Source organism: Streptomyces sp. NWU339 (assembly GCF_003143855.1).
GTDB lineage: Bacteria > Actinomycetota > Actinomycetes > Streptomycetales > Streptomycetaceae > Streptomyces.
In genome coordinates this window covers 1-115,343 of record NZ_QFRK01000015.1, presented here as the reverse complement: position 1 = coordinate 115,343, position 115,343 = coordinate 1, and the positions used below count along the sequence as shown (strand labels likewise).

Annotated in this window: 101 protein-coding genes and 9 pseudogenes (1 of these 110 running past the window's edge); 69 read left to right on the top strand and 41 right to left on the bottom strand. The window is 70.6% G+C overall.

The features are described 5' to 3' along the window. Together DIZ27_RS19860 and DIZ27_RS19855 are read left to right on the top strand one after the other, a co-directional pair. Positions 1–415, top strand: the final stretch of a protein-coding gene (locus DIZ27_RS19860; protein WP_258308461.1) for an MFS transporter. Its footprint begins 851 nt before the window's first position; 415 of the gene's 1,266 nt are visible here — the last part of the coding sequence; its start codon lies beyond the left edge, outside the window; the stop codon is at positions 413–415. Between the two features lie 116 nt (positions 416–531). Continuing rightward, a complete protein-coding gene (locus DIZ27_RS19855) occupies positions 532–1,209 on the top strand; it encodes a TRM11 family methyltransferase (protein ID WP_109379772.1) in 678 nt (225 codons plus the stop codon). 21 nt (positions 1,210–1,230) lie between these two features. On the opposite strand, the gene DIZ27_RS19850 is transcribed toward DIZ27_RS19855, so the two are convergent. Beyond that, entirely contained in the window at positions 1,231–2,229 is a 999-nt protein-coding gene (locus tag DIZ27_RS19850; protein ID WP_109379771.1) for a histidinol-phosphate transaminase, read from the bottom strand. Between the two features lie 86 nt (positions 2,230–2,315). Then, positions 2,316–3,179 carry a LuxR family transcriptional regulator gene (locus DIZ27_RS19845; protein WP_109379770.1) on the bottom strand — a complete coding sequence of 288 codons (864 nt, stop codon included), beginning with the start codon at positions 3,177–3,179 and terminating at the stop codon, positions 2,316–2,318. A gap of 255 nt (positions 3,180–3,434) precedes the next feature. Between DIZ27_RS19845 and DIZ27_RS19840 the strand changes: the two genes are divergently transcribed. The 5 genes from DIZ27_RS19840 to DIZ27_RS19820 are packed head-to-tail and all read left to right on the top strand — an operon-like array spanning position 3,435 to position 9,100. Then, on the top strand, positions 3,435–3,674 hold the full coding sequence (locus DIZ27_RS19840) for a hypothetical protein (protein WP_109379769.1): 240 nt from the start codon (positions 3,435–3,437) through the stop codon (positions 3,672–3,674). A gap of 53 nt (positions 3,675–3,727) precedes the next feature. After that, positions 3,728–5,656: an FAD/NAD(P)-binding domain-containing protein gene (locus tag DIZ27_RS19835; protein ID WP_109379768.1), complete on the top strand. Its 1,929-nt coding sequence runs from the start codon at positions 3,728–3,730 to the stop codon at positions 5,654–5,656. Continuing rightward, entirely contained in the window at positions 5,653–7,101 is a 1,449-nt protein-coding gene (gene pcaB, locus DIZ27_RS19830; protein ID WP_109379767.1) for a 3-carboxy-cis,cis-muconate cycloisomerase, read from the top strand. The genes DIZ27_RS19835 and pcaB overlap by 4 nt, the downstream gene beginning before the upstream one ends. 1 nt (position 7,102) lies before the next feature. Then, a complete protein-coding gene (locus DIZ27_RS19825) occupies positions 7,103–8,365 on the top strand; it encodes a 3-deoxy-7-phosphoheptulonate synthase (RefSeq protein WP_258308460.1) in 1,263 nt (420 codons plus the stop codon). Positions 8,366–8,368: 3 nt separating this feature from the next. Continuing rightward, positions 8,369–9,100: an isocitrate lyase/phosphoenolpyruvate mutase family protein gene (locus DIZ27_RS19820; protein ID WP_375231984.1), complete on the top strand. Its 732-nt coding sequence runs from the start codon at positions 8,369–8,371 to the stop codon at positions 9,098–9,100. A 233-nt stretch (positions 9,101–9,333) separates the two neighbouring features. Here DIZ27_RS19820 and DIZ27_RS45780 read toward each other — a convergent pair whose 3' ends face one another. From DIZ27_RS45780 to DIZ27_RS19795, 5 genes and pseudogenes are all read right to left on the bottom strand, one after another. Next, on the bottom strand, positions 9,334–9,561 hold the full coding sequence (locus DIZ27_RS45780) for a hypothetical protein (RefSeq protein ID WP_181383605.1): 228 nt from the start codon (positions 9,559–9,561) through the stop codon (positions 9,334–9,336). A 122-nt stretch (positions 9,562–9,683) separates the two neighbouring features. After that, the gene (locus tag DIZ27_RS19810; protein WP_258308459.1) at positions 9,684–10,007 is read right to left on the bottom strand and encodes a substrate-binding domain-containing protein; all 324 of its coding nucleotides are present in this window, start codon (positions 10,005–10,007) and stop codon (positions 9,684–9,686) included. Between the two features lie 47 nt (positions 10,008–10,054). After that, positions 10,055–10,497: pseudogene (locus tag DIZ27_RS19805) on the bottom strand (transposase); the annotation flags it as partial. A gap of 44 nt (positions 10,498–10,541) precedes the next feature. Beyond that, positions 10,542–11,003 (bottom strand): annotated as a pseudogene (locus DIZ27_RS19800) (rhomboid family intramembrane serine protease); the annotation flags it as partial. A 200-nt stretch (positions 11,004–11,203) separates the two neighbouring features. Next, positions 11,204–11,752: a nuclear transport factor 2 family protein gene (locus tag DIZ27_RS19795; RefSeq protein ID WP_109379766.1), complete on the bottom strand. Its 549-nt coding sequence runs from the start codon at positions 11,750–11,752 to the stop codon at positions 11,204–11,206. 57 nt (positions 11,753–11,809) lie between these two features. Between DIZ27_RS19795 and DIZ27_RS19790 the strand changes: the two genes are divergently transcribed. After that, positions 11,810–13,099 carry a CoA transferase gene (locus tag DIZ27_RS19790; protein ID WP_109379765.1) on the top strand — a complete coding sequence of 430 codons (1,290 nt, stop codon included), beginning with the start codon at positions 11,810–11,812 and terminating at the stop codon, positions 13,097–13,099. A gap of 49 nt (positions 13,100–13,148) precedes the next feature. Here the strand turns inward: DIZ27_RS19790 and DIZ27_RS19785 are convergent, their stop codons facing one another. The 6 genes from DIZ27_RS19785 to DIZ27_RS19760 all read right to left on the bottom strand — a co-directional run bounded on the left by DIZ27_RS19785 (position 13,149) and on the right by DIZ27_RS19760 (position 18,802). Further along, positions 13,149–13,946 (bottom strand): CoA ester lyase, encoded by a 798-nt coding sequence (locus DIZ27_RS19785; protein ID WP_109379764.1) that lies wholly within the window; start codon positions 13,944–13,946, stop codon positions 13,149–13,151. After that, positions 13,943–14,800, bottom strand: coding sequence for a hypothetical protein (locus DIZ27_RS47180; protein WP_258308472.1), 858 nt, complete (start codon positions 14,798–14,800; stop codon positions 13,943–13,945). The genes DIZ27_RS19785 and DIZ27_RS47180 overlap by 4 nt, the downstream gene beginning before the upstream one ends. Then, positions 14,682–16,112, bottom strand: coding sequence for an MmgE/PrpD family protein (locus DIZ27_RS19775; protein ID WP_219933629.1), 1,431 nt, complete (start codon positions 16,110–16,112; stop codon positions 14,682–14,684). Before DIZ27_RS19775 ends, DIZ27_RS47180 begins: the two co-directional genes overlap by 119 nt. A gap of 40 nt (positions 16,113–16,152) precedes the next feature. Then, positions 16,153–17,115 carry an electron transfer flavoprotein subunit alpha/FixB family protein gene (locus tag DIZ27_RS19770; protein WP_109379762.1) on the bottom strand — a complete coding sequence of 321 codons (963 nt, stop codon included), beginning with the start codon at positions 17,113–17,115 and terminating at the stop codon, positions 16,153–16,155. A gap of 46 nt (positions 17,116–17,161) precedes the next feature. Next, on the bottom strand, positions 17,162–17,923 hold the full coding sequence (locus DIZ27_RS19765) for an electron transfer flavoprotein subunit beta/FixA family protein (protein WP_109379761.1): 762 nt from the start codon (positions 17,921–17,923) through the stop codon (positions 17,162–17,164). Positions 17,924–18,007: 84 nt separating this feature from the next. Then, positions 18,008–18,802: an SDR family NAD(P)-dependent oxidoreductase gene (locus DIZ27_RS19760; RefSeq protein WP_109379760.1), complete on the bottom strand. Its 795-nt coding sequence runs from the start codon at positions 18,800–18,802 to the stop codon at positions 18,008–18,010. A 119-nt stretch (positions 18,803–18,921) separates the two neighbouring features. Here DIZ27_RS19760 and DIZ27_RS19755 point away from each other — a divergent pair, with 119 nt between their 5' ends. The 4 genes and pseudogenes from DIZ27_RS19755 (at position 18,922) to DIZ27_RS47170 (ending at position 22,083) form a co-directional block, all read left to right on the top strand. Beyond that, entirely contained in the window at positions 18,922–19,857 is a 936-nt protein-coding gene (locus DIZ27_RS19755) for an acyl-CoA thioesterase II (RefSeq protein ID WP_109379759.1), read from the top strand. A 124-nt stretch (positions 19,858–19,981) separates the two neighbouring features. Further along, positions 19,982–21,304, top strand: coding sequence for an MFS transporter (locus DIZ27_RS19750; protein ID WP_258308457.1), 1,323 nt, complete (start codon positions 19,982–19,984; stop codon positions 21,302–21,304). Between the two features lie 103 nt (positions 21,305–21,407). Continuing rightward, positions 21,408–21,893: pseudogene (locus DIZ27_RS48780) on the top strand (SDR family NAD(P)-dependent oxidoreductase); the annotation flags it as partial. Continuing rightward, entirely contained in the window at positions 21,892–22,083 is a 192-nt protein-coding gene (locus tag DIZ27_RS47170; protein ID WP_258308455.1) for an SDR family oxidoreductase, read from the top strand. The pseudogene DIZ27_RS48780 and the gene DIZ27_RS47170, both read left to right, overlap by 2 nt. Before the next feature lie 50 nt (positions 22,084–22,133). Here the strand turns inward: DIZ27_RS47170 and DIZ27_RS19740 are convergent, their stop codons facing one another. Continuing rightward, a complete protein-coding gene (locus DIZ27_RS19740; protein WP_258308454.1) occupies positions 22,134–22,838 on the bottom strand; it encodes a GntR family transcriptional regulator in 705 nt (234 codons plus the stop codon). A 241-nt stretch (positions 22,839–23,079) separates the two neighbouring features. Further along, positions 23,080–24,279, bottom strand: coding sequence for an acyl-CoA dehydrogenase family protein (locus DIZ27_RS19735; RefSeq protein WP_109379757.1), 1,200 nt, complete (start codon positions 24,277–24,279; stop codon positions 23,080–23,082). Between the two features lie 189 nt (positions 24,280–24,468). Between DIZ27_RS19735 and DIZ27_RS19730 the strand changes: the two genes are divergently transcribed. The 18 genes from DIZ27_RS19730 to DIZ27_RS19640 all read left to right on the top strand — a co-directional run bounded on the left by DIZ27_RS19730 (position 24,469) and on the right by DIZ27_RS19640 (position 44,626). Beyond that, positions 24,469–25,275: an SDR family NAD(P)-dependent oxidoreductase gene (locus DIZ27_RS19730; RefSeq protein ID WP_109379756.1), complete on the top strand. Its 807-nt coding sequence runs from the start codon at positions 24,469–24,471 to the stop codon at positions 25,273–25,275. Positions 25,276–25,390: 115 nt separating this feature from the next. Continuing rightward, the gene (locus DIZ27_RS19725) at positions 25,391–26,566 is read left to right on the top strand and encodes a CaiB/BaiF CoA-transferase family protein (RefSeq protein WP_109379755.1); all 1,176 of its coding nucleotides are present in this window, start codon (positions 25,391–25,393) and stop codon (positions 26,564–26,566) included. A 261-nt stretch (positions 26,567–26,827) separates the two neighbouring features. Beyond that, positions 26,828–27,856 carry an ABC transporter substrate-binding protein gene (locus DIZ27_RS19720; protein WP_181383604.1) on the top strand — a complete coding sequence of 343 codons (1,029 nt, stop codon included), beginning with the start codon at positions 26,828–26,830 and terminating at the stop codon, positions 27,854–27,856. 41 nt (positions 27,857–27,897) lie between these two features. Further along, a complete protein-coding gene (locus DIZ27_RS19715) occupies positions 27,898–28,299 on the top strand; it encodes a hypothetical protein (RefSeq protein WP_109379753.1) in 402 nt (133 codons plus the stop codon). Between the two features lie 323 nt (positions 28,300–28,622). After that, positions 28,623–29,810 carry an ABC transporter ATP-binding protein gene (locus DIZ27_RS19710; RefSeq protein ID WP_181383603.1) on the top strand — a complete coding sequence of 396 codons (1,188 nt, stop codon included), beginning with the start codon at positions 28,623–28,625 and terminating at the stop codon, positions 29,808–29,810. Further along, a complete protein-coding gene (locus DIZ27_RS19705; protein ID WP_109379751.1) occupies positions 29,800–31,545 on the top strand; it encodes an iron ABC transporter permease in 1,746 nt (581 codons plus the stop codon). The genes DIZ27_RS19710 and DIZ27_RS19705 overlap by 11 nt, the downstream gene beginning before the upstream one ends. 2 nt (positions 31,546–31,547) lie before the next feature. Then, on the top strand, positions 31,548–32,798 hold the full coding sequence (locus tag DIZ27_RS19700; RefSeq protein WP_109379750.1) for an MFS transporter: 1,251 nt from the start codon (positions 31,548–31,550) through the stop codon (positions 32,796–32,798). A 73-nt stretch (positions 32,799–32,871) separates the two neighbouring features. After that, positions 32,872–33,780: a CoA ester lyase gene (locus DIZ27_RS19695; protein WP_109379749.1), complete on the top strand. Its 909-nt coding sequence runs from the start codon at positions 32,872–32,874 to the stop codon at positions 33,778–33,780. Positions 33,781–33,809: 29 nt separating this feature from the next. Then, positions 33,810–34,277 carry a MaoC family dehydratase gene (locus tag DIZ27_RS19685; protein ID WP_109379748.1) on the top strand — a complete coding sequence of 156 codons (468 nt, stop codon included), beginning with the start codon at positions 33,810–33,812 and terminating at the stop codon, positions 34,275–34,277. A gap of 26 nt (positions 34,278–34,303) precedes the next feature. After that, positions 34,304–36,256, top strand: coding sequence for an AMP-binding protein (locus tag DIZ27_RS19680; RefSeq protein WP_109379747.1), 1,953 nt, complete (start codon positions 34,304–34,306; stop codon positions 36,254–36,256). Next, on the top strand, positions 36,253–37,416 hold the full coding sequence (locus tag DIZ27_RS19675) for an acyl-CoA dehydrogenase family protein (protein ID WP_109379746.1): 1,164 nt from the start codon (positions 36,253–36,255) through the stop codon (positions 37,414–37,416). The genes DIZ27_RS19680 and DIZ27_RS19675 overlap by 4 nt, the downstream gene beginning before the upstream one ends. A gap of 11 nt (positions 37,417–37,427) precedes the next feature. Further along, complete coding sequence (gene fabG / locus DIZ27_RS19670; RefSeq protein ID WP_109379745.1) at positions 37,428–38,183, top strand: 3-oxoacyl-ACP reductase FabG; 756 nt, start codon at positions 37,428–37,430, stop codon at positions 38,181–38,183. Between the two features lie 46 nt (positions 38,184–38,229). Continuing rightward, entirely contained in the window at positions 38,230–39,441 is a 1,212-nt protein-coding gene (locus tag DIZ27_RS19665) for an acetyl-CoA C-acetyltransferase (protein WP_109379744.1), read from the top strand. A gap of 19 nt (positions 39,442–39,460) precedes the next feature. Further along, the gene (locus DIZ27_RS19660; RefSeq protein WP_109379743.1) at positions 39,461–40,618 is read left to right on the top strand and encodes a CaiB/BaiF CoA-transferase family protein; all 1,158 of its coding nucleotides are present in this window, start codon (positions 39,461–39,463) and stop codon (positions 40,616–40,618) included. Beyond that, on the top strand, positions 40,615–41,421 hold the full coding sequence (locus DIZ27_RS19655) for an enoyl-CoA hydratase/isomerase family protein (RefSeq protein WP_219933628.1): 807 nt from the start codon (positions 40,615–40,617) through the stop codon (positions 41,419–41,421). Before DIZ27_RS19660 ends, DIZ27_RS19655 begins: the two co-directional genes overlap by 4 nt. Then, entirely contained in the window at positions 41,418–42,800 is a 1,383-nt protein-coding gene (locus DIZ27_RS19650) for an acetate--CoA ligase family protein (RefSeq protein WP_109379741.1), read from the top strand. The genes DIZ27_RS19655 and DIZ27_RS19650 overlap by 4 nt, the downstream gene beginning before the upstream one ends. A gap of 130 nt (positions 42,801–42,930) precedes the next feature. Further along, positions 42,931–43,611, top strand: coding sequence for a GntR family transcriptional regulator (locus tag DIZ27_RS19645; protein ID WP_109379740.1), 681 nt, complete (start codon positions 42,931–42,933; stop codon positions 43,609–43,611). 103 nt (positions 43,612–43,714) lie between these two features. Further along, a complete protein-coding gene (locus DIZ27_RS19640; RefSeq protein ID WP_181383602.1) occupies positions 43,715–44,626 on the top strand; it encodes an LLM class flavin-dependent oxidoreductase in 912 nt (303 codons plus the stop codon). Positions 44,627–44,749: 123 nt separating this feature from the next. Here DIZ27_RS19640 and DIZ27_RS19635 read toward each other — a convergent pair whose 3' ends face one another. Further along, a complete protein-coding gene (locus tag DIZ27_RS19635; RefSeq protein WP_109379738.1) occupies positions 44,750–45,574 on the bottom strand; it encodes a rhomboid family intramembrane serine protease in 825 nt (274 codons plus the stop codon). A 136-nt stretch (positions 45,575–45,710) separates the two neighbouring features. On the opposite strand from DIZ27_RS19635, the gene DIZ27_RS19630 reads away from it, so the two are divergent. Continuing rightward, positions 45,711–46,118, top strand: a complete 408-nt coding sequence (locus tag DIZ27_RS19630) for a hypothetical protein (protein WP_109379737.1) — start codon at positions 45,711–45,713, stop codon at positions 46,116–46,118. Here DIZ27_RS19630 and DIZ27_RS19625 read toward each other — a convergent pair. Both DIZ27_RS19625 and DIZ27_RS19620 read right to left on the bottom strand, forming a co-directional pair. After that, complete coding sequence (locus DIZ27_RS19625; RefSeq protein ID WP_309074879.1) at positions 46,102–47,580, bottom strand: FAD-dependent oxidoreductase; 1,479 nt, start codon at positions 47,578–47,580, stop codon at positions 46,102–46,104. The two genes, DIZ27_RS19630 and DIZ27_RS19625, sit on opposite strands and share 17 nt — an antisense overlap. 39 nt (positions 47,581–47,619) lie before the next feature. Further along, positions 47,620–48,645, bottom strand: coding sequence for a DUF4349 domain-containing protein (locus tag DIZ27_RS19620; protein WP_109379736.1), 1,026 nt, complete (start codon positions 48,643–48,645; stop codon positions 47,620–47,622). Between the two features lie 156 nt (positions 48,646–48,801). Between DIZ27_RS19620 and hemG the strand changes: the two genes are divergently transcribed. Together hemG and hemQ are read left to right on the top strand one after the other, a co-directional pair. After that, the gene (gene hemG / locus DIZ27_RS19615; protein ID WP_109379735.1) at positions 48,802–50,262 is read left to right on the top strand and encodes a protoporphyrinogen oxidase; all 1,461 of its coding nucleotides are present in this window, start codon (positions 48,802–48,804) and stop codon (positions 50,260–50,262) included. 5 nt (positions 50,263–50,267) lie between these two features. Then, complete coding sequence (hemQ, locus tag DIZ27_RS19610) at positions 50,268–50,999, top strand: hydrogen peroxide-dependent heme synthase (RefSeq protein WP_109379734.1); 732 nt, start codon at positions 50,268–50,270, stop codon at positions 50,997–50,999. Here hemQ and DIZ27_RS19605 read toward each other — a convergent pair whose 3' ends face one another. The 3 genes from DIZ27_RS19605 to DIZ27_RS19595 form a co-directional block, all read right to left on the bottom strand. Continuing rightward, positions 51,000–52,673, bottom strand: a complete 1,674-nt coding sequence (locus DIZ27_RS19605; protein ID WP_109379733.1) for an alpha/beta fold hydrolase — start codon at positions 52,671–52,673, stop codon at positions 51,000–51,002. An 89-nt stretch (positions 52,674–52,762) separates the two neighbouring features. Next, the gene (locus DIZ27_RS19600; protein ID WP_109379732.1) at positions 52,763–53,581 is read right to left on the bottom strand and encodes a TIGR04222 domain-containing membrane protein; all 819 of its coding nucleotides are present in this window, start codon (positions 53,579–53,581) and stop codon (positions 52,763–52,765) included. 130 nt (positions 53,582–53,711) lie between these two features. Further along, positions 53,712–55,034 (bottom strand): DUF692 domain-containing protein, encoded by a 1,323-nt coding sequence (locus tag DIZ27_RS19595; protein WP_181383601.1) that lies wholly within the window; start codon positions 55,032–55,034, stop codon positions 53,712–53,714. A gap of 412 nt (positions 55,035–55,446) precedes the next feature. Here DIZ27_RS19595 and DIZ27_RS19590 point away from each other — a divergent pair, with 412 nt between their 5' ends. Further along, a complete protein-coding gene (locus DIZ27_RS19590) occupies positions 55,447–56,040 on the top strand; it encodes a hypothetical protein (protein ID WP_258308453.1) in 594 nt (197 codons plus the stop codon). Then, positions 56,037–56,420 carry a GntR family transcriptional regulator gene (locus tag DIZ27_RS19585; RefSeq protein ID WP_109379731.1) on the top strand — a complete coding sequence of 128 codons (384 nt, stop codon included), beginning with the start codon at positions 56,037–56,039 and terminating at the stop codon, positions 56,418–56,420. The genes DIZ27_RS19590 and DIZ27_RS19585 overlap by 4 nt, the downstream gene beginning before the upstream one ends. 14 nt (positions 56,421–56,434) lie before the next feature. On the opposite strand, the gene DIZ27_RS19580 is transcribed toward DIZ27_RS19585, so the two are convergent. From DIZ27_RS19580 to DIZ27_RS19570, 3 genes and pseudogenes are all read right to left on the bottom strand, one after another. Continuing rightward, on the bottom strand, positions 56,435–57,151 hold the full coding sequence (locus DIZ27_RS19580; protein WP_109379730.1) for an aminoacyl-tRNA hydrolase: 717 nt from the start codon (positions 57,149–57,151) through the stop codon (positions 56,435–56,437). 37 nt (positions 57,152–57,188) lie between these two features. Continuing rightward, positions 57,189–57,368 (bottom strand): hypothetical protein, encoded by a 180-nt coding sequence (locus DIZ27_RS19575; RefSeq protein ID WP_109379729.1) that lies wholly within the window; start codon positions 57,366–57,368, stop codon positions 57,189–57,191. 9 nt (positions 57,369–57,377) lie between these two features. Beyond that, a pseudogene (locus tag DIZ27_RS19570) lies at positions 57,378–58,248 on the bottom strand (polysaccharide deacetylase family protein). 147 nt (positions 58,249–58,395) lie between these two features. Between DIZ27_RS19570 and DIZ27_RS19565 the strand changes: the two are divergent. Both DIZ27_RS19565 and DIZ27_RS19560 read left to right on the top strand, forming a co-directional pair. Then, on the top strand, positions 58,396–58,767 hold the full coding sequence (locus DIZ27_RS19565; protein ID WP_109379727.1) for a helix-turn-helix transcriptional regulator: 372 nt from the start codon (positions 58,396–58,398) through the stop codon (positions 58,765–58,767). Beyond that, entirely contained in the window at positions 58,764–59,249 is a 486-nt protein-coding gene (locus DIZ27_RS19560) for an SRPBCC domain-containing protein (RefSeq protein WP_109379726.1), read from the top strand. The genes DIZ27_RS19565 and DIZ27_RS19560 overlap by 4 nt, the downstream gene beginning before the upstream one ends. A gap of 75 nt (positions 59,250–59,324) precedes the next feature. On the opposite strand, the gene DIZ27_RS19555 is transcribed toward DIZ27_RS19560, so the two are convergent. From DIZ27_RS19555 to zapE, 3 genes are all read right to left on the bottom strand, one after another. Continuing rightward, entirely contained in the window at positions 59,325–60,749 is a 1,425-nt protein-coding gene (locus tag DIZ27_RS19555) for a PhoX family protein (RefSeq protein WP_109379725.1), read from the bottom strand. A gap of 120 nt (positions 60,750–60,869) precedes the next feature. Continuing rightward, positions 60,870–61,694, bottom strand: coding sequence for a slipin family protein (locus DIZ27_RS19550; protein WP_109379724.1), 825 nt, complete (start codon positions 61,692–61,694; stop codon positions 60,870–60,872). Between the two features lie 122 nt (positions 61,695–61,816). Beyond that, the gene (gene zapE / locus DIZ27_RS19545; RefSeq protein WP_109379723.1) at positions 61,817–62,920 is read right to left on the bottom strand and encodes a cell division protein ZapE; all 1,104 of its coding nucleotides are present in this window, start codon (positions 62,918–62,920) and stop codon (positions 61,817–61,819) included. 37 nt (positions 62,921–62,957) lie between these two features. On the opposite strand from zapE, the gene DIZ27_RS19540 reads away from it, so the two are divergent. From DIZ27_RS19540 to DIZ27_RS19505, 8 genes are all read left to right on the top strand, one after another. Beyond that, positions 62,958–63,782 carry a pyrimidine reductase family protein gene (locus DIZ27_RS19540; protein ID WP_109379722.1) on the top strand — a complete coding sequence of 275 codons (825 nt, stop codon included), beginning with the start codon at positions 62,958–62,960 and terminating at the stop codon, positions 63,780–63,782. 240 nt (positions 63,783–64,022) lie between these two features. Continuing rightward, on the top strand, positions 64,023–64,496 hold the full coding sequence (locus DIZ27_RS19535) for an indole-3-glycerol phosphate synthase (RefSeq protein WP_181383600.1): 474 nt from the start codon (positions 64,023–64,025) through the stop codon (positions 64,494–64,496). A 110-nt stretch (positions 64,497–64,606) separates the two neighbouring features. After that, on the top strand, positions 64,607–66,022 hold the full coding sequence (murC, locus tag DIZ27_RS19530; protein WP_109379721.1) for a UDP-N-acetylmuramate--L-alanine ligase: 1,416 nt from the start codon (positions 64,607–64,609) through the stop codon (positions 66,020–66,022). A 47-nt stretch (positions 66,023–66,069) separates the two neighbouring features. Further along, positions 66,070–66,477, top strand: coding sequence for a peptide-methionine (R)-S-oxide reductase MsrB (msrB, locus tag DIZ27_RS19525; protein WP_109379720.1), 408 nt, complete (start codon positions 66,070–66,072; stop codon positions 66,475–66,477). Between the two features lie 229 nt (positions 66,478–66,706). Then, positions 66,707–67,831 carry an ABC transporter ATP-binding protein gene (locus DIZ27_RS19520; RefSeq protein ID WP_181383599.1) on the top strand — a complete coding sequence of 375 codons (1,125 nt, stop codon included), beginning with the start codon at positions 66,707–66,709 and terminating at the stop codon, positions 67,829–67,831. Further along, positions 67,828–68,526 carry an ABC transporter permease gene (locus tag DIZ27_RS19515; protein WP_109379719.1) on the top strand — a complete coding sequence of 233 codons (699 nt, stop codon included), beginning with the start codon at positions 67,828–67,830 and terminating at the stop codon, positions 68,524–68,526. The genes DIZ27_RS19520 and DIZ27_RS19515 overlap by 4 nt, the downstream gene beginning before the upstream one ends. Beyond that, complete coding sequence (locus tag DIZ27_RS19510) at positions 68,523–69,188, top strand: ABC transporter permease (protein ID WP_109379718.1); 666 nt, start codon at positions 68,523–68,525, stop codon at positions 69,186–69,188. Before DIZ27_RS19515 ends, DIZ27_RS19510 begins: the two co-directional genes overlap by 4 nt. An 86-nt stretch (positions 69,189–69,274) precedes the next feature. Next, a complete protein-coding gene (locus tag DIZ27_RS19505) occupies positions 69,275–70,231 on the top strand; it encodes an ABC transporter substrate-binding protein (protein WP_109379717.1) in 957 nt (318 codons plus the stop codon). Positions 70,232–70,388: 157 nt separating this feature from the next. Here DIZ27_RS19505 and DIZ27_RS19500 read toward each other — a convergent pair whose 3' ends face one another. The 5 genes from DIZ27_RS19500 to DIZ27_RS19480 all read right to left on the bottom strand — a co-directional run bounded on the left by DIZ27_RS19500 (position 70,389) and on the right by DIZ27_RS19480 (position 75,450). After that, positions 70,389–70,976 carry an ATP/GTP-binding protein gene (locus DIZ27_RS19500; protein WP_109379716.1) on the bottom strand — a complete coding sequence of 196 codons (588 nt, stop codon included), beginning with the start codon at positions 70,974–70,976 and terminating at the stop codon, positions 70,389–70,391. Further along, positions 70,963–71,322, bottom strand: a complete 360-nt coding sequence (locus tag DIZ27_RS19495; protein ID WP_109379715.1) for a DUF742 domain-containing protein — start codon at positions 71,320–71,322, stop codon at positions 70,963–70,965. Before DIZ27_RS19495 ends, DIZ27_RS19500 begins: the two co-directional genes overlap by 14 nt. Before the next feature lies 1 nt (position 71,323). Then, on the bottom strand, positions 71,324–71,755 hold the full coding sequence (locus DIZ27_RS19490) for a roadblock/LC7 domain-containing protein (RefSeq protein ID WP_109379714.1): 432 nt from the start codon (positions 71,753–71,755) through the stop codon (positions 71,324–71,326). 22 nt (positions 71,756–71,777) lie between these two features. Further along, positions 71,778–74,249 (bottom strand): nitrate- and nitrite sensing domain-containing protein, encoded by a 2,472-nt coding sequence (locus DIZ27_RS19485; protein ID WP_109379713.1) that lies wholly within the window; start codon positions 74,247–74,249, stop codon positions 71,778–71,780. A gap of 187 nt (positions 74,250–74,436) precedes the next feature. Then, positions 74,437–75,450 (bottom strand): substrate-binding domain-containing protein, encoded by a 1,014-nt coding sequence (locus DIZ27_RS19480; RefSeq protein WP_109379712.1) that lies wholly within the window; start codon positions 75,448–75,450, stop codon positions 74,437–74,439. A gap of 563 nt (positions 75,451–76,013) precedes the next feature. On the opposite strand from DIZ27_RS19480, the gene DIZ27_RS19475 reads away from it, so the two are divergent. From DIZ27_RS19475 to DIZ27_RS19460, 4 genes are all read left to right on the top strand, one after another. After that, positions 76,014–76,661: a ScbR family autoregulator-binding transcription factor gene (locus DIZ27_RS19475; RefSeq protein ID WP_109379711.1), complete on the top strand. Its 648-nt coding sequence runs from the start codon at positions 76,014–76,016 to the stop codon at positions 76,659–76,661. Positions 76,662–76,749: 88 nt separating this feature from the next. After that, positions 76,750–77,937, top strand: a complete 1,188-nt coding sequence (locus DIZ27_RS19470; RefSeq protein WP_109379710.1) for a damage-control phosphatase ARMT1 family protein — start codon at positions 76,750–76,752, stop codon at positions 77,935–77,937. 103 nt (positions 77,938–78,040) lie between these two features. Then, positions 78,041–80,281, top strand: a complete 2,241-nt coding sequence (gene cyc2 / locus DIZ27_RS19465; protein ID WP_109379709.1) for a germacradienol/geosmin synthase Cyc2 — start codon at positions 78,041–78,043, stop codon at positions 80,279–80,281. Positions 80,282–80,681: 400 nt separating this feature from the next. After that, the gene (locus tag DIZ27_RS19460) at positions 80,682–81,638 is read left to right on the top strand and encodes an aminoglycoside phosphotransferase family protein (RefSeq protein ID WP_109379708.1); all 957 of its coding nucleotides are present in this window, start codon (positions 80,682–80,684) and stop codon (positions 81,636–81,638) included. Between the two features lie 61 nt (positions 81,639–81,699). Here DIZ27_RS19460 and treZ read toward each other — a convergent pair whose 3' ends face one another. Then, entirely contained in the window at positions 81,700–83,445 is a 1,746-nt protein-coding gene (gene treZ / locus DIZ27_RS19455) for a malto-oligosyltrehalose trehalohydrolase (RefSeq protein WP_109379707.1), read from the bottom strand. 193 nt (positions 83,446–83,638) lie between these two features. Between treZ and DIZ27_RS19450 the strand changes: the two genes are divergently transcribed. Beyond that, the gene (locus tag DIZ27_RS19450) at positions 83,639–84,190 is read left to right on the top strand and encodes a DUF1707 and FHA domain-containing protein (RefSeq protein WP_109379706.1); all 552 of its coding nucleotides are present in this window, start codon (positions 83,639–83,641) and stop codon (positions 84,188–84,190) included. 95 nt (positions 84,191–84,285) lie between these two features. Beyond that, positions 84,286–84,729, top strand: a complete 444-nt coding sequence (locus DIZ27_RS19445) for an SSI family serine proteinase inhibitor (RefSeq protein WP_109379705.1) — start codon at positions 84,286–84,288, stop codon at positions 84,727–84,729. Positions 84,730–84,795: 66 nt separating this feature from the next. Here DIZ27_RS19445 and DIZ27_RS19440 read toward each other — a convergent pair whose 3' ends face one another. From DIZ27_RS19440 to DIZ27_RS19430, 3 genes and pseudogenes are all read right to left on the bottom strand, one after another. Continuing rightward, entirely contained in the window at positions 84,796–86,049 is a 1,254-nt protein-coding gene (locus tag DIZ27_RS19440) for a M14 family zinc carboxypeptidase (RefSeq protein ID WP_109379704.1), read from the bottom strand. Positions 86,050–86,126: 77 nt separating this feature from the next. Next, positions 86,127–88,553 carry a malto-oligosyltrehalose synthase gene (gene treY, locus DIZ27_RS19435; RefSeq protein WP_109379703.1) on the bottom strand — a complete coding sequence of 809 codons (2,427 nt, stop codon included), beginning with the start codon at positions 88,551–88,553 and terminating at the stop codon, positions 86,127–86,129. A 102-nt stretch (positions 88,554–88,655) separates the two neighbouring features. After that, a pseudogene (locus DIZ27_RS19430) lies at positions 88,656–89,659 on the bottom strand (IS5 family transposase). Positions 89,660–90,600: 941 nt separating this feature from the next. Here DIZ27_RS19430 and DIZ27_RS19425 point away from each other — a divergent pair. The 3 genes and pseudogenes from DIZ27_RS19425 (at position 90,601) to DIZ27_RS19415 (ending at position 94,184) form a co-directional block, all read left to right on the top strand. Beyond that, positions 90,601–92,142 (top strand): PstS family phosphate ABC transporter substrate-binding protein, encoded by a 1,542-nt coding sequence (locus DIZ27_RS19425; protein WP_258308452.1) that lies wholly within the window; start codon positions 90,601–90,603, stop codon positions 92,140–92,142. Positions 92,143–92,392: 250 nt separating this feature from the next. Next, a pseudogene (locus tag DIZ27_RS19420) lies at positions 92,393–93,245 on the top strand (IS5 family transposase). 97 nt (positions 93,246–93,342) lie between these two features. After that, positions 93,343–94,184 (top strand): IS5 family transposase gene (locus DIZ27_RS19415; protein ID WP_109379701.1). Its coding sequence is split into 2 segments (ribosomal slippage): positions 93,343–93,727 and positions 93,727–94,184, totalling 843 coding nucleotides; the frame shifts between segments, so codons are not numbered across the junction. A 155-nt stretch (positions 94,185–94,339) separates the two neighbouring features. Here DIZ27_RS19415 and DIZ27_RS19410 read toward each other — a convergent pair. Beyond that, positions 94,340–94,672, bottom strand: a pseudogene (locus DIZ27_RS19410) (ISAzo13 family transposase); the annotation flags it as partial. Positions 94,673–95,422: 750 nt separating this feature from the next. Between DIZ27_RS19410 and DIZ27_RS19400 the strand changes: the two are divergent. Continuing rightward, positions 95,423–96,580, top strand: a complete 1,158-nt coding sequence (locus tag DIZ27_RS19400; protein WP_109379700.1) for an NAD-dependent formate dehydrogenase — start codon at positions 95,423–95,425, stop codon at positions 96,578–96,580. An 84-nt stretch (positions 96,581–96,664) separates the two neighbouring features. Here DIZ27_RS19400 and DIZ27_RS47165 read toward each other — a convergent pair whose 3' ends face one another. Then, entirely contained in the window at positions 96,665–96,844 is a 180-nt protein-coding gene (locus DIZ27_RS47165) for a hypothetical protein (RefSeq protein ID WP_258308451.1), read from the bottom strand. A gap of 524 nt (positions 96,845–97,368) precedes the next feature. Beyond that, complete coding sequence (locus DIZ27_RS19390; RefSeq protein ID WP_109379699.1) at positions 97,369–98,574, bottom strand: IS110 family transposase; 1,206 nt, start codon at positions 98,572–98,574, stop codon at positions 97,369–97,371. Positions 98,575–98,919: 345 nt separating this feature from the next. Here DIZ27_RS19390 and DIZ27_RS19385 point away from each other — a divergent pair. Both DIZ27_RS19385 and DIZ27_RS19380 read left to right on the top strand, forming a co-directional pair. Continuing rightward, positions 98,920–99,641 (top strand): annotated as a pseudogene (locus DIZ27_RS19385) (transposase family protein). Between the two features lie 38 nt (positions 99,642–99,679). Next, positions 99,680–100,540, top strand: a complete 861-nt coding sequence (locus tag DIZ27_RS19380; RefSeq protein ID WP_181383598.1) for a transposase — start codon at positions 99,680–99,682, stop codon at positions 100,538–100,540. 22 nt (positions 100,541–100,562) lie between these two features. Here the strand turns inward: DIZ27_RS19380 and DIZ27_RS19375 are convergent, their stop codons facing one another. Next, positions 100,563–101,315 (bottom strand): transposase family protein, encoded by a 753-nt coding sequence (locus DIZ27_RS19375; RefSeq protein WP_109379698.1) that lies wholly within the window; start codon positions 101,313–101,315, stop codon positions 100,563–100,565. A 328-nt stretch (positions 101,316–101,643) separates the two neighbouring features. Between DIZ27_RS19375 and DIZ27_RS48775 the strand changes: the two genes are divergently transcribed. From DIZ27_RS48775 to DIZ27_RS19310, 12 genes are all read left to right on the top strand, one after another. Continuing rightward, positions 101,644–101,922, top strand: coding sequence for an FmdB family zinc ribbon protein (locus tag DIZ27_RS48775; RefSeq protein ID WP_146228963.1), 279 nt, complete (start codon positions 101,644–101,646; stop codon positions 101,920–101,922). Positions 101,923–102,075: 153 nt separating this feature from the next. Beyond that, positions 102,076–102,717 carry an AmiS/UreI family transporter gene (locus DIZ27_RS19365; RefSeq protein ID WP_109379696.1) on the top strand — a complete coding sequence of 214 codons (642 nt, stop codon included), beginning with the start codon at positions 102,076–102,078 and terminating at the stop codon, positions 102,715–102,717. Between the two features lie 146 nt (positions 102,718–102,863). After that, positions 102,864–104,111 carry a formamidase gene (gene fmdA, locus DIZ27_RS19360; RefSeq protein WP_109379695.1) on the top strand — a complete coding sequence of 416 codons (1,248 nt, stop codon included), beginning with the start codon at positions 102,864–102,866 and terminating at the stop codon, positions 104,109–104,111. A gap of 582 nt (positions 104,112–104,693) precedes the next feature. Further along, on the top strand, positions 104,694–105,029 hold the full coding sequence (locus DIZ27_RS19355) for a hypothetical protein (protein WP_258308450.1): 336 nt from the start codon (positions 104,694–104,696) through the stop codon (positions 105,027–105,029). A gap of 227 nt (positions 105,030–105,256) precedes the next feature. Continuing rightward, the gene (locus tag DIZ27_RS19345; RefSeq protein WP_109379694.1) at positions 105,257–106,153 is read left to right on the top strand and encodes a hypothetical protein; all 897 of its coding nucleotides are present in this window, start codon (positions 105,257–105,259) and stop codon (positions 106,151–106,153) included. 486 nt (positions 106,154–106,639) lie between these two features. Then, positions 106,640–107,941 carry a hypothetical protein gene (locus tag DIZ27_RS19340; RefSeq protein ID WP_109379693.1) on the top strand — a complete coding sequence of 434 codons (1,302 nt, stop codon included), beginning with the start codon at positions 106,640–106,642 and terminating at the stop codon, positions 107,939–107,941. Further along, the gene (locus DIZ27_RS19335) at positions 107,928–108,569 is read left to right on the top strand and encodes a hypothetical protein (RefSeq protein WP_146228962.1); all 642 of its coding nucleotides are present in this window, start codon (positions 107,928–107,930) and stop codon (positions 108,567–108,569) included. The genes DIZ27_RS19340 and DIZ27_RS19335 overlap by 14 nt, the downstream gene beginning before the upstream one ends. Next, positions 108,562–109,218: a hypothetical protein gene (locus DIZ27_RS19330; RefSeq protein ID WP_109379691.1), complete on the top strand. Its 657-nt coding sequence runs from the start codon at positions 108,562–108,564 to the stop codon at positions 109,216–109,218. The genes DIZ27_RS19335 and DIZ27_RS19330 overlap by 8 nt, the downstream gene beginning before the upstream one ends. Positions 109,219–109,265: 47 nt before the next feature. Beyond that, positions 109,266–112,328 (top strand): hypothetical protein, encoded by a 3,063-nt coding sequence (locus DIZ27_RS19325; RefSeq protein WP_109379690.1) that lies wholly within the window; start codon positions 109,266–109,268, stop codon positions 112,326–112,328. 261 nt (positions 112,329–112,589) lie between these two features. Then, positions 112,590–113,123, top strand: a complete 534-nt coding sequence (locus DIZ27_RS19320) for a nucleoside-triphosphatase (RefSeq protein ID WP_109379816.1) — start codon at positions 112,590–112,592, stop codon at positions 113,121–113,123. A 157-nt stretch (positions 113,124–113,280) separates the two neighbouring features. Further along, on the top strand, positions 113,281–114,030 hold the full coding sequence (locus DIZ27_RS19315) for an IS6 family transposase (RefSeq protein ID WP_109379689.1): 750 nt from the start codon (positions 113,281–113,283) through the stop codon (positions 114,028–114,030). 66 nt (positions 114,031–114,096) lie between these two features. Continuing rightward, positions 114,097–114,510, top strand: coding sequence for a hypothetical protein (locus tag DIZ27_RS19310; protein WP_109379688.1), 414 nt, complete (start codon positions 114,097–114,099; stop codon positions 114,508–114,510). A gap of 122 nt (positions 114,511–114,632) precedes the next feature. Here the strand turns inward: DIZ27_RS19310 and DIZ27_RS19305 are convergent. After that, positions 114,633–115,343, bottom strand: a pseudogene (locus tag DIZ27_RS19305) (IS5 family transposase); the annotation flags it as partial.

The window sequence follows — 115,343 nt, the reverse complement described above, 5'->3', positions numbered from 1 at the left end:
CGTGTTCGCGGCTTCGTTCGTGGTGTTCGCGGTCCTCGCCTCGGTGGGGGACAAGACGGTCGTCCTGGTCGGCGTCTTCGCGGCGACGCTGCTGTTCACGGCGGGCGAGCTGATGCACGGCGCCACGGCGTCCGCGCTGTGCGCCCAGGCCGCGCCGGAGGAGACGCGGGGCCGGCACCTCGCGGTCTACCAGCTGTCCTGGGCGGTGCCCATGGCCCTGGCCCCCGCCGTTCTGACGGCCCTGCTAACCCTGTCGCCGACGGCGATGTGGCTGGTCCTCGCGGCGGGCGCGACGGTCTCGTCCCTGGGCGTCCTGCGCTTGGAGCGGCGGCTGCCGGAGGAGGCGGTGTATCCGCGTCCGCGCGTGGCCGAGACCGAGCCCGAGGACGGGTCCGCGGAGCGGGCCCGGGCCTGACCCGGACCGCGCCCGCCCGTCACGGCCGTACCCACGGCTCCGTCCTTCCCCGCACGCCCCACTCGCTTCTCTGCACGCCCTGCCCGTTCTCCTTGTCCGAAAGGCTGTGATCGTCAATGGGAGTCTCCAGCTGGCTGGTCCTCGAGGAGGAGGACCCCGAGTTCGTGCGGCCCGATGCCGCGGGCTCCTGCGGCATGGTGGCCCAACTCCGTCCTTTGATCCGTGAGTTCAGCGAGCCCGGTGATGTGGTACTCGACCCGTTCGCAGGCTGGGGCACGACCCTGGTGGCCTGCGCGGTCGAGGACAGACGCGGCATCGGCCTGGAGATCGACGCGAACCGGGTGGAGCAGGCGCGGCGTCGCATCGCGCCGTACTCCGGCCAGAGGATGCTGTGCGGCGACGCCCGCAAGCCACCGCTCGACCCCGAGTCCGTGGACCTGGTCCTGTGCGACCTGCCCTACTTCGGGACGGCGCTCGACCTGACGGGAGCCGATCCCGCGACCATGTACGCGCTGCGTGAGTACGACGTCTATCTGGAGGCGCTGGACGACGCCTTCGGCGCCATCGCCGCGGTGATGCGCCCGGGCACGTACGCGGTGATCGCGGTGCAGAACCGGCGGATCGACGGCGCGTTCGTCCCCCTGGCCTGGGACGCGGCCCGCATGCTCGGCCGCCATCTGATCCTGGGCGACGAACGCGTCCACCTCTACGACTGGCCGGTCGGCGGCGACGACCCGATGGTCACCAACCGTTCGCACGAGTACCTGCTGACGGCTACGAAGCCGGCCGCATAGCCGGACGGCCGCCGTGAGGTGTCATCCGGCGAAGTCCGCCGCCACCCGCACCACCAGGGTGTTGGCCTCCGGCTCGCCGACGGTCACGCGCGCGCCCTCCCCGTCGAAGGCCCGCACCCGCACCCCCTGCGCCGCGCACGCCTCGGCGAACGCGGTGGTCCTCTCGCCGAGGGGAAGCCACAGGAAGTTGGCCTCCGTCGGCGGCACCTCGCAGCCGACGGCGAGCAGCCCGCGCCGTACCCGCTCGCGCTCCTTGACCAGGGCCTCCACCCGCTCCATCAGTTCGTCCTCGGCATCGAGGGAGGCGACGGCCGCCGCCTGGGCGAGGGAACCCACCCCGAACGGCACCGCCGCGCCACGTACCTTGGCTGCCACGGGTTCATGGGCGACGGCGAATCCTATGCGCAGCCCCGCCAGGCCGTATGCCTTGGAAAAGGTGCGCAATACCACGAGGTTGAGCCTGTCACGGTACAGCTCGATGCCATCGGGTATGTCCGCGTCCCTGACGAATTCCCGGTATGCCTCGTCGAGCACGACCAGGACGTGTTCCGGAATCCTGGCGAGAAAACGCTCCAGTTCTCCGCGGCTGACCACCGTGCCCGTGGGATTGTTGGGATTGCATACGAACACCACGCGCGTACGCGCGGTCACCGCGTCCGCGAGTGCGTCCAGATCGTGCCGGTGGCCGTCCAGCGGCACCGGGACCGGGGTTCCGCCGCACACCTGGGCCAGATGCGGATAGGCCTCGAACGAGGGCCAGGCGAAGACGACGTCACCACCGCCCGTGCCGAGCGCGGAGTGCAGCAGGTGCAGGGCCACGCCCACGGATCCGGCGCCGAGCGTCAGATGTCCGGGCGGCACGTCGAACCGGCGCGCGAGAGCCTCGGTCAGCGCGATGGCGTATCGGTCGGGGTAGCGGTTGATGCGGGCCGCTTCGGCATGGAGGAGCTCCCGCACGGAGGGTAGCGGCGGATACGGGTTCTCATTGGCGAAGAGGCTGTACGGCGTCAGCGGTGTCATGGAATCCTACATGTCCTTCGGAGAAGTCACAGAGCAGTGCGACCACGGGATCCGGGAATTGCGCGATCGACCCGTGCGCCGCGAGCCTAGATTCCCGTGAATTTCCCCGCAAGGTCCCGCAGTGGTTCACCCGATTCCCCATTCTTTTCCCTTGGTTTCGTCGCTGCCTGCGCCTCTTCGATTCCCATGAGGTATCCGAGTTGCAGGCGGTGCTGGGCACCGTACTGGTCCTTGAGACGGGCGACATGGGACTGCAGTGAACGCAGGCTGAACCCGAGTCGCCGGGCTATCTCCCGGTCCGACTTGCCCTCCGTCAGCAGCTTGCAGATGGCGTCCCGCATCGCGGGCACGATGTCGGTTGCGGCCTCGGCGGCCCGCACCGGCAGGAACGGGTGGGGCTCGGCACGGTCCCACGCCCGCTCGAAGACGTCGGTCAGGAACCGCACGATGGCCGGCTCGGTGACTAAGACGGCCGTGGTGCGGTCCGCGTTCCCGGGGATGAACGCGAGCTTGCGGTCGACGATGATCACACGGTCGAAGAACTCGGCGAGGGTGCGGACTTGGACGCCGTAGCCGGTGACCGCCCGGACGTACTCCTTGGTCGGCTCGTCGAACCGCGTGCTGTGCTGATAGAGCGTGCGCATTGACACTCCGGCGGCGATCCGGTCGCGGACGCCGCTGAGTGCGTCCTGGAGCACCGCCTCGGGCCGCGGGCCCTCCGGCTGTGCCGTGAGGATCTCGGACATGGACCGGTCGACCGTGCGCTGGATCGTCGCCTGGATCTCGGGCATTCCCTGGATGTACGTGATGCCGGCGGGCGCTTCCGCGCAGCCGCAACCGGAGCAGTCCGCTTCCGCCTGATCCGCCTGAGTGGACACGGTGTCCGCGAGTTCATGCAAGGTGCGCGCGACGTGGTGCAGCGTACTCGCGTGATCGCTCGGTATGTTCATCTGATCCCTCGTTTCCCGGCAGTGCGCCGACCCGAAGTATTGATGATCTGTCGCGAGAACTCCAGGGGTGGCAGATTTCTTCGCAGAGCCGCAGCGAGGAGCCGGGGAGAGGAAGTCGGCTCCGGATGCGCGCCTCAAGGAAGCGGCGCGACACGGATTTGTGCATTCCGTTCTTGCGTCTGCGAACCATTGCCGAAGGCGGCGGGTGAATTCCTGTGCGCCGGTTTCCAGTGTGGACAAAAAAAGGGGAGTTCTGTGTCCAGGGGGATCTTCTTCGTGCAGCGTGTCACGGCGAGACCTGTGGCGGGCGGGCTCACGGCCCTGCTGCTCGGACTCGTACCGGCCGGGGCGGCGTCCGCGGTGGCGGGGGACATCGGCTGGAACGGTGTCCAGGCGTCCGACATCGGCTGGAACGGTGTCCAGGCGTCCGACATCGGCTGGAACGTGGGGGAGGGCCCGGGGCAGGACATCGGCTGGAACGGATCCGGCGCGTGACTCTCCCATCCACCCCCCGCCCCAACCGCCGCCTGCCGACCGGAGATCCCCGGGTGAACGAGAGACAACACGCCATCGGACTCGTCGGCGCGGGCCCGCGCGGCCTTTCCGTACTGGAACGGTTGTGCGCGCAGGAACGCAAGTCCCCCTCGTGCGACCGTCTGACGGTCCATGTCGTGGACCCCGCGCCGCCCGGAGCGGGCCGGGTCTGGCGCACGGCGCAGCCTCGTGAACTTCTGATGAACACTGTGGCCTGTCAGGTCAGCGTGTTCACCGACGCGAGCGTCAGCATCGAGGGACCGATCGAGGAGGGACCCAGCCTCTACGCGTGGGCTTGCGCCCTGGCGCACGAGACAGGAGCCGGCGGGGACGGCCTCGACGCGGACGACCTCGCCGAGGCCCGTGCGCTCGGCCCGGACTCGTACCCCTCTCGCGCCTTCTACGGCCGCTATCTGGAGTGGGTCTTCGACCGGCTCGTCAGCACCGTGCCCGGACACATCACCGTCCGCGTGCACCGGGCCCGCGCCGTCGACCTCGCCGATGAGGACGGTGCTCTGCAGCGCCTCGTCCTGTCCGACGGCACCGTACTGGCGGGCCTGGACGCCGTGGTGCTCGCCCAGGGCCACGTCGACGCCGAGCCCACCCGGAGCGAGACGGAGCTGGCCGCCCACGCGGCCCGCCACGGCCTGTGCTACCTCGCCCCCGCCAACCCGGCCGACGTGGACCTCGCGGACATCGCGCCCGGGGAACCCGTGGTGCTGCGCGGCCTCGGCCTCAACTTCTTCGACCACATGGCCCTGCTCACGCTCGGCCGCGGCGGACGGTTCGAACGCGGCGCCGACGGCCGCCCCGTCTACCGGCCCTCGGGCCGCGAGCCCCGCCTGTACGCGGGATCGCGGCGCGGAGTGCCGTACCACGCGCGCGGCGAGAACGAGAAGGGCGCCCACGGTCGCCACCACCCGCGACTGCTGACCGCCGCCAAGGCCGCCGAGCTGCGCTCGCGTACCGCCCGCGGTGAGTCAGCCGACTTCGACGCGGACGTGTGGCCGCTGATCGCCAAGGAGGTGGAGGCCGTCTACTACGCGGCGCTGCTCACCTCCCGCGGCCTTGACGACACCGCCTTCGCCGACCGCTATCTGGCCGCGGCGCCCGGCGCCGAGGAGCAGGCTCTGCTCGACGAGGCCGAGGTGGACGCGGTGGACCGCTGGGACTGGGAGCGCGTCGCCCGGCCCTACGGGCGGCGCGAGTTCACCGGTGCCGAGGACTTCCACAGCTGGCTTCTCGCGTATCTGCGCGCCGACGTGGCGCACGCTCGCGAGGGCAACGTCAGCGGACCGGTCAAGGCCGCCCTCGACGTCCTGCGCGACCTGCGCAACGAGATACGTCTCGTGGTCGACCACAGCGGCATCGACGGCGCTTCGTACCGCGACGCCCTGCACGGCTGGTACACCCCGCTCAATGCCTTCCTCTCCATCGGGCCTCCGGCCTCCCGGATCGAGGAACTCATCGCCCTGATCGAGGCCGGCGTCGTCACCTGCCTCGGCCCCGGCCTGCGCGTCACGGCGGAGGACGGCGCCTTCGTGGCGAGCAGCACCGCGCTGCCGGACGTACGGGTGCGGGCGCGGGCCCTCATCGAGGCCCGCCTGCCGGACCCCGACCTGCGCCGCACCACCGACCCGCTGCTCCGCCGGCTGCTCGAGACCGGGCAGTGCGCCCCCTACCGGATTCCCGGCAGGGACGGCGAGGCGTACGAGACCGGAGGCCTCGCCGTCACCGAGCGTCCCTACCGCCTCGTGGACGCCGCGGGCCGCGCCCACCCGCGGCGGTTCGCGTACGGCGTGCCGACGGAGTCGGTGCACTGGGTCACGGCCGCCGGCATCCGCCCGGGCGTCGGCTCGGTGACCCTGGAGGACGCGGACGCGATCGCCGCCGCGGTCGTCTCGGCGGATGCACCCCCCGCGCTGATCGGAGCGGACGCATGAGCGGTACGAAGCCCCCGTACGACGCTGCCGAACGCGCCTGCCTGGCTCCGGAACCGGACTCCGGCCTGCTCGCGCCGGTACGCGCCGACACCCTCGTGGAGGCTGCGACCTCGGATCAGGCCTGGCTGCGGGCCATGCTGGACGCCGAGGCCGCACTGGCCCGCGCCCAGGCCCGCCTCGGCACCGTGCCGCGGCGGGCCGCGGAGACGATCACGGACGTGGCCGGGACCTGCGCCCTCGACGTGCGCGCCCTCGCGGTCGCCGCGCGCGAGACCGCCAACCCGGTCGTCGGCCTGGTCGCCGCGTTCACGGCCGCCGTCGCGGAGCGGGACGCGGACGCCGCCGAGTACGTGCACCGCGGCTCCACCAGCCAGGACGTCCTGGACACCGGGTCCATGCTGGTCGCGGCCCGCGCCCTCGACCTCGTCCTGGCGGATCTGCATCGCGTCGCCGCCGCCCTCGGCGTGCTCGCCGCGCGCCACCGCGACACGCCCCAGGCGGGCCGCACCCTCGCGTTGCACGCGGTGCCGGTCACCTTCGGACTCAAGGCCGCAGGCTGGCGGCATCTCGTCCTCGACGCGATCGAGCGGCTCGCCCGCGTACGCCACGACGGCCTGCCCGTGTCGCTCGGCGGCGCGGCCGGCACCCTGGCCGGATACCTGCAGTACGCCGAACTCGCCACCCCCGAGGGCGAGGTGAGCGACGGCACCTACCTGGACCGGATCGTCGACGCGTACGCCGCCGAGACCGGCCTCGCCCGGCCCGTCCTGCCGTGGCATGCGCTGCGCACCCCGGTCGCCGACCTCGCCGCCGCCCTCGCGCACACCGCGGCCGCTCTCGGCAAGATCGCCATGGACGTGCAGGTGCTTGCCCGGACCGAGATCGGCGAGGTCACCGAGCCGGCCCCGGCCGGACGCGGGGTCTCGTCGGCGATGCCGCACAAGCGCAACCCGGTCCTCGCCACCCTCATCAGGTCGGCCGCTCTGCAGGTGCCGGTGCTCGCGGCCGGGCTCACCCAGTGCCTGACCACCGAGGACGAGCGTTCGGCGGGCGCCTGGCACGCCGAGTGGCCGCTGCTGCGCGACTGCCTGCGCCTGGCCGGCGGCGCTGCCCACACCACGGTCGAACTCGCCGAGGGGCTCACCGTGAACCCGGCCCGGATGCGGGCCAACCTCGACCTGACCGGAAGCCGGATCGTCTCGGAGCGTCTCGCCGCCGTCCTCGCACCCCGCCTCGGCAAGGCCGCCGCGAAGCAGCTGCTCACCGACGCCTCCACGGCCGCCGACCGCGAGGGGCGTCCCCTGGGCGACGTCCTCGCGCGGCTGCCCGAGCTGCACGGCGTGTGCACCCCCGAGGAGGTGGCCGTTCTGCTCGACCCGACCCGGTACACGGGAGCGGCGGGAACCCTGGTCGACCGTGCCCTGAAGAGAAGGGGAACCCCCTGACGTGATCCCGACCGAGCTCACCGAGCTCACCGCGCCCCCCGAGGGCCCGGCGGAGCCCGAATGTGCCGAACGAGCCCCGGACGTCCCGGAGTTCCCTGAACTCCCCGCCGCGCAGCAGCCCGACTGGCCCGACCCCGGGGCCCTCGCCGCGGCTGTCGCCGAACTGGACCGCGCCCCCGGCCTTGTCCACCCCGCGGAATGCGACGCCCTGCGCGCGCGGCTGGCCGCCGTCGCCCGCGGCGAGGCGCTGCTGCTGCAGGGCGGCGACTGTGCCGAGACCTTCGAGGCGGCCCAGCCGGACCGGATCGACGCCACCTTCCGCACGCTCGGCCAGATGGCGGCGATCGTCTCCGAAGCGTCCGCGCTGCCCGTCGTCACCGTCGGCCGTATCGCGGGCCAGTACGCCAAGCCGCGCTCGAAGCCGCAGGAGACCCGGGGCGAGGTGACCCTGCCCGTCTACCGCGGCGACCTGGTCAACGGCCACGCGTTCAACGCCGAGTCCCGCACCCCCGACCCGTCCCGCCTGGTCCGTGCCCATCGCGTCTCGGCCGCCACCCTGGAGGTGCTGCGCACGCTCGCGGCCCGGCAGAACACCGAGTTCTGGACCAGCCACGAGGCGCTCGTCCTCGACTACGAGCACCCCCTGACGCGTATCACGCCCGAGGGCCCGTACGCCCTGTCCGGGCACCTGCTGTGGGTCGGCGAACGCACCCGTGCACGCGACGGCGCCCATATCGACTTCGCCACCCGCATCCGCAACCCGATCGCGGTCAAACTCGGGCCCACGGCCACCCCGGACGAGGCGGCCGCCCTCGTGGACCGGCTCGACCCGGAGCGTGAACCCGGTCGCCTCACCCTCGTGACCCGCATGGGCGCCGACGCCGTGCGCGACGTCCTGCCCGGAGTCGTGCGGAGGTTGACGGCGGAGGGTGCCCGTGTCGCCTGGATCTGCGATCCCATGCACGGCAACACCGTCACCGCACCCGACGGATGCAAGACCCGTAGACTCGCGGACATCCTCGACGAGATCCGGGGCTGGTTCGAGGTGCACCTGGAGTACGGCACCCATCCGGGAGGAGTCCACGTCGAGTTGACGGGTGAACACGTCACCGAGTGCCTGGGCGGCACGTACGAGGTCACCACCGTCGACCTGTCCGCCCGCTACGAGACGGCCTGCGACCCGAGGCTGAACCGAGGACAGTCCCTCGACCTGGCGTGGGAGCTGTCCGACCTGTACGCCAAGTACCAGCTCAGCAGGAGGTAAGCAGTGGAGACCCTTGCAACCGTGCAGCGGTTCTGCGCGATGCACGAACGCCAGGATCCGTCCGACCCCCTGGTCATCCCCAACGTCTGGGACGCGGTCAGCGCCCGCGCCTTCGCGGACGCCGGTTTCCCCGTCCTGGCCACGTCCAGTGCGGCCGTCGCCGCGACCCTCGGCTACCGGGACGGAGGCCACACCCCGCCCGCCGAGATGTTCGCCGCGATCGCCCGCATCGTGAGGTCCGTGTCCGTACCGGTGACCGCGGATGTCGAACACGGCTACGGCCTGCACCCTCAGGAACTCGTCGACCGCCTTCTCGACACCGGAGCCGTCGGCTGCAACCTGGAGGACTCGGACCCTCTGACCGGCAGCCTCAAGGACGCCGCACAGCACGCCGACTGGCTGGCCGAGGTCAGCGTGGCGGCGGGCGAGCACCTGGTGCTCAACGCCCGCGTGGACACGTACCTGTTCGGCGAGCGCTCGGTGGAGACCACGGTCAAGCGTGCCGTGCTCTACGCCCGCGCCGGCGCCGACGTCATCTACCCGATCCTGGCCCCGCCGGAGCTCCTGCCGGACATCGCGACCACGGTCGACCGCCCCATCAACGCCCTCTGCCTCCCGAACGGCCCCACCCCGTCGGAGCTGGGCACCCTGGGCGCGGCCCGGGTGACGTACGGCCACACCCTGCACGCCCGGACCACGGAGGCGGTCCAGGCGATGGCGGCGGAACTGCACTGATGCACCCGCGGTGAAGGGGCCGGGAATTTCGTGGATTCACGGCCCCCTTGCGCGCCGGCGAGGCCGGTGACCGGGCGGGTGACCTGCGCGCATCGGCGGCACCGATGGGGCATCGGCAGGACGCCCCACTGGTGCGTGGACCAGTGCCTTCGGCCGCTCGTAGCGTCGGGGACATGACCTCCGGGAACAAGGGCACGGCCCAGCTGACAAGCGCGATGGTGCTCTCCGGCGCCCTAGGCGTCTTCGTCGTCGAGTCGGGCGCCTCGACCTTCAGCGTCTTCTTCCGCGTCCTGTTCAGCGCCCTGGCGCTGGGCCCTTACGTCGCCGCCCGCGGCTGGCCGCGCGGCCACGGCTTCACCCTCGCGCACCTTCGGACTGGCCGTGCGCGGCGGGGTGCTCACCGTCTTCAACTGGGTCTTCCTCTTCCAGTCGTACGAGAACACGTCGATCTCGGTCGCCACGGTCGTTCCTCTGTACGGCCTGTCCACGCTGGTCACCAAGCGGATCACCGGCGTACGCCCGTACCTCATCGCCCTCGTCCAGGCACTCGGCGTCCCGCTGATCGTGACGGCCGGCCTCGAGGTCACCCTTGCTCGCAAACCAGTCGCCGTGCCTGCTCCACGAACAGCCGGGCATGCGCCGGCAGCCGCTTCCCGGACCGCCACGCCAGCTGCGTCCGAAGCGCGAACGGGGGCTTCCAGAAGAGCCGTACGAGAGAACTCTCCGCGAGTTCGGTGGCGACCGTCACCTCGGGCAACAACGCGATCCCGAGGCCGGCAGCCGCCGCGCGTTTGGCCGCCTCGGTCGTGCCGAACTCCATGAACTCCACCGGCTCCAGCGCCGACAGCTGCCGTTCGAACAGGTCCCGGTAGGCGCAGCCCGGCTCGGTGGCCAGCAAGAGCTGCACGGTCAGCTCGGCCGTCGCGACAGGCTCCCCGGCCGGCGGGGTCCGGGCGCCGCGACCAGCGCCAGCGAATCCATCGCTAGGCCCCGCTTGCGGCCCGGCACCTTCTTCGCGGCATTCTGGCCGGTCGTGGCCGCGGGACCCCTGCAGCCGCGTGGACACTCTGCGCGTCCGGCACCAGCAGGGTCGGGTCCTCTGATCGCCGGGCCCGCTCCCGCACCTGACAGAGCAACAGCTCATGGATGACCTGGTCGATGCCGTCGTCACCCCATCTGGCGAAGTAGCAGTACGTCGCGCTCTTCGGCGGCAGGTAATGCCACTGGCAGCCGGTCCGGCTCTGGTAGAAGATCGCGTTGACGGTCTCCCGCATCGCATGGGCGCCCTGGTGACCGCTGACGGAGGGGTGCCGCTCTTTCCACGCGGTGATCACCGGCTTGATCAGGCCCCACCGGGCGTCGGACAAGTCGCCGGGGTACGGCTTGCGCTCGCTCACCCCACCACCCCAACACGCCCAAGCCCGGCCCCGGGCGTGTGGCCCTACCAGTCCCCTCGGGTCTGTCGTCCGAAGAGGACGCCGGCCGGTTCGGGTGGTGAGGGAGTGCCCGGTTTGAGGGGCCAGGCGAGGAGCATGCCCGCGACGAAGCCGACCACGTGGGCCGCGTAGGCCACCGTTCCGGCGCCGGTGACGCCCGCGCCGGCGGAGTAGAGCGCCTGCAGCACGAACCACAGGCCCAGCACGATCCAGGCCGGCAGGCGCAGCGGCAGGAAGATCAGGAAGGGGACGAGGACCCAGACCCGGGCCCTCGGGTAGAGGACCAGGTAGGCGCCGAGGACGCCGGCGATGGCGCCCGAGGCGCCGATCAGGGGAGTAGTGGCGTAGGAGTTCGTGAGGGCGAATCCGTAGGCGGCCGCGTAGCCGCAGACCAGGTAGAACAGCAGGTACCGCAGACGGCCCATGCGATTCTCGATTGTGTTGCCGAAGACCCACAGGATGGGCATTACCGCAGGTCAGGCGCGTGCTGGGTGAGCCCAGGTCAGCAAGTGGCCAGCAAGCGGCGAGCGGGAGGCCCCGCCTTGCCCACAGGCTGCTGCGCACCCGGCTCTTCGGCAGCTTCATCAGTGAGTACCAATACGCCGTGTGGCCTGCGGCGAGGACTTTTCGAGCGGCACGGGAATCCGCTGACCGAGCCGGAGTGCGTTCAGCAGGTAAGTCCCGCCGCGGAGCGTGCCGCATGCAGCGGGTCGGTCGAGTCTCGAGTGCCCCACGAGCCCTCGGCCATGCGGGCGCCGCCTAGGGCAGGGCACTGGAACCGGCCGTCGATGACGACTGTGCGACGCGCGATGCGCCAGGCACCGTCGCGCCGTGTGAACTGGTCCACGTAACGCCCCCATGCCTGGCGGCTGAGCGCGTCACCGGCGTCGATCGTGCGATGCGGGTCCTTCGTGGTGAGGCGCGCGCTGACGAAGTACGTCTCAACGAGGGCGTTCTCCGGACCGATCGGCTCGATCAGGCAGTTGCCCAGGAAGTGCACGGAGTTGTCGACACCATCGAAGCGGTCGGCCAGCCAGGAGATCAGGCCGTCGATACCGCCGCTGAAGGAGCCGTGCTCGTCGTGGGCATCGGGGTGGTAGGCGGATCTGACCAGTTCCCAGTCGCCGCGGTCCACCCCGCGGGCGTAGCGTGCCAGCGCATCCTGGATTTCCTGCCGGTCGACCAGGCCCTGCAGTGCCTTCGCTGTCGACGTCATGCCGAGCGCTCCCTCCGGCTCTCGTCCGTATGCCGCACCTTTCGCATAAGATATATCATGCTTAATGGATTGCTCGGGTCGTGCGCCCGCTCCGCAGGCGCGCCCAGTTGGAGGTCTGCTGTGACAATCCCCGGTACGACAGGAACACCCCTTGCAGGGCTGCGCGTTGTGGAGTGCGCGAGCTTCGTCGCGGGCCCCTCGGGCTGCATGACGCTGGGCCAGCTCGGCGCCGACGTCATCCGAGTCGACCCCGTGGGTGGCGGGCCCGATCACCAGCGCTGGCCGGTGTCCGACCGCACGGGAGAGAGCCTGTACTGGACGGCGCTGAACAAAGGCAAACGCTCGGTAGCCGTCGACCTGCGCAGTCCGGAGGGGCGTGAGTTGGTCATTGCGCTCGCTACAGCCCCCGGAAGGGACAACGGACTCGTCGTCGACAACAACGCCGGCCGGCCCTGGCTGTCGTACGACGTCCTGACCGAGCGGCGCCCAGACGTGATCCACGTGCACATCCAGGGATACGCCGACGGCCGCCCGGCGGTGGACTACACCGTCAATCCCGAGGTCGGCGTGCCCCACCTCACCGGTCCCGCCGGGTCCGGGGACCCGGTCAACCACGTCCTGCCCGCCTGGGACCTCCTCACCGGCATGACGGCCGTCACGGGCCTGCTTGCCGCGCTGCACAGAAGGGGGCTCAGCGGAGAGGGCACCTTCTTGCAACTAGCCCTGCACGACGTGGCCTTGGCCGGGATAGCCAGCATGGGCTGGCTCGCCGAGGCCGAGGAGCAAGGGGATCGGGCGCGCCACGGCAACCACCTGTACGGCAGTTTCGGCGTCGACTTCGCCACGGGAGACGGGCGGCGCGTGATGGTAGTGGCTCTCACCCCCCGTCAGTGGGCGGCGCTGCGCACCGTGACTGGCACCGAGAAGGTGTTCGCCGCTCTGGAGGACGCCCTGGGTGTCGACTTGGACGAGGAGTCCGAGCGATTCCGCCTGCGGGAGACGATCGCCGCGGTGCTGCGCCCCTGGTTCGAGGCCCGTGAGCTGGAGCAGGTGACGCGGGAGTTGGACGCGGCCCACGTCCTGTGGAGCGCGTACCGGACCATGGCGGAGGTGGCCGCAGAGATCCGCGCGGGCGGCGGGTCCGGGGTGATCGGACAGGTGGAGCAACCCGGTATCGGGGAGGTGCTGACCGCGCGCTTGCCCTTGCGCCGGGGCGAGGAGTACGGGCCGGTGGCTGCGGCGCCGAGACTCGGCGAGCACACGGAGCAGGTGCTCAGCGAGGTGCTCGGCCTGGGAGGGGCGGAGCTGGGCGCACTTGTCGACCGGGGCGTCATTGCCCCGTTCTGAAAACGGATGGGTCCCGGCACGGTGGAACGTGCCGGGACCATGCGCATTTTCAGGCGGAGGCGAGAATGCGACGGGCCCGCTCGAGGACAGGCTTGTCGACCATCTTCCCGTCCACTACGGACACTCCGTCCTGCGCCGTGGTGACCTCCCGGGCCCAGCGCAGCTCCTCCTCGGTGGGGGCGAAAGCCTTCTCGGCCTGCATCACTTGGGCCGGGTGGATGCACAGCTTCCCGGTGAAGCCGAGGCGGCGGGCGTGGTCCAGATCGGCGGTGAGGGCGGTCTCGTCCCGAACGGCGGTGGTGACCCCGTCCACGGGCGGCGCCAGCTGTGCTGCGGCCGAGGCGCACACCAGCCGACTGCGGGCGTAGCCCAGCGCCACCTGGTCGTCGGGGGAGACGCCCAGCTCACCGGCGAGGTCGACGTTCCCCAGCGCAGCACGTACGACGCCGGGCGAGGAGCACACCTCGAAGACCCGCTCGACGCCGAGCGCCGTCTCGATGAGGGCGACGACGACACCGGAGGGGCCGAGGCGGTCGGCGAGTTCCGCGAGGGCAGTGGGGCACTCCGCCTTGGGCACAACGACTGGCGCCCCACACTGGGCGGCCATCGCCACGTCCTTCTCGTACCAGGGCGTTCCAAGGCTGTTGACCCGGACCAGGGCGTGCCCGTCCGACGACAGCCAGGCTGCTGCATGTCGACGGGCCTCCTCCTTGTGCTCCGGGGCTACCGCGTCCTCCAGGTCGAGGATGACGGCCGCGGCTCCGCTCCCGGCCGCCTTGGCGAAGCGGTCGGGACGATCGGCCGGTACGAACAGCAGGGTGCGGGCCCGGGTGAGGGTGCCGATCATGCGAAGGTCACCTCACCGGTGCTGTGTCGGTCCGCGCGGCCGGTCAAGACGCGCAGGGCGGCGCGGTCGCCGTCCGGTGTCCCATGGGCGAGCAGTGGCTCGTACGCGTAGACCGGACTGCGAAGTCGGAAGGAGAAGTTCCGGACGGGGCGAGGCTCGTTCCGGCGGGCGAGCTCCAGCATCAGCAGGGCCAGCAACGGACCGTGCACGACCAGTCCGGCGTGGCCCTCGGCCTCCCGGGCGTACGGGGCGTCGTAGTGGATGCGGTGGGCGTTGGCGGTGAGCGCGCTGAACCGGAACAGCAGCACCGGGTCAGGAGTCAGCGGAAGCTGCCAGCGCTCCTTGGACTCGGGCTCCTGCGACGCTGTGACTACGGCCGGTGCGGATGAGGTAGAGCCGGAGCGGTACACGATGTCCTGCTCCTCGACGGCGCAGACCTCGCTCTCCTGCGCGTACTCGTACCGGACGGTGGTGAACAACAGGGGGCCGGAGGAGCCCTGCTTGACCGTCACCGAACGAAGGCTGCTGATCCGCCTGGTGCGGACGCCCGTCAGCAGGGGGCGGCGGGCCTCGTACCGACCGCCGGCGAACATGCGCTGGCGGCCGGGGATCGGAGGCAGGAAGTGACCGTGCAGCGGATGCCCGTCCGGACCGAGGTCCTGTTGCGGAACCCACTCCAGGAAGTGCAGCCAGTGCCACAACGGCGGCAGCGGCTCTCCAGCGGCCGGCCCGTCCTCAGGCCGGCCGAGCAGCGCGGCCAGGGCGGCTGCCGGGCCGGGCGACAGGTCGTCCTCGCGCACCAGCGCGGCCGGGGCCCAGGATTCGACGTGGGCGGTGAGTTCGTCCGCGGTCAGCGGCATTCTTGTCTCCATCCGGTCCATGGGACCCGAGGTCGTCCGGGGCTACCGGCGCGAACGGGAAGGGGGGCAGCGCACGCAACACGGCACGTACGTCCGCGGCCGTCTCCAGATTGAGCAGTGTCTCGACCGCGTGGTCCGTGTCCGCCTCGCTGAGCACTCCCGAGGCGTTGTGCCGGGACTTGTCGATCAGGTCATCCGTCGTCGCGTACGGAGAGGGGCTGCCCTTGGGGAAGCTGCGCTCGGCGGTGTGCGTCGTACCGCGGGCGGTGACCTCGACGCGGGTGGGTCGGGCCGCGGGGTCGGCCTCCAGCGCGGTCACGTAGTCGGGGTGCGGCTCATAGGTGACCTTGTCCATCAGGGTGCGAACGGAGGAGCCGAAGACCGGGTCCTGCCAGCCGCGGCCGGGGGAGATGCGGTGGGCGCCGACGGCGATGCCGTGCGCGATACTGAACTGCGCGTCGTGCACGTGCTCCACCTCACGGCTGAGCCACACCGGCTCCATGACCCAGCCCTCGCCCCGGACGCGGATGGACTCGATCTCCTGCGGCCTGATGTCGTGCGTTTCGACGATCCCGATCAGAGCGTCCAGCGGGGCGTGCAGGATGCGGCAGTGCGGGTACGGCTTGTAGTTGTGCTGGGAGGGAAGTCCCAGCGGGTGCCGAGGCCGTCGGTCAGATTCTCGGGGACCCAGCGGCCGGTGCCGATGAAGTGCAGGTAGCCGACCTCGGCGTCGTCCAGCACCTGAAGGTCGCCGCGGTGGCCCAGCTCCGCCATCCAGCTCGCGGTCAGTGCGATCTGCACCAGGGGCCCGGCCTGGAGGTGATATGTGGCGGTGGAGCTGGGAGCGTGCGCGATCCACGCGCGGTGGGTGTTGACAGGGGGAGAAGGTGGCGGCGATGCCGAGGCCGTGCGCGAGGGTCGGGGCGGACAGCCCGCGGAGCCTGCCGATCGCGCCGCGCTCCTCGGCAACGGTCAGAGCTCCTGGGATCACGTACGGCGCCACATGGCCAGGTGGGAGCGCGGCGTCGAAGTCGAGGGCGTTGATCAGCTCGCCGTTGGCGAACCCCGCACCGAACACCGGACTGCGCTTGTCCGAGCCGAGGACGGTGGCAGACTCGTCCGTTCCGCCCTGCAGACCGGCGTACTCGATGCCGATGCGGCCGCGGGGTTCGTCGACAGCGGCGAGGGCGCAGCCGATCGAGTCGAGGAGTACCCGCTTACTGTCGTCCGCCACCTCGTCCGGCAGATTCTCGTAGGAGGTGGCAGCGGTGAAGTCGGCGAGGTGTTGGGTGAGGGTGGCGGCCATGGAAGAAGTGCTTTCCGAGGAGTGGTGTTCCGGTGGCGTGTCAGCCCTTGCGGGTTTTGACTTCTTCGGTGAGGGCGGGGACGACGTCGAAGAGATCGCCGACGACGCCGTAGTCGACGAGTTCGAAGATGGGTGCTTCTTCGTCCTTGTTGATGGCGACGATGGTCTTGGCGGTTTGCATGCCGGCGCGGTGCTGGATGGCGCCGGAGATGCCGGCGGCGATGTACAACTGGGGGGAGACCTGCTTGCCCGTCTGGCCGACCTGGTTGGTGTGCGGGTACCAACCCGCATCCACCGCGGCACGCGACGCGCCGACGGCCGCGCCGAGGGAGTCGGCGAGGGCCTCGATGAGCGAGAAGTTGTCGGCACCGCTGACACCACGGCCACCGGAGACCACGATCGCCGCCTCCGTCAGCTCCGGACGCCCCGAGGACTCACGCGGGTTGCGGGCGGTCACCTTGGTGCCGGTCGCAGCCTCAGAGAAGGTCACGGCCAGTTCGTCGACCGCTCCGGCGGCCGGGGCGGTCTCCGGGGTGGCCGAGTTCGGCTTCACGGTGATGACCGGAGTGCCCCTGGAGACACGGGACTTGGTGGTGAACGCGGCCGCGAACACGGACTGCGTCGCGACGGGGCCGTCGTCGCTGTTCTCCAGGTCGACGGCGTCGGTGATGATGCCCGAGCCGATCCGCACCGCAAGGCGGGCGGCGATCTCCTTGCCCTCCGCAGAAGACGGCACCAGCACCGCCGCCGGAGAGACCGCGTCGTAGGCGGCCTGAAGAGCGTCGACCTTCGGCACGACCAGGTAGTCGGCGAACTCCGCCGCCTCGTGGGTCAGGACCTTGACCGCGCCGTACTCGGCCAGGGTCTTCGCGGCGGCAGCACCACCCGGGCCCAGGTGCACGGCGACAGGGTCACCGATACGGCGGGCGAGGGTCAGCAGCTCGAGGGTCGGCTTGCGGACGGCACCACCCACGTGGTCGACATAGACAAGAACTTCAGTCATAGGAAATCACTCCTGGTTCGAAGAAGACCGGGCAGGCAACTCAGGCTCAGATAAACTTCTGACCGGCCAGGAACTCGGCGAGCTGCTTGGCGCCCGCACCCTCATCGGTCACGATCGTGCCCTGCACACGGGCCGGACGCGGCGCCGCGTCCTCAACCTTGGTCCAGGCGCCCCCGAGGCCGACCCCGGCCGCCTCGATGCCCAAGTCGTCCAGGTCCAGGGACTCCACCGGCTTCTTCTTCGCGGCCATGATGCCCTTGAAGGACGGGTAGCGGGCCTCACCAGACTGGTCGGTGACCGACACCAGCGCCGGCAGGGCGGCCTCGAGCTCCTCGGAAGCGACGTCGCCGTCACGGCGGCCGGTGACCTTGCCGTCGGCCACGTTGACCTCGGACAAGTAGGTGACCTGCGGCACGCCGAGGCGCTCGGCCAGCATCGCCGGCAGCACGCCCATGGTGCCGTCGGTGGAGGCCATGCCGGTGACGACCAGGTCGTAACCGGTCTTCTCAATGGCCTTTGCCAGGATCAGCGAGGTACCCATTGCGTCCGAACCGTGGATATCGTCGTCCTCGACGTGCACACCCCGGTCCGCGCCCATCGACAGGGCCTTGCGGACGGCTTCCCTGGCATCCTCCGGACCGACGGTCACGACGGTGACCTCGGCGTCGTTCGCGTCCTTTGCGATCTGCAGGGCCTGCTCCACCGCGTACTCGTCCAGCTCCGACAGCAGGCCGTCCACGGCATCCCGGTCAGTGGTCAGGTCATCGGCGAAGTGGCGGTCGCCGGTGGCATCGGGTACGTACTTCACAGCGACAACGATTCTCAAAGCAGGGCCCTTTCATGCTCGGGGCCGTCGGCCCCACGCGGACGTACGGAAGGGAAGAGCGGTTCGTCAGAGGGTGGTGGCGGTGCCGCCGTCGACCGGCAGCACGGCCCCGGTGATGTACGAGCCGGCGGGTGAGGCAAGGAAGATGGCGGTGCCGGCCATGTCGATGCCGTTCGCGAAGCGCTTCAGCGGGACCGGCGCGAGCATGGTCTCCTCACCGTGCTGCTCCAGCGTCCCCTTGAGCATCTTGCTGTTGAACATGCCGGGCGCGATCACGTTGACAGTGATGGAGAACGGAGCCAGTTGGTCCGCAAGATGCTTGCTGAGCTGGTGGACCGCGGCCTTCGAGGAGGAATACGCGTACGTCTCGTGGGACGGGATGTGGAGGCCGTCGATCGAGCCGACGGTGATCACCCGGGCGGGGGACTCGGGGGCCGCGGCAGCCTTCAGCAGCGGCAGCAGCGACTGCACGAGGAAGAAGGGGCCCTTCACGTTCAGGTTGAAGACCTTGTCCCAGCCGGACTCCGGATACTCCTCGAGCCTTTCTGCCCAGATGGCGCCGGCGTTGTTCACCAGCACGTCCAGGCGGGCCTCACGCTCGGCGATGTGCGCGGCGAGGGAGCGGCACTCCTCGGCGCTGCCCAGGTTCGCCGCCAGCGCGTGGCACTCGCCGTACCGCGACAGCTCCTTGGCCGCGGCGGCGCAGGCATCCGCGCTCCGCGAGCAGATGTAGACGCGGGCTCCCGCGCGGACGAAGCCCTCGGCGATGGCGAGGCCGATACCGCGGCTGCCGCCGGTGACCAGGACGGTCTTTCCCGCGACGGAGAAGAACTCGCAGAGGGCAGAGTCGGTGGTGGTCATGCGGTGGCCTTTCTCAGGACGCAGAATCCGTGAACCCATAAGCTTCATGCACCATACAAAATATATTCTCTGCCTACAATGGTCCTCCGACGACGGACTCGCACCACGGAGGCGCATCCATGCCCGCATCGGGGAAGGACCTGGTGGACCTGCTCGACCTCGACGAGGTCGGAACCGAAAGCTTCCTGGGGCAAGCGGCCCGCCGCAGCAGGATGGCCCGCACCTACGGCGGGCAACTGCTGGCCCAGGCCCTGATGGCCGCGTACCGCACGGTCCCGTCCGGTCGCCCGGTCCACAACCTGCATGCGTCCTTCCTGCGGGGTGGCGATGCGAAGGAGTCCGTGCGCTACGACGTGACCCGAGTGCGGGACGGACGGTCCTTTACCTCGCGAAGGGTCTGCGGCCACCAGCACGGGCGCCAGATCTTCGAGCTCACCGCCTCCTTCCACCGCGAGGAGGCAGGCTATGAGCATCAGGTGCCGATGCCGCGCGTGCCCGTGCCAAGGGACGCGGTCCCGCTGGTTGAAGCGCTCGAGCGGGCGGACCGCGACACCCAGACGTTCTGGCGCGAGGAGTGGAAGGCCCTCGATCTGCGCGTCATCGAGGAGTGCGATGCCGCCGTACGGTCAGTGCAAGGCGGGGCGGTGGCGGGCGGTGCGCCTGCGCAGTCGGCGACGGAACGCCTGTGGTTCCGTGTGCACGACAGCCTCGACAGCCAGGAGATTGCCCTGCACTCCTGCCTCTTGGCCTACATCAGCGACCTGACCCTGCTGTCCACGGCGCTGCGGCCGCACGGTTACCCGTTCCTGGCGCCGGGGGTGCAGCGGGCGACCGTCAACCATGCCATGTGGTTCCACCAGATCGTCCCCGTCGACCAGTGGCTGCTGTACGACAAGTCCTCCGCCTGGGCCGGCGGCAGCCGCGGGCTGGCCACCGCCCATGTGTACAGCCCCACCCGGGGGATGGCCGCCACGGTCGTCCAGGAAGGCCTGATCCGCCCACACGGGAAGCACTCTGCCCACCCAGTTCCCGTGCGCTCGCTGCATACGTCCTGAACGCAGCGAGCATTGCGCATTTCATATCATGTGAACTTCTAGGTACCCTGCGCCCGGCCGAGACCGAAGCCTTTCGGCCGCCCCCGAAGAGCCGCTCCAGCTGCCACCGCCGAATCGAGGCAGAGTGAACATCCAAGTGGACGCTCCGCACACGCCTGTGCCGGCCGTCTCGGACCGCAAGCCGCGGGTCAAAGCTCTGGCCGCTGCCATCTCCGCGTCGGCCATCGAGTACTACGACTTCATGATCTACGGTACGGCCGCTGCGCTGATCTTCCACAGCCAGTTCTTCCCTGAAGTGAGCCCGACGGCCGGGGTCCTGGCCTCATTCGCGACCTTCGCCGTGGGCTTCGCTGCCCGGCCGCTCGGCGCCGCGGTGTTCGGGCGCATCGGCGACCGGCACGGACGCAAGCCCGCTCTGGTGAGTGCCATGGTGCTGATGGCCATGGCCTCCACGCTCATCGGCCTGCTGCCCAACTTCGCCGTGGCCGGGATCATGGCGCCGCTTCTGCTCGTCGTACTCCGCATCGCGCAAGGGATGGCGATCGGTGGACAGTGGGGCGGCGCAGCCCTGCTGGCCCTCGAACACGCGCCCCCGAACCGGCGCGGCCTGTATGGTGCCATTCCCCAACTGGGCGTGCCGTTCGGCATGATCACCGGCAATCTCATCTTCATCCTCGTCGGCCACCTGGTGGGCCCGGAGGCATTCGACAGTTGGGGCTGGAGAATTCCGTTCCTGCTCAGCATCGTGATGCTGCCGCTCGCCTACGCCATCCACCGCAACATCGAGGACAGCCCCGAGTTCCGCCGCGCAGAGCAGGAGCGCCAAAACCGCGCGCGGGCCGCGCCGAAGTCTCCACTCCTCGAGGTGCTTCGCCGACCGAAGGCCGTGCTTCTGGCCGCCGGCACGTTCGCCCCGGCCACCATCAGCTTCTACATCATCACCACCGGCATGCTCGACTACGGCGTGCACGAGCTCGGCATGGGCAAGAACGCCATGCTCACCGCAGTCCTGATCGCCATGTCCGGGTGGACAGCGGGCACGATCGGCTGTGCCGCACTGTCCGACACAGTGGGACGCCGCCCCGTGTTTGCGGCCGGGGCCGCCGTCGCGGGCGCATGGTCGTTCGTGGTGTTCCCACTGGCGGACACTCGGGAGCTGCCGCTGCTGACCCTCGGCCTCTTCGTCGGGCTCGCCGCGGTCGGGGCGATGCAGGGGCCGGCGATCGCGATGTTCGCCGAAATGTTCCCTCCCCGGATGCGCTACACCGGCGCTTCCCTCGGCCATCAGCTGGCGAACGTCGTCGGCGGCGGCTGGGCGCCGCTCATCATGGTCGCTCTCCTCAATGTGGGGGGCGGAACCATCCTGGTGTCGGTATATGTTTCCGCAGCCGCAGTGCTGGGCCTGATTCCGCTGGCATTGCTGGGCCGCACGAAGGGGTCTTCATGACCGTCCGTGCACCTAAGCGCTACACCGGCAAGGTCGCCGTCGTCACCGGGCAGCCTCCGGCATCGGGCGAGCGATCGTCGAGGGCCTCCTCGCCGAGGGTGCCATGGTCGTCGCCGACGATGTGAGCGCCGGGCCACTCACGGAGTTGCAAGGGGGCCGGGCGGTGACCATTGCCGCCGATGTCCGGGAGCCCGGTGCCGCACAGCAACTGGTCGACGCTGCCCGAGACTTCGGGGACAGCCGCATCGACGCCCTGTTCAACAACGCGGGCGTCAGCCGCGCCCGTCCCGCCGCGGAGGTCGACGACGCGACCTGGTCGCACGTCATGGGCGTCAACAACGACGCCGCATTCCACGTCGCCACCGCCGTCGGCCGTGTCATGATCGAACAAGGGCATGGCGCGGTACTCAACACGGCGTCCGTCGCCGGCACCCATGGCCTGCCCGGGAATGTGCCGTACGTCGTCTCCGAGCACGCCGTCGTCGCCCTGACCCGTGCGCTCGCCGTCGAATGGGGCGTGCACGGTATTCGGGTCAACGCCCTGTGCCCCGGCCTGACCGCGACGGGGATGACCACCCGGGTGCGCGGTGGACAGCGGGTACCGGGAGGCGCGCGAGGCCGTCGTCCCGCTGCGTCGGGCGGGCACCCCAGAGGAGCAGGCCGCCGTCGCCCTGTTCCTCAACTCGGAGGAAGCGTCGTACGTCTCGCGCCTGATTGCCGAGGTCGACGGCGGTACGCACGCGCTGTACGCCGGGTACGCGGTGAACCGGCCCGAATAAGGCCAGGCGGAGGGGCGGCGCTCCGACTGCCCCCTCCTCGCGCCTCAGTGTCAGCTCGCCTGCTCCTCCGCCCACATACCGCGCTCCTTCAGGGTCTCGATCAGCCGGGTGGCCCCGCCCTGGATGTGCTTCTCGAAGACTGAACGGGCTTTGCGCGCATCGCCTTTCTTCAGCGCGTCGAGCAGCAGCGGATGCTCCGTACGGGAGTTGTCGACCTGTCCCTCGATGGTCACGTAGAACTGGTTGGGCAGCTGTTTGACCACCGTGCCCAGCAGCAGGGCAAGCCGCCGGGAGCCGGCGGCCAGGTTGACCTCCCGGTGGAAGAGGTGGCCCAGCTCGGCGAGGGCATACGTGTCACCCGATTCGGCGGCGCGCTCATAATCCTCGATGTTGGCCTCCAGCCGCGCGATGGCGGCGGGGGTGATCTGCTTGGCGGCGCGGGCCGCGAGTTCGCCCCCGAGGCGGGCCTGCGCCCAGAAGATGTCCTCGATGTCGCCGGGGGTGAACGGTGCGACCACGAAGCCGCGCCGCGGCACGAGCTGCACGAAGCCCTCGCTCTGCAGAAGCAGCAGTCCTTCGCGGACAGGGGTGTTGCTGACCCCTACCGCCTCGGCGATGGGTTCCATCCGGAGGAACTCGCCGGCACTGACCTCTCCCGTGATGACCAACTCGCGTACGTAGGCGGCCACTTCTTCAGGAAGCTGCTTGCGCTTGTCCCCAGGGGTCTTCCTGGGGACTGTTGGGCTGCTCTTCACTGTCTCCTCCCGTTCCGTGTTCGTCGGCGTCGCTTCCGTCGATGGTGGCAGTCACCGACGTCTTCGCGGAAACATCCGCAAACGTTATATAGAAAATAAAGTACTATAGCTTGCTCCGTGTGGTCACAGCAACGGAGGTTGGTTCCATCATGGCCCGCCGGGGCGGGCAGGGCCCGGAACCCGGGCGTTGCGCACGCCGCCGGTTCCGGGCCCTGCGCGCAGCGGGACCGCTTTCCTGGTGTCAGCTCTCGCTCTTGTGGTCTTCCAGCAGGCGACGGCCGATGATCATGCGCTGGATGTCCGCGGTGCCCTCGCCGATGAGCAGCATCGGTGCCTCGCGGTAAAGCCGCTCGATCTCGTACTCCTTGGAGTAGCCGTACCCGCCGTGGATACGGAAGGAGTCTTCGACGACCTGGGCGCAGTACTCGGAGGCGAGGTACTTGGCCATGCCGGCCTCGAGGTCGTTGCGGGCGCCCGAATCCTTTTTGCGGGCGGCACGGACCATCATCTGGTGGCCTGCCTCGGTCTTGGTGGCCATCTCCGCGAGCCGGAACAGCACGGCTTGGTGCTGGGCGATCTTCTTGCCGAAGGTCTCCCGCAGCTGGCTGTAGGAAACGGCGAGCTCGTAGGCACGGTGGGCGACCCCGACGGCCCGCGCCGCGACGTTGACCCGGCCGACCTCGACGCCGTCCATCATGTGGTAGAAGCCCTTGCCGCTGGTGCCACCCAGGATGCGGTCGGCGCCGATGCGGTGGCCGTCGAAGAGGAGTTCGGTGGTGTCGACGCCCTTGTAGCCCATCTTCTCGATCTTGCGGGGGACGGTGACGCCCTGTGCGGTCTCGCCGAAGCCCTCCTTCTTCTCCACGAGGAATGTGGTCATGTTCCGGTGCGGGGCGTCATGTCCCTCGTCGGTCTTGACCAGTACAGCCACCAGGTTCGCCGAGGCGCCGTTGGTGAGCCACATCTTCTGGCCGTCGATGGTGTAGGTGCCGTCGGCATTCCTGACGGCCTTGGTCTTGATGGCCGACACGTCGGAGCCGCAGTCCGGCTCCGACATGGAGAAGGCGCCGCGTATCTCGCCTGTCGCCATGCGGGGGAGGTAGGAGCGCTTCTGCTCCTCGGTGCCGTGGCGGGAGATCATGTAGGCGAGGATGAAGTGGGTGTTGATGACCCCGGAGATGCTCATCCAGCCCCGGGACAGCTCCTCGACCACCAGGGCGTAGGTGAGCAGGGACTCACCCAGGCCGCCGTACTCCTCCGGGATGGTGAGCCCGAAGATGCCGAGGTCCTTGAGGCCCTCGATGATCTCGGTCGGGTACTCGTCCTTGTGCTCGTACTCCGAGGCAACGGGGAGGATCTTGTCCTCCACATAGCCACGAACGGTCCGGAGGATCTCCTCCTGTACGTCCGTCAGGCCCTCGGTCTCGCAGAGGCGGCCCATGCGCGCTTCCTTCCTGGTCAAGAGGGGTGCGGGCTCCAGGGCGCCCTGGCGGGGCGCGGAGGAGCCCGCACCGTCGTAATCACATATGAAGTGCACCGCCAACAGGCTCCATTTGAACCCTTGTGCAAGCACAATATATTACGTATCTTGCATGATTGCTGGGCCGGGTGAGCGAGAGGAGCCGCAACGATGGGGCAACGGGTAGCCGGCAAGGTGGCCCTCGTCGTGGGCGCTGGACAGACGGAGGGGGCCACGGTTGGCAACGGCCGGGCCGCTGCACTACTGATGGCCCGCGAAGGCGCGGCAGTGGTCGCAGTCGACCGGGACGCGGCCTCCGCAGAGAAGACCGCGCAGGAGATCATCGACGAGGGCGGCCGGGCGCCGACCGTAAGGGCCGACGTCGCCAGTGAGGCCGACATCGAGGCGGTCGCCGCATGCGTCGATGCCTACGGGCGCCTCGACATCCTGCACGACAACGTCGGGGTGGCGGGTGCTGCCGCAGGCGACGCGCCGGTCACGGAGATCGAACCCGAGACCTTCTCCGGGATCGTCGCCGTCAACCTGCAGGGCATGGTGCCCACCTGTAAGCACGCCCTACGCATCATGCGGGAACAGGGAAGTGGAGTGATCACCGACATCGCCTCCAACGCGGTGCTCATCGACTACCCGAACGTCGCCCACCGCATCTCGAAGGCCGGTGTCCTTTCCCTGCCCCCGCACGTGGCCGCGGCCAACGCCTCGCACGGCATCCGGGCCAACGCGGTTCTGCCGGGGCTGATGGAGACGCCGATGGCGATGGAGCCCCGCGTGCGGCAATCGGGGGCAAGCCTGGAGCAGGTGGTTGCCGAACGCGATGCCCGCGTGCCCCTGCGGCACCCGGGCGGGACGGCCTGGGACGTCGCCCATGCCCCTCTGTTCCTCGCCTCCGACGAGGCCGCGTTCAACACGGGGCCTCCCCCTGTGGTCGATGGCGGCCAGAGCCTGCTGACGGGCTGACAGCCTGTGGCGGCTCAGCCCCTGATACGGGGGTTCCGCGGCCAGCAAAGTTTGCGACATGTTTCCTCGTGCGACCGGCGAGTCGGCCGGCGCCTGAGTCAGAGCGAGGTCAGCGATGCAGCACCTGCCTCTCAAGGGCATCCGCGTCCTGGAGTTCGGGGGATACATATCCGCCCCGTACGCGAGCTCCATGCTGTGCGCCCTGGGCGCCGACGTGGTCAAGGTAGAGAAGCCGGGGGACGGTGAGGACTTCCGGCGGGGAGCCGACAACCGCAGCCCCTACTTCATCCAGTACAACGCGGGCAAACGCAGCTTCGCCGTCGACCTCAAGCGCCCCGAGGGCATCGAGGCGGTGAAGGCCCTTCTCCCGCGCACCGACGTCGTCCTGGAGAACATGCGGCCGGACAAGCTGGCCGCCCTGGGACTGGGGGAGGAGGAGTGCCGCGCCCAGCGCCCCGACCTCGTCTACGCCTCGGCGTCCGGGTTCGGTAACGGGGGCCCGCTACGCAACAGGCCCGCCTACGACACGATCGGCCAGGCATTCGGCGGCCTGTACACGGTGCTGGGGGAGGCGGGGCGCCCGGCACTGACGGGTTCATGCCTCGCCGACCTCATCACCGGCGTCACCACGCTGACCGGCGTGCTTGCCGCTCTGGTCGGGCGTGCCGCGACCGGCGGCGGGCAGCGGGTGGAGACATCGCTGATGGAGGCGGTCAGCACCCTCACGGTCGATGCGATGACCCAGTACTTCGACAACGGTCATGAGGACCCGTACTGTGGCAGCCGCCACCCGCAGGCGCAGAACTTCTGCCTCAAGACCGCGCTTGGCGACGACATCGCCCTGCACCTGTCGTCCTCGCAGAAGTTCTGGCTCGCCCTCCTGGAAGCCATGGACCGACCGGACCTTGCGGACGACCCGCGCTTCACGACGTACGACCTGCGGATGAAGCACTACACCGCGCTCGTGGAGATCGTCGAGGCGGAGTTCGTCACCAAGTCGTCCGCCGAGTGGGAGAAGCGGCTCACCGAAGCCGACGTGCCCTTCGCCCCGGTGCTCACCATGTCGGGCTTCATCGAGCACCCTCAGACCCAGTGGCTGGAGCTGGTCGAGCCGGAGCGCGAAGGTCTCTCCCTGCTGCGCCCGCCATGGCGGTTCGGCGGCATCCGACCCGAGCGTCCCGGCAAGGCTCCCCGAGTGGGGGAGCACACCTTGGAGCTTGCCTCGGAGGTGTACGACGAGGCGCGGGTGCAGGCTCTGCTTGACGCCGGCGTGCTTTTCGCGGGCGCCTGACGGGCCGGCCTCACCAGAGAGGAAGCGGCCCTCGGCTGACAGGGGCGCATCAAGGAGGCCCATGAACTCCGAGGTTCGCGGGTGCGGCCTTGACCGCGAGCCGTTCTCCTGAACGCTTCAGCAACTGCCCGATCAGTACTGCAATTCTGCTGCGCTGGATTACCCCGCGGATTGGCTGTCGGTTCGACTCAAAGCCTTGACGTGCATCATATATTAAGTATGTTACGCGGTAATGTGCAGCTGTGGACACATGGAGGAAACATGAAGCACGCTTCGGTGCGGCGCGCGGCCGCAGGCCTGGCCGTTCTGCTGAGTACCAGTGGGCTCACAGCGTGCGGCGGCGCCGAGGGCACGGTGGTCGAGGGTCCCTGGGAGGACGTGGTCGCGGCCGCGGAGGAAGAGGGCAGCGTCAGCTTCTATTCGGTGATGCCGGATGTCCAGAACAAGCGCCTCGTCGCCGCCTTCAAGAAGGAGTACCCGGAGATCACCGTCAATCTCACCCGCGGCGCGGGTGAGCTGCCGGCACGGGTCGAGTCGGAGATCAAGTCGAAGGCGGAAGGGGCGGACGTCTTCCTCTACAGCGACCCGGCGTGGTTCACCAACCAGAAGGGCGCGTTCCTCGAGGCCGACGGTCCGTCGCTCAAGGGCTGGCACGACGACGCGTGGGCGGTGAAGAACGAGGCGATCCTTCCGTCTGCCCTCCCCTACTCGATGATCGTGTGGAACAAGGAAATCTTCCCCAAGGGCTTCAAGACATGGGAAGACACCGTCGATCCCTCGGTCAAGGGCAAGCTCGGCCTGCGCACCGACGTCACCACCTCGATCGCCGGCTACCTGGACTTCCAGGAGAAGGAGCTGGGCGAGGAGCACTTGGTGAAGAGCGGCAAGCTCAGCCCCAAGTTCTACCCCTCGGTCGTCACGATGACGCAGGCCGTCGCCTCGGGGGAGATCGGCGTGACCAACATATCCACCCCCTCCACGGTGAAGCAGATGCAGGAACAGGGCGCGCCGATCGAGGCGATCGTGCCCCATCCCAGTTACTGGATCGAGTGGGGGGCCGCGGCCCTCGACAAGAGCCGGCGGCCCAACTCCGCACGCGTCTTCCTTGACTTTCTGATGTCCGAGAAGGGCCAAGCCGCGGTCAACGGCGACGGCTTCGGTGCCGCCGGACGCGATGGTGTCGAGGGCGCCATCGAGCTGCCCGAGGACGCGACGATGCTCGACTCCTCCTCGTACACCCCGGAACGCATCGAGGAAGCCAACAAGAAGTTCAAGAAGTGGTTCGGCTGACCCCGTAGCACGCAGGGCACTCCGGCAGGGACGCGGCAGACATGAACGAGACCCTCACCGAACCACTCGGCGGGTTCACCGCCACCGCGGACACGGACGCGACGCCGCAGCGTTCGGCACACCCGGCCACTCGTCGCCTGTGGGTCCTGTGTTCGCGCACACCGAAGTCGTCAGCGCTCCTGGCTTCGACGCGGTGCTGCCCTGCGGACCCTGTCTCGCCGTACGTCCTTCCCGGTGCCCCGGCAGCCGACGAGAGCGGCGCCGTCACCGGCAGAAAGTTGAACGAAGCGGCCGCGGTCGTCCACGAGGTGACCTGCCGCATCGGCAAAGCCATGGCCGACGCCCGCGACATGACCGAAGGCGGGATGAAGCTCGCCCCTGTCGCCGGCTACGCCCGCTCGGCGTTCGGCGCCGCTTCCGCGGCAAGGAGCCGGTCCGGCTGAACAACCGGATCGAGCACGTACAACATGACAGCTCTCGCAACGCCCGTCGGCCCGGACCACCCGCATCGAGTCGACGCACGCGGTACGACGCACACCGTCGAGCGCTCGCGGCGCGGACACCAAAAGCCCTGACCGAGGGTTCCCACGGCCCGCGAAGAACACGGACATCCGCCCGCCGCTGTGCCGCGCCGCCGGCCGGCCCACCTGAACCGCCCGCGCTTCTTTCCAGCGGCAGCGCATAAACCCAGCACATACATGATGCACGGATTCCGGGCGCTCCGGAGTCGCCGCGCACACCCGACCGCCCCCAGGAGGACACCGCCGTGAGCACACAGAAAACCGCAGCGCCACCGACCGCGGCAGCCGACCGCGAACGCCCTTCCCAGACCGCCAAAGTACAGGTCTCGAAGCTCACCAAGAGCTTCCGCCGGCGCAAGGAGACAGTCCAGGTCCTCCACGGCATCGACCTGGGAATCGCCGACGGCGAGCTCCTCGTCCTCCTCGGACCGAGTGGCTGCGGCAAGACCACGCTGCTGCGCTGCCTGGTGGGGCTGGAGCGCCCCGACGGCGGGCGCGTGGACCTCGCCGGCAGGACCGTGGTCGACACCGATGCCCGTACGTTCGTGCAACCCAACCGGCGCGACGTCGCCATGGTCTTCCAGAACTACGCGCTCTGGCCGCACATGGACGTCGCCCGCAACGTCGCCTACCCGCTCAAGTCGCGCGGTCTGAAGGACCTGCTGAACGGCGGCCGTGTCGAGGAGGTTCTCAAGCTCGTCCAGTGCGACCACCTCGCCAACCGCTATCCGCCCGAGCTCAGCGGCGGCCAGCAGCAGCGCGTCTCGCTGGCCCGCGCACTGGCCTCCAACCCTGGTCTGCTCCTGCTCGACGAGCCGCTCAGCAACCTCGACGCGCTGCTCCGTATCGAGCTGCGCGCCCAACTCCGCTCTCTCCACCGCAGGCTGGGCTTCACCGGCGTGTACGTCACACATGACCAGGAGGAGGCTCTGGCTCTGGGCACCCGCGTCGCCGTGATGCGCGAGGGCCGCATCGAACAGATCGGCGACCCCGAGGAGGTCTACCGGCGCCCCGCCACCGCGTACGTCGCCGACTTCCTGGGTGCACGCAACCGCCTGGAAGCGGAAGTCGACGACCTCGGCAACGCCGAGCTCGCCGGACAGACCCTTCGGGGCTTCTTCCGCCCCGGCATGCCCGGCTCTTACACCCTCCTCTTCCGCGACCAGGACCTCGAACTGCGGGGCGCGGGCAGCGACGAAGGCGCGGTCGGCCGCGCCTGGCTCACCGGGGGCACCGTCCACGAGGTGCTGCCCGGCGGCAACCACAACGAGCACGTCGTGCGCGTCAACGGCATCCGGGTCTGGGTCGGCATCCCGGCGAGCGCCGAACGGTTCGCCCCCGCGACGGACGTCGAGCTGGGGATCGATCCCCGGCGCACGCTCTGCTACGCCGCCGACGGCAACCTCGTGGAGGGCTGGACCCATGGCTCCTGAACTGCAGACCCGTCCGGCATCGGAGGCGGCCGACCAACCGAGCCCCGGCGCCGCGATGACCCGGGCGGCCCGGGCCGCCCGCCCGCACTGGCCATGGGTCCTGCTGACGGTCGTGACCACCGCCCTGGTCATGGCCCCCCTGATCCCCCTGCAGTGGCAGGCATGGAGCGACGGCGCCGACGGCATGCGCCGCCTCGTCGGCATGTCCGACCTGCAGGACATCGCGGTCGACACGCTGAGCCTCGGGCTCGGTGCGCTGGCCGTCGGCATGGTGCTCGGGACGGTGCTGGCCCTCGCGTCGTACTCGATGCGGCCGCGGCTGCGGAAGAAGCTCGAGTTCCTGCCCGTGCTGCCGATGGTGGTGCCGGCCGTCGCGCACGTCGTCGGCTTCGTGTTCCTCTTCTCCCCGGAGAACGGCTACGTCAACACGCTGCTGCGCGCCACGCCGTTCTTCGGCGGGAGCTCGGGGCCGATCAACGTCTACACGTTCGAGTGGATCATCGTGTACACGGGCACCCACCTGGCGGCGTTCGTCTACCTGTTCGTCTACACCGGCCTGCGCAACCTCGGCTCCGACTACGCGCTCGCCGCCCGCGTGAACGGAGCAGGCCCGATCCGGGCGCTGTTCACGATCACCCTGCCGCTGCTGCGCCCCACGCTCGTCTACTCCTCCGTGGTGGTCTTCCTCCTGTCGCTGGGCCAGTTCACCGGCCCGCTGCTGCTCGGCCGCCGCGAGGGCCTGGACGTCGTGACGACCAAGATGTACACGCTGAGCGCGGAGTACCCGGTCGACTACCCGCTCGCCTCCGCACTCGGCACACCGCTGCTCCTGCTGGCCGTCCTCCTGGTGATCTTCCAGACCCGTTCGCTGGGAAACCAGAACCGCTTCGTGGGGCAGGGCGCCTCCTCCCTCGACAACCGCCAGCTGACCCGTGCGGGCAGCGCGGTGTCGGCCTGCATCGTGCTGGCGTACACGACGATCGCCGCGTTCCTGCCGGTGCTGGCGATCGCCTTCGTCGGCCTTTCGCCGTACTGGAGCGGCAAGCTCTCCTTCGGCGACATGACGCTCCAGCACTTCTCGACCGTGCTGAACGACCCGCAGATCCTGCAGGCCCTCACCACGACGCTCACCGTGGCCCTGAGCGGCGTGGCGATCGTCATCCCGCTCGGCATGCTGATCTCGCTGGCCATCTACAACCGGGACCGCATGTGGCGCCCGGTCCCGGCCGTCCTCGACCTGGTGGCGAACATGCCGCTGACCGTGCCGGCGGCGCTGCTCGGCTTCGGCTTCCTCTTCGCGTTCTCGCATCCGGGCATCGGTCTCTACGGCAGCCAGACGAGCCTGATCATCGCGTACGTGACGATCATGCTGCCGTACTCCGTGCGCTACCAGCTGGCCACGATCATGTCGCTGGGCCGCCCGACGCTCGAGGCATCGCAGGTCAGCGGGGCACACCCGCTCCGCACCTTCTTCCAGGTGCTGCTGCCGCTCGCGCGGGCGGGCATCGCCTCCTCGACGGCGATCATCTTCGTGCTGCTCACCCACGAGTTCGGCGTCTCGCTGCTGCTGCGCGGGCCGACGACCAAGGTGCTGTCCGTGGTCCTCTTCGACGAGTACAACGGCGGCACCTACTCCCAGGTCGCTGTGATCGCCCTGCTGATGACCGTGGTGACCGGTCTCGGTGTCGTGCTGGCGATGGTGTTCGGCGGCCGCCGGGCGCTCGAGCGGCTCTGACGATGGCAGCCGCACCGCGAACGGCGGCGCTCGTCGTCCTACCGGGACTGGCGAGCGCCGTCATCGGCATGGTCGGCCCGCTGCCCGGCGCCCTGGTGTTCGCGATCCGCGAGGACTTCGCCTTCACCGCGAGCGACGTGGGCTTCAGCTTCGCCGGCTTCTACCTCGCCTCGGCACTGGTCGCCCAGCTCGCCGGGCGGCTGATGACCCGGTGGGGCCAGCTCGCGCTGATCCGCCTCGGTCTCGCGCTGTGCGCCGCGGTCGCCGTCACGGTTGCGCTGTGGAGCGGCCGTTGGCAGCTCTTCGCGGCGGCCGGGATATGCGGGGCCGCGAACGGATTCTCCACGCCGGCCGTCAACCTCCTCATCGCCCGCGTGGTCCCCTCACACCGACGGGGCCTCGCCTTCGGGGTGCGGATGTCGGCCGTACCGGGCGGTGCGTCGCTGGCCGCGCTGGCGGCCTACCTCGTGGTCGGCCACGGGCACGACTGGCAGACGGTGTACGCCGGATACTCCGTCCTGTGCCTGGCCACCGCTGCTGCCCTGGGCTGGATCGGGCGCAGCGCCCGGTCCGCGCCCGAGACGCCGCAGCCACCCCACGCCGGTGACAGTGCGGGGGAGGCTCGGGGCTTGCGGCTGCTGGCAACCGCGGGTCTCCTGGCAGCCTCGGGCGGGGCCGTCCTCCCGCCGTTTCTGGTCGAGGGCATGGTCCACGGTGGTGTCGCGGCCGGTGCCGCGGCCGTCTTCCTGGCGGTGGGGTCCTGGCTAGGGATGGGAGCGCGCATCGTCGTCGGTGTGGTGTCCGACCATCTGCCACGTCCGAAGCTCCATCTCGCCGGGGTCGTCATCAGCCTGGTGACCGGCAGCCTCGGCATGGTCGGTCTGGCGCTGGGCCGGGGCACGCTCGCGGTCGGCGCGGCCGCGGTGGTGACATTCGGCCTGGGCTGGGCGTGGCCAGGACTGCTGCACCACGCGGCGATCCAGTTGTATCCGAGGCACCTCCTACACACCACGACCCGTCTGCAGAGCGGCACCTTCCTGGGGGGCCTGCTGGGCCCTGCTGTCTTCGGACTGGCGGTCACGCACCTGTCGTTCACAGGGGCCTGGCTGGGCGCCGCGGCGGTTCTGGCGTTCGCGGCCTTGGCTGTGTGCGGCATCGCACGACGGATCGAGGCCACGTCCGTGCCCGACCTGGGCTCACCGGTGCAGACGTCCGATGCACCCTCTCCCCGAAGTGACCCACGTCACCACTGAAAATGCATGATATTTTGAACAGGAGTCGTGCAGGATATATTATGTATGCTGCGCGGATGACAAGGAGTTCTCGATGAAGCCCATGCGCTCCGTTCTCTTCGTGCCCGGCCACCGTGGCACCTGGGTGGAGAAGGCCCTGGCCGCCGGCGCCGACGGTGTGATCCTCGACCTGGAGGACTCGGTCCCGGCCGACCTGAAGGACGAGGCGAGGGCCGAGGTCGCCCGCTCGGTCGCCCGTCTCCACGAGACCGGTTCCCAGGCCGGTGTGTACGTACGGGTCAACGCACTGGACACCGGAATCGCCGGCGACGACATCGCCGCGGTGGTCGTGCCGGGCCTGGACGGGCTGAGCCTGCCGAAGACCTTCGGACCGGAGGACATCATCAGGTTCGACGCCCTGGTGACCCACTTCGAGCGGAAGAACGGCGTCGAACCCGGCTCGGTGGAGTTCATCGTCAACCTCGAGACGGCGGAGGCGTACGCGAGCTGCGAGCAGATGGCCAAGGCCTCCCCGCGGGTGGCGACGCTCTTCGCCGGCACCGCCAGGGACGCCGACGTGTCCCGCTCCATCGGTTTCCAGTTCACCCCCGAGGGCCTGGAGACCCTCTACCTGCGCAGCCGCGCCGTCCTGGCGGCCCGCACCGCCGGCCTGGAGTTCCCGCTGGTCGGCGTGTGGCAGGACCTCGCCGACCCGGACGGCGCACGCCTCTTCTCCGAGCAGAACCGCGAACTCGGCTTCCGCGGCCAGGTCCTCATCCATCCCTCGCACATCGCGGTGGCCAACGAGGTCTTCAGCCCCTCGAAGTCCGAAGTCGAGTTCTACGAAGGCATGATCGCCGCCTTCGAGGAGGCCGAGGCCACGGGCGCCGCAGCCGTGCTCTACGAGGGCATGCACGTCGACTACGCCCACATCAAGACCGCCCGCGAGGTGCTCGCCTACAGCCGCCTCATCGCCGAGCGCGGCGACGCCGCCGCCAACTGACGCCGTATACCAAGGAAAGAGGAACGAAGATGCCCGGCCTTTACTTCGAAGAGTTCGAACCCGGCATGGTGATCGAGCACCAGACCCGCCGCACCATCTCCGAGAGCGACAACATCACCTTCTGCGCCCTGACACTCAATCTGGCGCCACTCCACCTCGATGCGGAGTACGCCAAGGACAGCATCTACGGCCAGCGGATCGTCAACAGCCTCTACACCCTCGGCCTGGTGACCGGCATCTCCATGCAGGACACCACCCAGGGCACCACGCTCGGAAACCTCGGCTTCAGCGAGATCACCTTCCCCAAGCCGCTGTTCCACGGCGACACCGTCCGGGTGCGCACCGAGATCGTGAGCAAGCGGGAGTCCCGCAGCCGCGACGACTCGGGAATCGTCCAGTTCCGGCACTACGGCATCAACCAGCGCGACGAGGTCGTCTGCGACTGCGCGCGCGCCGGCCTGATGCTCAAGCGTCCCGCCGCCGAGACCGCCGCCTGAGCGACCAGTCCACCAGGGGAGAGCTGATGACACAGCCGCGACGGTTCGCCGCGCCGCCGGAGCCCGCCTGGGTTCCCGGCGACGCCGAGCGCGGCCGCAGCCGACTGCTGCGGGCAATGGAGCGGTGGGGCATCTCCGACATCGAGGACCTGCACACCAGATCACTCCGGGACCCGGAGTGGTTCTGGCGGGCCGTGGTCGACGACCTCGACATCACTTTCACCACCCCGTTCGATGTCGTACGTGACGACTCCGAGGGCCACGAGTTCCCGCGGTGGTTCGTCGGAGGTCGGCTGAACGCCGCCGAACTCTGTGCCCACCGGCACGCCATGAGTGACCGGGCCACCCGGACCGCCGTCGTCTACGAGGGCGACGGGGGCCAGCGCCGCACGCTGACGTACGCCGAACTCGACCGAGAGGTACGCCGGTTCGCGGCCAACCTCGCGGGCCTGGGCGTGCGCAGGGGCGACCGGGTCGTCCTCTTCCTGCCGGTGGTGCCGGAGGCTGTCGTGGCCTTCCTCGCCTGCGCCGCGATCGGCGCGATCTCGGTGCCGGCCTTCACCGGTTACGGGGCCGAGGCGCTGGCCATGCGGCTGCGCGACTCCGAAGCGGTGGTTCTGGTGACCGCCGACGGCACCACCCGCCGCGGCAGGAAGGTCGGACTCAAGGCCACCGCCGACGAGGCCCTGAAGGACGCGCCCTGCGTACGCAACGTCGTAGTGGTGCAGCACGTCGCGGACGGCACCGACATGCAGTTCGGCCGCGACATCCACTGGGACGACCTCCCGACGGACCCGGAACCGGTCAAGACCGTCGAAGCCGAGGCCCAGGACCCGCTGACGCTCATCTACACATCCGGGACAACGGGCGCGCCCAAAGGCATCGTGCACTCGCACGCCGGCTTCGCGGTCAAGGCGGCGGTCGACTTCGCGTACGGCTTCGACATCCACGAGGACGATGTCATCGCCTGGATCGCCGACATGGGCTGGATGCTCGGCCCGCTCCTGATCATGGGCGGGCTGCAGCTGGGCGCCACCGTCGTGTTCACCGAAGGGGTGCCGACCCACCCCGGACCGGACCGGCTCTGGGACATCGCCCGGCGCAACGGTGTCACCTTCCAGGGCATCGCACCGACGGCCGCCCGGGCCGTGAAGAACGCCGGCGGCGGGGACTTCGCGGACCTGCCGACCGTGCGGTCCTTCGCCTCCACGGGCGAGGCGTGGGACGAGCCGACCTGGCGGTGGCTGTTCGAGACCGTCGGCGGCGGCTCCCGCCCCATCGTCAACTACAGCGGCGGAACCGAGACCGGCGGCGGCATCCTGGTCACCTACCCGTTCCTGCCCAGCGACGCGGCAGGCTTCAACGGCCCCCTGCCCGGCATGGATGTCGTCGTTCTTGACGATTCCGGTCAGCGAATATCCGACTCAGTGGGCGAATTGGCCGTACGCAACACCTGGCCCGGAATGACCCACGCCTTCTGGCAGGACCGCAGCCGCTACCTGGAGACCTACTGGCAGCGGTGGCCGAAGGTGTGGCGCCACGGCGACCTGGCCAGCGTGGACGCCGACGGGACATGGCGGATCCACGGACGCTCCGACGACACCATCAAGGTGTCGGGGCGCCGGGTCGGGCCCGCCGAGTTGGAGGCGGCGCTGCTCAAGGACGCCCGGATCGCCGAGGCAGCCGTGGTCGGCGTGCCCGACCCCGACCGGGGCCAGCGGGTCGTCGCCTTCGTCGTCGTCCGTGACGACGACGACCACGACGACCTCGTCGCCACCGCCGCCCACCACGTCGGCAGGTCGTTCGCACCCGCCGTCGTCGTCGTACCGACCCTTCCCAAGACCAAGAACGGCAAGATCATGCGCCGCGCGATCCGGGCCCGCCACCTCGGCCTGCCGCCCGGAGACCTGTCGTCGCTCGATCCCGCCACCCCGCTCGAAGACATACCCCACCACCACGAAGCAGGAGAGAAGCGATGACTGAGAAGGACCCAGCGGATCTCGAGCTCATCCGCAAAACGACGCGCGAACTGGCCCGCAAGTTCGACCTGGAGTACTGGCGGGAGAAGGACGCCAAGCACGAGTACCCTTGGGAGTTCGTCAAGGCGTTCGCCGACGGCGGCTGGCTCGGCGCGATGATCCCCGAGGAGTACGGCGGTCTCGGTCTCGGCCTCGTCGAGTCCGCGGTCATGCTGCACGAGATCGGCTACTCCGGAGCCGGTGCCTCCGGCGCCTCGGCGGTCCACTTCTACATCTTCCCGCCCGGGCCCATCATCCGGCACGGCTCCGAGGCGATGAAGCGGGAGTTCCTGCCGCAGATCGCCAAGGGCGAGTTGCTGATGTGCTTCGGCGTGACCGAGCCGACCGCCGGCGTCGACACCTCGCGCATCAGCACCCGCGCCACCAAGACGGACGGTGGCTGGGTCATCAACGGCCAGAAGGTGTGGATCACCAACGCCCAGAACGCCAAGAAGATCCTCCTGCTGGCCCGGACCTCCCCCCGGTCGGACGAGAAGCCGATGGACGGCATGACGCTGTTCTTCACCGACCTGGACCGGGAGCGCATCACCGTCCGCGAGATCGACAAGCTGGGCCGCTCGGCCATCGACTCTAACGAGTTGTTCATCGACAACCTCGAGGTCCGCGACGACGAGGTGGTCGGCGAGGTCGGCAAGGGCTTCTCCTACCTGCTCGACGGCCTGAACCCCGAGCGCATCGTGGTCGCCATGGAACAGATCGGCCTGGGCCGCGCCGCCCTGGACGAGGCCGTGAAGTACGCGAACTCCCGGGTCGTCTTCGACCGCCCCATCGGCAAGAACCAGGCCGTCGCCCACCCCCTCGCCGACTCCTGGATCCGTCTGCAAGCCGCCGAGCAGATCGCCATGAAGGCCGCCGAGCTGTACGACGCGGAGCAGCCGTGCGGCCCCGAGGCCAACGCGGCCAAGTTCCTCGGCAGCGAGGCCGGCTTCCAGGCGTGCGACCGTGCGATGCAGACCCTCGGCGGCTACTCATACGCCAAGGAGTACTACGTCGAGCGGTTCTGGCGGGAGTCGCGGCTGCTCAAGGTCGCGCCGGTCTCCCAGGAGATGGTGCTCAACTACATCTCCACCAAGATCCTCGGCCTCCCGAAGTCGTACTGATGGAGGGACGGATGAGCAAGGAAGGCCGCATGCTCGACGGCAAGGTTGCCATCGTCACCGGCGGCGGACAGGGCATCGGGCTGGCCATCGCCGAGGCCCTGCTGGACCACGGCGCCAAGGTCGTGGTCGCCGACATCGACGGTGGCAAGGCCGCCGCAGCCGTGGAGCTGCGGCGGGCGGACGGGGCCCCGGTGCTGGCGGTCGCGACCGACGTCACCAGCGAGACCGACCAGGAGCAGTTGGTGGAGCGCTGCCTGGCCGAGTTCGGCGGCGTGGACATCCTCGTCAACAACGCCGGCGTCACCCGCGACCGGTACATGACGAAGATGACGCCCGAGGACTTCGACCTGGTCCTCGACGTCAGCCTCCGGGGCGCCTGGCTCGGCACGCGCGCCGTGGCAGGGCTGTTCCGCAAGCAGGGCAGCGGCGCCGTCGTCAACGTGTCCTCGCTGTCCGGCAAGATCGGCAATCCCGGCCAGACCAACTACAGCGCCGCCAAGGCCGGGCTGATCGGGCTGACCAAGGCGGCAGCGAAGGAGCTCGGCCCCTCTGGCGCCCGCGTCAACGCAATCCAGCCCGGCCTGATCCGGACCGATATGACCCTCGCCATGAAGCCGGAGATCTTCGCCGCCAAGGAGGCCGAGGTGCCCATGGGGCGCGCGGGCACGCCGGACGAGGTGGCGAGCGCGGTCGTGTTCCTGGCCGGCCCGATGGCGTCGTACATCAACGGCGCCGTCCTCGAAGTCACCGGCGGGCGCGGGATCTGAGGACCGACTCCACCCGCACCACGGAACCGAACGAAGAGAGGACGACATGCGCGAAGCAGTCATCTGCGAGCCGCTGCGCACGCCGGTGGGCCGCTACGGCGGAGTCTTCAAGAGCCTGCCCGCGGCGGAGCTGGCCGCCACGGTCCTGACGGAGCTGGTCAGCCGCACCCGCATCGACCCGGCCCAGGTCGACGACGTGCTGTTCGGGCAGTGTTACCCGAACGGCGAGGCACCCGCCATCGGCCGCATCGCGGCGCTGGACGCCCGCTTCCCGATCACCGTGCCGGGCACCCAGCTCGACCGGCGCTGCGGCTCGGCCCTGCAAGCAGTGCTGGACGCAGCCATGCGTGTGCAGACCGGGGCCTGCGACGTGGTCATCGCCGGCGGTGCCGAGAGCATGAGCCAGGCCGAGCACTACGTGGTCGGCGGGCGCTTCGGCTTCCGCGGCGACTCCAGCCCGCTGTGGGACCGGATCTCCCGGGGCCGCATCACCTCTGGCGGCAAGTTCTACCCGGTCGAGGGCGGCATGCTCGAGACCGCGGAGAACCTGCGCCGCGAGTACGGCGTCACCCGCGAGGAGCAGGACCGGCTCGCGCTGGCCTCGCACCAGCGGGCAGTCGCGGCGCAGCGGGACGGCCGGTTCAAGGAGGAGATCGTCCCCGTGACGGTCACGTCCCGGAAGGGCGAGGTCGTCATCGACACCGACGAACACCCGCGTCCGGACGTCTCGCTGGAGAGCCTGTCCGCCCTGCGTCCCGTACGGAGCAAGCTCGACGAGGAGGCCACCGTCACCGCCGGCAACGCCAGCGGTCAGAACGACGGCGCCGCGGCCTGCCTCGTCACGACGCGGGAGAAGGCCGAGGAGCTCGGTCTGCGGCCTCTGGGGCGAGTGGTCAGCTGGGCGGCGGCCGGCGTCGAGCCGCACCGCATGGGCATCGGCCCCGTGCCCGCCACCGAGCGCGCTCTCGCCCGGGCCGGCCTGTCCCTGGACGACATGGACCTCATCGAGCTCAACGAGGCGTTCGCCGCCCAGGCCCTCGCGGTCACCAAGGAATGGGGGTTTGCCGAGGCGGACTTCGACCGCCTCAACGTCAATGGCTCGGGTATTTCGCTCGGCCATCCCGTTGGCGCCACGGGGGCGCGGATCCTCACCACCATGCTGCGCGAACTCGACCGAAGGCAGGGCCGCTACGCCCTGGAAACCATGTGCATCGGTGGCGGCCAGGGCCTGACGGCCGTCTTCGAGCGGATCGCCTGAGGCGGGGGAGGAGACAGACATGGGCAGGGGAACCGGGCCGCTGGCGCGAGTCAGGGTGGTCGTCCTGGCCGGCATGGGGCCTACGCCCTACGCCTCCATGCTGCTGGCGGACATGGGCGCCCACGTCGTACGGGTCGCCCGCCCGGCGACCCGGCCCGCGCGCGCCCTGGCGCAGACGCAGGACATGAACCCCGCACACGACATCGCCAACCGCGGTGTCGACACGGTCGAGCTGGATCTGAAGAGCAGCGAGGGACGCGCGGCGGTGCTCGACCTCGTCGAACATGCAGATGTCTTCGTCGAGGGCTTCCGCCCCGGCGTTACCGAGCGCCTCGGCCTCGGCCCCGGCGACCTTTTCCGCCGCCGGCCCGAGCTGGTGTACGCGCGGCTGACCGGATACGGCCAGTCCGGGCCGCTCTCCCGCACGGCCGGGCACGACATCAACTATGTGGCGCAGTCAGGCGTCCTGCAGGCGCTCGGCCGCGAGGGCGTCTCGCCGATGCCGCCGATCAACCTGTTGGGGGACTACGCGGGCGGCGGCACCTTCGCCGCATTCGGCATCGTCTGTGCCGTGCTCGAGGCGAAGTCCTCCGGGCGCGGCCAGGTCGTCGACGCCGCGATGATCGACGGGGTGGCCGCCCTGACGGCCCGCATCCAGGGACTGCGCGCGGCCGGTACCTACTCCGACGAGGCAGGCACCAACTACCTCGACGGCGGCGCCCCGTTCTACGCCACCTATGAGTGCGCGGACGGCAAGTACCTCGCTGTCGGGGCGCTCGAGGGCGACTTCTACGCGGAGTTCATCAAGTGTCTCGGCGTCGACACCGCTGACTGGCCCGCCCAGCAGGACCGCAGCCAGTGGCCGCGGCTGCGGCGGCTGATCGCCGGGGTCCTGCGCACCCGCAGCCGCGACGAGTGGGCGGAGATCTACCGCGGCACTGACGCCTGCGTCACGCCCGTCCTCGACTTCGCCGAAGCCGCGGTGCACCCGCACAACACCTACCGGGGGCTGTACCGGGAAGTCGGAGACGTGCTCCACCCCGCCCCCGCTCCGCGGTTCAGCCGCACGCCCGCCAGGGAGCCGGCCGTCCCCACGGCTGCACGGTCCCACGTGGCGGAGCTCATCCAGGCATGGCGCGACGGCGCGCCGGCCGCCGACCGAAAGGACATCCCGTGACCGACCCCTACAGCCAGTTCAAGCGGCTCCGGTTCGAGCGGAACCAGCCGGGCGTGCTCGAGATCGTCTTCGACGGCCCGAACCTGAACGCGGTCGACGAGGAGACCCACAGCGAGATCCCCGCGATCTGGCCGGTCATCGATCGCGATCCCGAGGTGCGGGCCGTGCTCGTCCGCGGCGAGGGCAAGGCGTTCTCCGCCGGCGGGGACTTCGCCCTGATCGACGCACAGATCGAGGACTACGACGTGCGCATGCGCGTCATGCGGGAGTCCCGCGACCTCTTCTACAACATCATCAACTGCTCCAAGCCGATCATCTCCGCGATCCACGGCCCGGCGGTCGGCGCGGGCCTGGTGGTCGCGCTGATGGCCGACATCTCCGTGGCGGCCACGAACGCGCGCATCATCGACGGCCACACCCGGCTGGGCGTCACCGCGGGCGATCACGCCGCCATGGTGTGGCCGCTGCTGTGCGGCATGGCGAAGGCCAAGTACCTCCTGCTGACCTGCCGGGAGATCTCCGGCGCCGACGCGGAGAGCGCCGGACTCGTGTCGCTGTCCGTGGCGCCGGAGGACCTGTTGGAGAAGGCCCGCGAGATCGCCGGCGAGCTCAGCGGCGGCGCGCAGGAGGCCATCCGCTGGACCAAGTACTCGATGAACCAGTGGTACCGCCAGCAGGGCCCGATCTTCGACGCCTCCCTGGGGCTGGAGTTCCTCGGCTTCGGCGGGCCCGACGTCCGCGAAGGCGTTGCCTCCCACCGCGAGCGCCGCAAGCCCGTTTTCCGTCCCGAGGCCTACTCATGACCCGCACCGTTGCCGACCTGTACTTCCGGCCGCGCAGCATCGTGGTGCTGGGAGCCTCCACCGACCCGGACAAGCTCTCCGGCCGCCCGCTCGCCTACCTGAAGAAGTTCGGCTACGAGGGTGACCTGTACGCGGTGAACCCGCGGCGCAGCGAGGTCCAGGGCGTGAAGACGTTCGCCTCGGTGGCCGACGTTCCCGGTCCGGTGGACCTGGCGATCGTCGTAGTTCCGGCGCCCGCGGTCGTGGACGCGGTGCGTGCCTGTGCGGAGGCCGGGGTCGGCGCCGTCACCGTCTTCGCCTCCGGCTTCGCCGAGATCGGCGAGAAGGGCATGCCCGAGCAGCAGGAGATAACGGACATTGCGGCGCGCGCCGGGATGCGGGTCGTCGGCCCCAACTGCCTGGGCACCTTCGCGGTGGCGGACCGAGCCTTCGCCACCTTCTCCACGGCCTTCGACGACGAAAGCGAGCGGCCGGTCTCCCCGATCGCCCTGGTCACGCAGAGCGGTGCGGTCGGCACCTTCACCTACAGCACGATGAACAGCCTCGGCCTGGGCGTCACCTACTTCGGCAACACCGGCAACGAGGCCGACGTCACGGTCCCAGAGGTCCTGTCGGCGCTGGTCGACGCGGACGACGTGCAGGTGCTGCTCGGACACATCGAGGGGGTCAAGGACATGGCGGCCCTGCGGCGCCTCGCCAGGTCCGCGAAGGCGAAGGACAAGCCCCTTGTCCTCCTGAAGTCGGGACGCAGCGAGACCGGGGCCCGGGCGGTCGCCGCTCACACCGGCAGCGTCGCCGGGGATGACGCGGAGTTCGAGGCCGCCAGCGTGGCCGAGGGCGCGGTCCGGGTCCGCAGCATGGAAGAGCTGTCGGACACGGCCCTCGCCTTCGCCGACGGGCGCCGGGCTGCGGGTAGCCGGCTCACCATCGTCACGCTCAGCGGTGGCGCGGGCGCTCTGGCCGCCGACCGGGCGGTCGAGCTGGGCCTGAAGGTGGACACCTGGGCGAGCGACGCGGAGCGGGAGGCCCTCGCCGGTGAACTCCCGTACTTCGGGGCGGTCAAGAACCCGATCGACATGACCGGGGCGATGATCAACGACCTGTCCCTGCTGGAACGGGTCCTGCGGGTCGTCAACCAGAACGACGACACCGACGCCGTCCTGGTGGTGCTCGGCAACGCCGACAAGGGCTCCGACGAGATCGTCGAGACCCTGACCAAGGCCTACCGCAGCACCGAGAAGCCCTTCCTGGTCGCCTGGACCGGAGGCAGCGGACGCCCACGGCTGGAACTCCTGAAGGCTGGGGTTCCGACGTACAGCGAGCCGGACCGGGCCGTGCAGTGCATGAGCCATGTGGTGAAGCACAGCCGCCGGGGATGACAGCCGCATCGGCGGCCGGTGGGGAGCATACCCGGCGGCCGCCGGGCGGCGTCCTGAAGTTGGCCCTCGACCACAAAGACGTGCCATACAATATATTCAATATCTTTTCTGGGTACGTGAAGGGGGACGCATGCCGAACCCGTATGTGATCAGGGCCGATGCGCGCAGCGTCAGGCAGCAGCTCCCCGAGGAGGTTGCCTCGTACGTGCGCGAGCTGATCATCTCCGGTGAGGCGCGTCCGGGCGACTTCCTCCGCATGGAGCCGATCGCCGAGGCGGTCGGCGTGAGCAACACCCCGGTGCGGGAAGGACTCCTGGCGCTGCGCAGCGAGGGGTTCGTCAAGCTCGTCCCCCGCAAGGGCTTCGTCGTGGAGCCATTCACGCGCCAGGACGTACGGGACCTTTTCTGGGCGCAGGCCACCCTGGCGGGCGAGCTGGCGGCTCGGGCGGCGGAGGCGATCACGCCCGTCGAGATCGCGCAGCTGGAAGCGATCGGTGAACGGTACAAGGTGGCTGTGGGCAAGGGCGACGACCGCGCACTCGCTGAACTCGGCCACCAGTTCCACCGGACCGTCAACAAGGTGGCCGACTCCCACCGGCTCGCCCTACTCCTCGGCTCGGTGGTCAAGCACCTGTCCAACACCTTCTACACGGCCATTGAAGGCCAGGTCGAGCAAACCAGTGGGGACCACCCGCAGATCGTCGAAGCGCTGCGCAACAGCGACGCCCGACGCGCCCGCAAGCTGATGTTCGACCACATCCTCAGCGGCGGCGACGCCCTGATCGAGACGCTGGCCCAGCGAGGGCTGTAGCGGGAACAGGACAGTGCTGCCTGGGTCGCCACAACACGATCCACACGCCCGCTCCAGGGTTCTCACCGAAGCTCCGCCGACTATGACGAACCGAGGAATGCCCATGGTTAGCAACCCCGTCATTCCGGTGGGGGTTCGACTCCCCCTTGCCAGTGAAGGACTGCCCCCGGCCGAGCTGCTCGCGACCTGCCACGCCGCACTCGAACTCGGTTACAGCTCGTTCTGGGTGGGCGATCACGTACTGCTGCCCGAGTCCAGCGCCTCGGTGTACCCCCACACAGAGGATGGGCAGCGCCCCTTCCGAGCCGACACCTGGTGGCTCGATCCTCTCCTCCAGCTCACCTGGCTCGCCGGCCAGCTCCCCGAGGCGCGCTTCGGGACCAGCGTCATCATCGCGACACTGCGCAACCCGACCCTGCTCGCCAAGCAGCTCGCCACCATGTCGTGGCTCACCGAACGTCCCCTGTCGCTCGGTGTCGGCACAGGGTGGCTCCGCGACGAGTACGACGCTGTCGGCATGCCCTTCGAGAAGCGAGGCATCCGGGCCAGGACGGACATCGCCGAGATCAGGGAGCTACTGACCCGCGGCCGGCGCACCTACGTGGTGCGCGGTGGCGACGACCAGCCCGCGGAGAAGTCATTCGTCATGTTGCCCACGGCTCCGGCACCGGTCGAGTTTCTGTGGGGAGGCTTCAGTCCGATGGCCATGCGTCTCGTCGCGTTGACGTGCGACGGTTGGCTCCCCGCGAAACAGAGCCTCGAGGCGCTGGAGGACCACATCGCCCGGCTCAAGGCTGCGTGCGACGACGTCCACCGCGACTTCAACGAGCTGAAACTCGTCGTGAAGCTCGGTTCCGGGCCCGATCCGAAGTCCGGCGCGATCACCAAGGACAACCTGGCGGGCTACGCGGAGCTGGGCTTCCACGAGGCGATCCTCGAGATGCCGTACGAGCTCGAGGGTGCGGCCGACGCGATCAGCACGTTGGACCGTGTGGCGGCCCGCAGCTGGCTGTGATCCTGGACGAACGCTCAGGAAGGTGTTGTTCGGGGGCATGGGCGACCCGATCACCACACTCACCAGCTGCACCATGGCCGGCGAGAAGCCGAGCTCGACAAGCCTGGTTCCTGGCGTGCGGCCCTACCAGTCCCCTCGCGCCTGCCGTCCGAAGCGGATGCCGGCCGGTTCGGGGGGTGGGGGAGTGCCCGGTTTGAGGGGCCAGGCGATCAGCATGCCGACGACGAAGCCGACCACGTGGGCCGCGTAGGCCACGGTCCCGGCGCCGGTGACGCCCGCGCCGGCGGAGTAGGCCGCCTGCAGCAGGAACCAGAAGCCCAGGACGGTCCAGGCGGGCAGGCGCAGGGGCAGGAAGATCAGGAAGGGGACGAGGACCCAGACGCGGGCCTTGGGGTAGAGGACCAGGTAGGCGCCGAGGACGCCGGCGATGGCGCCCGAGGCGCCGATCAGGGGGGTGGTGGCGTTGGGGTTCGTGAGTGCGAATCCGTATGCGGCCGCGTAGCCGCAGACCAGGTAGAGCAGCAGGTACCGCAGACGGCCCATGCGGTCCTCGATGTTGTTGCCGAAGATCCACAGGAAGAGCATGTTGCCCAGCAGGTGCAGCCAGCCGCCGTGCAGGAACATCGCCGTCAGCACGCTCAGCTCGGGCGACTTGGTGTAGCCGGGCGGTCCCACCAGGCAGCCCGGCCCCTGCGGGCCCACCCCCGTGCCGCCGGTGGGCACCAGGCGCGGCAGCTGGTGGTGGATCAGCTCCCGCGGCACGGCCGCGTACTGGTCCAGGAACGCCTGCAGGTGACAGAACTCCGCCAGGCTGCTCCCGCTGCCCGTCAGCGAACCGGCGACACCGGGCGTGAGGAACAGGAAGGCGACGAAGTTCGCGGCGATCAGCGCGTACGTCACCCAGGGGGTGCGCCGCGCCGGATTCACGTCATGGACCGGAATGACCACATCCCACGTGTGCCCGTCCGGCCGCCGGTGGAATCAGGGACCGTGCTGAACGCCACCGTCCGGCCGTGCGTATCCCTTCCCAACCGCCCGCGGCGCAGGGAAGGGGGCCGCGGGGCCCACGTGAGGAAAACATGTGATGGACGACCGAGGGACCGCCGCGGTGCAGGCGCTGCCCGACGGTGAGGCGGAACTCACGCTCGTGGTGCGGCTCCCCTGGGAGGATGTCGCCCGGCTCGGCCAGGAGGCGGGAAGGCTCGCCGCCCAGAAGCAGCGGCCGGTGACGCTGGACGAGGCGGTGAGCCACCGCCTGCGCTCCACGCGGCCCGCCGCCGCGCACGCGCGGCCGGCCGGGGAGCAGCCGCCGGCCGTGACCTCCGGCACGGCCCCCGCCGTCGGCGCGGCCGGAACCTCCGCCGCCGCGAGTGCCTTCGGTGGTTCCAGTGCCTCCGTGTCGTCCCTGCCGCCCCGGCCCGCCACCGACCAGGCGCGGCCTCCGGCCGAGCAGGCGCGGCAGGCGATCGAACGGATCAACGGGACCGCGTAGGGCCGGCAGGGGGCGTCGGGCCTCCCGCCGTGGCGCGGATTCTCGCCGTCGCCTTGCGGGCCGCCACCAGGACCGGGTCCCAGGTGGGGGAGAAGGGCGGCGCATAGCCCAGGTCCAGCATCGTCATCTGCTCCACCGTCATCCCGGCGGTGAGGGCGACCGCCGCGATGTCGACGCGCTTGCCCGCACCCTCCCGGCCGACGATCTGGACACCGAGGAGGCGGCCCGTGCGCAGCTCGGCGAGCATCTTCACCGTCATGGGGGAGGCGTTCGGGTAGTAGCCGGCGCGGCTGGTCGACTCGATGGTGACCGCCTCGAACCGCAGCCCCGCGCGGTGGGCGTCCTTCTCCCGCAGGCCCGTGCGCGCGATCTCCAGGTCGCAGACCTTGCTGACCGCCGTACCGACCACGCCCGGGAAGGTGGCGTAGTCGCCGCCGACGTTCGAGCCGATGATCTGGCCGTGCTTGTTGGCGTGCGTGCCCAGCGGGATGTGCCGCTCCTGCCCGGAGATCAGGTCGAGCACCTCCACGCAGTCGCCGCCCGCCCAGACGTTCTCGTGCCCGCGCACCCGCATCGACCGGTCGGTGAGCAGACCGCCGTGTTCCCCCAGGGGCAGCCCCGCCGCCCGTGCCAGGTCGGTCTCGGGCCGCACCCCGATGCCGAGCACCACCACGTCCGCCGGGTACCGGGCGTCCGCGGTGGCCACGGCCCGCACCCTGCCGTCGTCCCCGGTGACCAGCCCGGTGACCTCGGTGTCGTTCACCATGGTGATGCCCAGGCCCTCCATCGCCTTGTGCACCAGGAGCCCCATGTCGGGGTCCAGGGTCGCCATGGGTTCCCGGCCCCGGTTGACGACCGTCACCTCGTAGCCGCGGTTGATCATGGCCTCGGCCATCTCCACGCCGATGTACCCCGCACCGACGACCACCGCGCGGCGGCCGTCGGTGCGGGCCAGCGTGTCCAGCAGCGCCTGGCCGTCGTCCAGGGTCTGCACGCCGTGCACCCCGGGGGCGTCCATGCCGGGCAGTTCCGGGCGGATCGGCCGCGCGCCGGTCGCGATCACGAGCTTGTCGTACGACGTCCAGGACTCCGCCCCCGACTCGACGTCCCGCGCGCGTACCCGCCCCCGGTCCGGGTCGATCTCCGTGACCTCGGTGCGCAGCCGCAGGTCGATGTCCCGCGCGCGGTGCTCCTCGGGCGTACGGGCGATCAGGGTGTCCCGATCGGTGATGTCACCGCCCACCCAGTAGGGGATGCCGCAGGCCGAGAACGAGGTGAAGCGACCGCGCTCGAACGCCACGATCTCCAGCTCGTCCGGACCCTTCAGCCGACGCGCCCGGGACGCCGCGGCCATCCCCGCGGCGTCCCCGCCGATCACCACCAGACGCTCCCGCGCGCCCGGGGCCGCGGACGTGCGCGTGTTCGTACTCGTGCTCCGGCTCGTGTGCTCGCTCGTGCTCATACGAACACGCTACGGGGGCCGCGCACTTCGGGTCCGGCCCTACGGCGTCTCCTCCGGTGCCCGAGCCGGCGCGGGCGCGGACAGCGGCGCGGGCATCGGCGCGGGCCGCGTGCGGCGGGACAGCCTGGGGCGTACGGCCTTCAGCCACAGGAGGGCGAGCAGCGCCGCCACCGCGGCGAACGGCAGCACCGCGCCCAGCGCCACCGCGATCCAGCGCAGCATCGTCACGAACGCCGCCCAGCCGCCGGCGAGCGCGTCCAGGAACCCGGGGTCGTCGTCCTGCGCGGGCCGTTCCACCGGCGTCTCGGACAGGGACAGGGTGATGGTGGCGAGGCTGGTGCGGTCCTTCAGGGACTCCTGCCGGGCGAGCAGCGCCTCCAGGTCGGCCTGGCGGGTGCTGAGTTCGCCCTCCAGGGTGACCACGTCGCTGAGCCGGGTGGCCCGGTCCATCAGTTCGCGGATCCGGGCCACGCTGGCGCGCTGCGTCTTGATCCGGCTCTCCACGTCGACGACCTGGTCGGTGACGTCCTTCGCCTTCGCGCTGCGTTCGACGAGCTTGCCGGCGCCCTCGAGCTCCGTGAGTACCTCCTCGTACTTCTCGACGGGCACGCGCAGCACCACGCGCGTGTGCTCGTGGCCCTCCTCGTCCCGACGGGTGGTCTCGTTGCCGATGTAGCCGCCCGCGTTCTCGGTGGCCGTGCGGGCCTCGTCCAGGGCCTTCGGCGCGTCCTTGACCTGCACGGTCAGGGAGGCGGTGCGGATGATGTGGGCCGTGCCGCTCCTGTTCGAGGGCGGCGCGGTCGCCCGCGGGCCGTCCGCCGACGAGCCGCCGGGCGCCCCGTCCTTCGCTGCTTCCCCTGCTGCTTCTCCCGCCGCTTCCTCCGTGCCCGCCGGGGCGTCCGCCCGCGGGGCTGCGGCCTTCTGGTCGGCGGCCGAGGCCGCGCCGGAGTCGGTGTCCGAGGCGCCGCATCCGGTCAGGACGAGAGCGGCGGCCAGCAGCAGACCGGCCATCGCGTGGACCGGTCGGCCGGCTCGTACGGGTCGTGCGGGTCGTCGTGTGCGCATGCGGTTCCCCCCAGGGGTCGTGACCACTGACGTTCCTTCGACGCCGGGGGCGGGCCGAACGTTGGCGCGAAACGGTCCCGAAGCGGTCACGGTAGGGACTCGCCAGGGCCGGATGGCCCTGGCGAGACCGCGGGGCGAGTCTGAGAGGGTGGAGCCATGAGCGGATCACGTGCGGGCGCGGAACAGCAGGTCGTCGTCGTGGGAGCCGGCATCGCCGGTCTGGCCGCCGCGCACCGGCTGCTCGGACGCGGGGCGCGGGTGACCGTGCTGGAGGCCTCGGGCCGGGTCGGCGGCAAGCTGCTGCCCGGCGAGATCGCGGGCGCGCGCGTGGACCTCGGCGCCGAGTCGATGCTGGCCCGCCGCCCGGAGGCGGTGGCTCTCGCCCGCGAGGTGGGTCTCACCGACCGGCTCCAGCCCCCGGCCACGGCGTCCGCCTCGCTGTGGACCCGCGGCGCCCTGCGCCCCATGCCCAAGGACCATGTCATGGGCGTCCCCGGCACGGCCGCCGCCCTGGCCGGTGTGCTCTCCGACGAGGGCCTCGCCCGGATCGGGCGCGACGCCGAACTGCCCCGCACCGAGGTCGGCGACGACATCGCCGTCGGCGAGTACGTGGCGGCCCGGCTGGGCCGCGAGGTCGTCGACCGACTGGTCGAGCCCCTGCTGGGCGGGGTGTACGCGGGCGACGCGTACCGCATCTCGATGCGCGCGGCGGTCCCCCAGCTGTTCGAGGCCGCGCGCGCCCACACCTCCCTGACCGAAGGGGTACGGGAGATCCAGGCCAGGGCCGCCGCCGCGCAGCAGACCGGTCCGGTGTTCATGGGCATCGAGGGCGGAGTGGGCACCCTCCCGCTCGCCGTCGCCGAGTCGGTGCGGGCACGCGGCGGGGAGATCCACACCGGCACCCCGGTCACCGAACTGCGCCGGGAGCCGGCCGGCGGCTGGCGGGTGGTCGCCGGGGAGCGGGAGCTGCACGCCGACGCGGTCGTCGTCGCCGCGCCCGCCCCGGAGGCCGCGCGGCTGCTGCGCGCCGAGGCCCCCGGGGCCTCCGCCGAGCTCACCGGCGTCGAATACGCCTCCATGGCGCTCATCACGCTCGCCTACCGCCGTGCGGAGACCGGCCTTCCCGCCGGCAGCGGATTCCTGGTGCCGCCGGTCGACGGCCGCACCATCAAGGCGTCCACGTTCGCCTCGCACAAATGGGGCTGGGTCGCCGAGGAGGACCCCGGCCTCACCGTCCTGCGCACCTCCGTCGGCCGGCACGGCGAGACGGAGATCCTCCGCCGTGACGACGCCGACCTCGTCGAGGTCTCCCGGCACGACCTGAAGGCCGCCACCGGCCTGGACGCCACCCCCGTGGCCACCCGCGTCACCCGCTGGCACGACGGACTGCCCCAGTACCCCGTCGGCCACCACGCGCGCGTGGCGCGCATCCGCGAGCACCTCGCCGCCCTCCCGGGGCTGGCCGTGTGCGGCGCGGCCTACGACGGCGTCGGCATCCCCGCGTGCATCGCGAGCGCGTACGCCGCCGTCGACCAGATCCACGGTGACCTCCCGCACGGCGTGCGGCAGGTCACCACCGACCCGATGCAAAGCCTCCACGGATGCGCAGGAGAATAAGGGACATGAGCGACGCCACCACCACCCCCGACCCCGCACGGATCCCGAACAAGGGCAAGCTGGCCAAGGACCTCAACGAGGTCATCCGCTACACCCTCTGGTCCGTCTTCAAGCTGAAGGACGTGCTGCCCGAGGACCGCGCCGGGTACGCCGACGAGGTCCAGGAGCTGTTCGACCAGCTCGCCGCCAAGGACGTCGTCGTCCGCGGGACGTACGACGTCTCCGGTCTGCGCGCCGACGCCGATCTCATGATCTGGTGGCACTCCGAGAGCAGCGACCAGCTCCAGGAGGCGTACAACCTGTTCCGCCGCACCGAGCTGGGCCGGGCCCTCGAGCCGGTGTGGTCGAACATGGCACTGCACCGCCCCGCCGAGTTCAACCGCTCGCACATCCCGGCGTTCCTCGCCGACGAGGAGCCCCGCGCGTACGTGAGCGTGTACCCCTTCGTGCGTTCGTACGACTGGTACCTGCTGCCCGACGAGGACCGCCGCCGCATGCTCGCCGACCACGGCAAGATGGCCCGCGGCTTCCCCGACGTGCGCGCCAACACGGTCCCCTCGTTCTCCCTCGGCGACTACGAGTGGGTCCTCGCCTTCGAGGCCGACGAGCTGTACCGCATCGTCGACCTCATGCGGCACCTGCGCGGCTCCGAGGCCCGGATGCACGTCCGTGAGGAGGTCCCGTTCTACACGGGCCGCCGCAAGGACATCGCCGAACTGGTCGCCGGCCTCGCCTGATCAGGCGGCGGGCCGGGGCTCCGGTTCCGTCTCCGTACGCGGCTCCGGCCCCGGTTCCGCCCGTGGCTCCGGTTCCGGGCGCGGCGCGCAGGACGCGCGCCGCCCCGGGACCCGGCCGGTCAGCAGGTACGCCTCCAGGTGGCCGTTCACACAGGCGTTGGGGCCGCCCGCGACACCATGGGTGCCGGTGTCCCGCTCGGTCACCAGCGCCGACCCCGCGAGCCGCCGGTGCAGTTCCAGCGCCCCGTCGTACGGGGTCGCCGCGTCCCGCTCGGCCGCCAGGATCAGCGTCGGCGGCAGCTCACCCGCCCCGGTCCGGACGTCCAGCGGCTGCTGCCGGGGCTCCGGCCAGAAGGCGCACGGCAGATTCGTCCACACGTTGGCCCAGGTCTCGAACGGCGCCCGGCGGGCGAGCCGGGTGTTGTCCCGGTCCCACACCGCCCAGTCCGTCGGCCAGGGCGCGTCGTTGCACTCCACGGCGACGTAGACCGCCCGCGAGTTCTCCGTCTCCACCGCCGCCTCGGGCTGCGGCTCCGCCTGCTCGATCAGCGGCCCCGGATCGCCCTTCAGATAGGCCGACAGGGCGTGCGCGCGATGCGGCCAGTGGTCGTCGTAGTACCCGGTCTGCAGGAAAGCCGACTGCAACTGCCCCGGGCCCACCTTCCCGCCCGCCGGTTCCCGGGCGAGCCGCGCGCTCACCTTCTCGTAGCTGCGGTGCACCTCCGCGGGCGTGTCGCCGAGCCCGTACACGTCGTGGTGCCGGGCCGCCCATGTCCGGAAGTCCGCCCAGCGGTCCTCGAACGCCGCCGACTGGTCGAGGTTGTTGCGGTACCAGATCTGCTCCGGGTCCGGGTGCACCGCCGAGTCGAACACCATCCGCCGGACGTGCGAGGGGAACATCGTGGCGTACAGCGCCCCGAAGTAGGTCCCGTACGACGCCCCCAGGAACGTCAGCCGAGGCTCCTTCAGCGCGGCGCGCAGCACGTCCAGGTCGCGCGCGTTGTTCAGGGAGTGGTAGTGCCGGAGCGCGCCGCCGACCCGCTCCGCGCAGCCGCGCGCATACGCCTCGGCCCGCGCGATGCGCTCGCGCTTGTACGACTCCGAGGGGTGCGCCGGCGCCCGTGTGGGGCCCTGGACGGACTTCTCCGGGTCCTCGCAGGACAGCGGGGCGGACCGGCCCACCCCGCGCGGGGCGTAGCCGACGAGGTCGTAGGCCCCCGCGATCCGCTTCCACTCGGGGAGCAGGCCGATGAGCGGGAAGTACGTGCCGTCGGCGCCCGGCCCGCCCGGGTTGTGGACCAGGGCGCCCTGCCGGGGCACCTTGCGCTTGTCGTTGTCCGGGTCCTTCCCGGTGGCCCGGACGCGGCTGACGGCGAGTTCGATCTGCCTGCCGTGCGGGTGGGCGTAGTCGAGCGGGACGGTGACCGTGCCGCACTCGATGGTGCCGGGCAGGTCCTGCGCGTCCGGGCAGGCGCCGAACTCGATGCCCTCGGCCGCGGCGCGCGCGGCGGCCACCGCGGTGCCGCGCAGCTCGGCTGCGCCGGGGGCGTCCGGGGCCGCGACGGCGGCCGGGGCGGTGGCGCCCGGGGCGGCGGTGGCGCTGCCGGTCGGTGCGACGGCCAGGGTGGTGAACAGCAAGGACCCGGCGGCCGCGTGGACGACGGCAGTTCTCATCGCGTATTCCCTTTCGGCGCACGACGGCGACAAAAGGGATGTTTCGTTCGGCGGTCGGGGAAGGCAAGCACCGTTCGCCGGTGTCGGCGTCAATGCCCCCGTGCGCCCCCGGAGTCCTGGCCCTGCCGCGGGTGCGGGTGCTCGCGGTGTGCGAAGGCCGCACGCAGATCCGGTTCACCGACCGCGCGGACGCCGCGTACGGCGACGGAGGTGAGATACGTACGGTCACCGGCACCGTGGGTACCGCGGTGCAGGGCGCCCAGCAGCCGTTGACCGGCAGGAGAGGCCCGGCGCGCGTACGGGTGGACCTCGATCCGCGCTATGACCAGGCAGCTCAGGGTCAGGATCAACGGCAGCGCGAACCACAGGGCGACCAGATGGCGCGGCAGTTCCGACGAGGCCGGCAGCAGCAGGGCGGCGGCCCCCAGCCCGACCACGGCCAGCGCGGCGAACCGCACCTGACGCACCCCGTCGACGATCGTCGTACCGGTGCCGTCCTCGGGCACGGCCAGACCCGCACGGACCAGCCGGTCCGCCATACCGCGCACGGGGGCCGCGGTCGCCGCCGCGGCCCGTACGGGCGCGATGAGGGACTGCCCCTCCGGACCGATGGCCCCTATCACCGACCGCTCCATCTCGTCCCGGCCCCGCGGGTCGACCACGGTCGCCCAGCCGGTGCGGGCCAGCAGCAGCCTGCGCTGGCGCGCCATGGAGACCAGGGTGACATCGACGACCCGTCGGGGCCCGCCGCACAGGAACGCCGCCTCGTACAACGTCAGGTCATGCCCTTCGGCGGTGGCCGCGTCGGTGGTGCCGACGGCCGCCGCGCGGACGGCGGCCAGGCACAGCCGGGCGCACGCCACACCGGCGACGGCCCAGGCCGGCAGCAGGAGGAGGACCCAGAACATGAACTGTTTGTAAGTGACACGGCCGCGGAAACACCATGCCCTTTTCACCATCCGGACGGAGTGTTGTGGTGATGTGATGTTCCGCTCGGCTTCCTGCCTGGTTCCGGGGGGATTTCGGGGCCACGGCGGCTCAACGCCGCAGCAGCACCCGCCGCGTGGCCCGCGCCAGCCGTACCGCCGGCCGGTGCGAGCGCGGCTTCGGCCCCGACCGCTCCAGCCACCACTCCCGCAGCTCCCGCCGCATCCGCCCGTCCTCCGGCCGCCCGGCGAGCAGCAGTTGCTCCACGAAGTCCAGCGCGTCCCGCCGGTACCCCTCGGTCATCGGCCGGCTCTGCGCATACGCGAGGAAGGCGGACCGGTACCCCTCGCCGAGCAGCACTGGCAGCTCGGGCGCCACCTTGGCGACGACGTCCGCCCGCTTCGCGGTGAGTGCCCGTGCCTGCACCGCCATCCGCCCCCGGTCGAACCCCTCGGGCACGGGCGTCCCGGCGACCAGCGCGGACAGCACCGCGGTCTGCGCGAGCGCGAGGCGCTGCCGCGCGGGTTCGGGACAGCCCTCCTCCGGCTCGGCGCGGGCGGCGGGAGCAGCCGCCGACCGCACCTCCTCCTCCGCCCCCGCCTCCGCCGCGCCCTTCGCCACTGCCGCCTGGATGGCATCCAACTCGTCCCGCAAATCGGCCGGTTCCGGGAAGTTCTCGTCCCGCTCCAGCAGCACTCCCGGCGGGGAGACCCGGGAGGCGAGATCGGTGAGGATGTCGAGGACCGGCCGGGGCACGGGGTGGGCGTGGCTGTCGTGCCAGACCCCGTCCCGCTCGACGCCGCCCGCGACATGGACGTACGCGACGGCCTCCAGGGGCAGTTCGGCGAGCGCCCGCGCGGGGTCCTCGCCGCGGTTGACGTGGTTGGTGTGCAGATTGGCCACGTCGACGAGCAACCGCACCCCGGTGCGGTCGGCCAGCTCGTACAGGAACTGGCCCTCGGTCATCTCCTCACCGGGCCACGAGAACAGCGCCGCGATGTTCTCCACGGCGAGCGGCACGGGCAACGCGTCCTGGGCGATGCGGACGTTCTCGCACAGCACGTCGAGCGCGTCCCGGGTACGGGGCACCGGCAGCAGGTGCCCCGCCTCGAGCCGCGGGGAGGCGCTGAGCGGCCCACCCGCCCGGACGAACGCGATGTGCTCGGTGACCAGCGGCGCTCCGAGTGCCGTGGCCCGCTCGGCGAGCGCCTCCAGCCGCCCCGCGTCCGGGCGCTCCGCCCCGCCGAGCCCGAGCCCGACCCCGTGCGGCACGACGGTCACCCCGCGCTCGCGCAGCCGCAGCAGCGACTCGGGGAGATGCCCGGGACACACGTTCTCGGCCACCACCTCGACCCAGTCGATCCCCGCCATCCCCTCCACGGCCTCGGCGATCTCCGGCCGCCACCCGATCCCCGTCCCCAGTCGCACCGTCATTCCCCCTCCTTCACCCGGCCCCCGTCGGCCGCCCTGTCGGGCGTGCCGTGGGTATGACCCCGAACGACGCCTCCGAACCCGGCCCGGGGCACCTTCAGAGCAACATTTGAGCTTCACAGGGTCAGCCGGGGGCCGCCGTGCGGCGCTGACCGGCGCTCCGGCAACTGTTTCAGCTACTTGACACAGTTCATTCCGAGCGCGATTGAGTCAGGTAATTGATACACCTTGCGGGAGGGAAAGGGGCCGGGATGTCTGCTGGCGCAGGAAGGGGAGTCATATGGCGGGAGGGGCTCGAGACTCCCGTGCGATGGGCCGGTGCGGCGACCGGTGTGGCGGTCAACGCCCTGGTCTCCTACAGCCCTGAGCCCGATGTGGATCTGCTGTACGGTTTCCCGTCTTCGGCCTGTTCGTCATGCTCGGCGTGTACGCGTCCGATGTGGTGGCCCGGCCGAGTCAGGGCTGGGTGCGAGTGGCCCAGGTGACACCGCGCCGCATCCGGGACCATGTCCCCCGTGCTCTGACCGCTGCGTTGACCGGGCAGGCCGTCGTCCTGACCGGCCTCCTGATCGTCGCGGCCGCGACGGCCTCGACGGACGCCGACGGCCGCTCACGCCGTGCGCTGACGGTCACGTGCCCGGCGGGTACACGGCTGCTCTCGCCCTGGCCCGGTCCGTACTACGCCTGGCCGATCCTCGGCGGCCTCACCGTCGGTACCGTTGTCTGCGCGGTGCTCCTGCGCCGTATCACCGCCCGGTCCCGGAGTGACGATCAGCGCCGCACCGGAATCCGGGCGGCGATCGGTGCCTGGGGAGTGATGGTGAGCGCTCCTCTTTTCGCTGTCTCCTTGACGATGGGGGTCGTGGTGCTGAGCCTGTCCTGCGCGGGCGGGATGAAGGACGCTGCTCTGTGGGGGCTGGCTCTCACCGCCCTCACTTCCGCCCTGACGGCGTGTCACTGCCTGTGTGTCCTCCTGCTGCCGCAGGTCTACGTCAAGGCCCGGCCGTGACAGCGCGGTCCATCCGCGTGGATCACGCGTCCCCGGTCCCGCCCTACGAGCAAGTCCGCGCGCAGCTGGCCGATCTGATCTCCGTCGGCCGACTGCGTCAGGGGGACAGGCTGCCGTCCGTGCGCCAACTGGCCTCCGACCTCGGGCTGGCCAACAACACCGTGGTCCGGGCCTACCGTGAACTGGAGAGTGCGGGCCTGGTCAGGACCCGCAGGGGTTCCGGCACCCAGGTCATCGCCCCGACGGCCGCCACCGACAGCAAGGCGAAGCTCGCGGAACACGCGCGCACGTACGCGGCTGCCGCCGGCCGGCTCGGTGTCTCGAACGAGGAGGCCCTGGCGGCGATCCGCCATGCTCTGGCGAGCCTCCACACCCCCTGACGCCGAGCAGGATCTCAGCGCAGGGCCGGGTGGTCCGCCACCACGGTGCTGGAGCCCGGCGCGATCTCGGTGAAGCCCGCGTCGCGGACCAGGGGGAGGCCGCTGGTGATCAGGGCCGGCCAGTGGGAGGGGGCGGCGGGGCGGACGGAGAGGGGGAAGCCGGCGTCGTGCCAGGCGGTGCGGTCCTTGTCGGTCAGCTCCCACCAGGCCAGCTGAGCGGCGTGGCCCGCCTGGGCCATGGCCTTGCCGGCCGACATGTCGAGGTCGGGGTTGAGCCACAGGACGGGGGCGGTGGGGTCCGCCGGGGGCACGGGCTCCGGGTCGTCCAGGTCGGTGCCGGAGACCTGGAGGCGGGCCAGGTCCTTGGGCCAGCCGTCCAGCGGGACGGGCGGGAAGACGCGGACCTCCGCCGACGTGCCGGTGACCGTGATGCCGTCGAGCGCCTCCGCGCGGCGCCACTCCGCGCCGCGGGCCCGGCGCACCACCTTGCGGATGCGGGCGTCCTGCCAGTCGCGCATCACCCGCGCCCACTCGCCCTCGCCCGTCGACCGCTCGTCGGCCAGCATCGTCAGCACCGCGCGGGCCGCCGTCGCCAGCGCGTCCGTACGGGCCGGGGGCGTGGCCCGCTCGATGCGCGCCACCAGGGGCAGCACGAACTGGGGTGCCGCGTCGCGGGCACTGGACTCATGGCGGAAGGGGCTGTCGGCGACGGGCACCCGGTCGTTGTTCACCGCTCCAGTCTGCCAAGCCGCCGGACACCGGCGACCGTCACCCCGAGCAGGACGTGCGCTCGGCCTCCCGCCACTCACAAACCGGGCACAGCGTCATGCCTTTGTACGACTCCGGGTACTCCGTCGGCTCCCGGCACAGCACGCACTCCGCGTACGGGGGCCCGTCGGCCTCGGGCGGCCTGGACGCTTCGATCAGGCAGTAGTCGTTGTCGGCCATACCTCCACCCTAGGACGGCCGGTTCCGTCCGTTCGACGTCGCGATCAGGTCGGAGACCTTCACGAAGCGGTAGCCCTGCTCGCGCAGCTCCGGGACGATCGTCCGCAGGGCCCGCTCGGTCGCCGGGGCCGCGCTGCGGGTGCAGTGCAGGACGACGACGGAACCCGGGCGCACCCCGTCCAGCACCTGCCGGGCCACCGCGTCGGCGTCCGTGGCGAAGGCGTCGCCGCCGACCACGTCCCACTGCACGGCGGTGACACCGGCCGGGGCGAGTGCCTTGAGCGCCGCGCGGTCGTAGCACCCGCCGGGGAAGCGGAAGTACGGCATCGGGTCCGGCACCCCCACCTCGCGGAAGGCCGCGTACGCCCGCTCCACGTCCGCGCGCATCCGGTCCCCGGAGAGGGTCGGCAGGCCGTGGCAGTCGTCCGTGAACGCGTAGTGGCTGTAGGAGTGGTTGGCGACCTCGAAGAGCGGGTCCCGGCCGATGGAGCGGGCCTGGTCCGGGTACTCCTCGGCCCAGCGCCCCGTCATGAACACGGTGGCCGGTACCCGCAGCGCGCGCAGCGCGGCGATCAGCTGCGGGTGGTCGAAGTGCTCGCCCGCCGCCGCCTGCGGGCCCTGGTCGGCGGTCATGTCGGCGTCGAAGGTGAGGGCGACGGTCTTCCCGCCGGTGCGCGGGCCGTTCTTGAAGACCGGGGTCAGACCCGTCGGCTCCGGAGCCAGGGTGGGCGGCCGCGAGGACGGTGCCGAGGGCGTGGCGGAGGGCGCGGGGCGCGGCAGCCGTGAGGGGGTGGGTGCCGCAGGCGGTGAGGGCGGCGCCCAGGGCGACGCATACGGCTGCCGCTCGGCCGACTCGGCGCGCTTGGCGTACAAGTGTGATCCTCGCATGAAGGTATGAGTGGGATGCGAGCTTTCCTTCGCTTTACGGGCTGACGTGGTGCCGTTTCGCCCGGGTGGCGGTTCCCGGCTCGGTCCGTACGCGGTTTCCGGTTGCGGGGCGGGATGCGGGGAGCTAACATACAACCAAATGGTTGTAGATGAGTTGGCCGACGAGGCCGTGGACCGGCTGTTCCAGGCCCTGGCCGACGCGACGCGTCGCGACATACTCCGCCGTTGTGTGCGGGGTGAGCTGTCCGTGTCGCGTCTGGCCGATGTGTACCCGATGAGCTTCGCCGCGGTGCAGAAACACGTCACGGTGCTGGAGCGCGCCGGGCTGGTCACCAAGCGGCGGCGCGGACGGGAGCAGCTCGTGCGTACCGATCCCGACGCGGTGGGCCGGGCGCGGCAGGCCCTCGACGAACTGGAGACGGCCTGGCGGGCGCGCGTGGACCGGATGTCCGGTCTGCTCGCGGACGAGGCGGGGCCCGACGAGGACTCGACGAAAGGACAGGACACATGACCGTCACGAGCGTGGACAAGGATCTCGACAACCTGACCCTCACCGTGATCGCGGACTTCACCGCACCGGTCGAGAAGGTGTGGCAACTGTGGGCGGACCCGCGGCAGCTGGAACGCTGGTGGGGGCCGCCGACCTACCCGGCGACCGTGGAGGAGCACGACCTGACCCTCGGCGGAGAGGTCAGGTACTTCATGACCAGCCCGGAGGGTGAGAAGTTCGGCGGCTGGTGGCGGATCACCTCGGTCACCCCGCCCACCGCCCTGGAGTTCACCGACGGCTTCTCCGACCAGGACGGCAAGCCGAACCCCGAGATGCCGACCACGACGGTACGGATGACGCTCAGCGAGCGCGAGGGCGGTACCCGGATGGAACTGCGCTCGGTCTTCGACAGCCGGGAGCAGATGGACCAGCTCGCGCAGATGGGCATGGTCGAGGGGCTGCGGCAGTCGATCGGCCAGATGGACGACCTGCTGGCGGCCTGACCCGCGTACGGACCGCGCACGGACCTGTACGGGCCGCGGGGGCGACCGGGACTCTCCCCGGCCGCCCCGCGTGTGTCACCGCCGCCAGGGGCCGGTGACCGCGAACGTCGTCCCGGGGGAGTAGCAGTTGACGTACATCGTCCGGCCGTCGGGGGAGAAGGCGACCCCGGCGAACTCGCCCCACTCCGGTTTCTCGGGCGTGCCCCCCGCCGCGGTGGCGGCTGGTGTGATCGCCTGGCGGTTGCGCGCCATCGCGTACACCTCGCCGCGCCGGGTGACGCCGTAGACGTGCTGCGCGCCGCTGCCGTCCTCGCAGACCATCAGGCCGCCACTGGGGGCGAGACAGATGTTGTCCGGTGACTCGCCGGGCAGTTGCACGTCGGTGTCCGGCCCGAAGACGATCACCAGCGTCAGCCGTCGCCGGTCCGGGTCGTAGCGCCAGATCTGCCCGTGGTGGTCACCGGCCGAACCCTCGGCGCTGCGGGCGAAGGACGACACGAAGTACACCGACCGGCCGCCCCAGTAGCAGCCCTCCAGCTTCTGCGCGTGCGTGATGCCGCCGGCGCCGAAGTCCTGGAAGCGGATGGGGGTTCCGGCGGCCTGCGGGTCCGGCACGTCCACCCACTCGATGCGGTCGAAGTGCGCGCCCGTCTCCTGGATCGAGGACAGGTCGGGCACTCCGGGTACCCGCATCGCCTGGAGCCGGCCGCCCGCGCGCAGCGAACCGGTGCCGCCGAGCGGCTTGTCCGGCAGGAAGCGGTAGAAGAGCCCGAAGGGCCGCTCGAACGCGTCCTCCGTCTCGTAGACGACGCCCCGCTTCGGATCGACCGCGACCGCCTCGTGCTGGAAGCGGCCCATCGCGGTGAGCGGCACCGCCCCCGTGCGGCGCGGGTCGGCCCCGTCGACCTCGAAGACGAAGCCGTGATCCTTGGTATAGCCGTTGGTGCCCGCCTTGTCCTCGGTCTCCTCGCAGGTCAGCCAGGTGCCCCAAGGTGTCGGCCCGCCCGCGCAGTTGACGGCGGTACCGGCGATCGCGACTCGTTCCGACAGCACCCGGTTGCGGGAGTCCAGGGTCAGCGACGTACAGCCGCCCCTGCCCTGCGGGTCGTACGTCAGTCCGTCGATCGCCGGGACCGGGACCCTGCCGTTGGCGCGGTTCTCGTGGTTGCGGACGAGAAGGACGCGGCCGTGTCCGCTCGCGAAGGCGGCCATGCCGTCATGGTTGGAGGGGACGAGGCCCTCACCGGAGCGCAGTTCGTCGCCCTCGCGGGAGAGCACCCGGTAGCGGAACCCCTCCGGCAGGTCGAGCAGCCCGTCGGGGTCGGGAACGAGGGGGCCGTAGCCGTGGTGGCCGAGGTTCTGCGCGGCGGCGGCAGTGGGGGTGAACAGCTCGGAGAGGGAGCCGGAGAACGCGATGCCGATTCCCAGGGCGCCGGAACGGGCGAGCAGTTGACGTCGTGTCGTGGGGGAGGAGCCGGTGGCGGACCCAGCGGCCTCCATGGCCCCGGGGGTCCCTGATGCGGTCATGGTGGGGGGAACCTTCCTGCTGGCGGACAGGAACTGTGACCCGCCGTGTCTATCACCTGCCGCGAATCACGGGAACCACGCGTGGAGCACGTGTCACGGCCCCGGTTCGTCGGGGGGCGGCCCCGGTTCCTCGAGGGCGCGCTCCGTCGGCGCCGGCTGCTGGGCGGACCGTTCCAGGAAGCGCAGCAGCTCCACCGGGAAGGGCAGCACCAGCGTGGAGTTCTTCTCGGCGGACACCGCCACGATCGTCTGCAGCAGCCGCAGCTGCAGCGCGGACGGGGTGTCCGCCATCTGCTGGGCGGCCTCGGCCAGTTTCCTCGACGCCTGGAGTTCGGCGTCGGCGTTGATGACCCGGGCCCGCCGCTCGCGGTCGGCCTCCGCCTGCCGGGCCATGGACCGCTTCATCGTCTCGGGCAGCGAGACGTCCTTGATCTCGACCCGGTCGATCTGCACGCCCCAGCCGACCGCCGGGCTGTCGATCATCAGCTCCAGGCCCTCGTTGAGCTTCTCCCGGTTGGACAGCAGGTCGTCGAGGTCGCTCTTGCCGATGATCGAGCGCAGGGAGGTCTGGGCCATCTGGGAGACCGCGAACCGGTAGTCCTCCACGTTGATGAGCGCGGCGGAGGCGTTGACGACCTTGAAGTAGACGACCGCGTCCACCCGCACGGTGACGTTGTCCCGGGTGATGCCCTCCTGCGCGGGCACCGGCATCGTGACGATCTGCAGATTGACCTTGTGCAGCCGGTCCACCCCGGGGACGATCATCGTGAACCCGGGCTGGCGCTCCCCGCTGTACAGCCGGCCGAGCCGGAAGACCACCCCGCGCTCGTACTGCTTGACGACCCGCGCCGCCGCGGCGAGATAGACGACGCCCGCGGCGCCGGTGGCGACGACTGCGGTGACCAGTTCCTCGACCATGACGACCTCCCGTTCAGAGGCCTGCTCCCTGCGCTTACGGTCACTTCTGCCACGATATGCCCGGTGTCCGGTCCGCGGCCATGGCTCGAGGTCGGGGGGCCCGGAGCGTCGGGCCCCCGGGGCTACGGGGTCCCGGTGAGCCGGCCGGCGTCCCGGGCCAGCGCGGTGAGCCGGGAGATCGCCCGGAAGTACTTCTTGCGGTAGCCGCCCTTCAGCATCTCCTCGCTGAACAGCTGGTCGAAGGGCAGTCCCGAGGCGAGCACGGGTACCTCGCGGTCGTAGAGCCGGTCGGCGAGGACGACCAGCCGCAGGGCCGTCGACTGGTCCGGTACCGGCCGCACACCGGTGAGGCACACGGCGGTGAGCCCGTCGGTGAGGGCGCCGTAGCGGCTGGGGTGCACCTTCGCGAGGTGCTCCAGCAGATCCGCGAAGCCGTCCAGCGAGGCGCCCTCGGTGGCGTACGCCGTCTTGGTCACCAGTTCGTCGGTGTACGGCGGCGGCGCCTGGGGCAGACCGCGGTGGCGGTAGTCCTCGCCGTCGATGCGCAGGGCGCGGAAGTGGGCCGACAGGCCCTGGATCTCGCGCAGGAAGTCGGCCGCGGCGAACCGGCCCTCGCCGAGCTTGCCGGGCAGCGTGTTGGAGGTGGCGGCGAGCGCGACACCCGCCTCGACCAGCTTGCCGAGCAGGGTGGAGACGAGCACGGTGTCGCCGGGGTCGTCCAGTTCGAACTCGTCGATGCACAGCAGCCGGTGGCCGGAGAGCGTCCGTACCGTCTGCTGGAAGCCGAGGGCGCCGACCAGGTTGGTCAGCTCCACGAAGGTGCCGAACGCCTTGAGCGCGGGCTCGGCCGGGGTGGCGTGCCACAGGGAGGCCAGCAGATGGGTCTTGCCGACGCCGTAGCCGCCGTCGAGGTAGACACCGCGCGGGCCGGCCGGGACGGGCTTCGCCGGCTTCCCGAAGCCGAACAGCCGGCGCCTGCCGGAATCGCCGCCCGGTGCTCCGCCGAGACCGGCCGCGAAGCCTTCGAGGACGCGCACGGCCTCGGTCTGGCTGGGCTGGTTCGGGTCGGGTATGTAGGTGTCGAAACGGACCGCGTCGAACCGGGGCGGGGGCACCATCTCGGCGACGAGCCGGTCCGCGGGGACGTGCGGCTCACGGGCGCACAGGGACAGCGGGGCCGCGGCGGCCGCGGGAGCGAGCCGGGCGGCGGGGGAGGAGGACGACACGCTTCCTCATACTACGGGGCGTGGAACACTGCACGGCATGCGACGCCTCTTCCCTGTGATCGACGAAACAGCAGCTCCCGCCGGGGAGACGACCGGTACCTCCCGCGCGGGGGAGGGCACGGAGGACCGGGAGTGGAGCCTGGCTGAACTGGCCGCCGCATACGCCTACCCGGGGCCGGGGTCCGGTGCGGACCGGCAGCCGTGGCTGCGGGCCAACATGGTGTCCACGCTCGACGGAGCCGCCCAGCACGAGGGCCGCTCGCAGCCCATCTCCAGCCCGGCCGACATGCGTGTCTTCGGCACGCTGCGGGCCCTCGCGGACGTCGTGCTCGTCGGCGCGGAAACGGTTCGGCTGGAGGGCTACCGTCCGGCCCGCGCGCGTGCGGAGTTCGCGGCGGCGCGCGAGGCGGCCGGGCAGGGCCCCGCGCCGGCGATCGCCGTGGTCTCCGCCGGCCTGGACCTGGACTTCTCCCTGCCGCTGTTCACCACCCCGCTGGTGGACACCCTGATCCTGACTGGTGCCGCCGCGCCCCCCGACCGGATCGCCGCCGCCGAGGCGGCCGCCGGGACCCGGGTGGTGATCGCGGGGGACGGCACCGGTGTGGATCCGGCTCGCGCGACGCGGGCCCTCGCGGAACTGGGGCACACCCGACTGCTGACCGAGGGCGGGCCGCGGCTGCTGGGGCAGCTGGTGGCGGCCGGAGTGCTGGACGAGCTCTGTCTGACCGTCGCCCCGATGCTCGTCGCGGGTGACGCTCAGCGCATCGCCGGTGGACCGTCTGTGACACTTCCGAGTCGTTTCACGCTGAAATCGATGTTGGAGGAGGATGGTTTTCTTTTCACGCGGTACGCGCGTTCCTGACCGGACGGGCGGGCCCGAACCCTCCGGCGGTGTCCGGGAGCGTCCAGGAGCACCCGGATGCGAGTTCAATGGTTACCGCTGGCCCGGTAATCGGCGGAATGTTCCGTTCCGCTTGGTGGTGCGACGGGCACACTGAACCCGGTGGTGCCCGTGCGGGCACGGGCAGGACGGATTCCGCAGGGCCTGGCTCGGCCCACGGGGAGAGAGGGCCCACGGCCCTCCGAGGAGAAGGGGCGCCTGGTGTTCACAAGCGTACTGATGATCGAGAAGGCCCTGACGTCCGCCGACGTGGAGTTCGTCACCACCCTGCACGGTGACGAGGAGGTCGCCTTCCGGGTGCTGCTCCAGCCGCGCGGCGAACAGGCGGACCGGCTGCTGAGGGCCATCGACGACGTGGCCCTCGGCGAGCTCGACGACGCCGTCCGGGAGGCGGAGACGCCCGAGGGCGAGGATGCCAGGACGACGGGGGAGCGGGCACTGGAGGTGTCCCTGCAGGCCCTGCGCGCCGCCGGTCACGGGGCCGACGGCCGGCTGATCGAGAACCACCCCCTGGACGCGCTGAGGACGATGGTCCAGGAGGCCGGGGCGGACGAGGTGATCGTGCTCACCGACCCGCACTACGTGGAGGAGTTCTTCCACCGGGACTGGGCCTCCCGGGCCCGGCACAAGGTGGGCGTGCCGGTGCTGAAACTGTTCTCGCACAGCAAGGCATAGGCTGGGGCGGCGCCCTTCGCACGAGGGCGCGGGGACCGTCGTCCCGCTCGTCGCGCACCACCCGCACAGCCCGTACGACCCGCACTCGTCACCACTGGGGAGAAACACGCATGGCACCCGGCCTTCCTACCGCCATGGACCGACCGCACTTCATCGGCATCGGCGGCGCCGGGATGTCGGGCATCGCGAAGATCCTCGCGCAGCGCGGCGCCAAGGTGGCCGGCAGTGACGCCAAGGAGTCGGCCACCGCCGAGGCGCTGCGCGCGCTGGGCGCCACGGTCCACATCGGGCACGCCGCCGGGCACCTGGCCGACGACGCGAGCTGCGTGGTCGTGTCGTCGGCGATCCGTGAGGACAACCCGGAACTCGTCCGCGCGGCCGAACTGGGCGTTCCCGTGGTCCACCGCTCCGACGCGCTGGCCGCCCTCATGGACGGCCTGCGCCCGATCGCGGTGGCCGGCACCCACGGCAAGACCACGACCACCTCGATGCTGGCCGTCTCCCTGACCGAGCTGGGCCGCCGCCCGTCGTACGCGATCGGCGGCGACCTGGACGCGCCCGGCTCCAACGCGCTGCACGGCGAGGGCGAGATCTTCGTCGCCGAGGCGGACGAATCGGACCGCAGCTTCCACAAGTACGCCCCCGAGGTCGCGATCATCCTCAACGTGGAACTGGACCACCACGCCAATTACGCGTCCATGGAGGAGATCCACGAGTCCTTCGAGACGTTCGTCGGCCGGATCGTGCCCGGCGGCACGCTGGTGATCTCGTCGGACCACGAGGGCGCACGGGAACTGACCCGGCGCCTGCGCACCTCGGCGGGTACGGAAGGTTCAGCCGGCTCCGTCCGGACGGTGACGTACGGGGAGGCGCCCGACGCCGACGTGCGGGTGACCTCGGTCGTCCCGCAGGGGCTGAAGAGCGAGGTGACCGTCGAGTTCGAGGGCGCCCCGCTCACCTTCACGGTGTCCGTCCCGGGCCGCCACTACGCGCACAACGCGGTGGCCGCGCTCGCCGCCGGCGTCGCGCTCGGCATCCCGGCCACCGAACTGGCTCCGGCGCTGGCCGCGTACACCGGGGTGAAGCGGCGCCTGCAGCTCAAGGGCGAGGCGGCGGGCGTCCAGGTCATCGACTCCTACGCGCACCACCCGACCGAGATGACCGCCGACCTGGAGGCGATGCGCGCCGCCGCGGGCGACGCCCGCATCCTGACCGTCTTCCAGCCGCACCTGTTCTCCCGCACCCGGGAGCTGGGCAAGGAGATGGGCCAGGCCCTGACCCTGGCCGACTCCTCGCTCGTGCTGGACATCTACCCGGCCCGTGAGGACCCGGTCCCGGGCGTCACCAGCGAACTGATCATCGAGGCGGCGCGGGCGGCCGGTGCGGACGTGACGCCGGTGCACGACAAGGCGGAGATCCCGGACGCGGTCGCGGGAATGGCGAAGCCCGGCGATCTCGTTCTCACCATGGGAGCGGGCGACGTCACCGACCTCGGCCCGCTGATCCTCGAGCGTCTCTCGCAGTGAGACGCGGAAGAAGCACGCAGCAGCAGAAGCGAAGGGGCTGAAGGCTCATGTCGTACGACGTGGAGAAGCCGGACGAGCAGTGGCGCGCGGAGCTGTCGCCGTCCGAGTACGCCGTCCTGCGCCAGGCGGGCACGGAGCCGGCCTTCACCGGTGAGTACACCGACACGAAGACCGAGGGCGTCTACGCGTGCCGCGCCTGCGGCGCCGAACTGTTCACCTCGAAGACCAAGTTCGAGTCGCACTGCGGCTGGCCCTCCTTCTACGACCCGCGGGACTCCGAGGCGGTCGAGCTGGTCGAGGACCGGTCGCACGGCATGGTGCGCACCGAGGTGCGCTGCTCCCGCTGCGGCTCTCACCTCGGGCACGTCTTCGAGGGCGAGGGGTACCCGACGCCCACGGACCAGCGGTACTGCATCAACAGCATCTCGCTGAAGCTGCAGCCCACCGAGGGCTGATCCGCGCGGACGCGCGCCGAGCCGTGGTGAGGGGGAGGGCCGCCGGGATTCCCGGCGGCCCTCCCCCTCCTGGGTGGTTTCCCGAGGTCGGGGCGGGGCAGGTGGCCGCGTAGCGCGGGGGCGTGTCCCCCCCGGGCGCTGTCGGAGGTGCCGTCTACACTCGACCGGCGGCAGACCGTGCGGCCGGCTCGGCCGGAAACTTCCAGCCACCCGAAGGGTGTTCGGCGTCTTGATACGGATCGACTCAGTGACGAAGCGCTACCCGGACGGCACGGTGGCGGTCGACCGGCTCTCCCTGGAGATCCCCGACCGCTCGATCACCGTCCTGGTCGGACCGTCGGGCTGTGGCAAGACGACCACCCTGCGCATGATCAACCGCATGGTCGAACCCACCGAGGGAACGATCCTGCTCGACGGTGCGGACATCCAGCACCGACCGGTCACCACCCTGCGCCGGTCCATGGGGTACGTCATCCAGAACGCCGGACTCTTCCAGCACCGCACGATCGTCGACAACATCGCCACCGTGCCGCGCATGCTCGGCTGGGGCAAGCAGCGGGCCCGGGAGCGGGCGGCGGAGCTGATGGAGCGGGTGGGTCTGGACACCGCCCTGGCCAAGCGGTACCCGTACCAGCTCTCCGGCGGCCAGCAGCAGCGCGTCGGAGTGGCACGCGCGCTCGCCGCGGACCCGCCGGTGCTGCTGATGGACGAGCCGTTCTCGGCCGTCGACCCGGTGGTCCGCAAGGGGTTGCAGGACGAACTACTCAGGATTCAGGAAGAGTTGGGCAAGACCATCGTCTTCGTCACGCATGACATCGACGAGGCGGTCAAACTCGGCACCATGGTCGCCGTACTGCGCGAAGGCGGCCGGCTCGCCCAGTACGCGCCGCCCGCCGAGCTGCTGTCCGACCCCGCGGACGCGTTCGTCGAGGACTTCCTCGGCGCCGACCGGGGCATCCGGCGGCTCTCCTTCCTCACCACCGCCGCGCTGGAACTGGCCACCGACGCGGTGATCCCGCCGGACGCCACCGCCGAGCGGATCGGCGCGTCGAACGCCCCCCACCTCCTGGTGACCGACGACGAGGGGCGCCCGCTCGGCTGGTCCGAGCCCCGCCGGCTGACCGCCGGGGACATCAGACCGGACCGGCTGCTGCCGTACGGGCGGCCGTTCGTGCCCGGCGTGGACTCGCTGCGGGTCGCGCTCGACTGCGCGGTGCTCTCCCCCACCGGCTGGGCCGTCGCCGTGGACGACGCCGGCCGGGTGCGGGGCGTCGTCTCCCAGCAGACCATCGGCGACGCCATCCGCACCGCTCACCGAGACGGCCGCACCGGCGACGAGAAGGTCGCCGGATGAGCGGCTTCTTCGACATCCCCAGCGACCTCCAGCACAGCTGGGCGGGCCTGATCGGACTGCACCTGAGGGAGGCGCTGATCCCGGTCGCGGCCGGGCTGTTGCTCGCGCTGCCCATCGCCCAGCTGTGCGGACGCTTCCGCTGGCTGTACCCGCCGGTCCTGGGCATGACGACCGTGCTGTACGCCGTCCCGTCGCTGGCGTTCTTCGTCGTCCTCATCGACTACACCGGCCAGACCGAACTCACCGTGATGATCCCGCTGGCCCTGTACAGCCTGGTGGTGCTGGTCCCGGCGATCGTCGACGGGGTGCGCTCGGTGCCGCCGGAGACGCTGGCCGCGGCCACCGCCATGGGCTTCGGCCCCGTACGCCGGTACACCCAGGTGCAGTTGCCGATCGCCGCCCCCGCCATCATCGCCGGTCTGCGGGTGGCCACCGCGTCCAGCATCTCCCTGGTCAGCGTCGGCGCCCTGATCGGCAATCAGGGGGCCCTCGGCAACCTGCTCGCGGCCGCGCAGAAGTACGACCGGCCCGAACTCGCGGTGAACTCCGTGGTCACGATGGCCGTGCTGGCGATCCTGTGCGACGCGCTGCTGGTCCTGCTCAGGGTGCTGCTCACGCCGTGGATGCCCCGCGGCACACGGCCGAGACCCGCCGCACGCCCCGAGCCGTACGAAGCCGGGGGCGCGGCCCGGTGAACATCCTCGACTTCATGAACGCCTTCTTCAGCGACAGCGCCCACTGGCACGGCTACGACGGCATCCCGCAGCGCTTCCTCGAACACGTCCGGTACTCGCTGCTGGCCCTCGTGATCGCCGCCGCGATCGGACTGCCCGTCGGCCTGCTGACCGGGCACACCGGCCGCGGCGGGAACGCACTCGCCTTCATCGCCAACGCCGCCCGCGCCCTGCCCAGTTTCGGCCTGCTGGTGCTGGTGGTGCTGTTGATCGGCTTCGGCCTGCTGCCCGTCATGATCCCGCTGGTCGTGCTGGCCGTTCCGCCGATCCTGGTGACCACCTACGAGGCCGTCCGCACGGTGGACCCCTCCCCGGTGGACGCCGCCCGCGGCATGGGCATGCGCGAGTCGCACATCCTGTTCCGGGTCGAGGTGCCGGTGGCGCTGCCGCTGATCCTGAGCGGGCTGCGCTCGGCGGCCATCCAGATCGTGTCGACGGCCACCATCGCCGCGTACGTCAGCCTGGGCGGCCTCGGCCGGTACATCATCGACGGGCTCTACCAGCGCGACTACGAGAAGGTGGTCGGCGGGGCCACCCTGGTGGCGGTCCTGGCCCTCGTCACGCTCGCGCTGTTCTGGGCGGTGGGACGGCTGGTGGTGTCACCGGGCGTACGACGGCGCTGAACCGGCCCCGCACGCACGGGCAGCCGAGTGACAACCGTGATCCGGCCGCGCTTGACGGCCGTCAACCGGCTGGATTGGATCGGTGGATGACTCCTACCGCGAAGAGCAGCAGGTCCAGGACGAGGCACACCGGCGCGGCGCTCATCGCGCTCAGCGCCGCGACGGCGCTGCTCGCGGGCTGTTCGTCCGGCGACACCTCCGACAACCCCCTCGAGGAGGAGAAGGCGGAGGCCGGCACCGTCGTCGTCGGCTCCAACAACTTCGCCGAGAGCACCCTGCTCGCCGACATCTACGGCGAGGCGCTGAGGGCCAAGGGCCTCAAGGTCACCTACAAGCACAACATCGGCAGCCGGGAGACGACCTACGGCCTGATGAAGAACGGTTCCGTCACCGTCCTGCCCGAGTACAACGGCTCCCTGCTCGCCTACCTCGACCCCGAGGCCGAACAGGAGTCCGCCGACGCGGTCAACGCCGCCGTCAAGGCCAAGCTCGACAAGAAGCTGACGCTGCTGGACCCGTCGCCGGCCGAGAACAAGGACTCGGTCAGCGTCAACGCCCGGACGGCGAAGAAGTACGGTCTCACGGCGCCGTCGACCCTCGCCGACCTCAAGGACGCCGCACCGGAGATGGTGATCGGCGGCTCGCCCGAATTCCAGACCCGGCAACAGGGCCTGAAGGGCCTGGAGACCGTCTACGGCCTGAAGTTCAAGTCCTTCAAGGCGCTCGACGCGGGCGGCCCGCTCACCCAGGCGGCGCTCACCAGGAACGAGGTCCAGGCCGCGGACGTCTTCACCACGGACCCGACCATCGTCAAGGAGAAGTTCGTCGTCCTGAAGGACCCGGAGAACCTCTTCGGTTTCGCCAACGTGACCCCGCTGGTCCACAAGGACGCCCTCTCCCAGGAGGGCGTCGACGCGCTCAACGCGGTCTCCGCCGAGCTGGACACCGAGACCCTGCTCGACCTCGACGCCCAGGTCCAGCTGGAGAAGAAGGACCCGCTGGACGTGGCGAAGGCCTGGCTGAAGTCGGCCGGACTGGACTGACCCCGCGCGGGGTGCGGTGAACGGGCCGCACCCCCTGCGCCGTTCACCGTGCCCAGGGCCTGTCCGGCGGATCAGCTTGCAGGGAATCGACGGTGCCTTGTCGGCGCGGGTGAGCGTGCCGGCCCCCGCGTCTGCGGCATGATCCGCCGGACAGGCCCTAAGCCGCCTCCGCGATCAGCCGGTCGAGCAGGGCGATCAGCACGTCCCTGGACGACTCGCGCTCCCGCGCGTCGCAGAGCAGCACCGGCACGCCCTCCGGCAGGGTCAGCGACTCCCGGATGTCCTCGACCGGATAGGGATGCTCCCCGTGGAAGCCGTTCACGGCGACGACGAACGGGATGCCCCGGCGCTCGAAGAAGTCGATCGCGGCGAAACTGGACTTGGGCCTGCGCACATCGACCAGGACCACCGCGCCGAGCGCGCCGAGGGCCAGGTCGTTCCACATGAACCAGAACCGCTGCTGGCCCGGCGTACCGAAGAGGTACAGCACCAGGTCGTCGGAGACGGTGATCCGGCCGAAGTCCATCGCCACCGTGGTGTCACGTTTCTCCTCGATGCCCTCGAGGTCGTCGATGTCCAGGCCCGCCATGGTCAGCGGTTCCTCGGTGCGCAGCGGGGCGATCTCGCTGACCGAGCCGACCATGGTGGTCTTGCCCACGCCGAAGCCCCCGGCGATCAGGATCTTGACCGTGTCGGGCGCCGAACGCGCGGTGGGTGCCTGAGCGGTGGTGTCAGAGCCGGCCAAGTCCGTCCCTCACTTTCTGCAGCAGATCCAGGTCCGGGGTGGTGCGGGTGACGTGGTGCGGCGGGCGGACCGTGATCCGGCCCGCCTCCAGCAGGTCGCAGAGCATGATGACGACCACGCTCATCGGGAGGTCGAGGCGGGCGGCGAGTTCCGCCACCGCGATGGGCTCCGCGCACAGCCGCAGGATGCGGGTGTGTTCGGGCTGTGGCCGGGCGGCCGCCTCGGGCTGCGGATCGACCGCCGTCACCGTTGTGATGAGCGTGAAGTCGGCGCGGCTGGGCCGCGTCCGGCCACCGGTCAGGGTGAACGGTCGGACGAGCCGGCCCGCGACATCGCCTCCGCCCACCTCACGCGCCGGAGTCGACGGCGGGGTCTGCCGTGCCCCGGGGCGCCGCGCTGAGATGCTCGCCGATCTTCTTCACCAGCATGTTCATCTGGTAGGCGACCACGCCGACGTCCGCGCCCGGTCCGGTCAGCACCACGAGATGGGCGCCCGGCCCGGCCGAGGTGAGGATCAGGTAGCTGTTGGCCATCTCGATGAGCGCCTGGCGCACCGGGCCGCCGCGGAAGTCCATGCTGACGCCCTTGCTGAGGCTCATCAGTCCGGACGCGGTGGCCGCCAGACGCTCCGCGTCGTCGCGCAGGAACCCGGTGGACTTGCTGACCACCAGACCGTCCTCGGACAGCACCACGGCCTGGTTCACCTCGGCGACCCGCTCCACGAGTCCGGTGAGCAGCTGATCGAGCTGGGTGTGAGTGGCGGGTACGGGGCGTGTCATTTCTGTGTTCCTTCGTCGGCGTTCAGCGGTCGGAGGGCGGATTCGGGGGGTCCGGGAGCTCTCGGGAGCCGGCGGGGGCCCCGGAGGAGGCCCTCGTGCCGGTGGTGGCGGCCGGTGGCACGGCACCGTCGTCGGTACGGGCGTCGTCGCCTTCCGCACGTGCCTGGGACGTGCCGCGCTGGAAGCCGGCCAGGGAGGAGGCCGCGTCTTCCGCCGTGAAGTGCTCGGAGTCGTGCTCGGTGACGGACACCGCCACCTCCTCCCGCAGTTCGGCGGCCAGGCTGGTCTGCGGCACCCGGCGGGGGAGCGGGGTGAGCCCGGGCGCGGCCGTGGCCGGGCGGGGAGTGGTCCGTACGGCGGCCCCGGGCCGGGGCGGCGCCGTACCCGCGGTCGCGTCGGTCGCATCGGTCGCGGGGGGCCGGGCGTCCGCAGCGTTCTCGGGCTTCTTGGCGTCCTTGGCGTCCTTGGCGTCCGCCGTGTCCGTGGTGCCGGTGGCGGCCGCCCGGTCCGGGTCGGTCGCCGTGCGGTGTCCGTTCGCCCCGACGGCGGGGGCGGCCCCGGCCTCGTGCGGCGCGTCGCACACCACGATCGCGTGCGGGAGCAGCACGATCGCCGTCGTCCCGCCGTACGGCGACGGGCGCAGGGTGACGGCGATGCCGTGCCGGTGGGCCAGCTGGGAGATCACGAACATGCCGAGCCGCAGGTCGTCGGCGAGGGCCACCACGTCGAACTGCGGGGGCTTGGCCAACTGGGCGTTCAGCGAGGCGTAGTCGTCCTCGGACATGCCGAGTCCCCGGTCCTCGACCTCGATGGCGAGGCCCTTGGCCACCAACGCGGCACGCACCCCGACGGGGCTCGGCGCGGGCGAGTACACCGTCGCGTTGTCGATCAGCTCGGCCAGCAGGTGGATGACGTCGGCCACCGCGGGTGGAGCCAGCGCCACCTCCTCGTCGGTGTGCACCTCCACCCGCTGGTACTCGGCGACTTCACCGACGGCGCTGCGCAGGATGTCGATCAGTGCGACCGGTTCGCTCCACGAACGGCCGGGCCGTTCACCGCTGACGATGACCAGGTTCTCCTCGTACCGGCGCAACTGGCTTGCCGTGGAGTCCAGTTCGTACAGCCCCTTGAGGACCTCGGGGTCGGTGTGCCGGCGTTCCAGCGCGTCGAGCTTGCTGAGCTGGAGGTTGACGAGGTTCTGGCTCTGCCGTGCGATGCCCAGGATGATCTTCTGGAACCCACGCCTGGTGTCGGCGAGTTCGACCGCCGTGTGCACCGCGGTGCGCTGCGCGGTGTTGAACGCCTGGGCGACCTGGCCGAGTTCGTCGTGGCCGTAGTCCAGCGGAGTGGTCGCCGACTCGGCGTCGACCTTCTCGCCCCGCTCCAGCCGGGCCACCACGTCGGGCAGCCGCTCCTCGGCGAGGCTGAGGGTGGCCATCCGCAGGCCGTGCAGCCGGCGGGACAGCGAGCGGGTGATCCGCCACGACATGCCGACGCACAGCAGCAGGGCGAGCAGTCCGCCGGCGCTGAGCGCCGCCGCGGTCAGCAGCAGACCGCGGGCCTCGTCGGCGCTGCGGGTGAGCAGCGCGTCGGTCTGCTGCCGGATCAGAGCGGCGTACTGCGGTGTGACCTCGGTCAGGGCCGCGTCCCACCGCTCCTGCGCGTCCGGCAGCTCGGCCGTGCCCTCCGCGGTGGGGTGGACGGCGAGCACCTCGTTCTCGATCTCCTGCAGGGTGCGCCACTCCGGGCTGTGCAGGATCCGCTCGGTCTGCGTCTTGGTGCCGCCGCGCAGGGACGGCACGATCTGGTCCCCGATCAGCCAGCGACGGGTGGCGACCGACCCCGCGAAGGCGGACCAGGACGGCTCGTCGAGCTCCCCGGACGGCCAGGCCAGGGTGAGCCGCGTGTCCTCCTTGGACACCAGTTCCGCCGCGTGCTCCAGCGAGACCAACGGCCCGGCCTGCGAGGTCAGGTCGCCGTCGTCGACCTGCGACAGTTCCTGGAAGGCGTGGATCTGGTCGTTGATGATCGAGGTGTACTGGTCGAGCGCCTGCTCGGCGGTGATGTCGCTCGGTTTGTCCACTTGGCCCCGGTAGTACTCGAGGCTGCCCACCGAACCGAGCACCGAGTACAGCCGTTCCGACACACGGGCCGGCGCCTCGGCGATCGCGTCGGCCTGCCCGAGCAGCTTCGCCACCGCCACGTCCGTCTTCTCGCGCTGCGCCTCGAGGGCGGCCCGGGACGTCTCGGGCGAGACCAGCCAGGCCGCGGACAGTCTCCGCTCCTGCTGCAACGCGAGGGTCGCCTCGGTGCCCATCGCGCCGGTCGACCGGCTCAACTCGGTCTGTGCACGGAGCTGAAGCCCCTCCGAGAACATCCGGATCGTCGTCACGCCCCACATGGCGGCGAGGGTGACGCTGGGCACCAGGGCCAGGAGGACCAGCGAGAGACGTATGGAGCCGAGACGGCGCCGGGCGCCTGTCCGTGGAGACATCGTCGTCCTAGAGCGGTCGGATCAGCGGGGATTGCGGGTGCAGAGCAGTCGGGGAACAGCCTGCGGACGGATGGGCCGGACGCACGTCCGGTTACTTCCGGGTGATGCGCGGGAGGTCATCCGCACAGGTGACCGTACAGCCCGTGCGTAACCGAGTCCTCGAGTAGGTCTTCACCGGAGGCGACCGTCACCGGGTTCCGTTGGCGGCGAACTCGGCGACCGAGGCGGCGTTGGTCTTCGTGACGAACGCCGGCCCGGTGAGCACGGGTGACACCCCGCCGCCGCTGATGTTGCCGTTGGTCCGGTACAACCACAGCGCGTCCACGGAGAGATAGCCCTGGAGATAGGGCTGCTGGTCGACGGCGAACCGGATGGTGCCCCTGCGGACGGCGTCCACCAGGTCCTTGTTGAGATCGAAGGTGGCCACGTGCGCCCCGGTGTCCGCCTTCTTGGCGGCGTCGGCCACGAGGAGGGCCTGCTGCGCGCCGTTGGCGACCACCTCGTCGATGGTCGGGTCCTGGCGCAGCCGGGCGGTGACGATGCCGGAGACGGCGCGTTCGTCGGAACCGTCCACGTAGAGGTTCTCGGTCTTCCCGTCGAACGTCTTGCGCATACCGGCGCAGCGCGCCTCCAGCCCGACGTTGCCCCGCTCGTGGATGACGCAGAGGGCGTGCTCGGCCTTCAGTTCTTTCAGCTTGTTGCCGACGGCCTGGCCCGCGACGCCGTCGTCCTGACCGAAGTACTCCAGCAGCCCTGTCGACTTCCAGGCGCCGATGCCGGAGTTGAGCCCGACCACGGGGATGCCCGCCTCGCGTGCCTCCTTCACCGCGCCCTTCATCGCCTGCGGTTTGGCCAGCGTGAGGGCGATGCCGTCCACCTTGTCGCGGACCGCGTCGCGCACCAGTTCGGCCTGGCCAGCCGGGTCCGCGTCGCTCACATAGGTGAGGTCGATGCCGTCCTTCGCCGCGGCGGCCTCGGCGCCCTTGCGCACCCTGTCCCAGAAGGCGTCCCCCTCACCGCCGTGCGTCACCATCACGACCCTCATCCCGTCGCCGGCCGCACCCGCGCTCCTGGAGTCCGAGGAGTCGCCGGTCACGTCGAAGGCGGAGCAGCCGGTCACCAGCAGACCGACGGCTGCCGCGAGCACGGCCGGGCGGACGGGCCGTCTCGGGAAACCGTGGGACGGGGGACGAGTGTTCATGAGGGAGCGGACCTCGCTGTACGGCCGAGCAAGTGAGGAGACGGAAGCAGGGGCGGAGTCGCGGGGTGTTACGCCGATCAGGTGACTCTCGCTGGCCGGAGCCAATCGCGTCGCACCACTGGTAGTCAAGTGAGGGGCCACGTGAAGTGAGATGCCGCTGCCGCATTGTGATGAACGGTGAGTTCCGAGGTGACAGGGGTGGCCGCCCCCTTCCCGCCCCTAACCGCGCGGCCGGTACGGAACCCGAACGGGCCCGCCCGACAGGCGCGGACGGGCTTGCTCCGGATCAACCCCGAAGGATTTCCGGGGCGTTGGCGGGCCACGGTGACACATTGCGACGCGTTCCGTCCGGATCCGCCCGCCGTTCTCTTTTGCCGACGCAGCTGCCACACTCGGATACCGGACGTGCTGTTTTCTTTCGGCGTCCGAACTTGAATTGCCGGATGTGTACCGCATCACGGGACGAACCGCTGGAACGGGCGCCGCCACAGGGTGAGTTATCGTGTACTCGGGGTAAAAACAAACGGCACGACCCGTTCCTTTCCGGCTCAGGAGTTCAGGCGATGGCGAGGCAGGTACGCGCCGAGCAGACCCGCGCGACGATCATCACGGCCGCCGCCGATCTGTTCGACCGGCAGGGGTACGAATCGACGAGTCTCAGCGACATCGTCGAGCACGCCCACGTCACCAAGGGGGCCCTGTACTTCCACTTCGCCGCGAAGGAGGACCTGGCCCACGCGATCCTGGAGCTCCAGTCCGCCACCTGCCGCCGACTGGCCAGGGACATCGAGACCCGTGGCCACACCTCCCTGGAGGCGCTGATGCGTCTCACCTTCTGCATAGCCCGCCTGTCGGCCGAGGACCCCGTGCTGCGGGCGGGGCTCCGGCTCGCCACCGGGGGCACCCGGCCGCGCCCCCCGCTCAGCCACCCCTTCGCCGAGTGGATGGACATCGTCACCGCCCGGCTCCTCGGCGCGGTCAAGGAGGCCGACGTCCACCCGGAGGTCGACATCGAGGTCGTGGCCCACTCCCTCGTCTGCTTCTTCATCGGCACCAGGGTCGTGGGCCGCTCCCGGGAACCCGTCGCCCGGCAGCCCCGCCGCACCGCGGAGATGTGGCAGATCCTCATCAGGGGCCTGGTGCCGGTGACCCGCAGGGCGCGCTATCTCAGCCTGGCCGCACGGCTGGAGCGGGAGATCGCCCCGGTGTGACCCGCCCGGCCGCCCCTGCCGTCGGCGCGGCCGCCCCTGCCGGTGCGGCCGGTCACGCCGGCCGGCGCCGCGCGTTACGGTGAGCCGCATGCCCGACACCCCCACCGCTCCCGTGCTCCTCGGCAACCGGCCCGGCTCGTTCCCGCACGGCGTGCTCGCCGAGCGGCACCCCGCGATCATCCGGCAGGTGCGCGACGCCTTCCCCTACGAGCCCGCGCAGCGGCACGCGCTCGACGCGCTGCTGGCCAACTGCACCCGAGGCGCGATCGAGGCCCTCCCCGCCGACGCCCACGACCGGGACCGCTGGAAGGCCTGGGGGATGGACACATACACCGGACAGTCCTGGTACGACGTGCCCTGGCTGTGGTCCGAGAGCTGGTTCTATCGTCAACTGCTGGGAGCCGTGGGTTACTTCGGCCCCGGACCCTGGCAGGGCATCGACCCCTTCCGCCCCTCCAAGCTCGCCGAACTCGACTCGTCCGAGACCGGCGGGGAACTCGCCGCGCTCGACGACCTCGCCGGGCGGCCCGCGGACGAACGGGGCCGGGCCCTGCTGCACGGCTCCCTCTGGGGAAACCGCGCCGACCTCGGCTTCCGGCTGTCCGCCGAGGGAACCGACCTCGCGGAGGCCGTTCCCGCGCTGGTGTCCGACGACAGCGAGCGCCTGTGGTCGCTGCTGGACCCCTCCCACGCGGGCCCGGCGAGCACCCTGGTGCTGGTCGCCGACAACGCCGGCCGCGAACTCGTCCCCGATCTGCTGCTCATCGACCACCTGCTGGCCCACGGGCACATCGGCCGGGTGATGCTGCACGTCAAGCCGTACCCGTACTACGTCTCCGACGCCACCACCGCCGACGTCGTCGACGCGCTGCGCCGGCTGACCGACGCCGGGGCGGCAGCGGCCGACCACGGGCGCCGGCTCCGGGACGCCCTCGCCGACGGACGGCTCGCCCTGCGCGCGCACCCCTTCTCCTGCTCCCCGCTGCCCTACGAGGAGATGCCGGACGACCTCCGCGCCGACTTCGCCCGGGCCGCCGTCACCATCGTCAAGGGAGACCTCAACTACCGCCGCCTGGTCGGCGATCGGCAGTGGCCGCCGACCACGCCGTTCGCGGAGGCCACCGGGTACTTCCCGGGGCCGGTCGCGGCCCTGCGCACCCTGAAGTCCGACGTCGTCACCGGCCTGGCACCCGGTACGGAGGAGGCGCTGGTCGCGGCCGAGGAGCAACGCTGGCGCACCAGCGGCACCCACGCGCTGATCCAGGTGCGGACATAGCATGCCGAAACCCGTTTTCGGCGTATCGGCGAGGTTTCACGCGATGGTGTGATCATGGACGGGCCGGTGGATGCCGCCGCGGGCCCACGGGTAGTGCCCGGCCATGTCTTCAGTGTCCTCGGCGTCCTCGGCGTCCTCGGTGTCCTCAGCGAGTCAGCCGTTCGAACTTCCGCACTTCTACCTGCCGCACCCCGCGCGGCTGAACCCGCATCTCGATCAGGCCCGCGCCCACTCGTCGGTGTGGGCGCGCGAGATGGGCATGCTGGAGGGCTCCGGAGTCTGGAACCAGGCCGACCTCGACGCCCACGACTACGGCCTGCTCTGCGCCTACACCCATCCCGACTGCGACGGGCCCGCACTCTCCCTCATCACCGACTGGTACGTGTGGGTCTTCTTCTTCGACGACCACTTCCTGGAGCTGTTCAAGCGCAGCCAGGACCGTGAGGGAGGCAAGGCCCACCTGGACCGGCTGCCGCTGTTCATGCCGCTGGACCCCGCGACCCCGGTCCCCGAGCCGCGGAACCCGGTCGAGGCGGGCCTCGCCGACCTGTGGGCGCGCACGGTACCCGCGATGTCCCAGGACTGGCGCGCCCGGTTCGCCCTCGCCACGGAGCACCTCCTCAACGAGTCGCTGTGGGAGCTGTCCAACATCAACGAGGGGCGGATCGCCAACCCCGTCGAGTACATCGAGATGCGCCGCAAGGTGGGCGGCGCCCCCTGGTCGGCAGGGCTCGTCGAGTACGCGACGGCCGAAGTGCCCGCCGCCGTCGCCGGATCCAGGCCGCTGCGGGTGCTGATGGAGACGTTCTCCGACGCCGTGCACCTGCGCAACGACCTGTTCTCCTACCAGCGCGAGGTCGAGGACGAGGGTGAGAACAGCAACGGCGTGCTCGTCCTGGAGACCTTCTTCGGCTGCACCACGCAGGAGGCCGCCGACACCGTCAACGACATCCTCACCTCACGACTGCACCAGTTCGAGCACACCGCGTTCACCGAAGTGCCCGCGGTCGCCCTGGAGCAGGGCCTCGCCCCGCACGAGGTCGCGGCCGTGGCGGCGTACGCGAAGGGGCTGCAGGACTGGCAGTCCGGCGGTCACGAATGGCACCTGCGATCCAGCAGGTACATGAACGAGGGCGCGCGACGGACCGGCCCGTGGGCGGGCCCGACCGGGCCCGGCACCTCGGCCGCCGACGTGCGGGGACTGCTCGCCGCCGCGGGGACGATGGGGGCACCTCCCACGCCGTCCAGGCAGTGGGGGAGGCTGCGGGCCCACACCCATGTGCCGTACCAGAAGGTCGGCCCGTCCCTGATCCCCGACATCCGGATGCCTTTCCCGCTGGGACTCAGCCCGCACCTCGACGCCTCCCGCAGCGCCCTCGTCGACTGGTGCCGGCAAACGGGCATCCTCGCCGAGGGAGTGTGGGACGAGGACAAGCTCGCCGCCTACGACCTCGCGCTGTGCTCGGCCGGACTCGACCCGGACGCCACTCCCGAGGCGCTCGACCTCAGCGCCCAGTGGCTCGCCTGGGGCACGTATGGCGACGACTACTACCCGCTGGTCTACGGACACCGCCGTGATCTGGCCGCCGCGCGGCTGACCACGGCACGCCTGTCGGACTGCATGCCCGTCGACGGTGAACCGGTGCCACCGGCGGCCAACGCCATGGAGCGGGCCCTGACCGACCTGTGGGCGCGCACCACGGCGGCCATGACGCCCGAGGAGCGGGCCGTCCTGAAGAAGGCCGTGAACGACATGACCGAGAGCTGGTTGTGGGAACTGGGCAACCAGATGCTGCACCGCGTGCCCGACCCGGTCGACTACCTGGAGATGCGCCGGCAGACCTTCGGTTCCGACCTCACGCTCGGTCTGTGCCGGATGGGCCACGGCCCCGCCGTGGCGCCCGAGGTCTACCGCAGCGGCCCGGTCCGCTCCCTGGAGAACGCGGCCATCGACTACGCCTGCCTGCTGAACGACGTCTTCTCGTACCAGAAGGAGATCGAGTACGAGGGCGAGATCCACAACGCGATTCTCGTCGTGCAGACCTTCTTCGGCTGCGACTACCCGAGGGCCCTCGGCATCGTCCACGATCTGATGAGCCGACGCCTGGAACAGTTCGAGCATGTCGTGGAACACGAACTGCCCGTGCTGTACGAGGACTTCGAGCTCTCCCCGGAGGCTCGCGCGATCATGCGGGACTATGTGCTGGACCTGCGGAACTGGCTGGCGGGCATCCTGAACTGGCACCGGAGCGTGGACCGCTACAAGGACGAGTGGCTCTCGGGCCGGGCCCACCGGTTCCTGCCGGACCGCACACCCCCGCTGCCCGTGGTTTCCCTCTCCTGAGGGGGAGCCGGCCTCAGCCGCAACGCCGGGCGGGGCCCCCTGCCTGGCGGCCACCAGCGGATCACGGCCGCCCCCGGCCTCGTCACCCGACCACCGGGAAGCGGGCCGCGGGCGTCTCGGAGAAGGCGACACGACCGGCTGAACGCGGTGGACCGGCTCGCGCGGCCCCCGTCCGCCGGGCAGGATACTGCCCATGACCGCACGTAGCCGAACGTAGCTGTCCGTAACCGCACGTGGTCCACGGGTACGCCCCGGGAGGTCCGGATGACCGGCAGTACGCTCGCTCCCTTCACCGCCGAGGGATCCGCCGCCCGCATGGAGGGCGTACGGAAAGCGGTCATAGTGGACTGAGTGGCCCCAGACGTTCCGCAACGTCTATCGAACGACACCAGGCGCGACCATGACCCAGGCACCGACACCCACCGCGGACACCGTCCGCCGACTGGTCCGTACCCTCCTGCAGCACGAGGGGGGAGGCGCGGACACCGCCGCCGGACCGGACGGAGTGGACGTGCGGCCCGTCGGCGAGGGCGCCGAACCCGCCACCTGGTGGGTCGGCACCCGCCATGTGCTGCGGCTGGCCCCCGACCGGGCGGCGAGCACCCGCAGGCGCCGTGAGCTGCGGCTGCGCGAACTCGTCCGGCCGCACGTCCCGGTCGCGGTGCCGTCGAGCGTGGCGCACGGCGAGTGGGCGCCCGGCCTGGTCTGCACCCTGGACACCAGGCTGCCCGGCGGGTCGGCGGAGGAGCACCGGGTGTCCGCCGGGGGCGAGGCCGACCTGGCCGCGCTGCTCACCGGGCTGCGCGAGGTGCAGGTGCGGCAGGCGGAGACGCTGGGCGTGCCGCGGGTCCCCCCTCGCTCCCTGGAGTCCCTGCGCCGGGCCGCCGGACGGGCCGCCGAACGGCTCGCCGAGGCCGACGAGTTCGCGCCCGGCAGACTGCGGCACCTCACCCCGTCCGCCGCCGTCCAGCTCACTGCCCAGCCGGCCTCGGCGGTCCTCGTCCACCACGACCTCACCGGCGCGCATCTCGTGGTCAGTGCCGAAGGCCGGGTACGCGGTGTCCTCGGCTGGGCGGGAGCGGTGATCGGCGACCCCGCCGAGGACATCGCCGGTCTGGCGTGCGCCGTGGGCTCCCCGGCCGCCGTACGCGCCGCCACCCTCGCCGGCTACGGCGCCCGCCCCTGTCTGCGCGGGCTCTGGCTGGCCCGTTGCGACAGCGTCCTGCACCTCGCCGAGGCGCTCGGCGGCAGGGGCACCGGCCCGCTGCCGCTGCTGCGGGTCCGGCTGCGCCGGGCCTGGGAGGCGATCCTCCTGGAGCGGGTGACGGACCTCCGCGGCACCGACGACATGCCTTGAGTCATGCCCGGAGGCACGCCCTGGAGGCACGCCCGACCGCCGGGTCCCGGCGCCCCGGCCCTCACTCCTGGAGCAGCACCACCGCGGACTCACCGGGCAGGCGCAGCACCCCGTCGGTGCCCGGCACGTCGACCGGTTCCCAGGCGGCGAGCACGCGCGCGTGCGGGACGCCCAGCGCGATCGGGACCGGTTCGCCGCCCAGGTTCACGGCCACCAGCACGTCCCCGCGCCGGAAGGCCAGCCAGCGCCGCTCCTCGTCGTGCACCACCCTGGTGTCGGCGAGGTCGGGGTCGGTGAGGTCCGGCTGGGCGTGCCGCAGGGCGACGAGCTGCCGGTACCAGGCCAGCACGCGCGCGTGGGGCTCGCGCTCCGGCTCCGACCAGTCGAGGCAGGAGCGGTCGCGGGTGGCGGGATCCTGTGGGTCGGGCACGTCCTCCTCGGCCCAGCCGTGCGCCGCGAACTCCCGGCGCCTGCCGTCGCGCACCGCCTCGGCGAGCTCGGCGTCGGTGTGGTCGGTGAAGAACTGCCAGGGTGTGCCGGCCGCCCACTCCTCGCCCATGAACAGCATCGGTGTGAACGGGGCCGTCAGGGTGAGGGCCGCCGCGCAGGCCAGCAGGCCCGGGGAGACCAGCGCGGCCAGCCGGTCCCCCCGGGCCCGGTTGCCGACCTGGTCGTGGGTCTGGCTGTAGCCGAGAAGCCGGTGTCCGGCGACCCGCGTGCGGTCCAGGGGCCGGCCGTGACGCCGGCCGCGGAACGTGGAGTACGTGCCGTCGTGGAAGAAACCGCCGCGGAGCGTCTTGGCGAGAGCCGCGAACGGGGCGCGCGCGAAGTCGGCGTAGTAGCCCTGCGACTCACCGGTCAGCGCGGTGTGCAGGGCGTGGTGGAAGTCGTCGTTCCACTGCGCGTGCAGCCCGTGGCCGCCCGCCGCGCGGGGGGTGATGTCCCGGGGGTCGTTCCGGTCCGACTCGGCGATCAGGAACAGCGGCCGGCCGGTGTCGGCGGCCAGCGCGTCCACGGCCGCCGACAGCTCCTCGAGGAAGTGGTGAGCGCGGGTGTCCGCCAGCGCGTGCACGGCGTCCAGGCGCAGCCCGTCGATCCGGTAGTCCCGCAGCCACGCCAGCGCGCTCTCCACGAGATATGCCCGCACTTCGTCGGAGCCGGGCGCGTCCAGGTTGACGGCGGCGCCCCACGGGGTGTGGTGGGTGTCGGTGAAGTACGGGCCGAACCGGGGGAGATGATTCCCCGACGGCCCCAGATGGTTGTGCACCACGTCGAGGACGACGCCCAGCCCCAGGCCGTGCGCGCGGTCGACGAACCGTTTCAACGCCTCGGGTCCGCCGTACGGCTCGTGCACCGCCCACGGCGAGACCCCCTCGTACCCCCAGCCGTGGCGGCCTGGGAAGGGGCACACGGGCATCAGCTGCACATGGGTGACGCCCAGTCCGGCGAGGTGCTCCAGCCGCTCGGCGGCGGCGTCGAAGGTGCCCTCGCGCGTGTACGTGCCCACATGCAGCTCGTACAGGACGGCGCCGGGCAGCGGGCGCCCGTCCCACTCCGCGCGCCAGGCGTACGCCTCGTGGTCGACGACCGCGCTCGGCCCGTCGGGCCCGTCCGGCTGCCGCCGCGAGCGCGGATCGGGCAGCACGGGCCCGTCGTCCAGGGAGAAGCCGTACCGGGAGCCGTCGCGCGCGTCGGCCTCCCCGCGCCACCACCCTTCTCGTTCCGGATCGCGCGCCAACGTGCGCGTGACGCCGTCGCACTGGAGCGTCACCCTGCCGGCCTGCGGTGCCCACACCTCGAACTGCACGGACGGTTCCCCTTCGTCTGCTCACCGTGATGTAGCCCGTCCATCGTGCTGCATGGGAGGCCGATCCGCCGGAGAATGATCCTTTTGCGGCGGGTGTCGCCGCCGGAGGTGCCGGCGACCGCGGGGGACGGCCGGGACGGAGCTTCTCCGGTCTCCTGGACAGTCCGCCCCGCGCTGGCCGACAATCAGCAGCGTGACGTCGTCCTTCGAGTTCAACACGTACCCCGCGCGGCTCTCCGACGTGGAGCGCGACAAGGCGCTGAAGGTGCTGCGGGACGGTGCCGCCGTGGGACGGCTGTCCCACGACACGTTCATCCGGCGCATGGAACTCGCCCTCGCCGCCCGGTCTCCCGAGGAACTCGCCCCGCTCACCGCCGACCTGCCCACCGAGGGCCGCTTCTCGCGCCTGCTGTTCTCCTCCGTGGAGGCGGTGTCCGGGTTCACGGTACGGCTGCGCGGGGCATGGCGGGCCGAGCGGCTGCCGAAGCTGCTGCTGCCCCATCCGGCGACCGGCCACCCGCTGCGCATAGGGCGCGATCCCGCCAACGGGCTGCGGCTCAACCACGAGACGGTCTCCCGTGTGCACGCGGAGCTCCACCGGCAGGGCGGCCTGTGGGTGCTGCGGGACCTCGGGTCGACCAACGGCACGACGGTGAACGGGCGTCGGGTGGTCGGCGCGGCCGTCGTCCGCGAGGGCGACCAGGTCGGCTTCGGGCGGATGACGTACCGGCTCGCGGCGAACTGAGCGCGGCGCGGCGCGACATGGTGGCTCCCGGTCGCACGTTCTCGTTCGGGTGAGCCGGGCTGGGGTTCCGGCACCGCCGTGCCGATGCATCTGGAATGACGTACACCATGTACACCACGCGCACCTCAGTGAAAGCGGTACGGGGCGCCCTGCTGGCGGTGGTCGCCCTCCTCGCCTGCGCCGCGCCCGCGCCCGCGCAGGCGGACACCCGGGGCGCGGCCGCCCCCGACACCTGGCTGGCCGTCGGCATCGACCGGGGTGAGCCCCGGAGCGGCACGACGTCCGGCAGCATGCTCCTCTGCGATCCGCCCCAGGGCCACCCGCGCGCCGCCGACGCCTGCGCGGAACTCGCCGCGGCGAACGGGCGGATCTCCGACATCCCGGCACGGGACACCATCTGCACGATGGTCCACGCCCCGGTGACCGCCCACGCGCGCGGGAAGTGGCGGGGGCGGCCGGTCGAGTACACGGAGACCTTCCCGAACGCGTGCGTGATGAGGGCCCGGACCGGCTCCGTGTTCGCCCTGGACGGGGCGTAGACGAGGGGAGGGGGGTCGGGGCGGTCCGCTCCGGCTTCCCGCTCCTCGCCGGTGCGCGCCGCACGGTCACGCGCGGGCGTGCAGCGCCGCCGCCACGACCGTGCGGGCCTGGTGCTCCACCTGGTGCTGCACGGGCACCCAGCGGGCCCGGAAGTGCACGGCGAAGGCGTCGCTCCACAACGCGACCAGCCGGTCGAGACGCGCCGCCGCGTGCGCGTCGGTCTCCCGCAGCTCCCGCAGCAGCATCGCCGCCGCCCGCAGCGGCACCCGCCGCGTGAACGCGTCCACACTGCTCACGTACGCCCTCGTGCCGTCCGCGGGCGGGGTGCGGATCAGGTCGCCGGCCAGTCCCGGTACCAGCTCCAGCCCCCACGTGGCCGCCCGCAGCAGCGGACCGCCGGCGGCCCCGGCGCCCGTCATGGCCCCGGGCCGCGCCTCCTCGAGCACCTGCCGCACCTTCCGCGCGTCCCGCTGCAGCCGGTCCGCGAGATACCGCAGCGCCGCCGCCGGTGCCGGATGCGGGCCGGGGTCGTCCACCAGGGCCGCGGCCCACATCGGCACCTCGACGACCGCTGTCAGACCGCCGTACCGGTGAGCGCGGTACCAGGTGCTGTGCCGCGCGTCGTCCGGCAGGCTCGGATACGCCGGTCCGGCCTCCGGGGCGGGCATCACCCGCACCCCGGGGCCGGACACCGGCCAGCCGGCCGCGTCCGAGGCACCGGTCTCCACCGGAATGTGCAGCTCCGCGGCCGACTTGGCGAACGGCTCGGCGAGCCCCGGCACGTCCCTCGTCAACTGGACCCAGCTGCCGCCCAGATCGGTCCCGTGCAGCGACACCTGGAGGTAGGGCCGCAGCTCGTCGATGACCCCGGTCAGGGCCCGGGTCTCGGGCGGCAGCCGGCCGGGCGGCAGCACCGACGGCGCCCACTCCGGCTGCTCCGATCCCTGGGGACGGAAGAAACCCAGGTGGTAGTCGTACAGGCTGTGCGGCGGCGACGTCCTGTGGAGGCTCGCCCCGTCGGGGTCCGCGCACAGCAGGAAGTGCCAGGACGTGCCGTTGCGCAGCTCGCTCTCCGCCAGGACCCGCCGGGCCAGCACGAGCAGGGTGCCCCCGCCGGCCGGTTCGTTGGCATGGGCACCGGCGACCACCAGCACGGCACGCCGGGCGTGGCCCACGGACAGCAGGTGCAGCGGCCGCCCCGCGCGGGAGGACCCCACCTGCCGCAGGACGCTCAGACCGGGCCGTTGGACCGTCAGCGCACGGGCGGAGGACACCAGTTCGGCCACCGTCGGATAGCGCAGCTCCGGCAGGAGACCCACCCCCCCCGTCATCCCCCGTCGTCCCCGTTGTCCACACACCGTCGCACTGCGCAGTACCCCACGGCCACGGAACGGTGTCAAGGGTTTGACGGGGGAGGTCCCGGGGGATGTGCGGCGCGCTCCAGCAGCGCCACCGGCGACCGCTCGAACAGCTCCGCCACGCGCGCGTGCCCCGTGAACTCCCGTCCGGGCTCCAGGACGTCGGCCCACCGGCCGGGTGGCAGCGCCAGCCGGGTCTCCCGCCAGCCGCCCGCCTCCGCCAGCCGCAGCGACAGCCGGGTCACGGCGGTCAGCACCGCACCGGACCGCACGAACGCCACACAGTGCGCGGCTCCGGGCCCCTCGGCGGCCAGCGGTTCGTACGACGCCGTGTCGCCGAACGCCTCGGGCCGCCGCGCCCGCAGCCGCAGCGCGGCCCGCGTCACCGCGTCCTTGCCGACACCACTGTCGCTGTTGACGTCGCTGCCGACGCCCGTGCCCGGGCCGGACGGCCCGCCGGCCGGGAAGTCCACCGCGCGCCGGTTGTCGGGGTCCACCAGGGCCCGGTACTCGAACTCGGAGCCCTGGTAGACGTCGGGCACGCCCGGCATCGTCAGGTGGACCAGGGCGGTGCCCAGCACGTTCGCGTGGATGTGCGGCTCGAGCGAGGCCCGCAGCGCCGTCACCCGCCCGCCCGGCGCCCCGCACGGCCCCGCCGTCACGAACCGGGCCACCGCCTCCTCGTACGGCGGCTCCTGCTCCGTCCAGCTCGTGTGGAGCCCCGCCTCGCGCACATGCTTGAGCAGCGCCCCCGCCACCCGCTCCGGATCCGCCGGACCCAGCCCGAACACCGTCTGCCAGGCCGCCCACGCCAGCTGTGCGTCCGGCACGCCCTCACCGGTGCGGGTCACCTCCGTCAGGACGTCCGCCCAACGCCGCGGGCACTCGGTGAGCACATGGAGCGCGGCCCGCACGTCGGCGCTGCGCTTGGTGTCGTGCGTCGACACCACCGTTCCCGTCGTCGGCCAGTCGCGCTGCACGCGCGCGCAGTACGCGTGGAACCGCTCCGGGGACACCGCCGGGTCGCCGGGGTCCTGGCCCACCTCCGTCGCCGACAGCAGCGGCACATAGCGGTAGAACGCCGTGTCCTCCACCGACTTGGCCCGCAGCGCCGACGCCGTCTGCGCGAACCGCGTACGGAACTCCACCTGCTCCGGCCCGTCGCCGTACCGCCCGAGCACCAGATCCCGTACGACGTCCACCGCCCCGGCCTCCTCGGGCACGGCGAACGCGAGCCGTGCCGCGGCCGCCGCCTCCTCGGTGACCACACCGGCCGGGTCCACGGAGGTGTAGGGCCGGTACACCTCGAGCCGGACCAGCAGCTCCTGGAGCGCGGTGCGCAGCGCCCAGGGCGCGCGGTCGCGCAGCGCGGGCTCGGGCGAGCCGGCGCACAGGCGGTGCGCCACCCGGGTCAGCCGGTCCACCTCGGTGGCCAGCTCGTGCGTGAGCACCTTGTACGCGGCCCGCCGCACCGTCGCCGCCCACTCGCCGCCCCGGTCCGTCCGCGGCGCCGCGAACCGCCGGTACTGGCCGAGCAGCTCCCCGAACCCCGCCGGGTCGGTGAACAGGCCGTCCACGTGCCGCAGGGCGTCGTAGCCGGTGGTGCCGGAGACCGGCCAGGAGGCGGGCAGCGGCTCACCGTCGGACAGGATCTTCTCCACCACCGTCCACCGGCCGCCCGTAGCCTCGTGCAGCCGCCGCAGATACCCGTCCGGGTCGGCGAGCCCGTCCGGGTGGTCGACGCGCAGTCCGTCGACCACGCCCTCGCGCAGCAACTGGAGGATCTTGGCGTGGGTGGCCTCGAACACCTCCGGGTCCTCGACCCGCACCCCGATCAGCTCGGAGATGCTGAAGAACCGCCGGTAGTTGAGCTCCGTACGGGCCAGGCGCCACCACACCGGGCGGTACCACTGGGCGTCCAGCAGCTGCGGCAGCGGCAGGTGGGCCGTGCCCTCGCGCAGCGGGAACGCGTGGTCGTGGTAGCGCAGCACGTCGCCGTCGGCCTTCAGCCGGTCGGTCTCCGCGCCGAGCGGCCCGCCCAGCACCGGCAGCAGCACCTGGCCGCCCTGGGCCTCCCAGTCGATGTCGAACCACCGCGCGTGGTGCGACGCGGGCCCTTCGCGCAGCACCTCCCACAGGGCGCGGTTGTGGCGCGGGGACATCGCCATGTGGTTCGGGACGATGTCCACGACCAGGCCGAGCCCGTGCTCCCGCGCGGTGTGCGACAGGGCCCGCAGCGCCTGCTCGCCGCCCAGCTCCGCACGCACGCGCGCGTGGTCCACCACGTCGTAGCCGTGCGGCGAGCCCGGCACCGCCTCCAGGACGGGGGACAGGTGCAGATGCGACACCCCGAGCGAGGCCAGGTACGGCACCGCGGCCGCCGCGGCCGCGAACGGGAAGTCGGGCCGCAACTGCAGCCGGTAGGTGGCGGTGGGGACCGCGGGGTCGGGTCGCTCAGGGGTCATGCAGACGTACGTACCCGCCCCGCGGCCCTTCTTGTCATCAGTGACCCGGCTGCCGCCGGACCGGCCTGGGCGGACCGGCCTAGGGCGCGTATCGAGTCGTGATCAATGGGCGCCTCGGGTGAGGTCTTTGATCCAGATCATCGAGGCGCGCAGGTGGAGGCCGGCGAGGTAGCTCTCCGGGGTCTTGTCGTACCGGGTGGCGATACCTCGCCAGGCCTTCAGCTTGTTGATCAGGCGCTCGACGGTGTTCCTCTCCTTGTAGAGGTCGGCGTCGTGGCGGACGGGCCGGCCGCCCCTGGAGCCCTTCTTCTTCCGGTTGGCGGCCTGGTCCGACTTCTCCGGGATGAYTGCCTTGATGTGGCGTTTCCGCAGGTGGGCGCGGTTGCGGCGGGATGAGTAGGCCTTGTCCCCGGCGACCGCGTCCGGCCGGGTACGGGGGCGGCCGACAAGACCGCGGACCCGAATCTTCCCCAGCACCGGGATGAACTGCGGGCTGTCGGCGGCCTGYCCAGCGGTCAGGACGAACACCAGCGGGCGGCACCTGCGGTCCGCGGCGAGGTGGACCTTGCTCGTCTGCCCGCCCCGCGAGCGTCCGAGAAGGGCCGCCTTCAGCCGGAGCTTTCGCCGGCGCCGGATGCGTCGTCGCTCTTCCCGCTCAGGATCGGCTTCGGCGTCCTGCCCGTTTCGTTCTTCGTAGCTGCCCCCTTTGACCTGGCCTTCTCCTCCTCGGCGGCAGCCTTCTCCAACGCGGTGAGCACGTCCTCGTCCAGGTGCATCCCCGCGGCGTCGTGGTGGGCCCGCGCGGTGGTGGAGTCGATGCTGACCAGGGACAAGTCCACCTCGCCCCGCTTCGCGGCCTCCGCGATCAGCCCCTCCAGCAGGGCCTCGAACACACCCGCGTCACGCCACTGCCGGAAGCGGTTGGAAACGGTTGACCAGGCGCCGAACTCGGTCGGCATCTCCCGCCACTGCCCGCCCGTCTTGAACCGCCAGATCACGCCCTCGAACTGCTGCCGCAGCCGCTCGGGGTACGGCCCGTACTGGCCGATCGGCAGGTACGGGCCGATGAACTCCCACTCCGCATCCGTCAGTTGCACTCGCGTCACATAAAACGATCTACCGGATCAGGTCCCGCCCCAAGAGCGAAACCCGCAGATTGATCACGACCCGATACGCGCCCTAGGGCGGGGCGGGACGAGCCGTACGGTCGCGGACGACGATGCCGACTCCGTCGGGAGGCGGATCTCACCCCCCCCAGTTGATAGTCCACACCGGCCTTCACCAGCGGCAGCCGGACGGCAATTGGCTCGGGAGCCGAGGAAGAAGGCGGCAAGGGCGCACGGGGGGCATCCGGCTGTCCCCTCTCCCGCAGCCCGCAATGAACAGCAGAGCGGCCAGCGACAGCCATGCGGCCAGTGGTCCGCCCGCACGCGACCGGAAGTGCCGCTCTGACCGTGGCGCAACGCCGCGCGGTGCGCCGGCACCCATGCGTCCGTGCCGGGCAGACGCACGAGGGGCAGCGGGCACGAAGAGTCCAACCGGTACAGCACGAGGGGGCGATGGGCAGCGTACGTCAGGGCGGGCACGTCGACGGGCCGGCCCGGCCCGCACCGTGGACGCCCTTCAGACCGCAAGGACGGCAGCTGCCCACGCGCTGAGCGGCGCGCAGGCCGGCCGAACTGGATCTTCGCTACGGGGTCTTCCCCACCCAACGCCCCCAGCCAGCGCGGACCAGCAGCCGACTCGCCTTACGTCTGCGAGACATCGGCCTCCCGTCTCGACCTCTGCACACAGACATCCCCAGCGGTACTGCAACAGCTGCTCGGCATCAGTCCCCGACCTGGCGGCAAGACCGGACGTGCCCCGTCGCCAGAGCCCTCGCCTGGGTCCCGGGCATCGGCGGCCTCCTTGACTCTGCGTCGGATCGGCCGCCGGACTCACCGCGAACCCGCATCCCCGCATGCCGAAGTTGAACACCTGACGAACAGTCGGAGACGATCGCCGCCGGCCCCGCCGAATCGCCCGGCGGGTCCGTACCGTCGGCCTCGTGGGATGGCTCGAGATCACCTTCACAACCGCCGGCCTGGTGCTCGGCGCCGTCTCCATCGGCACACCGTTCATCGCCGACCGGCAGGCCCGGCGCAGCAGACGCATCGGCTTCCGCAAGCAGATGGACATCGCGATAGGCCACAACGGCCAGGCCGGCGGTGCGGACCCGCGCCGCGGCCTCTTCAACGACCTGCCCACGATGCGCGACGCCACCCTCGTCCTGCTGCGCATCGAGAACGACGGATCGCGACACGTCGAGGAGTCCGATTACATCGACCCGTCGCCGCAGTACGGGCTCACCGCCGAGTTCCCGGGGCGGCGCATCCAGGCGCAGGACGTCACGCTGCCCAACGAACATGCCAATTTGATGGGCTACTTCGAGGACCAGCCCGGCCTGTCCGTCGCGGGCCCGAGCACTCTGCGCATTCCGCGCGTCCCGCTCAAGCCGGGTGCCCACTACAAGATCCTGGTGCTCCTGACGGGCGGCCAGGAGGGTGCTCCGGTCGCCGTCACCGGCGACATCAAGGACGGCGAGCTCCACGAAAACCACAGCCTGACGCCCGACGAGAAGCCACCGGTGTTCAGCAAACAGGCCCGCTGGACCACCGTCGTCCTCGGCCTCGCGCTGATCGCAGCGGCCACCCTGCCGCTCCTCCTGCCGGGCCCGCTGCCCGACGACTGCGAGACGGGCAGCCTCAGGCTCACCGGTTCGACGGCGTTCGCGCCAGTGATGAACGAGCTGGCACAGAAGTACCGCAACCACTGCGACGGAAAGCTGGACATCACGGTCGCCACGCACGGCAGCCGTACCGGAGTTCGCGAACTTGCCCTGTCCGGGGGCCGGCGCCAGCAGGGCGCACCGGTGATCGCCTTCTCGGACGGCCCGCGCCCGGCGAGCTACACCCAGCTCAGCGAGAGCCGCATCGCGGTTTCCCTGTTCACGCTGGTCGTACACGACGACGTCCACCTCACGAATCTGTCCGTGGCTGACGTGCGCCGCATCTACCGGGGCGAGATCCGTAACTGGTCGCAACTCGGCGGCCCCGACCTGCCCGTGGTCCTGGTCAGCCGCACCTCTGGCTCCGGCACCCGCTCCGCCCTGATCAGCCGCGTCCTCGGCGGCGCAGACGAACCGCCCGCGTCATCGGACGACTGCGTCAACCGCACAGCCCGCAGCACGCCGGTGCTGCGCTGCGAGCTCGACTCCACGGAGCAGGTCCTCGACACCGTGGCCCGCACGCCGGGCGCGATCGGCTACAGCGAGCTGCGCGCCGCCTCCACTCCGGAGCAGCCGAAGGGGCTGCACCGCCTCAATCTCGACGGGCACGCCCCCGACCTGGACCTCCTCGAGTCGAGCGGCTACCCATACCACGAGATCGAGTACGCCTACACCTACGGCCGTCCCCCCGCCGATTCGCTGGCCTCCAGCTTCCTCGCGTACGCCGTCGACAACGGAACCGGCAAGGGCGTGGTCGCCACCCACGGCCATCTGCCGTGCGGAACACCCGTGGGACTGCGGGTCTGCGGCGCGGCCGACTGAACCTCGCACACGACCTCCGCCACGACACCGCCCGCCTCAGGAACGTGCACTTTACGGGTATGTCAACGTTCGATCCGTCCCGTACGGCAAGGCTGCACTGAAGAGACGTGTCATTTCCCGGTAATACAAATCAAGCTAAGACCGACCGGCGAATGGTGGGCTGCCTGACGGCCGGACGCACTGGGCACGAGAAAGACACGGGCCTGAGTGATCATGGAGTTCTCTACGCTCAGTGATCACCGGAGGACCCGTGCCTGCTGTGCCAGCTTGCCTGCTCGAACCCCTGTGGGACCAGTTCGTCGCCCTGCTGCCCGTGCGGGACGACCATGCGCCGACCCACCCGCTGGGCTGTCACCGCCGCCGGGTCCCGGACCGGATCGTCTTCGAGCACATCGTGCAGGCCCTGGTCCACGGCAGCGGATACGAGCGGATCGCCAGTCCGGGCTGCTCGGACCGCACCATCCGACGCCGCGTCAAACTCTGGTCACAGATGGGCATATCGGAGGAGATCCATGCCCTGGCGCTCCAGGCGTACGACCGGATGATCGGCCTCGGACTGGCCGAGACCTCCGTGGACGGCTGCATCACGAAAGCTCCCTCGGGGGGCGAGAAAGCCGGACGCTTCCCGGTCGACCGGGGCAAAACGGGGACTGAAGCGATCGGTGGCCTCCGACGCGGCCGGGGCCCCTCTGGGGACCGTCTCCGCAGGCGCCAACCGGCACGGCTCACCGCTCCTCGGCCCCACTCTCGAAGCAACGAAAGCCCAGGTGGGAGCACTCCCCGAGCAGGTGAACATCAACCTCGACCGCGGCTGCGACAGCGCCAGGCCCCGCGCCTTGCTCGACGAGTTCGGCTTCACCGGCGAGATCGCCCGTAAGGGCGTCCCCGCACCGATCCAGGCCGGCAAGCGGTGGGTGGTCGAGCGTTCGCACTCGTGGATGAACGGCTACGGCAAGCTGCGGAGCTGCACCGAGAAGGACGGCAGCGCCGTGGGCTTCCACCTCTACCTCGCCACCGCATTCGTCACGCTCCGCATGCTCATCCGACGCTCGACGAGCCGCTACCGCTGGGACGGCCGCCCCACCACTCGACGTCTCAAGTGATCCATTCGCCAGTCGGTCTAAGAGGACCTAACAAAATAGAACGTTTGCGCTAATCTGGAGATGTCGGTGCGGATCCGCTCTGACCAGGAGGTGCGCGATGTCCCGCCCCAAGCCCTGGGAAATCGACGACGACCTGTGGGCCCTGATCGAGCCGCTGCTGCCAGTGGTCGAGCGCCGGCCCGACCATCCGGGCCGCAAGCGACTGGACGACCGCAAGGCCCTGCAGGGCATCCTGTTCGTGCYGGCCACCGACATCCAGTGGGAGTGGCTGCCACAGGAACTGGGCTTCGGCTCGGGCATGACCTGCTGGCGCCGGCTGCGGGACTGGAACCAGGCCGGCGTCTGGCAGCAGTTGCAGGCCATCCTGCCGGCCAAGCTGCGCGGCGCGAACCAGCTGGACTTCTCCCGCGCCGCCATCGACGCTCCCCCTGGCTTCGCCGGGGGCACCCCCACCCACGTGCGTGCCCTGCGGGGCGGCCCAAAACCGGCCCGAGCCCGGTCGACCGCGCCCGGCCGGGCTCGAAGCACCACYTGATCACCGATGCGCGCGGCACTCCGCTCGCGGTCTCGCTCACCGGCGGCAATCGCAACGACGTCACCCAGCTCATGCCGCTGCTCAAGGCGATTCCCGCGGTCCGCGGYCGCCGCGGGCGTCCCCGGTTCCGGCCGCGGCGGCTGTACGCCGACCGCGGCTACGACCACGACCGCTACCGCAGCATGGTCCGCACCCTGCGCATCACCCCGGTCATCGCCCGCCGGGGGCAGTCCCACGGCTCGGGCCTGGGCGTCCACCGGTGGGTGGTCGAACGCGGCCTGTCGTGGCTGCACGGTTTCCGGCATCTGAGGATCCGTTGGGAGCGCCGGGACGACATCCACGACGGCTTCCTGCAGTTGGCGGTCTGCCTCATCCTGTACCGGCGCGTCCGAGCACTCTGTTAGGACCTCTAAACCAGTCCAAGATGAGCGCGTAACGCCAGGTCAGGGCATTCCGGTCCGGGGGAGTCGGCGTAGTTGGTGACAGACGCGTGACAGCGCCGGTGATAGGGCGAGACCCGCCGGGGAACATCCTGGCGGGGCCTCTGCCCGGAGCCATGAGACGAAGCCCCACCGGGCTCGTCCGGCTCCACCAGGGCCAGCAACGCCGGAACGAGCAGCGGGTCAAGCTCATCGGCGCTTTTGCGGCCGCCGCCGTCGCGGCGCACCCGGCCATCGAACAGTGGGTCCTCGCCGCCCTCCAACTCGAAGACCCCCTTGCGCACCGTCGTCTCGCTCACCCCTGCGGCACGTGCGACGGCCCGAACCCCGCCGTGCCCCAGCAGCCGGGCCTCGGTGGCCAGCGCCAACCGCTGCTGGCGCTCATTCAGATGAGGGAACAACACCCCGAACCTCAGGGCAAGTTGGTCATTAACCTCGCTCGGTATGCGCATACCACACCAACGACGGAGCGACCGCGAAGCAACGTGTTGATTCTTTACGAGCCCTAACTTCGTGGCATTGACCGAGCATCGCCCGGTGGCAGTAGCCCTCCGGCTGGCCGCCCCGGCCCTCCAGCCAGGCAGGTACCGGCAGCGCGTCACGCACCACCGCCCACTCCGCATCGGTCAGATCCGACGGATACCGCCGTGTCCTGTCCGGCCGGTCGGCCGCGTTCCCGAACCGGTGAGCGAGGCAATCGCATGCCGACGGCACCGAGTTGAACTCGAAGGACGAAACCGCGTACAACTACATCAACAGGGCCTTCAGTCTCACGAGTTGGCTTCGACAACCCTCGTGCTGCACCAGGGGCCCTGCCTTCATGTACCCACCCGGCCAAGATCACCCGACCAGGCACCCTGTTCGTTCAGCACCGTCCTCACGATCGATAGGGATACGGCTTCTTATTCCAGGCAACGCCTGTGACGACGGCCTGTCAAGGCGAGTTGGAGATGCGCCTGGGGTCGCCCTGCGTCGCCGTGCCAATTGGGCGGGTACGACGCGGCGGGCCCCATCGGGTGGAAAGGACGTGCCCCCGCGCCGCATGCTGCTCGGTCGGGGCTTTGCGGGCGCGGTGATCAGTGTGTTTGGGCCCGTTTGTTGTGCGGCGGCCCGGTCACTCGGTACTGGACAGCAAGGCCGGCCGGAGCGAATGCGCGGTTACCGGACCACGCCTGTGCGCCGGCCTTCGTAGGAGTACGGCCATGGCAAAGATTCTCACGGTGCTTTATCCGGATCCCGTTGACGGCTACCCGCCCAGGTATGCCCGAGATGAGATCCCCGTCATCAGCGGCTATCCCGGAGGGCAGACGGCGCCCACCCCCCGGAGCCTCGACTTCAAGCCGGGTGAGCTGGTCGGCTGCGTCTCTGGCGAACTCGGTCTGCGTCCGTTCCTGGAGGAACGGGGCCACACATTGGTCGTCACCTCCGACAAGGAGGGGCCCGACTCCGTGCTGGAACGGGAAATTTCCGACGCCGAGGTGGTGATCTCGCAGCCGTTCTGGCCCGCCTATCTCACCCCTGACCGGATCCGGCGCGCACCGCACCTGAAGCTGTCGATCACAGCCGGGATCGGTTCGGACCACGTGGACCTGCCGAGCGCCATCGAGCACGACGTCACCGTGGCGGAGGTCACCTACAGCAACAGCATCAGCGTGTCGGAGCACGCGGTCATGCAGATCCTCGCTCTCGTCCACAACTATCTGCCCGCCCACGAGTGGGTCACCGCCCGCCAAGGGTGGAACGTGGCCGACAGCGTCTCGCGGAACTACGACCTGGAGGGCATGGACGTCGGCGTTTTCGGTGCCGGACGGATCGGCATGGCAGTGCTCCGCCGGCTGAAGCCGTTCGATGTGAAGCTGCACTACAACGACGTGCACAGGTTGCCATCAAACCTCGAGCAGGAGCTGGGGCTGACCTGGCATGCGGATGCCCGCTCCCTGGCGGCCTCCGTCGACGTGCTCTCCATCCACGCGCCGCTGCACGCGCAGACAGTGAACCTCTTCGACGACGAGATGCTCGCGACCATGAAGCGAGGGTCGTACATCGTCAACACAGCCCGCGCGCTGATCGTCGACCGGGACGCCGTGGTACGCGCTCTGGAACGAGGCCATCTGGCAGGTTACGCCGGGGACGTCTGGTACCCCGAGCCGCCGGAAGAGGACCACCCGTGGCGCGGCATGCCGCACGAGGGCATGACACCGCACGTGTCCGGTTCGACGCTCTCCGCGCAGGCCAGGTACGCGGCAGGCGTCCGGGAAATCCTGGAGTGCTGGTTCGACAACCGCCCGATCCGTCAGGAGTACCTCATTGTGGAGGGCGGCAGGCTTGCCGGGACCGGGGCCCGCTCGTACACCGTCTGACGCACACGGTAGGAGTCGGCGGGGCCGTCACCGCCCGTGCACAGGCGGCCGAAATGGCACGCTCCGCTCTCCGTGTTCTCCGTGTCAGGACGCCCCCGCGATCGCGCAAGCGCGGCACGGGGGCCGGCCGCAGGTGCACTGCAGGATGGCATCCAGCACCTCATGGTCGTGGTAGAGGCACTTGTCCTGGCAGGTGTGGCGCGGGACGAAGCCCGCCTGGAACTCGTCCGGCCAGGGCTCCTCGCCCTCCCGGCTGCACTCCATGAACCGCTCGGGATCCGTGGAGTGCAGCCGGTGCTGCTCTCCCGTGCCTCGCCCTCCAGATCGTGCGTTTGGGCGACCAATACTTTGAGCTGGTCGGCGAGACCGGAGAACCTGGCGTCCCCCGTTCTCACATGGGCTGCGCCCAGCGCCATGACGGCGTTGCCCAGGAACCGACGAGCGTCCTGAAGATCGGTCACGTGATGCAGTTGGATGCCCGTCACGCTTCTGGCTCACACGGCGTCTTCACTCACTTGTCCACCTTCCGGGGTCGGTCGCCCACTGGTAGTGCCCGCGCGGAAGTGCGTCGTATCTTCCTCATGCGCCCTGAAGTCTGGTCCGGGCGGCTGCCCGCAAGGTCACTGGTGAACGTCCTGTTTCAGACCCGGTCCGCCGCGCCGCGAAAAAGACCCATAAGGGACGCATGCTCTCAAGAGAGCTAATTCTGCGGTGCGAGCCAGTCCAGCCCTGTATCAGTGATTTCCAATCAGGTTTGTCAAGGGCTGCGGCAGCGGACGGTGACCGCGTTATGCCGCGGCGAGGCCACGTTGAGGTGGCTCGACGGTGAAGGTCCGCCGGTCGCGTATGAGGGCCCACAAGACGTCGAGGCGGCGCCGGGCGAGGGCGAGGACAGCCTGCTTGTGCGACTTGCCCTCGCTCCTCTTGCGCCCATAGAAGGTCCTGGACGTCGGACAGTACCGGGCGGCGACCTGGGCGGACAGGCAGAAGACACACAGGCGGCGGCGGTGGTAACGGCGCGGCCGACGCATGTTGCCGCTGATGCGTCCGGAGTCCTTGGGGAGAGGGGCCAGGCCGGCGATGCCGGCCAGGCGACGGGAGCTGCCGATGGCGTCCAGGTCGCCGCCGGTGCAGGCGATGAATTCGGCGCCGAGGAGGCCGCCCATGCCCGGCATGCTGGTGATCGCCGCAGCGTGCGCGTGCTCGCGGAACCGCGCCTCGATCAAGGCGTCGGTGCGGGCGATCTCTTCGTCCAGGGCCATCACCGCGGCGGCCAGGGTGCGGACCATGGCTGCCGCGGTCCTCTCGCCGGGAATCGCCGTGTGCTGGGCCTGTGCCGCCTCCAGCGCGGTGGCCGCCACCGTCCGGGCGTTTCGCACCTTGCGGTTCGACAGCCGGCCGGCCAGGCGGGTCCGGCCGATCCGGCGCAGGGCCGTCGGCGTCCGGTAGCCGGCCAGCAGGACGAGCGCGGCCTTGGAGGTGCTGTAGTTGAAGGCGCGTTCCAGGGCGGGGAAGTACTCCAGGAGTTGGGCGCGCAGCCGGTTGATCGCGCGGGTGCGGTCGGCGGTGAGGTCGTAGCGGCGGGCGGTGAGGATCCGCAGGTCGACGGCGATCTCGTCCTGTTCCTGCAGGGGGTGCAGGTCGCGGCGCATGCGGGCCCGGTCGGCGATGACGTAGGCGTCCTTGGCGTCCGTCTTGCCGTCGCCCCGGTAGGAGCCGGAGGCGTGGTGGACGGTCCGGCCCGGGATGTAGAGGACTTTCTGTCCGTGGGCGGCCGACAGCGCGATCAGCAGTGCGGCACCGCCCGCGTTCAGATCGACGGCCCAGGTCACCGGCTCGCCCTCGCTCAACTCGAGGACATCGCCGATCAGCTCGAGCAGAGTCGTCTCATCGTTGGCCAGCCGCCGTGACAGCCTTCGCTCGCCTTCGGCGTCGATCACCGTGCAGTGATGCTCGCTCTTGCCCGCGTCCGTTCCCGCCCACAGTTGCGGCACTCATGCCTCCTCGAGGATCCGTGTTCCCGGTCCCGGCAGACGGCCACGCCGACGTGTCCTTACGAAGCGATGAGGTTCGCGCATCCCCATGAGTGGCCGTGTCGTCGCAGGGTGCCGGGCGGCCAATCACTGAAAGCCACATCATCGGCATGAGCGTTTTGAGCCACACCCGGCACCCCTGGGCCCCCGATCGTACGAATGAGCGGAACCGGCCCGCCAAGAAGGTAAGGAGCGTTTTCAGAGTGGCCACCGATCGGGTGATGAGGTCGGTGGGCGCAACGCACGAGGCTCCCGTGCCGTTGAGAGAGGTGTTCGACGTCTCAACTCATCAGCGCAGGAGCCTCGTTGGTTCCCTATCCTGCCGCACTCGACCTGCCTCATGCCTTACCCGTGAGGGTGACCGCCGCTGCAAGCTGCCACCCCACCAGCGGGCCCTCGTCGGCCTGGTCCACCTCCGCCGGCACGACACGCTCGCGCAGATCGCCGCCGGCTTCGGAAGCTCCGTCGGCATCGCTCACGCCTATGCCACCGCCGTCATCGACCACCTGTCCCGCCGGGCGCCCGGACTGCTGCGGGTGCTGCGGGAGACCGGCCCCGAGCACGTCCTGCTCGACGGCACGCTCGCCGAGTGCGACCGGGTCGGCGACGGCCGGGCCGACTTCTCCCAGAAGCACCGCCGCCACGGCGTGGACGTGCAGGTGGTGACCGATCCCGCGGGCAGGCTGCGGTGGATCTCACCCACGCTGCCCGGCCGCACCCACGACCTCACCGCGGCCCGCACCCACAAGATCATCCGGATCTGCGAACGCCGGGGCGTCCCCGTCCTTGCCAACCGCGCCTACATCGGAGCCGGCCCCTGGGTGACGACGCCGTTCAGGCGTCCGCCTGGTCAGGAACTCACCCCGACCCGGCGCACGGTCAACCGGGCGCTGTCGGCGGCGCGAGCACCCGTCGAACGGAGCGCCGCGAGGCTGAAGTCCTGGCGGATCTTCCATCGGGCTCGATCCAGCCCGAACCGCCTGTCGGCACGCTCCGCCGCCGTCCTCACCCTGGAGCGTCAGCGCTGAAAACGCTCAGTGACGAGGAACGCCGCCTGCTCACCCACGTGCCCGACGACCTCTGCTTCGCCACCAAGCCCCAGCTGGCCGTGGTCATGCTGGCCCACTCCCGCCGCCTGGGTATACAGGCCCGCTGGGTGGCCGGCGACGAGGTCTACGGCGGCCGCGGGATACGCGCCCGGAGCCGCGAGCTCGGCTTCGACTACGCCCTGGCCGTCCGCGCCGATCACACCGTCTCCACCCCGGCCGGCCGCTTCACCTCAACCGCCCTGGCCACTCGGCTGCCCCGCCGGGCCTGGATGCGCATGCGCACCGGCCACGGCCTCAAAGGCGACCGCCACTACGACTGGGCAATCATCGACGTCCAACCCGACGACACCCCCGACACCGGGGATGCCCCAGGCGACGTGCACTCCTTCCTCGTCGTGCGACGTCACCGCTACACCCGCGAACTCTCCTTTTATCGCTGCCATTCCGCCGTCCCCGTCGCGCTCGCCGATCTCGTCCATGCGATCTGCACCAGATGGAAGATCGAGAAGACCTTCCAGAACGCGAAGTCGATCACCGGCCTCGACCAGGGCCAGGTGACCCGCGGGAACTCCTGGATGCACTGGAGCCTGATCAGCCTGCTTGCGGCTGCCGTCCTGGCCGTCACCCGCGTCCGCACCACCCGGGCCACCAGCGAGAGCGAACTCCCGCCCGGCAGTCCGCGAACTGCTCAACATGCTGAGGACCACCGCGCTTCCCCCAGCCCCACCGGGGAAAGGACCACGTCCTACGCTGGTCCGCCTGACGCCGCCGCCATCAAGCCGCCGCCCAGGCCTGCCACCGCCGCTGGAACAACATCACCGCCGCAGCCACCCGACCTGCACAAACACATCAAAGATCAAGAACTACAGCTGCGGTGACAGTGAGCCGTTTCCATCTTGATCAGCTGGTGAGTTCGAGAGCGACGATGGCGCGGACGACGGTGGTGATCCTCGTGGTGCTGCAGCGCAGCTTGCGGAGTACTCGCCAGCACTTGAGGGTGGCGATGGCGCGTTCGCCGAGGCTTCGGATCTTTGCGTGATCGCGGTTGTGGCGGCGGCGCCAGCCGCGCAGGTGCTTGCCCCGGATCGGGACGCGGACGGCGGGYCCGGCGCCCTGGTAGGCCTTGTCCGCCCAGCACTTGATGCCGTCGGCGGCGAGGGCGGCGGGGATGCCGTGGGTGCGGGCCGCGGTCAGATCGTGGACGGCGCCGGGCAGGGCGTCCGAGACCCAGAGCAGCCGTCCGGCCGGGTCGGCGAGGACCTGCACGTTCATCCCGTGGTGCTTCTTCTTTCCCGAGTAGTACGGGCGGTCGGCCGCAACACGGTCGATCGGCAGGAGTGTGCCGTCGAGGATCACGTACGCCTTCCCGCGGATGGTGTGCATGGCCTGCTCCAGCGTCGGGGCGAGGGTGGCCAGGAGGCCGACGGCCTCGCGTATGTAGCGGTAGACCGTCGCGATCCCAACCCGGAAGCCGGCGGCGAGGCGGCTGTAGGTGTCGCCACAGCGTAGGTGGGCGAGTACGAGCAGAGCCTGCCGGCCGCAGCTCAGGCGGCGCCAGCGAGAACCGATCCGGCGTCGGTGACCCGCCAGCAGACCGGAGAGACGACGCAGGGTACGGCTGGACAGATCGATGGCAGACGGGTAGACAAGCACACGAGCTCCTGGCGGATGCGGTGATCTTGGTCGTGAACCCGTCTACCAGGAGCTTTCTTCATGCCCGCCGCCGGGGCCGCAGCCCAACCACCCGTCAGGTTGGAAGGGGCTCAGTGAACCGAGGAGTTGTTTTTCGACAGCTCCCTGCCGGAACACCGATCTCCGGGACTTCTTTTAATTCGGCAGTACGGTGTCTCCGTTTGACAACGGGTTCCCACAAGCGTTGCCTGGAGAGTGACGCATCTTCTGCGACGTTGAGCCCCGCTCATGGGCGTGTACGGGTACGGGTGGGCAAGGAATCCCGGCGCGGGCGGGGGTGGAGGCGTATATGGCGACTTACGGATATTCGTGCCACCGCTGCGGAGATTTCGATGTGCGGCTACCGATCGGAACGGCGCCCGTCGAGTACGTGTGCCCGGATTGCGCGGCCGTGGCGCGGCGTGTGTACTCGTCCCCGGCGCTGAGCGTGCCGTCGAAGCTGTTGAAAGGCCTGCACGAGCAGGAAGAACAGTCGCGGGAGAGCCCGTCGGTGGTCTCCGGGCCGCCGCCGACGCGACGCGGTTCGGCGAGCGTTCATCCGGCAACCGCCTCTCTGCCACGCCCTTGACGGCGGCCGACCCGCACCGGCCGCAGAGCAGTACGGCGAAAACGAGAAAAGCACGAGTCAAAAATATCCGGACACCCATATCCCGGACGCCCCTATCCGGATTCCCGGAATCGGAACTGTTCTCCAACGCTTAGGGTACTAGGGTGATCCCCCGTGGCTAACGTAGGTCTGCTGTTCGTCGGCGCGGTGCTGTTCCTCAACGGGATGATGCTCCTGGGAAAGGTCGACGCCCGGGCCGCTGCAATTTTCAACCTGTTCGTAGGTGGTCTGCAGGTATTGACCCCTACATATCTCATCATCGCCGCGAACGGGGATCCGCGAAAAATCCTCCTGGCGTCCGGAATATTCCTTTTCGGGTTCACATACCTGTATGTGGGGGTAGGTCTGCTCATGGGCCTGGACACGACGGGCGTCGGGTATTACTCGCTTTTCGTGTCCATCGTCGCCCTGGGCTTCTCGTTCGTCAGTTTCCGGCTCTTCAAGGATTATCCATTCGGTGCGATATGGCTCTACTGGTCGTTCCTGTGGATGCTCTTCTTCCTGCTGCTCGGGCTCAAAATGGAGAGCCTTACCCAGTACGTCGGATGGGTCACGGCCATCGAGGGCTGGGTCACCGGCGTCATTCCTGCATACCTGCTGCTGGCCGGTTACTGGGTGCACACCGACGAGATCGCCATCGCGCTGGGAGCCTTCGCCGTCGTGGTGTTCGGGGGGCTGTGGGTCTTCACTCGCCGTCAGGCGCCGCCGAGGCCAGAGGTGGCGCAGGGCACCCCGGCGGGCAGCGGCGGCTATTAGTCGGACGTCTTCGGGAGACGTCACCGAGAGAACTGTAGGGAGGTGTTTCAAAAAGAACCTGTCACCAGGCAGACGTGCCGCGTCCCCCATTGGACCTCAAGCGTCATGCCCGACCGCCACCGTACCGAAATGCACAAGGAGCACTCATGCCTGATGTCGTCTTCAGCGTCGACCAGTCCAAGTCGATGCGTGATCAGGATGTCCCCGGACACAACAGGTGGCACCCGGATGTCCCCACCGTCGCCACGGTGCGACCGGGCGACGAGTTCCGCCTCGAGTGCCGTGATTGGACCGACGCGCAGATCGGCAACAACGACTCGGCCAACGATGTACGTGACATCGACCTGAGCCGCTGCCACATGCTGAGCGGGCCGATCAGCATAGAGGGCGCGGAGCCCGGCGACCTGCTCATCGTCGACATCCTCGACCTCGGGCCAGTCCCCCAGCAGAGGGGCGACGCGCCGGGGCAAGGCTGGGGCTACACGGGAGTCTTCGCCAAGAACAACGGCGGCGGCTTCCTCACCGACTACTATCCGGACTCCGTCAAGGCGATCTGGGACTTCCACGGCCAGATGGCGACCTCCCGGCACCTTCCCGGCGTCCGCTTCACCGGTATCACTCACCCGGGACTCTTCGGCACCGCGCCGTCCGCCGACCTGTTGCAGCGGTGGAACCGGCGCGAGCAGGCCCTGATCGACACCGACCCGGGCCGGGTTCCGCCGCTGGGCCTGCCTCCGCTCGCCGACAACGCACTCGCGGGCACGTCTACGGGAGACGCCGCCGACCGCATCATGCGGGAAGGTGCCCGCACCGTTCCCGGTCGGGAGAACGGCGGAAACCAGGACATCAAGAACTTCACCCGGGGATCGAGGGTCTTCTGCCCCGTCTTCGTCCCCGGTGCCAAGCTGTCCGCCGGTGATCTGCACTTCAGCCAGGGCGACGGAGAGATCACCTTCTGCGGTGCGATCGAGATGGGCGGGTTCATCGACTTCCACGTCGACCTGATCAAGGGAGGCATGGAGAAGTACGGCGTGACCACCAACCCCATCTTCATGCCGGGCAACGTCGAGCCGCGGTACTCGGAGTTCCTCTCCTTCGTCGGGGTCTCCGTCGACCACGACACCGACACGAACTACTACATGGACGCGACGGTCGCCTACCGCCGCGCCTGCCTCAACGCCGTCGAGTACCTCAAGAAACTCGGCTACAGCGGCGAGCAGGCATACCTGATCCTGGGGTCCGCGCCCGTCGAGGGACGCATCAGCGGCATCGTCGACATCCCCAACTCCTGCTGCTCGCTCTACCTCCCCACCGCGATCTTCGACTTCGACATCCGCCCGACTCGGGAGGGCCCGATGGCCGAAGAGCGCGGACGGTGCGCGGTGTCCTCGTAAGCCCGCGACCTGCTGAAACGAGGGAGCCACACACCCTCCCGACCAAGGCCCGGTGCGGCACCCACCGCCCCGGACCGAAGGGGCCGCCGACGGCCGGAGCGATTCCGGCCGTCGGCGGCCCCTTGCCCTGCCCATCCGACTGCCCGACCCGTCCGGCGGCCTACGCACCGCACCCCGGACGGACCGCGAGGCAACGCCACCGGCACCCGAATCAGGTCCCGAGCGGCCCCGCATAAGCACCACCAGCCCAACCAGTAACACTGCCAACATTTACCAGCACCCAGGTGGCCTGATTCACTCCGATACGGCTGGACGCTTTCGCCCGCCGTCTTTTAACGTCCATGGAGTAAGCGCAGAATTACCTCCCTGCGGGAGGTGCCTCGAGCGGGCTCCCGAACGAGAAACGAAGGCACCTGCGGGATATTTCCGCGTGCTGCCATGCCCGCATGGGATACAGGCGCCCAGAGTCCGAAAGGTGGACACGTGAGAAGCGATGCCGTGTGGGTACGCGGCGTGACAGGCATTCAATTGCATCATGTCACGGACCTCCAGGACGCCGGACGGTTTCTGGGAAATGCCGCAATGGCTCTGCGGGCCGCCCATGTGCGGACAGGCGACGACCGGTATTCCGACCTCGCAGCCGAGCTCAAGAACACGCTGGCCCTGGTGCGCCAGATGGAGAACGAGGCCCGGACGGGCATGCAGGAGCTGCACGCCGCCGACCCCGAGCGGTTCGCCCGCTGCCGGGAAGGCGAGGAGCCGTGGCCGGACGAGCTCCAGGCCGGCTTCATTCCGCGCCACACCTGCGGGGACGAGTGCCTCTACCACGACCGCGGGGTCCTTGAAGCGATCATGCAGTGCATATGCGGCCGGCCCCCGTGCCGCGCCTGCGCCATCAAGGGCACCCCCACCGGCTGACACCGGCCGGTTGACCGGGTGGCCCCTGAGCCCGAGAAGGTCAAGCGCCCGGACCAGGAGGTGAGTGTCCAGGGGGCCACGACCGGCTCGGCGGTGACCCCGGCCGTGGTGCCCAAGCGGCGCGATGGTCGCTCGCTGCCGCCGATGTGACAGGCCACGACCACGATGGGGAAGATCAGCGACAACAAGCCTGCGGCCTCCCGCACAGGTTGCTTCGCCTGGGTCGGTTGCCGGGCCGGTACTGCAGCGGCTGCTACACCTACGGTCAGCAACATGCCGTCGCGGAATGCGTCGGCTGCCGGCGGCAGGTTCCGGTCGATGACAAGTACGGCTACTGCCGTCTCTGCCGGGCCCGGGCGTCCTGGGCGATCAAGGCCGGTGGCAAGGCATCGGTGATCGAACCGTATCTGCGGCAGGTGACCTGCCGGCAGTTGTTCTTCGCGAACTTGCAGCGGCCCAAGAACGGCGGGTCGCCGGTCGGCAAGGCAGGACGACGAGTGCTGAAGCCACCGCCGCCTCCCGAGCCGCCTCACGTGATCACCGGCTGGGTGCAGCTGCCGCTGTTCACCCTTCCCCGCGACTTCCGCCGGTTCGACCGGGAACGGCACGCGGACCTGGCCATTCCCTGGCTGGTCCGGGCCCGGCAGACCGCTCGGGCACTGGGCGAGGCCCGTGGATGGAGCCGTTGGATCGTCAGCGACGTCGATCGGGCGCTGGTCATCGTGCTGTCCGGCTATCGCGAGGGCGAGCCGATCCGGTACTCCGAGCTCTTCCCGGCCCTGCGCGTCCGAGGGCTTCCGGTCATGCGGACCGCCGAAGTACTCGACCACCTTGGGCTGTTCAGCGACGACCGCGCCCCTGCGGTCGACCGGTGGCTGGGACGCAAGCTCCGCGGGGTGTCCCCGGGCATCCGCCGGGACGTTGAAGCCTGGGCGCGGACTCTCCTCGACGGCGGCCCGCGGTCCGAGCCTCGCGCACGGCAGACGGCATGGACCTACCTCAACGAGATCCAGCCGGTGCTGCTGGAGTGGTCTGGCCGCTATGACCACCTGCGGGAAGTCACCCGACAGGACATCGCCACAGGGCGGGACGCCGCCACCGGCAAACAACGCGAGAGCCGGTAGGGCGCTTGACCTCCAGCCGCTGGTCGATCACCACCCGCGGACGTCGCCGACCTCGGGCGTCCGGGTGCGGCACCAGATCGGCGTCCGCATCTGGAGGGCGATCCTCTTCGGCCGGCAGTCGTTCCTGGGCCGGCCTCGACGACAAGTCCCGCAAGTCTCGATAAGCAGTGGCCAGAGTCCGGCTCGGTGAAACCCTCCCCCTCGTGCTGTGGGCAGGCGGCCGCGCGACGGTCGCCGCCCGAGGACCGGGAACACCACGCATCGGGCGCTGTGCACACCTCCGCGGGCCCGGCAATGTGGTCCCCGCTCCTACGTGCACCGTGCGCGGGTGCCGGCGCCAGCAGAGCTCCCTTCCGTTGTGGGCGGATCCCTCCGGCGAGGGCCCAGGCCGGCGTGGACGCCACATGCACATCCGGTCATGGCTGGCAGGCCGGACGTGGTGCGGGGATGATGGCACGGGAGGGCCCTGTATGAAGGGGGCACGGCGTGAGTCCCGTGCACGACGACACCCATGTCGACGCAAACCGGCGGCTGAGCGACGCTCAGCAGTCTGACAACCTGCGGACCTTTGTGGGGGCGGCTGCCCGGCACAGTGGGGGCACCGTCACCGACCGTACGCATCGGCAGATCACCCGGGACATCGCGGAAGGATTCGCGGCCCACAGCGCGCAGGGTGGGGCGACGAAGACCGAGGTGTGGGAGTGGATCACGCAGCATGCCTCTCCCGCCTACTCGGTGGAGGCGTTCGAGTCCCGGTGGGAGGTCTTCGAGAACGAGCGGCTCATTCGTCCCCACCGGTCCAAGAAGCACCAGCTGCGGCACTCCTTCCATCCGCTCGGCGCGGTCTTCCTGATGATCTGCGACCGGCTGGAAAGCCGCGGCGGCATCGACGAGCTGATCGTCCTGCTGGACCGTACGCAGGAGCTTCTCGACCGCGACCACCCTGACCGTGAAGCGGTCGCCCACAACATCGTCTTCTGCCAGTGGGTGTTCCAGACATTCGCCGTGCAGCTGGAAGCGCTGGTCCTCGACGGCACACTGAAGGAGCTGATGGAGGACCAGTGGCAGTACCACCATCAGGACCTGGACCATCGGGTCCTGCGCCTGAATCACGATGTGAACCGCCACTTCCCGAAGGACGTCGACCTCGCCCACCAGGCCGTCGTCATGGTCGAGGCCGAGCAGCGGTACGCGCACTGGGCCGCACAGGCTGTGCTGCGTGTGCTGGACCGCGCCGGGACGACGCCGGCAATCGACGTCCTGTCGGCCGAGGAATACCTGGAGGCCGCCCGGAACGCCCCGCCGGAGCAGCTCGCGGAGGCCGGCCTCGCGCTGGTGGCCGATGCGCCGCAGGTGTGGCTCGACCCGGGGGCTGTGGTGGACGCCTTGGAGTCGTTCGTGCCTCGTCACCGGGTGCGCTACCGGCCCCCGGTGCCCGAGGGGTCTGCCGACCGGGATCCGTTCGGCGCGGTGGCCGAGCGAGCGGTGCACGAACGGGCACGGCGCGAGCGGGCCGCCGACCGCATGCTCCTGGAGCAGGACCGGGCCGAGATGACGGAGGAGTTGCGTCGCTCGCGGTGGCCGCGGGCCGTCCGGCTCCTGACCGACCTGATCATGCTGGATGCCGATCGCCACGCCCCGTACAGGTTGGAGATGGGCACCGAGCTGATCATCGACCGTGAGGCATGGGTGACCCACCTGCACCCGGTCACGGTGCACCGCACACACATCCCGGCGGTCCTGCCGCCGGACCTGGTGGCAAGCGAACAAGGTGATGAAGAATCCTGACGCGGCGCTGATCCTCGCAGCCGCCCGGGCAGGCGGCGCACTCCCCGCTGACCCGCTTCCGGCGAACCTTGTGGCGCAGGCCGACGAGGTGGCTCGTGCCGCAGGGCGCCATCTGGTGGAGTGCGACTACCCGTGGCCCGCGCCGGCCGGTGCCGTCAGCCGTCCGGGCCTGCCTGGCCGCGCGCTCGTGCTGGGCTGGTCGGACACTCCGGTTCCCGAGGAACTGGGCACCTACCCGGTCGCCCGGCTCACCCCGACCCAGACGATCACCTTCGCCCTGTGTCTGGCTCAGGCGTGGCCGGACCCACGCCTGCCCCCGTACCCGGGCCGTCCTTTCGAGCGGGCCGAGATCCTGGACACGGCCGGTGACATCGGGCTGGACGTGAACTTTGCCAAGGCCGCCCTCGACGGCGAGCTGCAATGGCTGTTGCTGATCATCCGCGACGGTCGCCGACTGCGGCTGGGGCCGGCGGTGGCGGCGCTGCCCGGCACCTTCGCCGAGACCATGCGGCGCTTCCACGACCTGCTCCCGGGCCCGGACGTCGCCCCGCCGATGGGGGACGCCGCGGACACCCCGCCGATCGAGGAGGACATCGAGCAGGACATCGGGGAGGACGAGGATGACTGAGGCACCGCTGTCCGACCACGACGAGGCACAGGTCCAGGCTGCCGTAGCCGCGGTGGAAACCGCTGACGGGCTCGTGCCCCGCGAGGCTTTTCCCGCGCTGCAGAGCGATGCGTTGCGGGCGGTCGTAGCCCGTCGCCTGGCCGCGCTGGGCCGCGTGTTGCTGATCCGCGAGCACCACGGGACGAAGGGCTTCACCAGCGGCTACGAGGACGGCGTGGCCGAGCGCCTGGCCGCCGAGGGCATCGGGGTCCTCCCCCCGGTGGACCGGGCGGTGCTGGTGCTGGTGCTGCTGCGTACCGTGGCGGCCCCCAGAGCCCGCGGCGTGCACGGCGCGGCGACCTGGCTCACGGACGGCCCGGGCACCAGCGTCGAGGAGTTGTACGCCAATCCGTACTTCACCTACGAACAACTCCGTCCAGCGGTACGCCGCCTGAAGGCACGACGCCTGCTGAGGGAAGGCTTCCACCGCACCCTGCTGCCCGGCCCCGCGCTGCTGCGCCTCACCGACGCGCAGTCCAACCGGCTGTGGGAGGACCTGGTACTGGTCACCCGGCCCGACTCCATGAACGCACGGGCCATCCGCCGGCGCCGCCAGGAGCAGCCGCACCCCGGCCGCCGGCCCGGCCCCTTGCGCGAGACAGCACCATGATCACCGTCCCCCCGCCGCAAGAAGCGTCGCCCCCGGGCGATGCCCCGATGAGCCTGGGGATCATCGACGACCGGCAGCTGCTGTGCGTCCAGACATTCGACATCGCCCGGCACCCCTCCGCCGCGGTCGGGCTCATCCCCGGCTGCTTCGTCGCCGTCTCCGGAAAAGGCCCCAGGGACGCGAACGAGTCCGGGAAGACAAGCTGGCTGGCCTCCGTCGCGCTGCTCCTCGGCGACCCGGAATGGCGGATGCACAGCAGCGGTCCGGCCACCGTCGCGGACCTGCTCTTCGAACCGCAGACCGCCGGGGTGGCCGCCCAGGGCTACGCACCCGCGACCACCGGCTACATCGCCGGGCTCTTCGCTGCCCCGGACGACCTCGCCGGCACCGCCCACACCGTATGGATGAAGCTGTCCGCCACTCCGACCTACGTCGAGGTCCGGCACGCTCCCGGCATTCACCTGGCCACCGCCCAGGACGACGACGAACGCCACCATCAGGCCGCCGAGATCTACCGCGGACTGCCGTCGGCGTCCTCGCTGGGAGCAACCCGGTACGCGACCGCCCTGTACGGTCCCGTCCCCCGCTGCCTCGCCTTCCTGACCTCCCGGGGAAAACGGCGCGGCGGGCCCTCCCTGCTCAAGCTCGACACCGGCCTGTTCACTCCCGCCGGCATCGGCACCGCACTGATCGGACTCACCGGCCGCGCCTCCCTGCTGGATACCGACGCCTCCCTGCGCCATGACCTGAGCGAAGCCGAGCGCGAGCTGCAGACCGGCCGGACGGAGGACGTCGACAATCACGCGATCGAGGAGCGGGCCCTGCGCGCCGTCACCCAGCGCAGCAGCGCGCGCGAGGAACTCGCCCGCGCTCAGGATCTGTGGGCCCTGCACTACGCACGCGGGCTGCTCGACGCTTGTGAGCGCGTCGAGCAACTGCACACCGCGCTGGACGATCAGGCCGAGACGCTCGAACGAGCCCGGGAAGAGCGTTCATCGGCCGAAGCCGTTCAGCACGCGCTCGAAGACCCTGCGCGCCTGGAACACCGGCGCGACGAGGCAGAACTCGCCCAGCAGACCGCCGAGCGGCTGCTGGATCTGGCCCACGAGGACGAGTGCGGCGCACGTCACCGGCTCGCCTCGCTCAACCGGACGCTCCAGGAAGCCGAGGATGCCGCGGCCGGGGCCCGGGGGGATCTCGATGACGCCCGCCACGAGGCACAACGGGCCCATCAGCGCACCGTCGCCTGCGAGGTCCGCCTGGCCGAGGCCGGCATGCGGCTTCAGCACGCCCGCGACGACCTCTCCCGGGCCGAAGAAGGACGCTACGGCCCCGCCGGGCGGACGATCAGCACCTTGAGCACGGCGGGAATCAGCGCCACGGGGCTGCTCGACGGGCTCGGCCTGCCCCCCGAGGAGCGCTCCGCATGGGGGCCATGCCTGGCGCTGTACGGCGACGCCGTGTGCATCAGGGCATCCGACGTCCCGGCCGCCCGCAGAGCCCTGGCCGACCAACCGGGCGCCGTCCTGATCGCCGTAGCGGACGATACGAATGAACACGCCGACGACCCCGCTCGGGGCTTCCTGAATGCCCTGACCACGCGCATGCGGCTGGAACACGGCCCGGACACGGCGGTCGACGACGCCCTCGGTCTGTACGTGGTGGGCGGGTTCACCGAACCGTTCACCGGCCGAGCCGCTTTCGTCGACCGCCTTCGCACCGGGGTGGCACGGGCGGAGCAGGACCTCACCGCTGTGCACCGGCTGTGTGACCGGGCCAGGGAGGCTGAAGCGCAGAGCGAGGAACTGCTCCGACACCTGGAGGCCGCCGCTTCGGCCGCTCACCTACGGTCCCAGCGCCCCGCGCTCGAACGCGAACTCGCCACTCTCCAGCGCAAGACCGCGGCGCGCAAGCAGGCACGGGACGCTGCCGAGAGCGTCCTGCAGCAAGCGGCCGTCGCCCACGCGACCCGTGCTCTCCAGCACGCTCAAGCCCAGAGCGTGATCGACAAGGCCCGGTCGGTCGAACGGCAGGCCGCCGGACAACACGCAGCCCTCGAGAAGCAGATCGCCGCTCTCGACATTACCCACTGGCAAGAACACGGCGGCAGCCGCGAAGCCGCCCTCCGCGCCCTGCGCCGCTCCACGACCTCACCCGTGGCCGGGAACGGACAGCCCCCGCAACCCGAACGCCGCAGCGAGAGCACCCTGCGCCAACGGGCCGGCCGCCGCCTCGACCATGCCCTTGAGGCGGTCGGTATCGACATCGACACCGGTGCCGGCGCGCCGACCGCCGCACTCCAGGACGCCGTCCGGCGCCGCAGCGATCTCAGCGACGACAGTGCCGACCGCCCGTTCGCCGATGCCACCGCGTTCGCATCGCCCGCCCGCGCTCTGCAGGATTGGCTCGACCGCTTCGCCGACTCCGACGCCTCGGCCGCCCAGCGCATCGCCGCCGGGCGCGCCGAGCGCGCCGACCGGATCGCCTTCGGCGAGCAGAAGGTCGCCGACCTTCGGATGAGCCTGCGGACCATACAAGGCAGCATCGCCCTGCGGCTCGAACAAGCCCTGGACGACATCGAAGACGCCCTCGCCACCTTGAACCGCGACGCCGGCCTGTACGGTGCCGAACTCCACCGTGCGCTCACCCCGCCGCCCTCCCTGCAGGACGTGTGGCGCTGCGAAGTGACACCGTACTGGCGGCGTACTCCCCACGGCCCTCTGCTGCCCTACGACAACGTCACCAACTCGGCGCAGGAGAAGCTGTTCTCCATTCATCTGGTCCTGGCCGCGCTCCTCGCTTCACCCCATCCGCGCGGCCGCGTGCTCATCCTCGACGAACTGGGCGATTCCCTCGGCACGCACCATCGCCAGGAGGTCCTCGGAGCCCTGGCCAAATGCACGCAGGAATACGGCATCACGGTCCTTGGCACCTGCCAGGAGTCGCTCCTGGACGACGCCGCCGAGCACTGCGGCGAACTCCTCTACTTCACCTATCCCAGCCACACCGAGGCGCTCAACGCGCCCACCCGCATGTTCGGCTACGACGCCAACGGCGAGCGCGTCGAGCTGACCGCGGACACCCTGCTGGCCGGTCGCGCCTGGTGGTGAGCAATGCGGCACGCGGGGCCCCAAGCGCGCCTGGCGAACATCCCGGCAGCCTTGCCGAAGCAGCGGTGTGCCCCGGCGGAGGCATCGGCCCGCCCCAGTCCATCCGGCCGGAACTTCCGACGTGCCGTCCGGCACCGCCGACCAGGTCAGCGGTGGCGAGACGTCGTCGTCCTCCCCGCTGAGACGTCGGGGGATCGCAGCATGGTCGCCGAACACCACGCCCCTGAGCTCCCGTAGGACGGACCTGACATGGAGCACGAGATGCCGATGAGAATCCTGCTCGAGGGACGCCCCGGCGCGGGCAAAACGACCATTGTCCGCCGATTGGCAGCGCTCCTGCGCACCCGTGGGGCTGTCGGCTTCACCACGGAGGAGATACGGCACGGCGGTACCAGGAGCGGTTTCGCGCTGGAGACACTGGAGGGCGGTCTGCGAGCCGTGCTCGCCCATGTCGACTTCCCGGGCCCACCGCGGGTGGGCCGGTACGGCGTCGATCTGGGCGTCATGGAGCGGCTCGCGCTGCCGCCGCTCAGGTCGGCCGCAGCGGATCCTGTTCCTGGAGATCTCGTGCTCATCGACGAGCTCGGGCGTATGGAGCTGGCGTGCACCGCGTTCCAGGACACGGTCCGGTGCCTGTTCGAGTCCGACATCGACATCGTTGCCACAGTCCACGCTCACAGTGACCCGTTCACCGACGCCCTGAAGCAGCGCCCTGACATCACGCTCGTCCAAGTGACCCGTACCAATCGGGACGCCCTGCCCGAGGATCTGGCAGCCCGGCTTCAGGGGCCGTGACGACCGTCACCCGGGCACAGCCGTGGCCCCACCCGAGCTGCTCGGGCCGATCTCACCAGTCGCATCGGACTTGCGCATCGGGAAAGGACCACACCGGTCGTCGGAAGGAGGATCGTGTCCCGCCGAGGGCGTTGTCACGTTGGCTGACCGGCCTGGGATGATCTTGGAGTTGGTCGTGCCGGGGAGGGGGTCGTCCGCGTCGCCGTCGTACAAGGGGCACCGGTACCCGGTCGAGGTGATCTCCCACTGCGTGTGGCTGTACTTCCGCTTCCCGTTGTCATTCCGTGAGGTGGAGGAGCTGATGCCCGGGCGCGGCGTGATCGTCTCCCACGCGACGGTGCGCCGCTGGTGTCTGAAGTTCGGCCAGGCCTACGCGAACGGACTGCGCCGCCGTCGGCCGCGGCCCGGGGACACGTGGCACCTGGACGAGGTCTTCATCAAGATCAACGGAGAGCGGAAGTATCTGCGGCGGGCTGTCGACGCCGACGGCACCGTGCTCGACATCCTGGTCCAGAACCGCCGGGACACCACTGCGGCCCGGCGGTTCTTCCGCACACTGCTCAAGAAGACCTGCTCGGTGTCGCGGGTGGTCGTCACCGACAAGCTGCGCTCCTACGGCGCGGCCCACCGCGAGGTCATGCCCTCCGTCGAGCACCGCTGTCACCAGGGCCTGAACAACCGGGCAGAGAACAGCCACCAGCCCATCCGGCAGCGCGAACGCGCGATGAAAGGCTTCCGCTCCGTCGGCGGGGCCCAGCAGTTCCTGGCCGCGTTCAGCGGCATCTCCCTCCACTTCCGACCTCACCGCCATCTGATGACCGCCGCCCACTACCGCGCCGAGATGACCGTCCGCTTCGCCATCTGGGATCAGATCACCGGCGCTGCCGGCCGGCCCACCACAGCCTGACCCCAGGCCCGAAGCGCAAGCCCACCACGCCCCGACGCGCCATCAGACACTCACACACCCAACAACGTGACAGCGCCCGCCCGGCACAACGACGCGGCGGCCCAGTTCCGCAAGGCGGGCGTCTCCTGGACGTCCAGCAAGAACTGTGCGAACTGGAACACGAGGGGGTGCACCTCGTTCACCAACATCAACAAGGCCACCGTCGCCGGCGCGATCGCCTTCAAGAAGCTCAGCAAGTGCCGGGTGACCATCACCGCCGGCACTGAGGTCGGCCACGCCTCGGGCACGTACTCCCACCGCAACGGCTACAAGGTGGACATGTCCAAGCGGGACGGATGCCTGGACCGCTACATCACCAGCCATTTCAAGAAGGCCAGCGCCCGCAAGGACGGCACGAAGCTGTACAAGTCGCCGGCCGGCAACGTATACGCCCGCGAGGGCAGCCACTGGGACGTCCTCTACTACAACAGCCGCGCCTGACCCACACAGCGCCCGCGCTCCAGGCCCGCCCCGGGGAGGGGCGGGCCTGGAGCATCTTTCGCCCGCCCCCGCTGCGCCGAGCAGAGCACAGCCAGCAAGCTAGGGCGCGTATCGAGTCGTGATCAATGGGCGCCTCGGGTGAGGTCTTTGATCCAGATCATCGAGGCGCGCAGGTGGAGGCCGGCGAGGTAGCTCTCCGGGGTCTTGTCGTACCGGGTGGCGATACCTCGCCAGGCCTTCAGCTTGTTGATCAGGCGCTCGACGGTGTTCCTCTCCTTGTAGAGGTCGGCGTCGTGGCGGACGGGCCGGCCGCCCCTGGAGCCCTTCTTCTTCCGGTTGGCGGCCTGGTCCGACTTCTCCGGGATGAYTGCCTTGATGTGGCGTTTCCGCAGGTGGGCGCGGTTGCGGCGGGATGAGTAGGCCTTGTCCCCGGCGACCGCGTCCGGCCGGGTACGGGGGCGGCCGACAAGACCGCGGACCCGAATCTTCCCCAGCACCGGGATGAACTGCGGGCTGTCGGCGGCCTGYCCAGCGGTCAGGACGAACACCAGCGGGCGGCACCTGCGGTCCGCGGCGAGGTGGACCTTGCTCGTCTGCCCGCCCCGCGAGCGTCCGAGAAGGGCCGCCTTCAGCCGGAGCTTTCGCCGGSGCCGGATGCGTCGTCGCTCTTCCCGCTCAGGATCGGCTTCGGCGTCCTGCCCGTTTCGTTCTTCGTAGCTGCCCCCTTTGACCTGGCCTTCTCCTCCTCGGCGGCAGCCTTCTCCAACGCGGTGAGCACGTCCTCGTCCAGGTGCATCCCCGCGGCGTCGTGGTGGGCCCGCGCGGTGGTGGAG

Coding starts and splice junctions, on each gene's coding strand:
- DIZ27_RS19855 (WP_109379772.1), top strand. CDS start 532: ATGGGAGTCTCCAGCTGGCTGGTCCTCGAGGAGGAGGACCCCGAGTTC.
- DIZ27_RS19850 (WP_109379771.1), bottom strand. CDS start 2,229: ATGACACCGCTGACGCCGTACAGCCTCTTCGCCAATGAGAACCCGTAT.
- DIZ27_RS19845 (WP_109379770.1), bottom strand. CDS start 3,179: ATGAACATACCGAGCGATCACGCGAGTACGCTGCACCACGTCGCGCGC.
- pcaB (WP_109379767.1), top strand. CDS start 5,653: ATGAGCGGTACGAAGCCCCCGTACGACGCTGCCGAACGCGCCTGCCTG.
- DIZ27_RS19795 (WP_109379766.1), bottom strand. CDS start 11,752: ATGACGTCGACAGCGAAGGCACTGCAGGGCCTGGTCGACCGGCAGGAA.
- DIZ27_RS19790 (WP_109379765.1), top strand. CDS start 11,810: ATGCTTAATGGATTGCTCGGGTCGTGCGCCCGCTCCGCAGGCGCGCCC.
- DIZ27_RS19785 (WP_109379764.1), bottom strand. CDS start 13,946: ATGATCGGCACCCTCACCCGGGCCCGCACCCTGCTGTTCGTACCGGCC.
- DIZ27_RS19775 (WP_219933629.1), bottom strand. CDS start 16,112: ATGGCCGCCACCCTCACCCAACACCTCGCCGACTTCACCGCTGCCACC.
- DIZ27_RS19770 (WP_109379762.1), bottom strand. CDS start 17,115: ATGACTGAAGTTCTTGTCTATGTCGACCACGTGGGTGGTGCCGTCCGC.
- DIZ27_RS19760 (WP_109379760.1), bottom strand. CDS start 18,802: ATGACCACCACCGACTCTGCCCTCTGCGAGTTCTTCTCCGTCGCGGGA.
- DIZ27_RS19755 (WP_109379759.1), top strand. CDS start 18,922: ATGCCCGCATCGGGGAAGGACCTGGTGGACCTGCTCGACCTCGACGAG.
- DIZ27_RS19735 (WP_109379757.1), bottom strand. CDS start 24,279: ATGGGCCGCCTCTGCGAGACCGAGGGCCTGACGGACGTACAGGAGGAG.
- DIZ27_RS19730 (WP_109379756.1), top strand. CDS start 24,469: ATGGGGCAACGGGTAGCCGGCAAGGTGGCCCTCGTCGTGGGCGCTGGA.
- DIZ27_RS19725 (WP_109379755.1), top strand. CDS start 25,391: ATGCAGCACCTGCCTCTCAAGGGCATCCGCGTCCTGGAGTTCGGGGGA.
- DIZ27_RS19720 (WP_181383604.1), top strand. CDS start 26,828: ATGAAGCACGCTTCGGTGCGGCGCGCGGCCGCAGGCCTGGCCGTTCTG.
- DIZ27_RS19715 (WP_109379753.1), top strand. CDS start 27,898: ATGAACGAGACCCTCACCGAACCACTCGGCGGGTTCACCGCCACCGCG.
- DIZ27_RS19705 (WP_109379751.1), top strand. CDS start 29,800: ATGGCTCCTGAACTGCAGACCCGTCCGGCATCGGAGGCGGCCGACCAA.
- DIZ27_RS19700 (WP_109379750.1), top strand. CDS start 31,548: ATGGCAGCCGCACCGCGAACGGCGGCGCTCGTCGTCCTACCGGGACTG.
- DIZ27_RS19695 (WP_109379749.1), top strand. CDS start 32,872: ATGAAGCCCATGCGCTCCGTTCTCTTCGTGCCCGGCCACCGTGGCACC.
- DIZ27_RS19685 (WP_109379748.1), top strand. CDS start 33,810: ATGCCCGGCCTTTACTTCGAAGAGTTCGAACCCGGCATGGTGATCGAG.
- DIZ27_RS19680 (WP_109379747.1), top strand. CDS start 34,304: ATGACACAGCCGCGACGGTTCGCCGCGCCGCCGGAGCCCGCCTGGGTT.
- DIZ27_RS19675 (WP_109379746.1), top strand. CDS start 36,253: ATGACTGAGAAGGACCCAGCGGATCTCGAGCTCATCCGCAAAACGACG.
- fabG (WP_109379745.1), top strand. CDS start 37,428: ATGAGCAAGGAAGGCCGCATGCTCGACGGCAAGGTTGCCATCGTCACC.
- DIZ27_RS19665 (WP_109379744.1), top strand. CDS start 38,230: ATGCGCGAAGCAGTCATCTGCGAGCCGCTGCGCACGCCGGTGGGCCGC.
- DIZ27_RS19660 (WP_109379743.1), top strand. CDS start 39,461: ATGGGCAGGGGAACCGGGCCGCTGGCGCGAGTCAGGGTGGTCGTCCTG.
- DIZ27_RS19650 (WP_109379741.1), top strand. CDS start 41,418: ATGACCCGCACCGTTGCCGACCTGTACTTCCGGCCGCGCAGCATCGTG.
- DIZ27_RS19645 (WP_109379740.1), top strand. CDS start 42,931: ATGCCGAACCCGTATGTGATCAGGGCCGATGCGCGCAGCGTCAGGCAG.
- DIZ27_RS19640 (WP_181383602.1), top strand. CDS start 43,715: ATGGTTAGCAACCCCGTCATTCCGGTGGGGGTTCGACTCCCCCTTGCC.
- DIZ27_RS19630 (WP_109379737.1), top strand. CDS start 45,711: ATGGACGACCGAGGGACCGCCGCGGTGCAGGCGCTGCCCGACGGTGAG.
- DIZ27_RS19625 (WP_309074879.1), bottom strand. CDS start 47,580: ATGAGCACGAGCGAGCACACGAGCCGGAGCACGAGTACGAACACGCGC.
- DIZ27_RS19620 (WP_109379736.1), bottom strand. CDS start 48,645: ATGCGCACACGACGACCCGCACGACCCGTACGAGCCGGCCGACCGGTC.
- hemG (WP_109379735.1), top strand. CDS start 48,802: ATGAGCGGATCACGTGCGGGCGCGGAACAGCAGGTCGTCGTCGTGGGA.
- hemQ (WP_109379734.1), top strand. CDS start 50,268: ATGAGCGACGCCACCACCACCCCCGACCCCGCACGGATCCCGAACAAG.
- DIZ27_RS19605 (WP_109379733.1), bottom strand. CDS start 52,673: ATGAGAACTGCCGTCGTCCACGCGGCCGCCGGGTCCTTGCTGTTCACC.
- DIZ27_RS19600 (WP_109379732.1), bottom strand. CDS start 53,581: ATGTTCTGGGTCCTCCTCCTGCTGCCGGCCTGGGCCGTCGCCGGTGTG.
- DIZ27_RS19595 (WP_181383601.1), bottom strand. CDS start 55,034: ATGACGGTGCGACTGGGGACGGGGATCGGGTGGCGGCCGGAGATCGCC.
- DIZ27_RS19590 (WP_258308453.1), top strand. CDS start 55,447: ATGCTCGGCGTGTACGCGTCCGATGTGGTGGCCCGGCCGAGTCAGGGC.
- DIZ27_RS19575 (WP_109379729.1), bottom strand. CDS start 57,368: ATGGCCGACAACGACTACTGCCTGATCGAAGCGTCCAGGCCGCCCGAG.
- DIZ27_RS19565 (WP_109379727.1), top strand. CDS start 58,396: ATGGTTGTAGATGAGTTGGCCGACGAGGCCGTGGACCGGCTGTTCCAG.
- DIZ27_RS19560 (WP_109379726.1), top strand. CDS start 58,764: ATGACCGTCACGAGCGTGGACAAGGATCTCGACAACCTGACCCTCACC.
- DIZ27_RS19555 (WP_109379725.1), bottom strand. CDS start 60,749: ATGGAGGCCGCTGGGTCCGCCACCGGCTCCTCCCCCACGACACGACGT.
- DIZ27_RS19550 (WP_109379724.1), bottom strand. CDS start 61,694: ATGGTCGAGGAACTGGTCACCGCAGTCGTCGCCACCGGCGCCGCGGGC.
- DIZ27_RS19540 (WP_109379722.1), top strand. CDS start 62,958: ATGCGACGCCTCTTCCCTGTGATCGACGAAACAGCAGCTCCCGCCGGG.
- murC (WP_109379721.1), top strand. CDS start 64,607: ATGGCACCCGGCCTTCCTACCGCCATGGACCGACCGCACTTCATCGGC.
- msrB (WP_109379720.1), top strand. CDS start 66,070: ATGTCGTACGACGTGGAGAAGCCGGACGAGCAGTGGCGCGCGGAGCTG.
- DIZ27_RS19515 (WP_109379719.1), top strand. CDS start 67,828: ATGAGCGGCTTCTTCGACATCCCCAGCGACCTCCAGCACAGCTGGGCG.
- DIZ27_RS19505 (WP_109379717.1), top strand. CDS start 69,275: ATGACTCCTACCGCGAAGAGCAGCAGGTCCAGGACGAGGCACACCGGC.
- DIZ27_RS19490 (WP_109379714.1), bottom strand. CDS start 71,755: ATGACACGCCCCGTACCCGCCACTCACACCCAGCTCGATCAGCTGCTC.
- DIZ27_RS19485 (WP_109379713.1), bottom strand. CDS start 74,249: ATGTCTCCACGGACAGGCGCCCGGCGCCGTCTCGGCTCCATACGTCTC.
- DIZ27_RS19480 (WP_109379712.1), bottom strand. CDS start 75,450: ATGAACACTCGTCCCCCGTCCCACGGTTTCCCGAGACGGCCCGTCCGC.
- DIZ27_RS19475 (WP_109379711.1), top strand. CDS start 76,014: ATGGCGAGGCAGGTACGCGCCGAGCAGACCCGCGCGACGATCATCACG.
- DIZ27_RS19470 (WP_109379710.1), top strand. CDS start 76,750: ATGCCCGACACCCCCACCGCTCCCGTGCTCCTCGGCAACCGGCCCGGC.
- cyc2 (WP_109379709.1), top strand. CDS start 78,041: ATGTCTTCAGTGTCCTCGGCGTCCTCGGCGTCCTCGGTGTCCTCAGCG.
- DIZ27_RS19460 (WP_109379708.1), top strand. CDS start 80,682: ATGACCCAGGCACCGACACCCACCGCGGACACCGTCCGCCGACTGGTC.
- DIZ27_RS19445 (WP_109379705.1), top strand. CDS start 84,286: ATGACGTACACCATGTACACCACGCGCACCTCAGTGAAAGCGGTACGG.
- treY (WP_109379703.1), bottom strand. CDS start 88,553: ATGACCCCTGAGCGACCCGACCCCGCGGTCCCCACCGCCACCTACCGG.
- DIZ27_RS19400 (WP_109379700.1), top strand. CDS start 95,423: ATGGCAAAGATTCTCACGGTGCTTTATCCGGATCCCGTTGACGGCTAC.
- DIZ27_RS47165 (WP_258308451.1), bottom strand. CDS start 96,844: ATGGAGTGCAGCCGGGAGGGCGAGGAGCCCTGGCCGGACGAGTTCCAG.
- DIZ27_RS48775 (WP_146228963.1), top strand. CDS start 101,644: ATGGCGACTTACGGATATTCGTGCCACCGCTGCGGAGATTTCGATGTG.
- fmdA (WP_109379695.1), top strand. CDS start 102,864: ATGCCTGATGTCGTCTTCAGCGTCGACCAGTCCAAGTCGATGCGTGAT.
- DIZ27_RS19355 (WP_258308450.1), top strand. CDS start 104,694: ATGGCTCTGCGGGCCGCCCATGTGCGGACAGGCGACGACCGGTATTCC.
- DIZ27_RS19335 (WP_146228962.1), top strand. CDS start 107,928: ATGAAGAATCCTGACGCGGCGCTGATCCTCGCAGCCGCCCGGGCAGGC.
- DIZ27_RS19330 (WP_109379691.1), top strand. CDS start 108,562: ATGACTGAGGCACCGCTGTCCGACCACGACGAGGCACAGGTCCAGGCT.
- DIZ27_RS19325 (WP_109379690.1), top strand. CDS start 109,266: ATGAGCCTGGGGATCATCGACGACCGGCAGCTGCTGTGCGTCCAGACA.
- DIZ27_RS19320 (WP_109379816.1), top strand. CDS start 112,590: ATGCCGATGAGAATCCTGCTCGAGGGACGCCCCGGCGCGGGCAAAACG.
- DIZ27_RS19315 (WP_109379689.1), top strand. CDS start 113,281: ATGATCTTGGAGTTGGTCGTGCCGGGGAGGGGGTCGTCCGCGTCGCCG.